Raw genomic sequence first — 112907 nt, 5'->3', positions numbered from 1 at the left:
TTCGATGCGCCCGGGCCGCTGCAACTCTTCGCGTCGTGTCTCGCGGGCGCCATCGTGACGCTCGCGTTGCTGCTGTGGTTCGGACGGCGCGGGATGTATGCGCCCGAGCGGCTGCTCCTGATCGGCGTCGCGATCGGCGCGCTGTTTCAGGCCGTGAGCGGCACCGTCACGGCGTCGGGCGATCCGCGCGCCGTGCTGATCCTGAACTATGTCGTCGGCTCTACGTATTACGTGCAGCCGCTCGCGTCGATGCTCGCGGCCGGCGTCGCGCTTTTCGGCCTCGTCGTCGCGCCGCTCTTCGCGCGCCCGCTGGAACTGCTGTCGCTCGGCGCGGGCACGAGCCGCTCGCTCGGCATGCGCGTCGGCTTCGCGCGGCTTCTCGTGCTGCTGTTCGCGGCGCTCCTCACCGCGACATCGACGATTCTGATCGGGCCGCTGTCCTTCGTCGGCCTGATGGCGCCGCATCTCGCGCGCTCGATGGGCCTCGTGCGCGTGCGGGAGCAATTGATTGCGTCCGCAACCATCGGCGCGCTGCTGATGGTGCTGGCCGACTGGGCCGGCTCGCTCGTGCTGTTTCCGAACGAGCTGCCGGCGGGACTGACCGCCGCATTGATCGGCGGACCCTATCTGTTGTGGACGCTGTTGCGCTCGCCGTCACGGACAGCGTGAGCGCGCCCTCACGCGGCGGCGCGTTCCACCTGAAACACCGCGACCGCCTGGCGCAACGTTTCGGCCTGCTCGGCGAGCGATTGCGCGGCGGCGGACGCCTGTTCGACGAGCGCCGCGTTCTGTTGCGTGACCTCGTCCATCTGCGCGACGGCCACGTTCACCTGATCGATGCCCATGCGCTGCTCGCCGGATGCCGCCGACACTTCGCTCATGATCGCCGTCACGCGATTCACCGACGCGACCAGTCCTTCGATCGTGCCGCCCGCGTGCTCGACGAGCGCCGAGCCGTTCGACACGCGCGCGTTCGAATCGTCGATGAGCGTCTTGATCTCCTTGGCGGCCACGGCGCTGCGCTGCGCGAGCGCGCGCACTTCGCCGGCGACGACCGCGAAGCCGCGGCCCTGATCGCCCGCGCGCGCGGCCTCGACGGCTGCATTGAGCGCGAGGATATTGGTCTGGAACGCGATGCCTTCGATCACGCCGATGATGTCGGCCATGTGCGATGAAGCCTGCGCGATGCTGCGCATGGTCGCGACGACATCGTTGACCGTGTCGCCGCCCTGAGTCGCGTCGCCGCATGCTTTCGTTGCGGCGTGCGTGCCTTCGGCGGCGTTGTCGGCGTTCTTCGCGACAGCGCTTGCGAATTCCTCCATGCTCGCCGCCGTTTCTTCGAGCGACGCCGCCTGCGACTCCGTGCGCTTCGACAGATCGACGGTGCCTTGCGCGATCTCGCTGGCCGCTTCGGCGATCGCCACGCTCGACGACTGAATGCCGAGCACGATCGTGTTCAGACGTGCGCGCATCGTTTCGAGCGAGACCATCAGGCTGTCGGGGCTGCGGCCTTCGACGGAAATCGCATCGCGCAGATTGCCTTGCGCGATGCGCGCGGCGAGCGCCATCGCTTCGCCCGGTTCGCCGCCGAGCGCGCGCGTGAGACCGCGCGTGATGACGAGCGCGGCCACGATGCCGGTCAGCACGGCCGCCGCGCCGAGCGCGAGCATGATCGCCTTGGCGCGGGCGTAGGCGGCGTCGGCGTCGCGGTTGGCGACATCGTTCTGTTCGTCCTGCAGCGCGATCATGTCCTTCGTCGTGCTCATCCAGTCGCGCTGCACCGGCCGCAACTCGTCGATCAGCACGCGAATCGCCGCCTGCTGCTCGCGCGCTTCGGCAAGCGAGATCGCCTTTTCGATGATCGGCGCGGCGGCGGCTTCGTTCGCGCGCAGCTTGTCGAATACGGCGCGCTCGCTTGCAGAAGTGTGGTCGCTTTCCTTGAAGCGCGTGCCGAGGGCGTCGTAAGCCTGCGCGTAGCCTTGCGCCTGCGTGCGGATGCGCGCTTTCTCGGTTTCGACCGCGGCCGTGTCGGTCAGGAGCGCAATGTTGCGCAGCGCGATCATCCGGTCGCTCACCGACAGGCTCAGCGCGTGCGCGAGCTTCGCTTCCGCATTGTTGACTTCGACGACTTCATCGAAGCGCGCCTGGATTTGCGACATGCTGACTAGACCGAAGGCGAGCACCGCGAACAACATCGACAGCACGATGCCGAAGCCCAGGCCCAGTTTGGTGACGACCTTCATGGTTGTGATTCTCCGTAGACAGACGCAGAAAGGGTTTCCCCCGATGGGAAATCCATTGCTTTCATGCTGTTTACGGACGGCCTTCGGTTTACTTTATGGTGCTTTCGCCGCCTTTTGACATGCGTTCGGCGGACGCGACGGGCGAGCCCATCGCCTGAAACAGCGCGGCCGTGTCGCTCATGCGCGCGCTGCTCGCGCGTATCGTGGAGAGCCGCGCGTTGAGATACTGCTGCTCGCTGCCGCGCGCGGCGCGCGGCGGGATCGCGCCGAGCCGCACGCGCGCCGCCGCATCCGACGAGGCGTCGCGCGCGGCGTTGCTGGCGGTGTCGGCGAAGGCGAGCGCTTCGCTGTCGGTTTCGAGCGAGGCCAGCGTGTTCGCGACGTTCTGAAACGCCGCGAGCACGGTCTGCTTGTACTGCTCGACGGCGGCGTCATACGTGGCGATAGCCGCGCGCCGTTGCGCGAGCAGCGCGCCGCCATGAAAAAGCGGCTGCGACAGCGAGGCGCCCACGCTCCACAGCGCACCCGCGCCGGACAGCGCCGTCGGCCAGTCGAAGCCGCCTTTGCCCATCGATGCGGAGATCGAAAGACTGGGGAACAACTGCGCCGTCGCCACGCCGACTTGCGCGGCGGCGCCTTTCAGCGCGGAGTCGGCGGCTTGAATATCGGGGCGCGTTTGCAGCAGTTCGGATGGCAGAACGACCGGCACATCCGGCGGCACCGTGAGACTCGCGAGATCGAGATCGTCCGGCGCCCGGTCCGGCGTGCGTCCGAGCAGCACGGCGAGCGCATGACGCGTTGCCAGCCATTGCGCGCGCAAGCCCGGCAATTGCGAGGCGAGCGACGCCGCATTCTGTTGCGCGTTGAGCATGTCGGCGCGCGAGGCCGAGCCGAGCGCATAGCGGCGCTCTGCGTCATGTGCATCGTCGCGGGCGAGTGCGACGAGGCGTTCGGTCACGTCGATCTGCGCATGCAGCGCCGCCGCGCCGATCGCGCCCGTCACGATGTTCGCCGCGAGCGCGCGGCGCGCCGCATCGAGTTGAAAGGCCTGTTGATCGACCTGCGCGGCGAGCGACGCATTCGCGTAGCGCGCCGCGCCGAAAAGATCGAACGTGTATTGCGCCTGAATCTGGCCGACGAAAAGGTTGTAGAGCACGGTCGGCGGGCCGCCCTGGGGAATGCCGAAGCCGCGCTGCCGCGTCGCTTGCCCGCCCGCATCGATCTGCGGCAGCAGCGACGAACCCACTTGCGCGCGCAACTGCTCGCGCGCGGCGACGAGGCCCTTGTCGGCGGCGGCGAGATTCGGGCTCGCGCGCAGGCCTTCATCGACGAGCACATTCAGCGCATCCGAGCGATACAGCTTCCACCATTCGGGCACGGGCGCGGCGCCCGCGACGAAGCGCTGCGATGCGCCTTCGGCCGTCACGCTCGCGTCCGCCTGCGGCTTAGCGCCGTAATGCGCGGGTTGCGGCATGGCGGGCGGCTTGCCATCGGGGCCGAGCGCGCATGCACCGAGCGCGATGCACGCCGCGATCATCAAAAGCCGGCGATTCATGACGATGCTCCTTCGCGTTCGTCGAGCTTCACGCGAAACCACGCGGCGTAGAGCGCGGGCAGATAGAAGAGGGTGAGCACGGTCGCGCTCGTGATGCCGCCCATCAGCGCGGTCGCCATCGGGCCGAAGAAGTTGCTGCGCAGAAGTGGAATCAGCGCGAGCACCGCGGCGGCGGCGGTCAGCGTGATTGGCCGGAAACGCCGCACCGTCGCGCCGATGATCGCATCGAAACGCTTGTGCCCGGAGGCGATGTCCTGCTCGATCTGATCGACGAGAATCACCGAGTTGCGCATGATGATGCCGAACATCGCGATGACGCCGAGCATCGCGACGAAGCCGAACGGCTTGCCGAATGCGAGCAGCGTGACGACCACGCCGATCAGGCCGAGCGGCGCGGTGAGGATGACCATCATCACGCGCGAGAAGCTCTGCAACTGGATCATCAAAAGCGTGAGCACGACGATCACCATCACCGGAATCTGCGCGTTGATCGACGCCTGACCCTTGCCGCTTTCCTCCACCGGGCCGCCCACCTCGATGCGATAACCCACCGGCAGCGCGCGGCGAATCTCGTCGAGTTTTTTGTCGATGGCCTGCGTCACGTCGATGCCTTGCGCGTCACCCTTCACGTCGGACTGCACGGTGATGGTCGGCTGACGGTCGCGTTCCCAGATCACGCCGTATTCGAGCGTATCGACGATGCGGCCCAGCGCGCTCAACGGCACCGGTCCGTGCGGCGTCGGCATCGCGAGCGTCGCGAGCCGCGAAGGATCGACGCGTTCGGTGCGCGGCGCGCGCAAATCGACGCTGATCAGCTTGTCGCGCTCGCGATACTGCGTGACGGTGGTGCCGGTCAGCGTCATCGCGAGAAAGCTCGCGACGTCCTGCGACGTGACGCCCGCATCGCGCGCTTTCTGCTGGTCGATCTCGAAGCGCACCGAGCGCTCCGAAGGCTCGTCCCAGTCGAACTGCACGTTGGTCGTGCGCGCATCGGCGCGCATGTCGGCGGAGACCTGCTCGGCGATATGACGCACCGTGCCGATGTCGTCGCCGCTCACGCGGAACTGCACCGGATAACCCACGGGCGGACCGTTTTCCAGCCGCGACAGACGCGTGCGCACGGCGGGAAAGCGCTCGCGCAACATCGGATCGAGCCAGCGCGCGAGGGCTTCGCGCGCTTCGACCGACTTCGCCGTGACGACGAACTGCGCGAAGTTGGGCGTCGGCAATTGCTGGTCGAGCGGCAGATAGAAACGCGGCGCGCCGGTGCCGACGAAGCTCACCACGTGATCGATTTCCTCGCGGCCCTTCAGCGCTTCTTCGAGCCGCTTCGCTTCGCGCAAGGTGGCGTCGAACGATGCGCCTTCCTGCAATCTCACGTCGATCAGCAGCTCGGGACGATCCGAGCTCGGGAAGAACTGCTGCGGCACGAGCGTGAAGCCGGCCATCGCGATGACAAACAGCACGACCGTGATCGCGAGCACGACGAAGCGCCGCTTCACGCACCAGCCGACCCAGCGGCGCAGGCGTCCGTAGAACTTCGTGTCGTAGATATCGTGTTCGTGATCGTCGGGCAGATGCGCTTCCTTCTTGCGCTCGGGCAGCAGCTTGTAGCCGAGCAGCGGGATCAGCACGACCGCCGCGAGCCACGACGAGATCAACGCGATCGCCGAGACTTCGAAGATCGAGCGCGTGTATTCGCCGGTGCTCGATTTCGCGAGCGCGATCGGCAAAAAGCCGGCGACGGTGACGAGCGTGCCGGTCAGCATCGGGAACGCGGTGCTCGTGTACGCGAACGCGGCGGCGCGCGCGCGGGTCCAGCCTTGCTCCAGTTTCACGGCCATCATCTCGACGGCGATGATCGCGTCATCGACGAGCAGGCCCAGCGCGAGAATCAGCGTGCCGAGCGAGACCTTGTGCAGGCCGATATCGAACAGATACATGAAGAGCGCGGTGACGGCGAGCACGATCGGAATCGAGATCACGACCACCATGCCCGTGCGCACGCCGAGCGACACGAGACTCACGATCAGCACGATGATGACCGCTTCGGCGACCGCTTCGAGAAAGTCGTCGACGGAATGCGAGACCGCGTGCGGCATGCTCGACACTTCGGTCAGCTTCAGTCCCGCTGGCAATTGCGCGCGCAACTTGAGCATGGCTTCGTCGAGCGACTTGCCGAGCCGCACGACGTCTTCGCCCGGCTGCATCGAGATGCCGATGCCGAGCACGGGCGTGCCCGCCGAGCGCATCTGCGTGGCGGGCGGATCGAGGTAGCCGCGCTGGATCGTGGCGATATCGCCGAGACGGAACGAACGGCCGTTCACGTTGATGAGCGTATCGGCGAGCGCATTCACGTTCTTGAACTGGCCGCTCGGGCGCACGAACACGCGATCGTTGGGCGTCGTCAGCACGCCGGCGGGCGAAACGGCGTTCTGCCCGTCGATGGCCTGCGCGATCTGCTGCGGCGAAATGTTCAGGCGCGTGAGCGTGGTGTTGGGAATCTCGACATAGATGCGCTCTTCCTGATCGCCGAAGTAATCGACCTTCGCGACGCCCGGCACGCGCAATAGAACGGTGCGCAACGCATCGGCGTAATCGTGCAGTTGCGCGGGCGAAAAGCCGTCGCCTTCGAGCGCGTAGATGTTGGTGTAGACATCGCCGAATTCGTCGTTGAAGAACGGGCCTTGCACGCCGGGCGGCAGGGTCGCGGCGATATCGCCCACTTTCTTGCGGATCTGATACCACTCCTCCGGCACGTCCTTCGCGGGCGCGGAGTCCTTCATCTGAAAGAAGATCAGCGATTCGCCGGGGCGCGAGTAGCTGCGCATGAAGTCCGTGTACGGCGTTTCCTGCAGCTTGCGCGCGATGCGGTCGGTCACTTCCTCCTGCACCTGACGCGCGGTCGCGCCCGGCCAGAACGTGCGAATCACCATCACGCGGAACGTGAAGGGCGGATCTTCGGATTGCGCGAGCCGCGTGTACGAGAGGATGCCGAAGATCGTCGCCATCGCGATCAGAAACACGACGAGCGCGCGATGCCGCAGCGCCCACGCGGAGAGATTGAAGCGGCCTTCTTCGTGGCGATGCGGGTTGTCGTCTTCGCGGGTGTCGCTCATGACGCGAAGTCCTCGGGATGCAGCGGCGCGACGACGCGCACTTTCTCGCCCGCGGAAACGGTATGCACGCCTTGCCAAACGATGCGCTCGCCCGCAACGACGCCGCCCGCGAGCGTCACCGTGCGCTCGCCATAGCGCGCGACTTCGACGCGTCGCAGTTCGAGCGCATCGCCCTGTTTGACGACCCACACGGCGGGATGGCCGTTGTCGTGGAAGAGCGCCGTCGATGGAACGGTGAACGCGCCTTGCGCGCCGTTGGACGCGGCGAACGCGATATCCGCTGTCATGCCGAGTCGCACGTCGGGCGTCGGCGCTTCGAGCGTGAGCTTGGCGCGCCAGGTGCGGCTTTGCGTATCGGCGGCGGGCGCGAGTTCGCGCACGCGCGCCTTGAAGGTCTGCCTAGGCAGTGCGGCGAGTTTCACGCTCGCTTCGCGGCCCACGGCGAACGCGCCGAGCGCGGCCTCGGGGACGTCGCAGATCACGTCGATATCGCCGCTCCAGGCGAGCGTGTAGACGGCCTGGCCCGCCGTGACGTTCTGGCCGGTGTCGGCCTGCTCGGCGGTGATGACGCCCGCGTGATCGGCGCTGAGGGTCGCGTAGCGCAACTGATCGGCCGACAGTCCCGCCTGCTGCTGCGCCTGATTGCGCTGCGCGAGCGCGGAAGCGTAGGCGTTCTGCGTCTGTTCGAGCTGCGCGGGCGCGATGAGGCTTTCCGCAGCCTGCGCGCGATCGCGGTCGAGCTGCTGCTTCGCATAGACGAGCTGATGCTCGGCGGCGTCGAGTTGCGCGCGGGCGCTCGCGTTGTTCTTCTCGGCATCGGCGGGATCGAGCCGGGCGACGATCTGTCCGGCTTTCACGGTATCGCCGAGGCGTGCGCGCCGCTCCAGAATCTTGCCGTTGATGCGAAACGAGAGCGGCGTCGAATAACGCGATTGAACCTGTCCGGGCAGGCTGGACGTGCCCGCGTGACCGTCCGCCTGCGCCGCGACGGCGACGACCGGGCGGGGCGCAGGCGCGGGCGCTTCATGCCGCTTGCAGGCGACGAGCGCAACGCAGACGATGGGAACGAATGCCGCGCGCGCCACGGCCGACGCGGGTGAGTGGAAGAGCTTCACAGAAACCTCGGCGCCCGCAAGGGCATGGTGCCGCGCGCCTTGGAACCGCGGCGCGCCGCTCATGGGCGAAGCAAGAGAAAGGAGTGTCCGGCGAACATCGTCGAGAAGCGAGCTTGGGCGGGGCGGTCATTGCACTGACCTGAAAGCCCCGTCCGGCAAGGGGTTCGACGACCCGGAAGAGAATACGAAGTGCATTCTAATACACAGTTGTATCTGAATGCAAAGACGGATTTGTAAGCCCGCCGATGCTACACTTTGGCACATGAAACCAGTACGTCTTACCCGCGAGCAGAGCCGTGACCAGACGCGTCAGCGTCTGCTCGACGCTGCGCAGGCGGTATTCATCAAAAAGGGATTCGGCGCGTCGAGCGTGGAAGATGTGGCCGCCGACGCGGGCTATACGCGCGGCGCGTTCTATTCGAACTTTTCGAGCAAGGCCGAGTTGCTGCTCGACGTGCTCAAGCGCGATCACGACACCATCATGCAGCGCCTGTCCACCCTGTTCGAGGACGGCGAGGCCTCGCGCGCCGACATGGAAGCGCGCGTGCTGCAGTACTACAGCGAGTGCTACCAGAACAATGCGTGCTTTCTGCTGTGGGTCGAAGCGAAACTGCACGCGAGCCGCGATCCGGGCTTTCGCGCGAGCTTCAATGCGCTGATGCGCGAACTCAGGCAGACCACCACCGACTACATCAAGGCATTTTCCGAGCGCGCGGGCACGCCGCTCACGATGCCGCCGGAACAGATGGCGCTCGGGCTCATCGCGCTGTGCGACGGCGTGCAGTTCTTCTATTCGTCGGACCCGCAATCGGTGCCGGCGCAGTTCGCCGAAGACGTTCTCGCGCAATTCTTTCGACGCGTCGTACTGAGCGGCGCTGGCGGATGACACGGCGTCACTTGCTCGCAAGGTAACGCTGCGGCGACTCGCCGGTCACCTGCCGGAACATCGCGATGAACGCGCTCGCCGTGCTGTAGCCCAGATCCGCCGATACGCGCGCGACCGTCTGCCCCAGCGCCAGACGCGTCAGCGCTTCCGATACCCGCATCTGCTGACGCCACGCGCCGAACGTCAATCCCGTTTCGAGCTTGAAGCGGCGCGCGAGCGTGCGGCCGCTCGCGCCGAATTGCTCGCCCCAGAAATCGAGCGTCTGCTCTGATGCCGGCGTGTTCATCATGTGCTCGCAGATCTTCAGGAGGCGCGCGTCGCGCGGCAGCGGCACGCCCGGCTCCTGCAGCGCGGCTGAATCGGCGAGCACTTTCATCAAAAGCGGCGCGGACAAGGCGGCACGGCTGCCCGTCGCGTATTCCCAGCCATCGGCGCTCAAGGCGAGCGCGAGTTCGCGCAGCAAGGTGGTCGCGGCGATGATCGCCGGTTCGCGCCACGTCCACGGAAACGCGCCCGGCTCGATGTAGACGTTGCACAGATCGGCGTCGCCGACCGCGTGCAGTTCGTGATCCACATCCGACGGCAGCCATAGCGCGCGCGACTGCGGCAGCGTCCAGGTGCGCGCGGGCGTGAGCGCGCGCACGACGCCGCGCAGCGCGAACACGAGCTGCCCGTGCTGATGCTGATGCCACGTCGCACGTTCGCCGTGACGGTAATGCAGCACGGACGCCACGACTTGCCGAGGCAGCGGCTCGCGCGTCGCGGGGTAGCGATTGAGCAGGAATTCCTTCATCGCGGCCGCAGAAGTGTGAATCGCCCGATAGCGGGAAATGACGTCATTTTGTCCAGAATTCGTTATTCGATGTCGGCCTTTCAGGAAACTGAACCGCTATGCTCCTTGCCTGTAGCGGCTGAGCGCCATATCGGCGATCCAATCAGGAATGATTCTCATTATAGCGAGAAGCCTGATTCGCCAGTGCGATTCCGTGATCCAGGCGCGCCAGAGCAGCGCGCGACATGACAAACACCGTTCCCCCAAAAAGTACGGACATCCGCCGGTGTCGGACGGATGCCGCTCAAGCCTTTAACAACAGTGGGTTCAACGCAATGAACAAGAGGACAGACCAGCCGGGCGCGCGGCGCACATCCCGCGCGGGAATCGGAGCGCTGACGCCGCTCGCCATCGCGCTCGTCGCCGTGTGGCCGAATCTCGTGCGCGCGCAGACGGAAGCGCCGTCGGGCAATGCGCTGCCGCCCGTCGTCGTGAGCGCGCAGCCGGATGCGCTCACCGAGGGCAGCGACTCGTATCGCGCGAAAGTCGCGACGGTCGCGGGCAAGACCGAGCAGACCATCAAAGAGATTCCGGGCTCCGTGTCCGTGCTGACGCGCCAGCGCATGGACGATCAGAACATGACCACGCTCGAAGACGCGCTGCTCTACGTCACCGGCGTGCAGGCCGTCGATTACGGCGACGGTACCGCGTACTTCAAGGCGCGCGGCAACATGCTCGGCATCCAGTTCGACGGCGTGTCGATCGTGGGCGGACTGCAATACCTGCAACAGTTCGATCTCGCGATGTACGACCGCGTCGAAGTGCTGCGCGGGCCGTCCGGCGTGATGGACGGCGCGGGCGATCCGGGCGGCACCGTGAATCTCGTGCGCAAGCGTCCGCAGGACCAGTTCCATGTGGCGACCGATACGCAGATCGGTTCGTTCGGCAGCGTGCGCCAGATGGTCGATGTCACCGGGCCGCTCAACAAGGAGGGCACCTTGCGCGGACGCGCGGTGATCGTCGGCAGCGATGCGTTGCAGTCGATCGACCGCAAGCGCGAGAAGGAAGTGATGGCGTACGCCGCGCTCGATTACGACTTCGATCCGCGCACCACGCTTTCGCTTTCCGCCGGCTATCAGGTGAATCCGATCAACGGCCTCGACTACGGCGCGCCCGGTGTCGTCAACGAGGATCAGACCGCGCTGGTCGGACGGGTGCCCAGCTCGTACGCGCAGAACTTCTCGCCGAGCTGGAACTACGGCTATACGTCGACGCAGGAGGTCAACGCGAACCTCGTGCATCGCTTCGAGAACGGGTGGAAGTCGCAGACGAATCTTTTCTATCGTCACCAGCTGGTCAAGGGCGACTACGCGTATGCGGGGCCCGGCGCCACGGCCGACGGCCTCACCTTCTACGGCGACCAGCGTCAGCGCAACACCTACGACTGGTTCGGCGCGGACACCAATGTGTCCGGCCCGGTGCAGCTTTTCGGGCAGACCCACACGCTCACGTTCGGCATGAACTATTCGCTGATGACGAACACGCAGCAGTCGGGCTTCGCTGCGGTCGACGGGCCGTTTCCGAACGGCCTCTTCAGCCTCTTCGATCCCAACGCGGTGCCGCACGTCGACGTGCCGTTCACCTATGGCGCGAACAATCGCACGGAACAATACGGCTTCTACACGCAGGCGCGCGTGCGTCTGGCGAAGCCGCTCACGCTCGTGCTCGGCGCGCGTCTCGACTTCTATCAGCAACAGGGGCAAACCTTCATTCCGGACGCGAGCGACTGGAGCACGCAGGCGCAGTTGAATCATCGCTTCCTGCCCTCGGCGGGCATCGTGTACGACATCGTGCCGTGGCTCACGGCCTATGCGAACTACTCGAAGTTCGTCGCGGCGCAGACCGCGGTGACGTACACGGGCATCGGCCTCGGGCCGCGCACCGGCGAGCAGTACGAAGCGGGCCTGAAGGGCAGCTTCCTGAACGACCGTTTGTCGGCGACGGTCGCGGCGTTTCGCATCAACGACAACAATCGCGCGATCAGCGATCCCGATCATGCGACCGGCGCGATTCCCGGCGGCAAGTCGCGCGATCAGGGCTTCGAAGTGGAGATCGCCGGACAGCCGCTGCCGAACTGGAATATGTTCGCGGGCTACACCTATCTCAACGTTCACTACGACAACGACACGCCCAACCTCACGGACGGCACGGACCCGAAGCATCTGTTCAAGCTGTGGACCAACTATCGCTTCTCGCAGGGCATGTTGAGCGGCGTGTCGGTCGGCGGCGGCATGCTGGCGCAGACGCGCATTTCGCGCGGCGTGGAGCAGGGCGCGTATGCGATCTTCAATGCGCAGATCGGGTATCGCTTCAACAAGCACGTCGAAGCATCGCTGCAACTGAACAATATCTTCGATCGCGAGTATTACCTGCGGCCGCCGGGGAACTTCTATAGCGTGTTCGGGGACCGGCGCAATGTGATGCTGGCGGTGAGGAGCGATTTCTGATTCGTCGCGAACGGGGCCGCGCGTCGGCGCGGCTTCTATTTCGATTTCCTGCACAATCCTTCTGCTCGATTCGATTGGCAGAGCCAATGTCGCGTGAAATGTCATCGCTCGGTAATACATCGGCAAATGAATTAAAATGCTTTAAGAACGCCGGGCTCTGCCCGACAGTAGCGTCCTCGCGGGCATTCGATGACACGCCAAATCCAGAGATTTTGGGTCGCCGGCATCGTGGTTTTTCTTGTCGGCAGCTTCGCATCAGCCAATGAACAAACGCGCCTGATTCCATTTCAGCGAGTCGCGGCGGACTGGCTGTTCTTCCCCTCTCCGGCTATCGTCTCGACTGCTGGCGTCCATTCGGCGAAGCCTCGTCATCCTCGATATCTCTTCAAAAGCACGATCGACGCGCTGGACGCGATCACGCTGTCCAGATACGAAAAGAGCATTCATCCGGACCTCGGGCAGCTCGCCCGGCTTTCTCCGCAGCCGCCTTCACCGACTTCCGTCCCCGCACCGATGAAGCCGCGCGACGACCTCACGAACGGAGAAGACGAATGGCATTTCTCCGCCAATCCGCAGCTTGGCGCGAATCATGAGCACGAAAAGGGTGTGACGTTCTCCGTACGCCACGACTTCTGAACATTCATACTTTGCGCTTGCCGGTCGCCGATGCCGTCGCATAAAGTGGATGAAGCATCCCGCGTTTTATCCCGACATCGATGGAGCCCAGGCAAATGAACAAGTTGCTGGTAACCGGTGCGGCGGCAATGGTCACGCTCTCGGGCGCGGCGCATGCGCAGAGCAGCGTCACGCTCTATGGCTTGATCGACGCGGGCGTCACTTACACGAACAACCAGATCAACACGACGGGCGCCGGGCATAGTAACTGGGAGCTGAAAAGCGGCCCCGTCGAGTACAGCCGCTGGGGCTTGCGCGGCGCCGAGGATCTCGGCGGCGGGCTGAAAGCCATCTTCAATCTGGAGAGCGGCTTCAACGTGAACAACGGACAGTACACGTCGAGCAATCGCATCTTCAACCGGCAGGCGTATGTGGGCTTGTCGAGCCGTGAATTCGGCACGCTGACGTTCGGCCGTCAGACCGACGACATGGTCGATTTCGTCGCGCCGCTTTCGTTGACCGGCACGCAGTATGGCGGCACCCACTTCGCGCATCCGTTCGATATCGACAATCTCAACGATTCGTTTCAGATCAATAACGCCGTGAAGTATCAAAGCCCGGATTTCGCGGGATTCAAGCTCGGCGCGCTGTATGGCTTTTCCAATCAGGCCGGCGGCTTTTCGAACAATCGTGCATATAGCCTCGGCATGTCGTATATGTGGGGACCGCTGAATTTTGGCGCGGGCTTCATGCAACTCAACAGCGACGCCGCAACAGCGGGACAGCTCAACACGAATGGCGCCGTCACCGATACGTCGGGTTCATCGCTCGCGGGCGTGCTCACGTCGAATGCCGTGCCGCTGGGCGCGCTGTCGAGCCGTCAGCAGACGTGGGGCGCGGGTGTGAACTATGCGTTCGGTCCGGCCGTGGCAGGCCTCGTCTATACGCAAACGAATCTGACGCAGTTGTTCCAGTCCGGCCTCAGCACGCACTTCCAGAACTTCGAAGGCAACCTGCGTTATGCGTTGACACCGGCCGTCGAACTTTCCGCCGCCTACACGTACACGCGCGCGGGCGGACTCGCGGGCGGCGGCAATCCGCATTGGAACCAGGTCAGCGCGATGGCCGGCTACAGCTTCACGCGGCGCACCGATGTCTATGTGCAAGGCGTGTGGCAGGGCGTGAGCGCGAGCAGCGGATCGCCATTGGGCGCGGCGTGGATCAACGGCCTCACCGCGCCTTCTTCGACGAACAATCAGGTCGAGGCGACGGTCGGATTGCGGCATCGTTTCTGAACGCTGTCCTTCAACGCGAGCCAGACGCGCGTGCTTCGCGCATGAGCCAGTCGCGGAACGCGGCGAGCCGTCGCAGACTCGCGCCCTCCGGACGGTACACCACGTAATACGCCAGCGGCGATGTGAACGAGACCTCCGGAAAGAGCCGGATCAGGCGGCCTGCGGAGATGTCGTCGCGCGCCATCACGCTGCGTGCGAGCGCGATACCCTGTCCGTCGATGGCCGCTTGCAGCACCGCTGCGGAATTATTGATCTTCAATCCGCGCTGGACCGATGCCTTCTGCACGCCGGCATTCGCGAACCACGCGCTCCATGACGCGAAACCCGCTTCACTATCCACGGAAAGATCGTGGATCAGCGTTTCGCGCGCGAGTTCGCGCGGCTCGCGCCACTTCGGCCGCTTCTTCAGTAGCGCCAGTCGCGGCGAGCAGACGGGATAGATTTCCTCGTCCATCAACTTCTCGGCGGCGAGCCCAGGCCACGTTCCCGCACCATAGCGCACACCGATATCGATACGTTGAGCCTGAAAGTCCAGCAGCTTCAGGCTCGTGTCGAGGCGCACGTCGGTATCCGGGCACGCCGACTGGAAACGTTCGATACGCGGCAATAGCCATTTGGCGGCGAACGCGGGGCTGACGGTCACCGTCAGCACGCCACTCGACGATGCTTCCTTCAGGCGTTCGAGCCCGAGCGACAGTCGATCCAAGCCTGCGCGGATATCGGGCAGCGCGCGTTCGGCGATCTCGTTCGGCACCAGCCGCGCGCGGCCTGCGCTGCTGCGAACGAAGAGCGCCGTACCAAGCCATTCCTCCAGACCGCGCACGAGTTGACCGACCGCCGCCGGTGTCACGCTCAGTTCTTCGGCTGCGGCGGAGAAGCTCTGATGCCGCGCGCTCGCCTCGAACGCGCGCATCGCGTTCAGATAAACGGGGGATTTCATGTCGCAAAGAATTTCTATCCGAGGCGGACAGAATATCTCATTTGCCGATGTGGATGACGGTGCGGAGAATTGCCTTCATCGAATCTTTTCTGGAACATCATGAGTACAAGTTTTTCTTCCAAGTCTGTGGTGATCGGCGGGCGCGACGAAGCGAAGCTGCGTCGGGCCGCCGCCGATATCGATCCGACCGGCGCGCGTGTGCGCTTTCTTGCTGGCGACATCGCGCTGCCCGCCACTGCCACGGCGCTCGTCGACATGGCGACGAGCGCCTTCGGCGGCGTCGATATTCTGATCAACAACGCCGGCATCTTTCGGCCGAAGGCGTTCCTCGACATGAACGAGTCGGAATACGACGGATTCCTGAACATCATTCTCAAGGGCAAATTCTTCATGGCGCAGGCGGCCGCGAAGGCGATGCTACAACGCGGTTCAGGCGCGATCGTGCAGACGGGTTCGCTCTGGGCGCTGCAGGCGATCGGCGCGACACCATCAGCGGCGTATTCGGCGGCGAATGCTGGCGTGCACGCGCTGACGCGCAATCTCGCCATCGAACTGGCGGTGTCGAACATCCGCATCAATACGGTTGCGCCGGGGGTCGTCGAGACGCCGGTCTACAACACCTTCATGACCGACGCGCAAGTGAAGGACACGCTGCCCGCCTTCAACGCGTTTCATCCGCTCGGGCGCAATGGCCAGCCCCGCGACGTCGCCGAAGCAATCCTGTTCCTCGCATCGCCGCAGGCCGCGTGGATCACGGGCACCGTGCTTCCGGTCGATGGCGGCGTGATGGCCGGGCGCCACGCCTGACGAATCACGCCAGGCGGATGCCTTCCGTGCCGGCGTCATACGCGCGGGAAACCTGCGGCCGTGCGAATTCGCGATCTTGCCGATGGCGATATTTGCGGCCCCATTCAGTCACGGGACGCGCACGCTCGTTCGCGCAGAAGTTTTCGAACTCGCGCCACGCGTCCTCGTAATGGCCTTCGCGGGCAAGTTCGAACGGATTCCCGCCGGTTGCGCACGATGCCAGATTCAGCAGCGCCTTCAGGATCGGGCGGCATGCGTGGCTGATGAAAGGGTCCGCCTCTTCGCGCGGCCACTCGTTCGCCGCGATGAGCATCCGGCGCCACGCAAGAATAGTCTCGCGGCAGGCGTCGCATTGCGCGTCGCCCTGAACGAGCGCGCTCGCCTCCAGCACCGCGGTGGCGTGCTCCTCCAGTTTCGACAGCTTGATCCACGCGGCGCGGGCGAGCGAATCCGGCGTGCCGTCGTCGCAGTCGATGAGACCGCCGACGGGATCCATCGGCGGCTCGATCTTCATGACGATGCCTTCTTGATGCAGCATCACGCGCACGCTGAAATCGGCGACGAGCATCGCAAGGCGGCAGCCCCAGCGCATGCTCATGTCGTGAAGCCATGCTTCATCGGAGGTGCGAAGCGCCGCGGCGATTTCTTCGCGTGCATCGGCGAGCCATCGGCTTTGCGCAATCCCATCGGTTCGACTCATGACGTCATCTCGATGCCAGCGGAATCGCCTAGCTTACTCGCCCCGGCTGCGCGCGTCTCCTGAGACTACTGCTTATGCGCCGCGCGCCGTCGCGTAGCGGCGCGACACTTCCGGCCAGTTGATCACGTTGTAGAACGCCGCGATGTACTCCGGCCGGCGGTTTTCATACTTCAGATAATAGGCGTGCTCCCAGACATCGAGCCCGAGAATCGGCGTGTTCCCCGACGCGATGTCCGTCATCAGCGGACTGTCCTGGTTGCCGGTGCTTTCGATCGCGAGCTTGCCTTGCCTGTCGACGTTGAGCCACGCCCAGCCGCTGCCGAAGCGCGTCAACGCGGCTTTGGTGAACGCGTCCTTGAAGGCGTCGAAACCGCCGAGATCCTGATCGATCGCAGCGGCCAGATCGCCGTCCGGCGCCCCGCCGCCGTCGGGCGACATGATCGTCCAGAAGAGGCTGTGGTTCGCGTGTCCGCCGCCGTTGTTGCGCACGGGCGCACGGAGCGCTTCGGGCAGCGCGTCGATTCTCGCGATGAGCGTTTCGACCGCCACGTCCCGATGATCCGACTTCTCCAGCGCCGCATTCAGGTTGTTCACGTAGGTCTGGTGATGCTTCGTGTGATGCACTTCCATCGTGCGGGCGTCGATGTGCGGTTCGAGCGCATCGAATGCATAGGGCAGGGGAGGCAGGCTGTAGGGCATCGGAAATCTCCTTGTCGTATCGATGGAAGCGCTCAATGACGCGCGGGACTTGCGCCATTGAGCGCGGCGTCGCCGCCGGCGATGGCGCAGTTGATGAGCGGATGCGGCCCGTGTCGCGCGATGTGGCGAATCAGGGCGACATACGTTTCGCGGCTGTGATGCAGGGCGGCCTGCCGCAGCGACGCGGGCCGCGCGGCGTCGAGCGACAGCGCGATCAGCGTTTCATGGACGCGGCACAGAAGCGGGGCGGCCGCGTTCGGGTCACCCTGGGCGACGCGAAGATCGGCGAGGTTGTGATGCGAGACCACGAGCGCGGCGAGGCAATCGTCGGCGCGGCCCGCGGGCGGTGCGTCGATCAGGCGTTGCGCGATCGACAGCGCGCGCTCGTAACCGGCGAGCGACAGCGCGGTTTGCCGGTCGCGCTCGGCTTTCACGGCCTGGCGCATCGCGGTTTCCCACAGGGACAGGCTGGGCGTGTCGGACGTCGGCGATACAAAGTCTGCAATCTGCTGATGCATGGCGAAGGCTCCTGTTCCATCGCCCTTTGCGTCGACCGAAAGCCTGCGTACTCGGGATGCTTAATGATAACCATTATCATTTGAGCTTGCCAACCACGTTGCCGGCGTGGACATACGGCGACGATTGGCCTTTACTTGGGCCTTTACGTGAACATCCGGACGCGACCTTGGCCAGCCGACACCTCGACATCCAGCCCCACGCGCACGCCGTCGCATCGCAAGCGAGCCCGTGCGACGAACTCGTCATTCGCGCGCAACCCGTCGCGGCCGGCGAGCCGTGCCGGCGCAAGCGCCTCGCGCTGGCGGCGACGATTCTCGGTTCGAGCATGGCGTTCATCGACGGCTCCGTCGTCAACGTCGCATTGCCCGCGATACAGAGCGAACTCGGCGCGAGCATCGCGGCGATGCAGTGGGTCGTCAACGCGTATCTGCTGCTGCTCGGCGCGCTGGTGCTGGTCGGCGGTTCGATGGGCGACAAGCTCGGCCGGCGCAAGGTGTTCATCGCGGGCGTCGCGATCTTCACGGTGGCGTCGGCGGCGTGCGGCTTCGCGCCGGGCATGCGCTGGCTGATCGCGGCGCGCGCGCTGCAGGGCGTCGGCGCGGCGCTGCTGGTGCCGGGCAGCCTCGCGATCATCGGCGCGGTGTTCGAGGGCGAGGCACGCGGACGCGCGATCGGCACGTGGGCGGGCGTCGGCGCGATCACGTCGTCGGTCGGACCGGCGGCGGGCGGCTGGCTCGTCGATGCGTTTTCCTGGCGCGCGATCTTCTTCCTCAATCTGCCGCTCGCCGCCGCGACGATCGTGCTGGCGCTGGTGTCCGTGCCCGACAGCCACGACGCCGACGCGCCACAAACCCTCGACTGGCCCGGCGCGGCCTGCACCGCGGCGGGCCTCGCGGCGCTCACGTACGGTCTCACGGAAGCGCCGTCGCGCGGCTTCGCCGATCCGCTGGTGCTGGGCATGATCGGCGCGGGCATCGCGCTGCTTGCCGCGTTCATCGCGATCGAAACGAAATCCCGCGATCCGATGATCCCGCTCGACATCTTCCGTTCGCGCGATTTCACCGGCGCGAATCTCGTTACGCTGCTGCTTTATTTCGGGCTCGGCGGCGTGCTGTTCTTCCTGCCGTTCACGCTGATTCGCGCGTACGGTTACAGCGCGACCGAAGCCGGCGCGGCGGTGCTGCCGATGCCGCTCATCATCGGCGTGCTGTCGCGTTTCACGGGCGGATTGACGGGGCGCTTCGGCGCGCGGGCGTTGCTCGTCGCCGGGCCGTGCGTCGCCGGGCTCGGTTTCGCGATGCTCGCGCTGCCGTTCGCCGCGCGCGGCTACTGGGCGGGTTTTTTGCCCGCGCTCATCGTGCTCGGGATTGGGCTGACGATCACGGTCGCGCCGCTGACCACGACCGTGATGGCGTCGGTGCCGGGCGAGCGCGCGGGCGTCGCGTCCGGGATCAACAACGCGGTCGCGCGCGTGGCGAGTCTGCTGGCGATCGCGGTGCTCGGCATCGTGTTCGTGTGGTCGCACGACGCGGCGTTGTCGGCGCGGCTCGATCAACTGCATCTGCCGCATCCGGGCGCGCTGTCTCTCGAAGTACAGGCGCCGCCTGCCGCGTCATCGACGCCGCTCGCCCGCGCGCAAGCCGATGCCATCGCCGATGCGTTGCACGCCGTCGCGTTGCTGTCCGCCGCGTGCGCGTTCGCCGCGGCGGGCGTCGCGGCGGCGACGATCCGTCGCAAGAAATAAAAAAACCCCGATGCCGGTCATCGGGGTTCGAAGGTACCGCTTCGATGCGCTCGTTAGTGGCCGACGTGGGCCGGTTGTTGTTCGATCGCCTTGGCGCGCTTTTGCAATTCTTCGGTCGTCTGCCCTTCGCCGTTCGGCAGCCAGCCCGGAGGACGCAGCAGGAAGCCGACCGCATCCGACACGCTCTTCGCGTTGAACATGTCCTTCACGAGACTGACCCAGTGTTCCATTTCGACGACGACCGGGTTATGCGAAGTCACCGGCGTCGTCAGACCGTAGCGGCAGGGCTCGTCAGCGCGTTCTTCCACGTAGGTGCCAAACAGACGGTCGAAGATAACCAGCACGCCGCCGAAGTTCGCATCGAGATAGATCTCGTTCGACGCATGGTGCACACGGTGCGCCGACGGCGTGTTGAACACATATTCGAGCCAGCCGAGCTTCGGAATCCACGTCGCATGCAGCCAGAACTGGTAGAGCAGGTTGATCGACACGACCGCGAGCACCACATCCGGTTTCACGCCGAACCACACGAGCGGGGTGAAGAAGATGGCCGAACCGGCGATCTTGGTCAGCCAGCCGAGACGGTACGCGGACGACAGCGTCAACTGGTTCGGCGAGTGATGGACCGCGTGATTCGCCCAGAAGAAGCGGATCGTGTGCGACGCGCGGTGATACCAGTAGTAGCAGAACTCCTGTCCGATGAAGAGCAGGAAGATCGTCAGCGCGGTGTTCGTCGTGACCGTGTGGATGCGATGTTCCCACGCGAAGTTGAAGACCGGCGTCGCGAGCGAGATCGGCAGGAATGCGAGCAGCTTGCGGCCGACGAGATCGACGAGCGAGATCCAGGTCTCGTGCCAGTCGAAAGCCTTTTCGGTGCCTTTGTACTTGAAGTGCAGCACGACAGCTTCGATCATCGACGCGGCGAGCACGATGCCCATCACATACATCGAGATTTTTCCGAGCAGTTCCAGTTCCATGACGGTTCGCCTTGGTGGGTGGTTGCGAATGAACCCATTGTGGCGATCGGCCCGGTTAAAAACCACGCACAAACTATTTCATGAAATGTCACGGCCCGCCCGCAAAGCCTTGTGGCATAAGGGGCGGGCGTTTCGTGCGAGTTATTTCAAAGTATGTCGACGCACCGGGAATCAGAATTCGACGCGCGCGTTGAGCGACAGCGTGCGCGGCTCGCCCGGCTGAATGTAGTCGGCATATTGGAATTCCCAGTAGCGGCGATTCGTCAGGTTGTCGATCGCCGCGCGCAAGCCGACGTTATGTCCGGCGATGCGCGTCGTGTAAGTCGCGCCGAGATTCATGACCAGATAGCCCGGCACCTTGATGTCGCCGGAGGGACTCAGGCTCGTGTTGCCGGTGAACTTCGCGTCGGCGCCGAGCGAGAGTCCCGGCACGACGGGCACCGCGTAATTCACGTGCGCCGCCGCGACGAATCCCGGCGCGCCCGCCACGCGATTGCCGTTGTTCGTCGAGCCTTTTTCGTAGTGCGTCGCGATCCACATCAGATCGCCGCCGACCGTCCAGTTGTTGCCGAGGCGCACGTCCAAGCCCGCTTCGGCGCCCTGGAAAATGGACTCGCCGTCCTCGACGAACACATTGTCGCTGTTCGCATATTGCGCGCCGCGCTCGATGCGGAACAGCGCGGCCGTCGCGCTCCAGCGCGAGTTCTGGCTCTTCACGCCGACCTCGTATTGCTTGCTGCGCAGCGGCTTGAGCAACTGGCCGGCATTCGCATACGTGTCGCCGACGACGTTGCCCGCCTCCAGTGATTCGACATAGCTGGCATAGAGCGTCGTGCCGGGCGTGAGCTTGTACATCAGCGCGACGGTCGGCGTGAGAACGCCGTTCTGCGAATAGGTCGACGCTGTGCTGCCGTCGAGGCCGTAGCCGTGCTGTTCGTAGTTCGTGTAGCGCACGCCGCCGAGCACGGACCAGCGCTCGGTGAGCGCGATCGTGTCGCTCGCGAAGAGCGCCTTTTGCGTAACGTCGGCGGCGCGGTAGGTGTAGAAGCCCTGACTGTCGTAGCGGTTTACGTTCGGCTCATAGAGATTGCCCGTGCCGATCTGCCCAAAGAACGGGTTCGCGCCGTTGTCGCTGGTCTGCTTCTGGTACGCCGCGCCGAACACGAGCTGATGCCTGAGCGGGCCGGTCTTCACGAGACCTTCTGCCATCACCTGGAACGTGTTGAGCTGATGCCCTTCCTTGCCTTCGAAGCGATAGTCGTTGTAGTCGCCGGCCTGATCGAGCAGATACCACGTGCCTTCATTGCGATAACGCGTGCTCTTGCTGAAGCTGTACGTCGCCGAGAGGGTCCAGTCGGGACTCAGGTTGTAGTGCAGACCGGCCGTGTAGATCTGCAGGTTCGTGTTCAGATGCTGGTCGGGCGTCTGGAGCGTGCTGCTGCCGCCGGAGAGCGTCGCGGGCAGCGCGGTGCCTGTGTATTGCGCGGTCGAGATTGCCGTCGTGATGCCCGACGCATGCCGCTCCTGATACAGCGCGCCGAAGGTCGCGGTGAGATCGCGCGTCAGGCGCGCGTCGGCGGCGAGCGAGAAGGAGTCGCGCCGCACGTTGCCGTCGTTGTAGGTCTTGCCTTCCTCGTGCGTCGCGTTGAAGCGATAGCCGAACATGCTGTCCGGCCCGACGCGCCCGCCGAGATCGAGATGCTCCGTCCACACGGACGTCGAACGATAGCCGACATCGACGCTCGCGATCTGCCTGTCGGTCGCGGGCGGCTTCTTCGTCACATAGTTCACGACGCCGCCCGGCGCGCCGAAGCCGTACATGAAACCCGACAAGCCTTTGAGCAGCTCGACGCTTTCGAGCTGCTCGTAGGGCATCGTGATGCCGTAGCCGTTGAACGGCTGGCCGTCGATCTTGAAGCCGTTCTGCCAGTCGAGCTGCATGCCGCGCACGGTGATGTAGCTGGCCCACGCGTTGTACGGATTGCTGTTGTCGGACACGGACGCGTCCTGCGCGAAGACGTCGCCGAGCTTGTTGGCCTGGCGGTCGGCGAGCTCCTCGCCAGTGACGATGGTCGTCGAGAAGGGCGTTTCCAGTTGCGTGCGCGAGCCGAGCGCGCCGCTCGCGACGTCATCGCGCAAATGCTGCAGCGTGTCCTGCGACGCGCTGACCGAAATCGCGGGCAGCGACGCTTCCGGCGTGCCTTCCGTGCCTTGGGCCATCGCGGTCTGCGCTGTCGCGAAGAGCAGCAGCGCCGCCAGTGTCGAAGGCTTCATGGCCGGTGTGGCCGGGAATGCGCGGCCGCGCGTCGCTGATTTCATGGTCTTTCCGTCGTCGATGGATAGTTTTTTAAATGCGAATCGTTCGCATTTCGAGCGACGGCATTCTGCCTCAAAACCTTGCGCTTTTGTAGACTTTCGCTTCATTGTCTTTGCCGATTGACGACAAAAAATCGGTAAGCAGCTTACGAAAACCTTGTGCGCCCGGGGCAACATCGATAAAATGCGAACAATTCCTATTTACATCGCATCAAAAGATGATCGCTGTCGCGCACGACTATCGCTCCGAGGGTTCGCGGGCATGAGACCGGTTCTGGTTCGCCTGCATCGCTGGCTCGGCGTCGCGACCGCGCTCTTTCTGTTCGTCTCGGGGCTCACCGGCGCGATCATCGCGTGGGATCACGAAATCGACGAGATCCTCAATCCGGCGTTCTTCCACGCGCGCACCGACGGCCCCGCGCTGCCGCCGCTCGAACTCGCGCGACGCGTCGAGGCGGCCGATCCGCGCGTCGAAGTGACGTATATGCCGCTCGGCTTCGAGCCGGGACACACCGCGCAGATGATGGTGATGCCGCGCACCAACCCGGCGACCAACGCGCCGTACGATGTCGCCTACAACCAGATCGCCGTCGATCCCGCGACGGGGCAGGTTCAGGCGCAGCGCATGTGGGGCGCGCTGTCGCTCGCGCGCATCGACCTGATGCCGTTTCTCTACAAGCTGCACTACACGCTGCATCTGCCGATCGTCGGCGGCTTCGATATCGGCACGTGGCTGATCGGCATCGTCGGCATGCTGTGGTTTTTCGATAGCGGCATCGCGCTGATTCTGTCGTTCCCGAGCGTGAAGGCGTGGCGCAAGTCGTTCGCGTTTCGCGTGAAGCGCGGCGGCTACGCGCTCACGTTCGATTTGCATCGCTCGGGCGGCGTGTGGATCTGGGGCTTGCTGCTCGTGATGGCGCTCACGTCGATCTCGATGAATCTCGCCGAACCCGTGATGCGCCCGGTTGTCTCGATCTTCTCGAAGCTCTCGCCCTCGTTTCTAGACAACGCCGAACTCGTGCGCGCCGGCCCGCCGGGAAAGCCGCTCGCCACGCGCGAGCAGATTCTCGCAGCCGCCGCCCGCGACGCGAAGCGCGAAAACCTCACCGAGCCGATGGGCGCGCTCTATTTCGCGCCGATGTTCAAGGCGTACGGCGTCGGCTTCTTCGCGCCCGGCCGCGACCACGGCGACATGGGTCTCGGCAACGCCTGGCTCTACTACAACGGCCAGACCGGCGCGCTCGCGGGCTCGTCGATTCCGGGCCGCGGCTCGGCCGGCGACATCTTCATGCAGGCGCAGTTTCCGCTGCATTCGGGACGCATCGTCGGGCTGGGCGGGCGCATTCTCGTGAGCGCGGTGGGCGTCGCGGTCGCGATTCTGAGCGCGACCGGCCTTATCATCTGGTTCAGAAAGCGCGCGGCGCGACGCCATTCGGCAGCCGCGGCGAACGCGCGCACTGCGCGCAGCGGCTCGGTGACGTCTTGACGACACCGGCGAATCGTGCGTAATTCGCTCGAATAAAGCTCGACAGGAACACCCTGAAGGGGTGGGATGTTGCGTTCGCGCAAATCCTTTGCTTCTTGAATGATAACGACTCTTATTTCACTTATAATCCGCGCATAACTAGTCTCGCCCGTCCCGCGCTAGCCGCGACCGGTCTTGCGACTCAGAACAATGCCGCCCGGATTCCAGTCACGCCCCGGGACGGAAGACCGACCAACCTCGTAGTTTCCGTATCCATGTCCGCTTCCCGTTCGTCCCGCTCGCAGGCCGCGCCTGCGCAGGCGCTGTCTCATCGCGCCGTTATCGCCGTTGCCGTCGCGATGGTCTTCTCCCTGTCCGCCCACGCGCAATCGACCGACTCCGGCAACACCAGCGCGGCCGCGCCGCAGGAAAGCGCGTTGCCGGCCGTCAAGGTTCAGGCGTCGAAGGATGCCTTGCCCGGCGACCTCGCGCCGACCTTCGCGGGTGGCCAGGTCGCGCGCGGCGCCGATTTCGGCGTGCTCGGCCAGCAGAAGATGCTCGACGTGCCGTTCAGCATGACGACGTACACGTCGAAGCTGATCGAAGACCAGCAGGCGCGCACCCTCGCCGATGTCCTCGCGAACGATCCGTCGGTTCGGACTGCGTACGCTTTCGGCAATTTCGCGGAAACCTACGTCATCCGCGGCTTCCAGTTGCAGGGCGACGATGTCTCGCTCAACGGCCTGTACGGCATCACGCCGCGCCAGCTCGTCGCGACCGACGCGCTCGAGCGCGTCGATCTGTTCAAGGGCGCGAATGCGTTTCTGAACGGCGCGTCGCCCAACGGCTCGGCGGTGGGCGGCGGCCTGAACCTGCAACTCAAGCGCGCCGACGACAAGCCGCTCACGCGCGTGACGCTCGAAGGCTCGGCATCGGGCGAGATCGGCGCGCATATCGATATCGGCCGGCGCTTCGGCAGCGAAGGGCAGTTCGGCATCCGCGTGAATCAGGCGAATCACGACGGCGAATCGAGCGTCGACGGCGAACATCGCCGCGACAACACCACGGCCGTCTCGCTCGACTGGCGCGGCGACAAGCTGCGTCTCTACGCCGATTTCCTGTATCAGCGCCAGCGCATCAACGGCGGCCGTCCGACCGTCAACGACTTCGCTAACTTCATTCCGGAGCCGCCTTCGGCGACGTACAACTACGGTCAGACCTGGAGCTTCAGCTCGATCGAGGATACCGTCGGCATCCTGCGCGCCGAGTATGATTTCCTGCCGGGCTGGACGGCCTACATCACGGGCGGCGCGCGCCACACCGACGAGCACGGCGAGTATTCGTCGCCGAGCATCCAGGCCAACGGCACGACCACCGCGACGCGCCTCGGCGTACCGCACAAGGAAGACGGCACTTCCGCCGAAGCGGGCGTGCGCGGCCACTTCAACACTGGGCCGGTGTCACACTTCGTGACGGCGGGCGCGTCGATCGTGCGTGTCGATTCGAAGTCGGCGTTCACCTTCAGCAGCTCGTTCCCGACCAGCATCTACGACACGCCGCAAGTGCCGTATCCGGCGACCATCCTGACGGGCGGCAATCTCTCCGATCCGCAGACGGTGACGCTCAACCTGATGCGCAGCGTGTCGATCTCCGACACGCTCGGCTTCCTGAACGATCGCGTGCTGTTCACCATCGGCGCGCGCCATCAGGAACTGCTGACCAATGGCTACAGCTACGCCGGCGTCCAGACGCAGGCCTACAACGATTCGATCACGACGCCGGTCTTCGGTCTCGTCGTCAAGCCGATGCAGAACGTCGCGCTGTTCGCGAATCACAGCGAAGCGCTGACGATCGGCGATACGGCGCCCAACACCGCGGCGAACTTCGGCGAGCAGTTGCCGCCCGCGAAGTCGAAGCAATGGGAAGTCGGCGCGAAGTACGACAACGGCCAGTACGGCGCGTCGTTCGCGGCGTTCCAGATCGAGAAGCCGCTGACTTTCGTCAACAGCTCGAACATCTTCGTCGCGGACGGCACGCAGCGTAATCGCGGGCTGGAAGCGTCGATCTACGGCGAGCCGGTGCACGGCGTGCGCCTGATCGCGGGCGCGACGTACATCCACGCGACGCAGTACGACACGGGCACGGGCTCGACGGACGGTAACAAGCCGATCGGCGTGCCGACGATGATGTTCAACGTCAACGCGGAATACGATGTGCCGGTGCTCAACGGCCTCACGCTGACGGCGCGCTGGATCCACACGGGCTCGCAGTATCTGAACGTGACGAACACGCTGTCGATTCCCGCATGGGATCGCTTCGACCTCGGCGCGCGTTATGCGACCGTGCTGTTCGGCAAGCCGACGACGTTCCGCGCGAGCGTGCTGAACGTGGCGAACAAGTCGTACTGGTCATCGACGATCGGTGGTTATCTGACGCAGGGCGCGCCGCGCACGGTGCTGTTGTCGATGACGACGGATTTCTGATTCGTCCGAGTCGAAGCGATTGAAAACGCCGCGCGTTCGCGAGAACGCGCGGCGTTTGCATTTCGCGCCCAGCGTGTACGGCCTAACGTCCGTCCCCTATGCCGATTCACAAATGGGAAATCTCGTATGGCAATCGTGTCGCGACGATCTTTATTCTCTGCGCGCCCTCTCGCTTGTGGGAGGGGTAAGACATTCAGAGACCGCGCAAGGAAAGAAGGAACAGCAATGAGTGACACGAATATTTTTATGAAAATTGCAGGCGTGAAGGGTGAGGCGGCAGCCGCCGGACACGTCGGGGAGATCGACGTGCTGAGTTGGCAATGGGAGATGCACCAAGATGCTCGTGGCGAATCGCGCCACAAGCGCGCGACCATCGAAAATATGAACTTCGTACAGCGTGTCAACTTGGCATCAAGCAGTCTGCTGCAAATGCTTTTGCAGAACACCGTGGCGTCGGAAGGTGTTCTAACCGTTCTTGCTCCCAATGCGCAGTCATCGACGACACCGCTCGGCAAGATCATCCCGCCTAAGCCGACGCTTCAGATATTCATGAAAAAGGTCATGGTGCATCGAATCGTGCCTTATGGAACCGCATATGGGCATTTCGAAAATGTTGTGATCTCGTTTGAGGAATTCAAGCGTGAATACACTCCACAGAGCATAGAGGGCGTCGCGTGTGGCGTTGCGACTGTTCTTTACCGGATGTGCGATGACTAAACATGTTCAAGATTGATCGAACCAAAATCAATTGGGATACCGTGATTATCGGCTGCGCATTTTTTGCGCTTCAGCTTCCCTTTCTGCCGTCGACGCTGGAGTTTCGACTTTATTCTGTCGTCACGTGGGGCACGGTGGTCAAGCTCAACGCCGGGGGCTTTCATCCTGAAATCGAATTCACCACGAGTGACGGCAGACGATCGTCTTTCGCGGGAAGCACTACGTATCGTACAGAGGTAGGTGATCGCGTCGAGATCAGATATAGGACGACTCCGCGTGTTCAAGCGAGAGTGAATAACGAGTTGAGCATCTGGGGCGTCCACACGTTTCTCACGGCGTTCTCTGCGGTTTTCATCATAGGCGGTCTATACGGTATGCGCACGAACCAACATCGGTGGGGCGACGATGATTAAATCAAGTGATTGGGAATATGAAACGGCTGGGTCTGCCGCGACTTCAATTGGTGATCTGCTGCTTTCGGGCGGCAAGTTTGTTCTGCGAGATCCCAGCAAGAAGCTCCACGCATTTCGTTATGCAGGGCTTGGCGCGGGCGTTGGTCTGAGCACTCGCATACCGAAGAGTCTTCGACTGCCCGATATCAGATTGCCGCGTAAAGGCACGGTAAGCGGTTCGGGCGCGACGACAGACTTTCAAGGCGGTGGCGTCGTCTATCGGTTCTGCGAATCTGAGTTGAAGCCACAGGACTTCGCAGGGGTGACGATTTATGTTGATGCGGGCGCAGGACTTCTCGTTACGGAAAACGTCTCAGGCTTCATAGCAGGGATTGATCAGCGAGCCATGATTCCGTGGATGTTCAATCCCGGCTTGTTCGCGACCGCGCTCGGGGCAAGCGCGAAAGCCTTTGTCCTCTTGCGTGGAATGGGTGAGGGGCTAGTCGATAGCATAGGAGGTGGCGTTATGCTCGGCTCGATCACCTACACCGGCCCATACGCTGTGCATTGATTGACCAGGGAGCGCATCCGCGATAGGACCGTTCCCGCGAACCCAGTCCCAGCCCGCTCAGTAAGCGGGCTTTTTTACTATCTGCGTGCGCTTGCGGGTGCAAGTCTCGCCGCGAGTTGATAACGGTGAGCGAAGTCAAGCTTGAGCACTGGCGTCGCGGCACTACCATCTACCGGGAGCTACGCGCGTTGGGGGCACTGCATGAGGTTGCCCGCCAAGGGGCGGCGAACAGTCGCTGCTAATGGCGCAACAGCGACCGACGACTCAAGCGCGTGCTGACCCTCGCACACTTCGACCGGCTGCGTTTCCCCCGACGCTCATAACCTCTACGTCCCGAACCACCCGGTGCGGACCCGCATGTCGGATGATGTGGTAAGGGTAAGGGCCCTATGGCCGTCCGTCCCCTATGCCAATCCGCATCAACCCAGGTGAGTCGCACGCGCCTTTGGCGCGACGGTCTCCATCGATGTCAAACCTTCGACGATGCCGCACTGTTCGAGCGGCGCTTCCTCGCCGCAGCGATTCCTGAGCGTCGCGAGCTGCTCGCGCAGTTGAGTCAGTTCAGCGATACGCGCGTCCACGTGCGCGATGTGCTCGTCGACGAGCGCGTTGACGCTTTCGCACGTACCGCCAGGTCCATCGGAGGCCGCCAGCAGCGCTCGCACTTCATCGTGCGTCATGTCCAGCGCTCGACAATTGCGGATGAAACGCAGGCGATCGACGTGCCCGGAGTTGTAGCTTCGGTAATTCCCGGCAGTCCTGTCGGGCGGCGGAAGCAGCGCCTCTCTCTCATAGAACCGGATCGTCTCGGTCGTGCATTTCGCCAGTTTCGCGAGTTCGCCAATTTTCATCGCGGCATCTCACTGCAAAAAAGTTCTTGACCTTGAAGTGGCTTCAAGGTGTGTACTGGGAGCATACAGTACACAAAGGACAGAAGCATGGCACCCGGACTTGAAGAGACGGCGACGAGAATGCGTGCGCACGATCACCAACATGCGCACGCGGCGGAGGGTTCATGCTGCGGCGCTGATCCGGCGGCCTTCCAGACGCTTGCCGGGTCCGTCGCGGCCGGCGATTCGATCCGCACTCAGATGCGCATTCTGCAGATGGACTGCCCGACCGAAGAGACGCTCATCCGCAAAAAGCTCGGCGCCATGCCGGAGGTGTCGGATCTTCAGTTCAATCTGATGCAGCGAGTCCTGACGGTCGTCCACGAGCCGGACAGCCTCGATGCGATCGTCAAGGCGCTGGGCACGCTCGGATTCGCTCCCGAACTTGCCAACAACGGTGGCGCGTCAGCGAACTCTCCGGTCGCGCAGGCAACACCGAAGGCCTGGTGGCCACTCGCGGTAGCGGGCGCCGCCGCTGCCGGTTCCGAAGCCGCGAGTTGGGCTGGCGCGCCGGTCTGGGCCGTGGCGGCGCTCGCGCTTGTCGCCGTGGCCTGCTCCGGCCTGGGAACGTACAAGAAAGGCTGGATCGCGATTCGCAATCGCAATCTCAACATCAATGCGCTGATGAGCATTGCCGTGACGGGCGCAGCAGTGCTCGGGCAGTGGCCAGAGGCAGCGATGGTGATGGTTCTGTTCACGATCGCCGAGCTGATCGAGGCGAAGTCGCTGGACCGCGCGCGCAATGCCATTCAGGGTCTCATGCGCCTCGCACCCGACAAGGCGACGATCAGACAACCCGACGGTTCGTGGGTCGAAGTCGAGGCCGCGACAGTCACGCCCGGCGCCGTCGTTCGAGTCAGGCCGGGCGAGCGGATCGGGCTCGACGGCGAGATCGTGAGTGGCCGTTCGACTGTCAATCAGGCGCCGATCACAGGCGAGAGTCTGCCGGTCGACAAGGCGCAGGGCGATCCCGTGTTCGCCGGCACCATCAATGAGGCAGGATCGTTCGAGTACCGTGTGACGGCTGCGGCGAGCAATACGACGCTCGCCCGGATCATTCACGCGGTCGAGGAAGCACAAGGGGCCAAAGCGCCGACGCACCGTTTCGTCGATCAGTTCGCGCGTGTCTACACGCCGATCGTGTTCCTGATCGCCGTGGGCGTCGCCGTCATTCCGCCGCTGCTTTTCGCGGGCGCGTGGTTCGACTGGATCTACAAGGCGCTCGTGCTGCTGGTGATCGCCTGTCCGTGCGCGCTGGTGATTTCCACGCCGGTCACGATCGTGAGCGGCCTGGCTTCCGCGGCCCGCCGGGGGATTCTGGTCAAAGGGGGCACGTATCTCGAACAGGGTCGCAAGCTCGCGTGGCTGGCGCTCGACAAGACCGGCACCATCACGCACGGAAAGCCGGTCCAGACGGAATTCGAGCTTCGTGCGACACACGTCGATAGCACCTGGGTTCGTTCTGTCGCCGCCAGCCTTGCGGGGCGGTCGGACCATCCCGTGTCGATGGCGATCGCGCAGAAGGCCGACGCGGATCGTATCGCGCGCGTGCCGGTCGAGGCCTTCGAAGCGCTTGCGGGCCGCGGCGTCGCGGGCGTCGTTTCCGGACGGCGTTATTCGCTTGGCAATCATCGTCTCGTCGAAGAGCTCGCGCGCTGCTCGACGGAGCTGGAAGCCCGGCTCGACACGCTCGAGCGCGCGGGCAGGACGGTGGTGATGTTGATCGACGACGAGCGCGTGCTCGGACTGTTCGCAGTCGCCGATACGGTGAAGGACAGCAGCAAGGACGCCATTGCCGAGCTGCATGCGCTTGGCGTGCGAACGGCGATGCTCACCGGCGACAACCCGCACACCGCCAAGGCGATCGCGGATCAGGTTGGCATCGACCGCGCCGAAGGCGATCAGTTGCCCGAGGACAAGCTGCGCATCGTGAAAGAGCTCTCGAAAGGCGGCTCGATGGTGGGTATGGTCGGCGACGGCATCAACGATGCCCCGGCGCTCGCGCAATCCGACATCGGTTTCGCGATGGGCGCGATGGGCACGGACACGGCCATCGAGACGGCGGACGTCGCCTTGATGGACGACGACCTGCGCAAGATTCCTTCCTTCATTCGCCTGTCTCGCGCCACGCACGGAATTCTCGTGCAGAACATCTCGCTCGCGCTCGGGATCAAGGCTGTCTTCCTCGTGTTGACGCTCGCCGGACTCGGAACGATGTGGATGGCGGTCTTCGCCGATGTCGGCGCGAGTCTGCTGGTGGTGGGTAACGGATTGCGCTTGCTTAGGAAATAAGCAAAGCGAACGAAAGCGATATTCTCAAAACTGGAGAAGTCATGAGCTGGCTTGAACGCATGTTTGGGGGCCACCACGGTGGTCAGAACCGTAGCGGCCACGATCGCGGTCATGGCGGCTCGCATGGACGATACGGCGATGATCGGACTCGCCACTCGAACGAAGAGTGGGGCAGAGCGCCGAACGCGCCGCCAGCGCCGCCTGGCATCGATTGCCCGAAGTGTGGGGCAGCCAATGCCGCTGGCTCGCGGTTTTGCAGCCAGTGCGCGACTTCATTTGCCCCGCAAGCCTGCTCGACATGCAAGGCGACGCTGGCGCCGGGCGCGAAATTCTGTAGCCAATGCGGCGCGCCGGCGAACGTGTGAGGGTCAGCTACGCGTTATGAGTTCTTCACGCAACGAAACCCGGCATACACATACTGATAATGCCCCTGGAACCAGTTGCGGAAACTCGGCCGCAACATGCAGGCCGCCGTGCGCGGTGAGCCGCCCTTGATGACGAAGTGCTTGCCGTCGAAGAAATTCGCCGAATAACCGAGATAGAACGCAAACGGCTCGAAACCTTGCAACGGGCCGAATTCCGTCGAGGTCCATTCCCAGCCATTGCCGAACTGGCCTTCGACGCCGAATTCGCTGCGATTTTCCGGATACGCCTGCACCGGCGACGGGTCCCATCGGCGGAAATCGAAGTTGCCTTCCGCGACCCCCGGCGCGCCCGACGCCGCGCGCTGCCATTGCGCTTCGGTCGGCAATGACTTGCCCGCCCAGCGCGCGTACGCCTTCGCTTCGGCGTAGCTCACGTACACGGGCCAGTCGGGCGGAAGCGCGATCTCGTCGAACATCGTGCGCAGCTTCCACGCGTCTGGCGCGTCGTCGCCGTCGCCGGGAATCCAGAAGGCCGGATGCGCGATGCGCTCGTCTTCCTTCCATGCCCAGTCGGCGTCGTCCCAATATTCGCGATTCCAGTAGCCGCCCGCATCGATGAAGCGCAGATACTCGCCGTTCGTGACCATATAGCGGTCGATTTCGAACGCGGGCACGTCGATGCGTTCCTCGCCGAACTCGTTGTCCCAGCCGAAGCGGCCGCTTTCGCGCGTCAGGCCGAGCGTCGCGCTGCCCGCCGGCACGCGCACGGTTTCATGCTTCAGTTCGCGATCGGAAGTGCGCTCGGAACGCGCATTCGCCGGTGCAATTTTTCTATCGACCGGCAATTGATGCAGCATGTACGCGAGCGTTTCGGCGTGCATCAGCCTGTGCTCGATCGCGACTTCGAGCAGTTGCGCGGGCGATTCGTCGGCGGACAGCGGCGCGGCGGCGATTTCGTTCGGATCGAAGCACGCATCGATGAGCGCGCGGACCGTTTGCCGATACGTGCGCACTTCATCGAGCGATGGCCAGTCGGCCGGCTGATCGGTCGGCAGTCCGCCATCCACCGGATCGATGCCGAAGGCGAACAACTGGTCGTAGGCGGGATTCGGACTCGGCAGGTCGAACAGCCGCTGGTCGAACAGATTGCGATCGAAGGCTTCGAGATGCCCGATATAAAAGACGATGCGATGCCGCTCGGCGATCGGCCTGTCGTAAAGGTGTTCGGGCTTGATTACGTCGAAAATCTCGTCGGTGACGCGGCGCGCTTCGGCGAGGCGCTCGAGCAGCGGATGTCGCAGGGAAGGTTCGCGGTTCATGTCGCCCAATCTCCGTGGCTGGCCAGTAGCTTCGCATCGGCCGAAGCGAACGCCGCAGCGCCCGTTCGGCCGAACCAAAGAGACTAAACCGTAGCGAACCGCGTGCCAACTGAAATATGGGCGGCGATTATTCGCGCAGGCGCAATAATCGCAAGCGACGTTCCGTCAGACGGCGCGCAGGGCGTCGAAGTCGCGGATGCGGATAAATTTGCCTTGCGTCTCGATGAGGCCCGCCTTGTCGAAACGCGACAGCGTGCGGCTCACAGTTTCGAGCGTCATGCCGAGATAGCTGCCCATGTCGTCGCGCGTCATGCGCAGCGTAAATTCGGAGGATGCGTACCCGCGCTTCGCGAGTCGCGATGAGAGATCGAGCAGCAGTCGCGCGACACGTTCGTCCGCGCGCAGCATGCCGAGCCTGACGACGTGACTCGCCTCGCGATTCACCGCGTGGCTCATCATGCGATGCAGGCGCTTTTGCAGCGCGTCGGTCTCGCGGCACATGCGCTCGAACAGCGAATATGGAACGACGCAGACCGAACTGTCTTCCAGCGCGATGGCGTCGCACATATGCGCACCTTCCTCGATGCCTTCGAAACCGAGCGCGTCGCCCGCGAGCAGCATGCCGGTGACCTGCTCGCGCCCGCCGTCGTGCGTGATGACCGTCTTGATCGATCCGGAGCGCACCGCGAACAGCGAATCGAAGCGGTCGCCGGCGCGAAACAGCGTGTCGCCGCGCTTGACCTTGCGCGTCATGGAGATGATGTCCTCCAGTTTCGCGATGTCGTTGGCGCAGAGGCCTTCGGGCATGCAGAGATGCCGCATCGCACAGGTCGAGCAGTGCGCCGAATTGCGCCGCGCGCGGGAACTATCGGACAGGGCGGTCATTTTGGGCTCGTTTTGTTGATGAATGACAAAACGATTGTCCCATAGGCCACCGCCCCGACCGCGTGAAAAATTGACGCGGTCAGGGCATCGATCAAACTTTTTTACCTTATATGGTTGCTTTTTCGCGAGGCTCCGCCGCCGATGGAATCAGCAACACCGGCAACGTTGCCTGACGCAGACATCTTTCGGCCACGCTGCCGAGAATCAGCCGCTGAAAGCCCTTGCGGCCATGCGTGCCCATGATCAGCAGATCGGCGTTGAACGCGTCGGCAGCCTTGATGATGAGCGTCGCGACATCGTCGCTCGCGGTCGCCTCGACCGTCACGACTTCGCCGCTCACGCCGCGCGCCTTCATCTGATCGGCGGCCTCGCGCGCGAGCGACGCGCCCTGTTCCATCAGGCTCGCGTGCAGCGAAGAGGGATCGTAGCCGGGCACGTCGAGGTACATCGGGCTGCCTTCGACGACGTAATACGGCTGCACGACCGCCTGATGCGTAACGGCGAGATCGAGCGCGGCGCTGAAGGCACGCCCGGAAGTCCGGCTGCCGTCGATAGCGACGAGAATGCGTTTGAACATGGCGGTTTTTTCCCCTGAAACGATCGATTGGCGTACGGCGCGCCCAGCGCCTCATGACTTCGCATCATAGAGCGCGCATCTTCCGCCTCGACGCCGCTTTTTTTCGATAAGTCGATCCAGCGCAAGGCAGGCCGTACAATTCGTGGTTCTTCGGCATCAGCGCCCGCTTAAAAAGCGCCGGCGCGACCTCTTTTTAGCACTTCTCCAGCCAGCCCGCCCGACCGTGACTCAAACGCCGCCCGCTTTACCGTTCAGAACCGCTCTTTACGCGATGCTCGGCATCGGCCTCGTCAACATGCTCGTCGCGCTCGATCAGACCGTGGTCAGCACCGCGCTGCCGTCGATCGTCGCGGAACTGCACGGCTTCGAGTTCTATGCGTGGATCGCGAGCGCCTATCTGCTCGCGTCGGTCGTCACGGTGCCGGTGTTCGGGCGGCTCGGCGACTACTTCGGCCGCAAGCGCTTCGTGATCGCGGCGGTGATCGTGTTCACGGTCGCCTCGGTGCTGTGCGGGATCGCGCCCAGCATGCTGTTTCTCGTGCTCGCGCGCGGCCTGCAGGGTGTCGGCGGCGGGATGATGGTCGGCACCGCGTTTGCATCGATTCCCGATCTGTTTCCCGATCCGCGCACCCGCGTGCGCTGGCAGGTCGTGCTGGCGGCCGCTTACGGCATCGGCACGGCGGCGGGGCCGTCGCTCGGCGGCTGGATGAGCCAGCACTGGGGCTGGCGCTCGACGTTCCTCGTGAATCTGCCGGTCGGCGCGGCGGCGCTCTACTTCATCTGGTCGCATCTGCCGAATCTGCACCGGCCGCGCGAAGGCGGCGTGAAGATCGACTGGACCGGCGCCGCGCTCGTCGCGCTGGTGCTCGGCGGCTTTCAGGCGCTGATCGAGGCGTTGCCGAAAGACGGCCTCACGACCGCGAACATCGCGCTGGGCATCGGCGTGGCGGTGTGCGCGGTGGCGCTCCTGATCTGCGAGCGGCGCGCGACGCATCCGATCATCCCGCTCGACATCTTCCGCGATCCGCAACTCAACACGCTCTTCACGCTGTCGTTTCTGGCCGGCTTCGTGATGTTTTCGCTGATTTTTTTCGCGCCGCTCCTGCTGCAGGGCGGTTTCGGGCTTTCGCCCCAGGCCGCGGGCCTGCTCGCGACGCCGATCGCCGCGTGCATCGCGCTCGGCAGTTTCATCAACACGCGCATCGTCATTCATATGCGCAAGCCGGTGAACATTCTCTCGATCGGCTTCACGCTGCTGCTGCTCGCGTCGGTGGCGCTGGCGTTCGCGCGCGAGTCGACGCCGCATCTTTGGATCGAATTGCCGATGGCCGCGATCGGCATCGGCCTCGGCTTCGTCCTGAACAATATGAATGTCTTCGGACAGGAAATCGCGGGGCGCGAGCGCTTCGGCATCACGACCGCGCTGCTGCAGTCGACGCGCATGGTCGGCGGGATGCTGGGCACGAGCATCGTCGGGACGATCGTCGCGCATCACTATGCGAGCGTCGTGACGCGCACGGTCAGCGTGCTCGGCCCGGCGACCTCGGCGCAATGGCTGCCGCGCCTGTCCGACCCGCGCATTCTCGTCGATGAAGCGTTGCGCGAGCACGTCCTCGCCGAGCTGACCTCGGCCGGCCTGGATGCCGCCGCGCTCCTCGACGCCGCGCGCGATGCGCTCGTGCAGTCGATCCACATCGGCGTGATGCTGACGGCCGTCGCGGCGCTGGTGGCGGTATTGCTGGTGCGGCGCATCGCGCACATCACGTTCAAGAAGCACGCGACGCCCGTGCCGAAGTCCTGAAGCGCAATCTTTGATAAGTGGTGGGTCGCGCCTATAGTTTCTGCGTCGCCGGACGGACCGGTTGTCGACTCGGCTTCGACCGCGCACCGCGCTTGCTTCGTCTTCGTCGACGGCGGTTCGCGCGTCTCGCGCGGAACGCTTGCGCGGGCTGCGGGTCACTCGCTTTAGCGGGCGGCCGCGCGACAGGCCTGCCGCCCATCGCCAACAGAGATGAGGAGCTGACATGAAGATCACCGGAGACATGCTGATCGGCGCATCGGCCGTGCGGGGCACCGACGCCACGCTCCGCGCGTTCGACCCCGCCCGCAACGCCGACCTGGAGCCCGCATTCGGCGGCGGCGGCGCGGCGGAAGTCGCGCGCGCGTGCGAACTCGCCGATGCCGCTTTCGACGACTATCGCCACGCGCCTTTCGAGACGCGCGCGCAGTTTCTCGAAGCGATCGCCGACAACCTCATCGCGCTCGGCGACACGCTGATCGAACGCGCGATGGCCGAATCCGCGCTGCCGAAGGCGCGTCTCGAAGGCGAGCGCGCTCGCACGGTCGGGCAGTTGCGCCTGTTTGCGTCGCTCGTGCGCGAGGGCCGCTGGCTCGCCGCCACGCTCGATTCCGCGCAGCCGGACAGAAAGCCGCTGCCGCGCTCCGATCTGCGTTTGCAGAAGATTCCCGTCGGCCCGGTCGCGGTGTTCGGCGCGAGCAACTTTCCGCTGGCGTTTTCGGTGGCGGGCGGCGATAGCGCGTCGGCGTTCGCGGCGGGATGTCCGGTCGTCGTGAAATCGCATCCGGGGCATTTGGGTACGTCGGAACTGGTCGGGCGCGCGGTGCAGAAGGCGGTCGCGGACAGCGGCTTGCCGGAGGGCACGTTTTCGCTCGTCGTCGGCGCGGGCAATGCCATCGGCGAAGCGCTGGTCGCGCATCCGGCGATCCAGGCGGTCGGCTTCACGGGTTCGCGGCGCGGCGGGCTGGCGCTCGTCGATATCGCGTCGAAGCGGCCGGTGCCGATTCCCGTTTTCGCCGAGATGAGCAGCGTCAATCCGGTGTTCGCGTTGCCGGGCGCGCTGGCGGCGCGCGGCGATACGCTGGCGACGGGCTATATCGATTCGGTCACGCTGGGCGTCGGCCAGTTCTGCACGAATCCGGGCCTCGTGATCGGGCTCGCGGATTCGGATCTCGATGACTTCATCGACAACGCCGCGGCCGCGCTCGAAAAGAAGAGCACGCAGACGATGCTCACGGCGGGCATCGCGGCGGCGTATGAAGAGGGCGTCAAGCACCGCGACGGGGCGGCCAGCCGCATCGCGACCGGCACGAAGAGCGAGGCGTCGAGCGGCGCGCTGCCGGCGCTGTATCGCGTGAGCGCGGAGGCGTTTCTCGCGAAGCCGCAGCTGGCGGAGGAGATTTTCGGGCCGACGTCGGTGGTGGTCGTGTGCCGCGACGAGGACGAGCTGATCGCGGTCGCGCGCCGTCTCGAAGGTCAGCTCACCGCGACGCTGCTGATGGAAAAGGACGATGTCGAACTCGCGCGGCGGCTTCTTCCGGTGCTGGAGCGCAAAGCCGGGCGGATTCTCGCGAACGGCTTTCCGACTGGCGTCGAGGTGTCCTACGCGATGGTGCACGGCGGGCCGTATCCGGCCACGTCCGACAGCCGCTCGACGTCCGTCGGCGCGATGGCGATCGAACGCTTCCTGCGGCCGGTGTGCTATCAGGACTTGCCGGCGGCGCTGTTGCCCGAGTCGCTCGCGGATGACAATCCGCTGTCGCTCTGGCGATTGAGGGACGGGCAACTGGGCCCGAACTGAGGGTGAGTTGAATTATCTCTTTGGCGAATAAACGTCGTTTATTCGCCAAAGAGATTTCTTGACGAATATCTGTTTGACAAATAAAGTGCATTTATTCGCCAAACAGATACGTCCGCCATGCAACAAGTCATCGCAACGATCGGTCAGATGGGCCACGTGCTCGCGGCTGGCCGCAAACGCGCCGGACTGACGCAAGCCCAGGCGGCGGCGCGGCTGGGCATCAGTCAGAGCCGCATATCGACGCTCGAACGCGATTCCGGCGCGCTGACGCTGGATCAGTTGCTCGCTTTGTTCGGCGTATACGGTCTTCAGTTGCTGGTGCAGGACCGGCCCGACAATTCCCTGATCGAAGCGAACGAGGCGGGGTGGTAATGCCCGGACGTCGGCCTCATTCGCGGGCATTGTCCGTCTGGGCCAACGGTCAGCGCGTGGCGACGTGGCGTCTGCCTGTGCGCGGTCAGGCCGAACTCGTCTACGACGACACTTGGGTTTGCTCGGACGAGGTGCGCCCGCTTTCACTGTCGCTGCCGATCCGGCTCGACGGCGCGCCGCTCAAAGGCGACGCGGTGCTCAATTACTTCGACAATCTGCTTCCCGACAGCGAGGCGATCCGGCGGCGCATCGCGCAGCGTTTCCAGACCGACAGCCTCGATGCCTTCGACTTGCTGCAGGCCATTGGCCGCGACTGCGTGGGTGCGGTGCAATTGCTCGCGGAAGACGAATCGCCCACGGGCGTCGAAACGATCGAAGGCACGCCGCTTACCGACAATGACATCGAGAACCTGCTGAGCCAGGTCGCCGGCGGCGCGCCCTTCGGCACGGACGATGATGACGATTTCCGCATCTCGCTCGCCGGCGCGCAGGAAAAGACGGCGCTGCTGCGGCACGATGGCCGCTGGCTCAGGCCGCACAACGCGACTCCGACGACCCACATCCTCAAGCTGCCGCTCGGCCTCGTCGGCAATCGCCGCGCCGATCTCACGACGTCCGTCGAAAACGAATGGCTTTGCATGCGCATTCTGCACACGTTCGGCCTGCCGGTCGCGAACGCGGACATCGCGACGTTCGGTGAGCGGCGCGTGCTCGTCGTCGAGCGCTTCGACCGGCGTTTGCATCCAGCGGGAAACTGGATTCTGCGTTTGCCGCAGGAAGATTTCTGTCAGGTGAACGCCTTGCCGCCGCACAAAAAGTACGAACAGGACGGCGGTCCGGGCGTGCTCGATCTCGCGCGCGTGCTGCAGCAATCGAGCGATGCGCGCCGCGACATCGAAACATTGGTGACGGCGCAGCTTCTGTTCTGGCTGCTCGCCGCGCCGGACGGCCACGCGAAGAACTTCAGCATTCACCTGCTCAGAGGCGGACAATACCGCCTCACGCCGCTCTACGACGTCATGTCGATCTGGCCGGTGGAAGGCGATGGCGCGAATCAATGGTCCTGGTACAAGGCCAGGCTCGCAATGGCGATATCCGGCAAGACCCGGCACTACGCGTTTCGCGAGATTCAGCGGCGGCACTTCAACGCGATGGCGCTGAAATGCGGCTTCGGAGAAAGCGCCGAACCGATCATCGGGCGCATCGTCGAGCGGACGCCCGCGGTCATCGATGCAGTCGCGGCGCAATTACCGGGCGATTTTCCACCTCGCGTGGCAGAGCGTATTTTCAACGGCATGCGCAAGTCGCTTGCCGCCCTCGAAGCGATGGCTGCATAGTCAGGACGCCCACGCGCACGCTCTTTCCCTTGGAGACACAAAAGCATGACGAACACCGAGCGCCGCTATCCCGATCCCGCCGTGCGCGTACTGGACCCGCGTTTCAACGCGTTGCGCATCGCAGCGGCATCGGTGGAATGTCTTTATCAGGGCGCGCGCTGGTCCGAAGGGCCGGTCTGGTTCGGCGATGGCCGCTATCTGCTGTGGAGCGATATTCCGAACAATCGCATCCTGCGCTGGGACGAAGAGAGCGGCCAGGTCGGCGTGTTTCGCAAGCCGTCGAACAATGCGAACGGCAACACGCGCGACCGCGAAGGGCGTCTCGTGACCTGTGAGCATCTCACGCGACGCGTGACGCGCACTGAGTACGACGGCTCCATCACCGTCATCGCCGATCGTTTCGATGGCAAGCCGCTCAATTCGCCGAACGATGTCGTCGTGAAGTCGGATGGCTCGATCTGGTTCACCGACCCGAGCTTCGGCATCGATGGCTTCTACGAAGGCGAGAAGAACGAAGCGCAACTCAAGCCGTGCGTGTATCGCGTGGATGGTCAGAGCGGTGAGATCACGATGATGATCGACGCTTTCGTCGGCCCGAACGGTCTCGCGTTCTCGCCGGATGAGTCGGTGCTGTACGTGGTGGAATCGCGCTCGACGCCGCGCACGATCTACGCGTTCGACGTGCTCGACGGCGGCCGCAAGCTCGGCGAGCCGCGTCTTCTGATCGATGCGGGGGCCGGCACGCCCGACGGCTTTCGCGTCGACATCCACGGCAACCTGTGGTGCGGCTGGGGCATGGGCGACGCTGAACTCGACGGCGTGCGCGTGTTCACGCCGCAAGGCGAAGCGATTGGACATATCGATTTGCCTGAGCGTTGCGCGAATGTGTGCTTCGGCGGGCGGCATCGCAATCGGCTGTTCATGGCGGCGAGCCACGGGCTCTATTCGCTGTACGTCAACACGCAGGGCGTGAAGGGCGGCTAAGCGTCATCGAGCTTTTTCGAGGCATCGGGAACGAATGCAGCGTGGAAAAAACGCTGCAAGGGACCTCCCTCGCAGCGCTTCCCGCAGCGACAGCCGCCAGCGACCCTGCGTCAAGGCGCGCAGTCGCGTTTTACAAGTGTTGCCGCCTTCGTCCCGCGCGTATCGGCGTTCAGGAAGCCTTCAGCGCGCAAGTAGCGAAGATAAACCCCGATCAGCCTCGAGTAGTCGACGCTGAGACTCACGTCGGCGCTCGCCAGGCGGCTAATAGTGCCAATCTGCTCGACAGGCATGTCGTGCCAGGTCAGATCGCCCGTATAGAAGTCGCGCAGGAGCGCGAGCCCGTTGGCCGAATCGATCGTGGCGAACCGCTGCTTCCACGCGTCAGGCGCCTCCGGCCGCGCACTGAGACCCGATCTGCCGAGTGCTTCGAACCATTCCTGCTGCCCCATGCTTTCCGGGTTCTGAAGATTCGCAACCGAGAGACCTTCACGCGGATGCAAGGCGAGCGCGCACAGGGCGCGGGCAAGCACATCGACCGGCGTCATTTCGACGGTTTGCCCTGTCGCCGGATAGGCGCCGAGTTGCACGCAGCCCTGATTGAACAGCCAGAAGTGATTGTGCTCATAGTTGCTGAAGCCGCTTTCGCTATGCCCCGTGACATTGCCCACGCGCGCGACGGTTGCGGGCAAACCGTACGCGCGGCTGTACGCAGCCACGCGTTGCTCGCTCACCCACTTGCTCAGCAGATAGCCATTGTCGGACAGCGGGCGCGCCGCATCGATACGCTCCTCGACACGTTGCGCATCCTTGAGCATCATCGGCACGGACATGGTCGAGACGAAGCACACAGGTTTCTTGCGCACGGAGAGCGACAGCCGCAGCAGCGCTTCCGTTGCGCCGACATTTGTCGCCTTGAGACTGCCGTAGCCATGCAGGTGATGCACGAGCGCGCCACAGTGCAGGATGGCATCCCCTTGCTCGGCGAGCCGTTGCCACTCGGCAGCGGCGAGTCCAAGTCCGGCGTGACTCAGGTCGGCATCGATCACTTCGACACGCGAGAAGTCGATCGTCAGTCCCGCCGCCCGTCCTTCTTTGGCGATGCGAGCGAGTCCGTCCGCTGGACTGGCGGCGCGTTGCAGACAGAACACTTTCGCCACTCGCCGGCTCAACTCGTCGAGTAGATGAATGCCGACGAATCCGCTTGCGCCGGTCAGTATCACGCTGTCGATGGCCGACGCATTCCGCTCGTGCCACGCGGGCAGGGTCGTGTCGATCACGGCGAGCGGCGCGGCGGCATCGGCCACAGCGCGATCGATATCGTCCGCGCGGTCGTTCGCGGTCAATCCGGCAATCGTCGGTGTGCGATAGAAAGCGGCCATCGCGAACTCGAGACCGGTTTCGGCACGAACCCGCGCGTGCATGTGCATGGCGAGTATCGAGTTGCCGCCAAGTCTGAAGAAATCGTCTTCGCGGCTCACCTGGTCGAGCTTGAGCAGCGCGCACCAGATAGCGGCGATCTCGCTTTCGAGGCCCGCTCGCGGCGGCTCGCCGTTCGACATCGCGGACGGCGCCGGCAGCGCTTTTCGATCGATCTTGCCCGAGCCCGAAAGCGGCAAGTCCGTCAGCGCTATGTAACGCGCGGGCGCCATGTAATTTGGCAATGTCGCCGCGATCTGCCGGCGCAGCATCTCTTCATCGATTCGCGCCCCGGGCCGCGCCACATAGTACGCCGCGATGTAGCGCTGCTCGCCCTCGCCGTGAACCGCGCACGCGGCGCATTCGACGCCAGGCACGCTCGCCAGCTGGCTCTCGATTTCGCCTAGTTCGATGCGAAAGCCTCGCAGTTTGATCTGTGCATCGTTGCGGCCAAAATACTCGATCGTCCCGTCCGCCAGATAGCGGCCCAGATCGCCCGTCCGATACATGCGCGCGTAAGGCTTGCCGGCGACGGGATCTGGCACGAAGCGGCTCATGGTGAGGGCGGCCTCGTTCTGATAGCCGCGCGCGAGATTTTCGCCGCCGATGCAGATTTCGCCCACGCAACCAGGCGGCGTAAGCTGGTCCTGTGCGTTCAGAACATACACCTCGTAGCCTGGCAAGGGCTTGCCGAGCACGCGAATGCGGCCGTGCGGCTCGATCTGGCCACCGGTCGCCATGACGGTCGCTTCGGTTGGGCCGTAGAGTGAAAGCAGGCGCGTATGTGCCGCCCACCAGCGCGCGGCGGTTTCGTCAAGCGTATCGCCGCCGAACGCGAGCATCCGAAGGTCGGGAAGTGGCCGCTTCGGCAAGCCCTGCAGCAGCACGGGGGCAAGAATGGCGTGCGTGACGCGTTCACGTTCGACCAAGCGATGCAGCATGTCGGGATCGCGTCGAGCGTCTTCCGTTGCGATGACCAACGTGCCGCCGTGGAGCAGGGCGATGAAGATCTCCAGCACGCTCGCATCGAAATTTGTCGACGCGACGAGTGTGCTGATGCATTCGGGGCCATATTCGAGAAGCGGCGCGGCGCCATCGATCATCCGCACCACGCTGTGATGCTCGATCAGCACGCCCTTGGGCTTGCCCGTGGAGCCGGAAGTGTGAATGACATAAGCGAGCGCCTCGGGCGCGACCGTCGGCAGTGCGCGCGGCATGGCTGATCGATCACGCGCGAGTTCGTCGGCATCGACACAGTGCAGATGCGCGAGATCCGCGGCGGCGAGTCCTGCGCGACCTTGCGCATCCGCGATGCATGCAGTCAGCGAGCAGTTCGCAGCGAAGTGCCGCAGCCGCTCGGCTGGATAGGAAGGATCGAGTGGAACGTAGGCGCAGCCTGCTTTGAGTACGCCGATGATTGCGGCGACCAGAAGTGGCCCTTTCGCCATGGAAAGACCGACGCATGACCCCGCCGGAAGGCGTGCAAGCAGTTGCTGCGCGATCCGGTCGCTGAGCGCGTCGAGTTCGTCATAGTGCAGGGTTTCATCGTTGAACCTGATGGCAATGTGCTTGCCGAAGCGCGCGACGACCGATGCGAACCGCGCCGGTATCGAAGTCGGCGCTTCGTTCGCCGGTCCACCGTGCGAAAAGCCACATACGAGCGCGCGCTGCTGTTCGCTCAGCCAGGACAGTTCGCCGACTAGTGCGTCGGGTTCGTTTGCTGCGGCGTCGATCAGCGTCGCGAGCACTTCGGTCATGCGTTCGGCCGTTTGCGGCTCGATGAGCGATCCATCGAATTCCAGGCGGCCGTCGATTCCGCCCTGCGGATTCGTATAAAAGATCGCGGAGATATCGGCTTTGGAAGTACGTGAAGGCAACTCTTCGACGGTGACGGTGCCCTCGCCGATGCGTCCGTTCAGATCGATTCCGCTTTGCAGACTGAAAAGCGTGTTGACCGCACCGATGTCCGCGACACCCGCCTCGTACGGCGTAGCCAGCAGATGGTCGCGATCCGCGAGCATCTGCGCCTGCACGGCCGAGACAAGATCTCCAAAGGGCTCGCGCGGATCGATGTGCATGGTCATGACGGCCATGGACACCAGCATGCCGTATAGCGACTCGCTGCCGGGAACGTCGCGTCCGGCCTGCGGGTAGCCGCTCGCGAGCGTGGTTTGATCGGTCAGACGCCACAGCCACATCAGGTGCAGTGCAAAGAGCACCGGCGAGAGCGTCGTGTTGCGCGCCTGCGCGATACGTCGCAGCTTGTCGGTCTGCTCACGCGTCAGTTGTATCGTCAACGCGCGATTGGCGTCCCGCGCACGCGTGCTGGCGTCGAACGGCAAGTCGACGCGCAGTGGCACGCCCGCGAGCTTGTCCGACCAGTAAGCCCGGGCGCGGGCAACCGGCTGCGAGTCCCGTATGCGCGACATCCACGCGCAGTAATCGAACCAGTTCAGCGCGCGATCATCGAGCGGCTTCCCTTCGTAGAGCGCCGCAAGTTCCTCGAGAAGCAACTTCAGCGACCAGCCGTCGAACAGAGCGTGATGGATGGTGAAGAGCATCGTGCTCACGCCGCTTTCGACGTCGAGCAGCATGCGCGCATGCCAGGCCGGCCCTTCCGCTAGCCGAATGGGTGAGGCGAGGCAGGCGTCGAGTTGCGCATCGATGCTTTCCGCGGTCGCGCTTTCGAGCGGGATCGGCACGTTCCCAGCGGCGGCCGGCATCAGCCGAACGCCGCCGTCGATATCCGCCACGCGTGCGCGGAACAGCGGATCGCGCGCGAATAGCCGCGTGAGCGCCGCGTGCAGCGCAAGGGGATTCACTTCGCGGCTGAAATCGGCACGCACGACGATGTTGTACGCGTTGTCCGCGGGGGCATGGCGGGCTCGGTGAACGATTGCCTGGGCGATGCCGCTCATGACCGGCACTCCGCTTTGCGCTTCGACATCGGGGATAAGAGGCGGCAATGCGTCGTGGTCGTCGAGCCCTTCGCGAAGCACACGGCAGAACGCGTCGAACGCTGGATGCGCGAGCAGAAGTCCGGGCTTCACGTTCGCGCCGAGCGCTTCACCGATGCGTTTGCACGCCAGCGTGGCGAGCAGGGAATGCCCGCCCGCATCGAGAAAATGGCTGCGTTCGTCGATGGATTCGACGGGCACATCCAGGGTGACGGCCCACGCTGTCTGAACCGCGCGCTCGAGCGTATCGAAGTCGCGCCCGGCCGCGTGCGCTGACGATGCGTTGGGTGCCGGCAACCGCGTGCGGTCCACCTTGCCATTCAGATTGAGCGGCCAGGCATCGACGGGAACCAGAAACGCCGGAACCATGTACGACGGCAGACGCGTTTCGAGGCGTCGCCGCAATTCCGTGGGGGCCAGTCCGCTCGCGCCGTACCACGCGACGAGCGCGATATTTCCCTGATGGGCGCACGTGCCGATGCAGACTGCGTTCACTTCGGATTGAGCCGCGATGACATGCTCGACCTCGGAGATTTCGATGCGATAGCCGCGTACCTTCACCTGGAAATCGTTGCGGCCGAGAAATTCGATATCGCCGTTTGGCAGAAAGCGGCCGAGATCGCCGGAGCGATAGATGCGTCCGGAGCCGTCGGCGTCGTCGATGAACTTCTGCGCCGTTAACTCCGGGCGCCGCAGATAGCCCCGCGCGACCGATGGCCCGCCGATGCAAATCTCCCCGATGCCGCCGAGCGGCACGCCGCGCCCCTGCGCGTCGAGCAGATGAATGGCGTAGCCCGGCAGCGGGCGTCCCAATTCATTCGCGAGCTTGCGCCCGCCGAACGTGTTTTCCGTCGCGAGCACGGTGGCCTCGGTCGGACCATAGATGTTCGAGAGTCGCACCACGGCGGACCAGAACCGGACGGTGTCGTCGTCGCTGGCTTCGCCGCCGCAGAGAATCGTCTTCAGAGCCGGTAGCGGGCGGCGCGGCAGCAGGCGCAGCACCGCGGGCGGAAGAAACGCATGCGTGATGCGCTCGTCGGCGAGAAACTGGAACATCGCGGACGGGTCTGCCCGAACCGTATCGGGCGCGACGATCAGATGTCCGCCGTGCGTGAGCGGGTTGAAGATCTCCAGCACGCTCGCATCGAAATTGACCGACGCGAATTGCAGCCAGTGCGCCCCCGGCCCACGGTCATAACGCCCCTCGAGCGATGCGATCATGTGTGCGAGCATGCCGCGCTCGATCACGACGCCCTTCGGCTGGCCCGTGGTGCCGGACGTGTAGATGACGTACGCAGCGTGTCTCGGATCGGCGTCGCGGCATAGCGCAGTGACAGCCGTGCCGGGCTCTGCCGGCGCGAGCATGTCTTCGATGCGAAGCACCGGGCATTCGAACGTGTCGCGCACGCGGGCCTCGCTGGCGGCGTCGGTGATGACAGCGGCGAGCTTCGCATCGGCCGCCATGAAGCGCAGGCGCTCCTCGGGCATGAGCGGGTCGAGCGGCACATAGCCTGCGTTCGCCGCCAGTACACCGAAGATTGCAGGCACGATGCGCGCGCCGCGCGCAACGCAAATGCCGACCAGCGCGTCCGCTGTGACATGCGGCGTCAGGGCATCGGCAATTCGCGCGGCCCCGCGAGCGACTTCCGAATAAGTGAAGCACGCATCGAGGCCGCTCACGGCAAGCGTGTCGGCGTGTCGGCGCGCGATGTCGTCGAACTGCGCGAGCACGTCGCGCGGCGGGATGGCGAGCGCCGCGCCGTGCGACCATTCCCGCCGGCGCGAAGCCAGTCCGGGGGTATCGAAGTCGAGCTGAGAGACGGGTGTGTCGAGTTGTGCCGCGAGCGTCGCCAGCAGCGCCACATAATGCTCGAGCGCAAGGGCGAGCCCGTGCGCGGATTCGTGATGACGCACGGTCACGTCGAACGAGATTGCGTCGTCCATGCGCATGTAGATGGCCGTGTCCTCGCGCTCAGGCCTGCGGCAGAAGCGCGCGAGGAACGTGCTTGCGTGGCCGTCCAGACGAAGTGCGCCATACGGCATGGACTCGCGCTCGATGAGCACGGTCGTGGCGCGGTCGTACTCCTGATGCACGCGCTTGAGTTCGTCGAGCACATCGCCGGCGGGGATGTTCGCGTGATAGTCGGCCAATGCGAACCTGGACCTGGCATGCAGCAGAAACTGCCGCAGTGTCATGCCCTCCTCGAAGTCGCTGCGAATGAAGCGCACCCGTTCGTCGTAGCCGATCTGTCCAAGAGACTGCCGCTGGCCACGTCGATGGTGCGCCGTGACGACTACGGATTGGCGCGCAAGCTTCTGCATCATTACGTGAAGCGCCGCTTGCAGCAAAAACTCGATGCTCAGATCAAGCGCCCGTGCCTGCTCCCGAAGTTCGCCGGAAAGCGCCTTGCCGAGTGGCACGGTGAAGCTCGATTCACCCGTTTCGCCTTCTATCGAAGGCGGCTGCCATGCGAACGCGCCATCGCCCAGTTCGCGCACCCAGAATGCGAGGTCGCGACGCCACTGCTCCGGTTCGAGCGACGCATGCTCGGCGTCCAGCACGGCTTGCTGGTCGAGGCTGATATCGGCGGGCAAGGCGCCGTGGTTGTATGCGTGGGAAATCGCCGCGAACAAAGGTTCGAGCGAGAAGCGATCGAGCAAACTCTCGTGACAGGCGAACACCAGAAAGCTTTGAGTCTTGCCGAGAAGCAGCGTGATGGACCAGGGCGCGCCCGCGTCCATGCGAAACGGCTGTGCGCAAAGGGTTTCGATGATGGGTGTCGCACTGACTTCGTCTGCGTGCTCGATATCGATGATCTCGAGTTCGGCGAGCGCTGTCTCGTGAAGCAGATAGCGCGGCCCGTCCTCGCCATGCACCATGCGCCAGCGCAAGGGTTTGCAGTGTTGTGCGAGCAGCGCGACTGCCTGCGTGAGGCGCTCGCCATCCGGGGTGCCTGTGAGACGAAATACCGCGCTCAGATTGTGAACTTCAGCCGATGGCCCCGCGGCGCGGGACTGAGTGCGAGAAAGTGAAAGGATGTCAAATTTCATTATTTACCTCATTATTTTTGAACTACTAAGCAAATCATCCACACGTATCGAAGCAGTCGATGAAATTGACCGCGCAATCCTCTTCTATCGTCGGTGGTAGTTCGCATTACTACTGATGCTGCCAATGCCGATAAGTTCATCGCTATGAAGAGAGTTCGCAGCGCTCGGGCTTTATCTCGGAGTTGTCGGATGAACTACTGGCAGGCGATTGCTGGATTCAGCAGGAAATCGACGGATTCTCATGACGCCGATCACCTGTTTTAGGGCAGATTTGAAAATATGAAGAAAGACGCCCTGACCGGCGCGAAGTTCGGCGCTGTTCCGTTCTTGTAATTTTCATACGAAACAACGCGCCGCAACATGCGGAGCGCAAGAGGCGGCTAGCCCTTCGCGATCCTCTCCATGATGCGCTCGGGATGCCTGCTCGCGGCGAATCCATGGCGCGCATAAAGCCCGTGCGCATCGGACGTGACGAGCATCATGCGGCGCAAACCTTGCAGATCGGGATGCGTCATCACGCATTGCATCATCCACTTGCCGAGGCCCGCGCCCTGATGCTCGGGCAGCACGAAGACATCGGCGAGATAAGCGAAGGTCGTGGTGTCAGTGATCATGCGCGCGTAGCCGATCTGCGCGCTGCCGCGAAAGAGCCCGAACGCGAGCGAATGACGCGCGGCGCGCTCGACCTTTTCGCGCGCGATGCCGGGCGACCAGTACGCCACTTCGCTCAGGTAACGATGCACGACATCGAAGTCGAATTCATCGATGTCGGTGCTCAGCCGATAGTCGTCCCGGTTCCACTGCATCGCGTCGCTCCATGTGCGTCATGAAGCGACGAGAATAGGCGATCGACGCGCCGTGTTCCATGCACACTTTGCGTCTGTCAGTGTCAGTGTCAGGCTCAGTGCACGTTGTAGATGCGCCCGGTTTCCGCGCCTTCGACGCTGCGGCTGTACGCGAGCGCCACGCGCGCGCCGCTCGCGGCTTCGAAACCGCGGAAGTACGGACCGAAGCTTTCGCGCGCTTCCTCCAGCATCGTCGGGCTGACGACGTTGATGCGCAGGCCGCGCGGCAACTCGATCGCCGCGCCGCGCACGAAGCCTTCGATCGCGCCGTTGACCGCCGCCGCGCTCGCGCCTTCGCGGATCGGCGCCGCGCCGACGATGCCGCTCGTCAGCGTGAACGACCCGCCGTCGTTCAGATGATCGCGCCCGGTGAGCACGAGATTGACCTGGCCCATCAGCTTGTCGTCGAGACCGCGGCGGAATTGCTCGGGCGTCATCTTCACGAGCGGGCCGAAATGCACATGACCGGCTGTCGCGACGATTGCATCGACGCGGCCGATCTCATCGAACAGGCGCGCGATGCTGTTCGTATCGAGCAGATCGACGCGATGCGCGCCGCGCGTCGCGCCGATCTCAAAGACTTCATGACGGGACTTCAGTTCGGCGGCGACCGCCCGGCCGACCGTGCCGGTGGCGCCGATGACAGCGATTTTCATGATTGGCTCGCGCAGTTTGCGTTGAGGGAAGGTCAGCCATTGTGCCGACGCGCGCGTGGGCGAAAAAGACGCGTCCGCTTCAAGGATTGCAAACGGCGAGTTTCGAATGACTACGCGGACACAGCGCGCGCGGGCATCGGCGAAAGCAGATAGAGCGACGCCGCGAACTTGCAGACGAGTCCCGCGCCGCAGATGAACGCGCCTGCCGGGAACACATGCCATTGCAGCGCGAGCGTCGGCGCGACGAGCGCGACGGACACGAACCCGAGCGCGACAGCGAGCCAGCGCGCCCATTGCAGCCGCGACGCCACGCACACGTAAAGCAGACCGACCAGCACGCGCGAGGTGATCGACGCGGCCAGCGGATGGCTCGACGCGTCGCCGGGAAGGCCGATTGCGAGCATCAGAGCGAACTCGGTCCACGACAGCGCGTAGGCCGCGCCGAGACAGGCGATCGCGGAGGTAAAGCGCTGTTCGGGCGTGACGACATGGCGCGCGGCCGGCTGGAGTTGTGCGTTTTCGGCGGAGTCTTGCGGGTAATTGTCGTATGCGTGGATCGTCGTCATCTGGCCTTCCCCGTTTATCAATTTTGTTGCGATGCGGCGCTTCGTTGGCCGTGTCACTGCGCATACGCCGTGCCTGCTCCGAGGAACGCGCGTTGCTTTCAGTTTATGTCGATAAACCAGCGACCAAAAGGAGCCCGCGATGAACAAAGTCAAGGAGCAGCATCCTCATTCGGAACGCGATGAGGACGATCTCGACAAGGCCGTCGAAGACACGTTTCCCGCCAGCGATCCGCCCGCTACGGGTGGCGTGACGCGCATCGAGCCGGACGATAAGAAAGACGAAAAGAAATGATCTGAAAGCGCGTTGAAGCAAAGAGCCGCTTATTCAAGGCGGCTCTTTGCTTATCAAGACTCAACTGCGCTCCAGTTCGAATAATCGCGACGGCCGCAGATGATTGAGCGCATAGTGCTTGCGCCCGCGCAAGGTGTGGCCATGTGGATCGCGCCCCTGGAAGCGCAGCTTGTCCTCGACCTCGGGCACCGTCGGCGCGACCATCCCGCGATCGATCAGCCGATAGCCCCGTTCGAGCGCGAGCAACACGCCGTTACGTCCGGGACGGCTGTCGAAGCCGCCGAGTCCATCGCCCGGCTCCGCCACGTAGTTCACCGACGTCGCGTTCGAGTTGATGACGGCGTCCGGTTCGCGCGCGCGCATCTCGGCTTCGCGCCGCGCGTGGATGCTCTTCATATCGGCGTCGACGGTGTCGTCGGGTCCGTCATCGTTGGCGACATCGACACCGCGCGGCGATTTTTCATAATGGCCCTGCGGACCGACATGCATGCCTTGCGGCTCCTTGCCTTCAGCGTTGCTCATCGCGTGCTCCGTTGACCTGAATCGACCAATCCCTACGCAAGACTCATTCCGGATATTTGGCGACGGAACCGCGAGCCTTGCCTGAGGGCGCCTTGCTGGACAGCCAAAATTTCGGCCATTTTTTTCGACCCCAAGCCGATATCCTGCAAGTATTATTTGGAACCTGTCGGCGGCAAAGCGCAACAGGCGGGACGCGAACAATCAGGAGGGCGCGTTTCACGTTGCCGTCGAAGAAGAGCAATGCGACTCGAACGAGCAGGGCACTTTCACACAGGTGACTCATGCAACACGATGCAGCCTTTTCACATCGAGGCTACCTTCTGAACTGCGCGCCCGCCCGGGCCGGAGATGGCAGCTACCAGCCGTATGTGGTGATCTCGCGATCGAGCGATGGCGAACTCGTCGCGAACCGCTTCTTTCCGTCGGAGCTGCGATTTCGCGACGCAGACGCCGCCATCGCGCACGCGCGCGACTGGGCCGTGCGCTGGATCGACGCCAGCAACGTAACGGTGTGAGCGATGCCCGGATGAAGCATCGGCAATACGGACGCGCGAGCCGCCGGGCGGCAGGCTTCGGCAAAACCGGTTACTCTTGACGTTTGACCCGTCGCGCGAAGCGCGGCGGCCGCTTCTCTTGCTTCATCGCCGACATGCAGAATACGCCCACGCTTGGCTCCATTGCGCCGCCCGAATCCACTCGCGAAACAGCATCGCGCGACACGCCTCAGGAATGGGGTCTCGCGCGCATCGTCGCGGACTTGCGCCAGTCGCGCGAAGAGCTGCATCGCACGCGGCATCCGCTCGGCATCCGCGAACTGCCTTCACGCGAGGCGATCGTCAGGATCGTCAATGGTCTGCGTTCCGCGCTGTTTCCCACGCATTACGGCGCGCCCGATCTGACCGACGAAAGCGTCGATTACTACGTCGGCCAGACCCTCGAAAGCAACTTGCGCCTGCTGCACGAGCAGATTCGCCGTGCGTTGCGTTTCCTCCCCGAGCATCGCGATACGAGCGACGCCGAACTCTCCGCGCAGGCTTTCGCAGTTGCGCGTGAATTCGGCTCGCAGTTGCCGCAGATCCGCGCGCTGCTCGTGAGCGATATCCAGGCGGCGTTCACCGGCGATCCCGCCGCGCAGCATATCACCGAGATTCTGCTGTGCTATCCGGGCATCTGGGCGATGACGCATCATCGGCTCGCGCACGCGCTGCACAAGCTCGGCGTGCCGTTGCTCGCGCGCTTCATCAACGAAATCGCGCATTCGCTGACGGGCATCGACATTCACCCGGGCGCGACGATCGGGCCGAGCTTCTTCATCGATCACGGCACGGGCGTCGTGATTGGCGAGACGGCGGTGATCGGCCAGCATGTGCGTGTCTATCAGGCCGTGACGCTCGGCGCGAAGAGCTTTCCTTCGACCAGCGATGGCGCGCTCGTGAAGGGCAACGCGCGGCATCCTGTCGTCGAGGACGATGTCGTCATTTACGCGGGCGCGACCATTCTCGGCCGCGTGACGATCGGCAAGGGGTCGGTCATCGGCGGCAATGTGTGGCTGACGCACAGCGTGCCGCCGGGCAGCAACGTGTCGCAGGGCAAGATCCGCGAAGGCAGCGGCCCGGACGTGCCAGGCAACGGATTCGGCGCATGAAATGAAGAAAGGGCCGCGAGGCCCTTTCTGTCGTTATGTATTCGATACGCTGAACGCGCTCGCGTTGCCGACGATCGAAAGAAACTCGCGTCGCGTCGATGGATCGTCACGGAACGATCCGAGCATACGCGACGTGACCATCGCGACGCCCGCCTTGTGCACGCCGCGCGTCGACATGCATTGATGCGCGGCTTCGAGAATCACGCCGACGCCGATCGGTTGCAGCACTTCGTTCAGCGTATCCGCGATCTGCGCGGTCATCTTCTCCTGAATCTGCAGCCGCTTGGCGAAAGCATCGACGAGGCGCGCGAGCTTCGAAATGCCGACCACGCGTTTGTTCGGCAGATACGCGACATGCGCGCGGCCGATGATCGGCACCATGTGATGCTCGCAATAGCTTTCGAAACGAATGTCCTTCAGGACGATCATCTCGTCATAACCCTGCACTTCGGAAAACGTGCGCGCGAGGATCTCGTGCGGATTCTGATCGTAGCCCGCGAAAAACTCCTCGTAGGCGCGCACGACGCGGCCCGGGGTATCGAGCAGTCCCTCGCGGCTCGGGTCGTCTCCGGCCCAGCGCAAGAGAACGCGCACGGCGGCTTCGGCTTCCTCGCGGGTCGGACGATCGGCTTGTTCAGCAGGCATGTCCGAGCCTGAAAGTTGATTTTTGCGCGGGGCGCTCATCGAAAACTCCTGTCAGTCAAGATGCAATCAATGCGTTCTGCATCCCGCTATTGTTTCACGTTTCCGATGGTCGATATGAATGTCAGGTTTTTCCGCCTCCATCGATACCCGAACCCGTCCGCCAGACCCGCTTGCCTTCCTCCGATAACTGCCCGCTGCTATGGTCCTTGTCGGGTTCGGTGCCGGGCTCGGCCATCGACCCGCCCGGCTGTTCCTGCGACGGTTGCGCCTTGCCCTTGCGCTGCGCGATGCGGTCTTCCTGAGAACGTCCGGCGTAGTTGCTCATGGTGCGTCTCCTTTCGAATTGATGCGATGAAAGGTGCGCAAGCGGTGTTCCAGCCGGACGATGCGCTCACGCGGGCTTGTGCTCGACGCCGCCCAGCACCATCCACGAGACGCCGAACTTGTCGGCGACCATGCCGAAGCGCTTGGCGAAGAAGGTTTGCGTCATCGGCATCTGCACCTGGCCGCCATTCGAAAGCGCATTGAAGTACTTTTCCGCCTGCTGTTCGTCGCTGGCCGTGAGCGAGAGCGATACGCCCTTGAACTCCGGCTTGCCGCTGCACATGCCGTCGGACGCCATCAGCATGGAATCGCCAATGGTGAAGGCTACATGCATGATCTTGTTTTCCGATCCCGGCGGAAGGCTGCATCCGCTGGCCGTTTCAGCCTTGCCGGCTTCCGGATTTTCGCTGAAGCGCATCATCATGACGACTTGCGCGCCCAGATTCTCGCGATAAAACGTGATCGCTTCTTCGCAGCGGCCTTCGAAAAACAGATAGGGTTGCACTTGCATGTCTGCTCCTTGCGTTATGACTTTTCGTCGGGGTCCATATCCATCATGAGCGGCACCGATGCGTGTTCGTGCACGACACGCCAGTCGCCGTCGATCTTCCTGAAGCACACGGTGGCGCGCACGATGTCTTCCTGCTCGCCGACGGCGACGCGATTGACGGAGTGCGCATAAGCCAGATCGCCGCTCGCGGCGACTTCCACTTCCCGCATCTCGAACGTGAGCGGGCCTTTCATGCTGTCGAACCAGCGCCGCCAGTTCTCGCGATAATGCTCGACGCCCTTGATAGATGCGGGCGGCACGACGTCGAACACGACGACATCCGGCGCGTAATGACTGACGAGCGCGCCGACGTCTTTCGCGAGCACCGCTTGCCGCCACGCTTCGATCAGTTCGCGGATGCGCGCGACATCGTCTGGTCCGGTCATGATTGCCTCCTTGCACGTATTGGAAACGATGCCGCCGCGTCGTGACAAAGCAACGACAAACGCCGATGAACAATTATTTTTGAAGTTGTGTACACCGTCCACAAAAAGTAGCAGAGATAATGGACAGTGTCCACATGAGGAAAGCCCGACCAATCAAAATGACAAATGGAAAGCCGCGCAGCACGTACCGACATGGCGATCTGCGCCGCGCGCTGATCGACGCGGGCATCGAACTGGCGCGCGAAGGCGGACCGGATGCGATCGTGCTGCGCGAAGCGACGCGCCGCGCGGGCGTCGTGCCGAACGCAGCCTATCGTCATTTCGAAAGCCGTCTGGAATTGCTATCGGCGGTGCGTTCGGCGGCGCTGTCGCGCGTGGCGCAGGCGATGGAAGAAGAGTTGGCCGCGCGCCCGAAAAAGCGCCGCCGCGCCGATGCGGCACGCGCGGGATTGCGAGCCATCGGCACGGGCTATGTGCGCTTCGCGCGGGAGGAAACCGGGCTCTTTCGCACCGCGTTCGCCGCGCCGCAGTGCGAGTGGGGCGAACACGATGCGTCTTACGGCACCGGACCGAGCGGACTCGATCCGTTCCAGTTGCTGAGCCGCGCGCTGGACGAGATGGTCGAGACGGGCGCGCTCGATGCGAAGCGGCGGCCCGAGGCCGAATATCTGGCGTGGAGCGCAGTGCATGGTTTCGCGCTGCTTGTGATCGAGGGGCCGTTGCAGGGTCTTGCGCGCGCGCAGATCGAACCGCTTGCCGAGCGTCTGCTCGATATGGTCGATAGCGGGCTCTGAGCGGTTACGCTTCGATTGACGCCAGTTCGACCGGCAGGGGCACGGACGTATGCACGTGCCTGACGAGCCATTCACCTTCGATCCTCCTCAGAAACAAGGTCGTTCGGACCAGATCGCAGGTGTCGCCGATTTTGATGCGGTTGATACAGAACAGCGTGGCAAGCTCGCCGTGCACCTCCATGACGGCGTTCTGAAGTTCGAACGATATCGGGTCGTGCAGCTTGTCGAACCATGCTTGCCAGCCGGCGCAGTACTGATCGGCGCCTTGGGAAGCCAGCGGCGGAAAGATATCGAACACGACGACGTCATCCGCATAGAAGCGTCGTAGGTTGCGAGCGTCCTTCGTTGCCGCGGCCTGGCTCCACGCCCTCAACATTGATTCGATCTGTTTGCCTGCTTCTGCACCTGCGTTTGATTCGGACACACTGGGCTCCGGTATTGAATGAAGCCGAAACTATGCTGGTTTCGCGCGCGAACGAGGAGTGCCTTTCGTGAAACGATGAATTTTGCGCGGCAGGAAAACATCGCGCCGCATGAAGCGGCGCGATTGGTCTGCTTATTTCGACTGGTCCGCTATCGGCTCGACCACGCTCAATAGCAGCAGCAGGCACAAGGTCGCCGTTCCGACCATGTAGAGAAAGACCGCGGTCCAGCTATAGCTGTCGAGCAGGAAACCGACCGCGAGCGGCGCGCAGGCGCCGCCGATCTGTCCCACCGAATTCACGATGCCGAACGCGGTCGGATACGTCGACTTGGTGGCGAGTCCCATCGGATACGCCGAGTAACCCGCGAAGCCGATACCCAGCATGAGGCCCGCCATGATCAGCGCCGCGCCGAGGTAAGCGACGCTGTCGGGCGCGTCGATCAGCAGGAAGGTCATGATCATCGTGCCGAGCGCGCCGAGCATCATCATTGGCTTGCGGCGGCCGCCGAGCAGCCGATCCGAGATGATGCCGCCGAGCATGTTGCCCGTCACCGCGCCGATGAAAGGCGCCGACGCGAGAAAGCCCATTTTCACCGAAGCGAAGCCCTTCACCGTGATGAGATAGGTGGGAATCCACGAGATGAAGATGTTGCTGATGCCGATCATGCAGCCATAACCGAGCGCGATGCCGAAGATGTTCCACGAGCCGAACACCTGGCGAATCGTCTCCAGTTGCGGCACGCGCTTCGTGCGGTTGATCGCGTCGAGCCGGGGCATCGGCGTCATGCGCGCGCGGGAGAGCGACTTGCCGCCGTTGCTGTCGACGGTCGATTCATCGGCGATATAGCGGCGCTCGGCGGGCGAGCAGAAGCGGTTCTCACCGGGCGAATTCGTCACGAACATCAGCCAGACAAGCGCGAGGATAATGCCCGGAATCGCGAACACATAGAAGATCTCACGCCATCCCCACAAGTGGATCACGATGAGGCACACCGAAGGCACGATCAGCGGTCCGAGCTTCGACGCGGCGATCCACAGACCCGTTGCGGTGCCTTTTTCCTTCGCGGGAAACCAGCGGTTGATGACGTTCGTGCAGCCGATGCCGAGCGGTCCTTCCGACAGCCCGAGACCCACGCGATACGTCATCAGCAGAAACACCGACGACGTCGTGCCCATCAAGCCGGTGAACACCGAAGTCAGGATCATGAAGACGGAGAACAGCAAGCCTGTGGTCTTCTCGCTGAGCCGTTTATAGAGGAGGCCGACAGGAATCTGCACGAAACCATACGCGAAGGAAAACAGGCTGACGATGAGCCCCGCTTCGGTATTGGTGATGTGATATTCCTTCTTCAGATACGGCAGCGCAATGCCGAAATTGGCGCGATCCGCGCATGCGATGGCCCAGATGCAGAAGATCAGTCCCATCACGATCCAGCGATGTTTCGTGCGCTTCTCCGCGATGGGTTCCGCGTTCGAGGAAGCAATGATGCCGTCGGCGTTGCTGGTAGGGCGCAGGCTCACGCTGTTGTCTCCGATGTCATTTTCAAGGCTTTATTGTTGATATGCCTTCTGATGCTTCGAATTGTGGGGATGGCCCGCAACAGCGTCCAATCTTTTATTGCTATTACCTGATTCCCGGATTGAATCGATCGCAGGCGTTACCGACGCTGGTTCGATTCGTGGATCAATTGATATCCTTTTGGGATTGGACGCGACCGGCAAAAGCCGACATCATCCGCTCCACATCGGAAACGAAAACTCACGGAGCACGCGAATTGAAGCCGAGCATTCTGCAACTGAACCCTATCCTCGTACCGGCCATCAACGAGAAGCTGGATGCGCTCTACACGATGCATCGCCTGTTCGAACAGGACGACAAGGACGCGTATATCCGCGAGCACGGCGCGTCGATTCGCGGCGTGATCACCGGCGGGCATACGGGCATTTCGAACGATCTGATCGAGCGCTTGCCCGCGTTGCAGGTGATCGCGGTGAACGGCGTCGGCACCGATGCGGTCGATCTCGAATTCGCACGTTCGCGCGGCATTCCGGTGACGGGCACGTTCGGCGCGTTGACCGAGGACGTGGCCGATCTCGCGATCGGTTTGATCCTGACCGTGCTGCGTGAGATCTGTCCCGGCAACGACTTCGTGAAGACCGGCAAATGGGTGAAGAACCCGAGCCCGAGCGCGATTCCGTTGGCGCGCCGTTTCAGCGGCAAGCGCGTGGGCATCGTGGGGCTCGGCAAGGTCGGTCGCGCGATCGCGCAGCGCGCCGCCGCATTCGCCTGCCCGATCGCCTATACGGACGTACGCCCGATCGACGGCGTCGACTATCGCTTCGTGCCGGATCTGCTGTCGCTCGCTCGCGAAAGCGACATCCTCATTCTTGCAGCGGCGGCCGACAAGGCGAAGGGCATCGTGAACGCCGCCGTGCTCGATGCGTTGGGCAAGGATGGCTATCTCATCAACATCGCGCGCGGCAAGCTCGTGGTGGAAAGCGATCTCGTCGAAGCATTGTCGCGTGGCGCGATCGCAGGCGCGGGCCTCGACGTGTTCGTCGATGAACCCAATGTGCCCGTCGAACTGTTCGGCATGGATCGCGTCGTGCTGCAGGCGCATCGCGCAAGCGCGACGGTGGAATCGCGCACCGCGATGGGCGAGATGGTGCTCGCGAGTCTTGCTCAGGGTCTCGCGGGACAACGTCCCGAAGGCAGCCTGACGACCTGAATATCGATGTGAACGCGTCGGGGGCGAACATATAATGATCGGCTATCACTTCAACGTCGATTACGAATGCTCGATCTCGGACAAGTGCGTTGCTTTGTCGCCGCCGCGACGGAACTGAATTTCAGGCGCGCGGCGGCATTGCTCCACATGACGCAGCCGCCTCTTTCCAGACAGATTCATCTGCTGGAAGAGAACCTGGGCGTGCAGCTTTTCGAACGCGTCGGCCGCGCCGTCAAGCTGACCACCGAAGGGCGCGTGTTTCTCGCGGACGCAACGCGTCTGCTCAACCTCTCCGAGCAGGCCGAAAGCACGGTCAGGCGCGCGAGCAAGGGCAAGACCGGGCGCGTGCGAATCGGCTTCACGGGCGCGGCGGGCTACGAGTTGATCCCCGAGTTACTGGTCGCGGCGAAGCATGACTTGCCGGATATCGATGTCGTGTTGCTGGAGATGATCTCGGTCGCGCAGATCGAAGGCTTCGAGGCGAACGCGATCGACCTCGGCTTCATGCGGCCGCTGCCGTCGCGTCAGAAAGTGGAGTTCCTTCTCGTCGATCGTGAGCCGATGATCGTCGCGCTGCCTGCAAGACACGAACTGTGCCGCTTCGAACAGCTCGAACTCGCGCAGTTGCACGAGCAGGCGTTTATCATGCATTCGCCCACGCACGGCAAATACTTCCACGATCGCATCATGAGCATGCTCGTCGCCGATGACGTGAAGCCGCATTTCACGCAATACATCGATCAGACGCCGACCATTCTGTCGCTCGTGCGCGCGGGCCTGGGCGTGTCGATTCTTCCCGCATCGTCGCAGCGGTTTCATTACGACAACGTCGAGTTCAGGGACATCGCCGGCAATACCGTTCAGGCGGAAATGAGCATGGCGTGGCGCACGGATCAGGACAATCCCGCCGTCACGGCCTTCCGGCACATGGCGGCGGAATACTTCGTCAAGCGGCGTGCGTGATCGAGTGTGATGTCGCGTCGAGCGCGGCTTTGGCCTTGTCGACGATCTCGTCGATCTCGTCATGCGTGACGACGAGCGGCGGCGACAGCAACATGCGATCGTGACTCGCGCGCATCACGAGGTTGCCCGCAAAGCAGAAATCGCGGCACAGGGTGCCGATATCGTCGCCATTGGCGAAGCGCTTTCTCGTCACGCGATCGACGGCCAACTGAATGCCCGCGACGAGCCCCGCGCCCGCAATCTCTCCGACGATCGGATGATCGCCCAGCGCGTCGCGCAAGCGCTGTTGAAAGTACGGACCTGTATCGTTCTTCACGCTGTCCACGATGCCTTCGTCGCGCAGCAACTTCAGATTCGCCACGGCGACAGCGGCAGCGACGGGATGCCCCGAATACGTGAAGCCGTGATTGAACTCGCCGCTGTTCACGATCGCATCCGCGATGGTGTCCGATAACGCGACCGCGCCCATCGGCACATAGCCGCTCGTGAGACCCTTGGCCATCGTGATGACATCCGGCTCGAAGCCGAAGTGCCGATGCGCGAACCATTCCCCCGTACGCCCGAAGCCACCGATTACTTCATCGGCGATCAGCAACACATCATGCTTGCGGCAGATACGCTCGATCTCCGGCCAATAGCTCGCTGGCGGAAAGATCACGCCGCCCGCACCCTGAAACGGCTCGCCGATGAACGCCGCGACGTTGTCCGCGCCGAGTTCGATGATCTTCTCTTCGAGCTGACGCGCCCGCGCGAGGCCGAACGCGTCCGCGCTCATCGCGCCGCCTTCGCCGAACCAGTAAGGCTGATCGATATGCGCGACATGCTCCATCTTCGACGGCATCTGCTCGTGCATATAGCTCATGCCGCCGAGCGTGGCGCCCGCGATGGTCGAGCCGTGATAAGCATTTCTGCGCGCGATTACATAGCGCTTCTTCGGCTTGCCTTGCACGGCCCAGTAACGATGCACCGCGCGCAGCGCCGTATCGTTGGCTTCCGAGCCGCTGTTGCAATAGAGAAAGCGATTGAATCGCGCGGGCGCGAGTTCCGCGAGCAAGGCGGAGAGTTCGATCACCGGCGGATGCGTCGTCTTGAAGAAGGTGTTGTAGTAGGGCAGCGCCTGCATCTGCTTCAGCGCGGCATCCGCGAGTTCGCGGCGTCCATAGCCCACGTTCACGCACCACAAACCGGCCATGCCGTCGATGATGCGATTGCCGTCCGAGTCCCACAGATAAACGCCCTCGGCCTTCACGATCACGCGGCTGCCCGCGCGATTGAGCGCGCCCATGTCGGAGAACGGATGCAGATGATGCGCGGCGTCGAGCGCGCGGTAATGGGCTGTCGAGTCGATTCGATCGTTCATGTCGTCTTCTCCCGATATCAGACGTGCAGTAGCAGATGCTTGCGTTCCCACGAACTGATCACGCGGAAGAACGCTTCATATTCCGTTTCCTTCAGCGCGAGAAACGCGCGCACGAACTTCTCGCCGAACATCTCGGCGAGCGGCTCGCAAGCGCCCATCAGCGTGAGGCCTTCTTCGAGATTGCGCGGTAGCTGATACGGCTGGCGATAGCCGTCGCTCGCAAGCGGCTCGGTCGGTTCGAGATGCTGCGTCATGCCGAGGTAACCGGCCGCCAGTGTCGCCGCGATCGCGAGATACGGGTTGCAGTCGACGCCCGGTATGCGATTCTCGATGCGCCGCGCCTGTGGCGACGAATGCGGCACGCGAAAGCCCACGGTGCGATTGTCGTAGCCCCATTGCACGTTGATCGGCGCGGCCATGAAGCGCGATAACCGGCGATACGAATTGATATACGGCGCGAAGATCGGCATGAGCGCGGGCGTGTATTTCTGCAGGCCCGCGATGTAGCTATAGAAAAGCCCGGTCGGTTCACCTTCGCGATTGGTGAAGAGATTGCGCCCGGTCTCTTCATCGACGATGCTCTGATGCACGTGCATTGCCGAACCCGGCTCGGTTTCCATCGGCTTGGCCATGAAGGTCGCGTACATCTTGTGGCGCAGCGCCGCCTCGCGCACCGTGCGCTTGAAGAGAAACACGCGGTCCGCGAGATTGAGCGCATCGCCGTGCATGAAGTTGATTTCCATCTGCGCCGCGCCCACTTCGTGAATCAGCGTGTCGACTTCGAGTTCCTGCACTTCGCAATACTCGTAGATGTCTTCGAAGAGCGGATCGAACTCGTTGACCGCATCGATCGAATACGCCTGACGTCCCGTTTCCGCGCGCCCGGTTCTGCCGACGGGCGGCTGCAGCGGCAGGTCCGGATCGCGGTTCATGTCGACGAGAAAGAATTCGAGTTCGGGCGCGACGACCGGCCGCCAGCCCTTCTCGGCGAATTTCTGCAGCACTTGCCGCAACACGCGGCGCGGCGAAATGGCGACGGGCGTGCCGTCGAAATGCACGCAATCGTGGATGACCTGCGCGGTCGGATCGGCGGCCCACGGAATCAGGCGGATCGTCGCGGGATCGGGCACGCACACCATGTCGGGATCGGTGACGCCGGTGAAGCTGCCATCGACGGGATAATCGCCCGTGACGGTCTGGATCATCACGGCTTGCGGCAGGCGCATCGATTCGCCCGATTCGAACTTGCTGCGCGGAATGATCTTGCCGCGCGCGGTGCCGGCCATATCGGGAATGATCGCTTCGATTTCGGTGATGCGATGTTTTCGGAGGAATTCGTCGATGCGTTCCATTATCGTTCTCGTGTATTGAGCAGGCGCATGCATCCACGGCCTGTGCGATGCATCGCGAAGGCGCAATGAAGGAAGGCGCGCGCATTCACGCGTGCGGACGCACGCGCGCGAACCAGTCAGCTAGCGAAGGGAAACGGGAAGAGGCGCTACGGCAGCAGTGACGCTGCGCCAACGCGCTCCACGGCGATGAACGCACGCGCAGAGACGACGTTGCGACGCCGCACACAGCGGCGGGAAAGAACGGTCAGAACCGACAGGAAGCGGCGCCCGGAAGTCGTGCCGCAGCGATCGGCGCAGGAGCGGTACACGCTCCGACGGGCCAGAGGGCTTTGGGCTTTCACGATAACACTCGTTTGGCGAGTTGATTGGCAGGGCGATTGCCGACGTTGCAATGCCGACAATTGCCCTTCAACGAGGATACGCGAGACATAAACGCCGTCAATACGTTTTTTCCAGCGGCCGCACGCGAATCATTCTTGCCGTGTGCGGTTCGGGAGTTCGTTGCGCAATTCATCGATAATGTCGGCTCTTTCGCTTCGAACGTCCACAGAGCCCGATGCTCTCCAACCTGCTCGTCCAACTCGTCAACGGCCTGGCCGATGCCTGTGCGCTCTTTCTCGTCGCGTCGGGCCTGTCGCTCATCTTCGGCGTCACGCGCATCGTCAACTTCGCGCATGGCTCGCTGTACATGCTCGGCGTGTATATCGCGTATAGCTTCACGAGCCGCTTCGGCGCGACCGTCGCGGGCTTCTGGGCGTCGGTGGCGGGCGCGGCGCTCCTGGTCGGCGCGATCGGCGCGGCGATGGAAGTGGGCGTGCTGAGGCGCATTTATCGCGCGCCCGAACTCTTTCATCTGCTCGCCACCTTTGCGCTCGTGCTGATCATTCGCGATGCCGCGCTCTACGTGTGGGGACCGGAAGATCTGTTCGGTCCGCGCGCGCCGCATCTCGAAGGCGCCGTGCAGTTGCTCGGCCATGCGTTGCCCACTTACGATCTCGCGTTGATCGTCATCGGTCCGCTCGTGCTGCTCGCGCTCTGGTATGCGCTCACGCGCACGCGCTGGGGCACGCTGGTGCGCGCGGCGAGCGCTGATCGCGAGATGCTCGGCGCGCTCGGCGTCAATCAGGCGTGGCTTTTCACCGGCGTGTTCTTCGTCGGCGCACTGCTCGCGGGACTCGGCGGCGCGCTGCAGGTGCCGCGCATGTCCGCGAACCTGTCGCTCGATCTCGAGACCATCGGCAATGCGTTCGTCGTGGTCGTGGTCGGTGGAATGGGTTCGATACCTGGCGCGTTCGTCGCCGCATTGCTGATCGCGGAGATCAAGGCGATGTGCATCGGCATCGGGCATGTGTCGATCGCGGGCATCGACTTCTCGTTGTCGAAGTTCACGCTCGTCGCGGAGTTCGTCGTGATGGCCGTCGTGCTGGTGCTGCGTCCGTGGGGATTGTTCGGGCGCGCGCAGGCCGTCGCCCGTTCCGCCGCGCCCGCCGATCAACCTTTGCGGCCCGCCACGCGCACCATGAAGATCGGCGCGGCGGTCGTGGTGATCGCGCTCGCGCTCGCACCGCTCGCCGCCGATGCGTTTCCGTATCTGCCCGTGCTGCTGGTCGAGATCATGATCGCGGTGCTGTTCGCCGCGAGCCTGCACTTCATCATGGGACCGGGCGGCATGCATTCGTTTGGTCATGCGGCGTACTTCGGACTCGGCGCATATGGCGCGGCTTTGTTCCTCAAAGTCTTCGCGCTGCCGATGGAAGCCGCGCTCGTGCTCGGCCCGCTCCTCGCGGGCATGGGCGCGCTCGTGTTCGGCTGGTTCTGCGTGCGTCTCTCCGGTGTGTATCTGGCGATGCTCACGCTCGCGTTCGCGCAGATCGTGTGGTCCGTCGTCTTTCAATGGGATGCGGTGACGGGCGGCAGCAACGGCATTCTGGGCATCTGGCCGTCGCCGTGGCTCGCATCGCCCGTCGCGTTCTATTACCTCACGCTCGTATTCGCGGTGCTCGGCATCTGGCTGTTGCGCCGCATGCTGTTCTCGCCGCTGGGCTTCGCGATGCGCGCGGGCCGCGACTCGCCCTTGCGCGCCGAAGCGATCGGCGTGAACGTCGCGCGCGTGCAGTGGGCCGCGTTCGTCGTCGCGTCGCTCGTGTGCGGGCTGGCGGGCTCGCTCTATGCGTTCTCGAAGGGCAATATCTCGCCCGAAGTCATCAGCGTGGGCCGCTCGGTCGATGGCCTCGTGATGGTCCTGCTCGGCGGCATTCAGACGCTGGCCGGACCGATCGTCGGCGCGAGCGTGTTCACCTGGCTGCAGGACACCGTCGCGCGACAGACCGACTACTGGCAGGCGCTGCTCGGCGCGGCGATTCTCGTGCTCGTCATTGCGTTTCCGCAAGGCATCGCGGGCTTCGTGCGCGATCGCTTCTTCCGGGAGGAGCAATGACGCTGCTGTCCATCGCGCATCTCTCGAAGTCTTTCGACGGCGTGCAGGCCGTCGACGACGTATCGTTCGATCTCGAAGCAGGACGCCTGCTTGCGCTGATCGGCCCGAACGGCGCGGGCAAATCGACATGCTTCAACATGATCAACGGACAGCTCAGACCGAGTGCGGGCTCGATCCGTCTAGACGGACGCGACATCGCCGGCATGCGACCGCGCGACATCTGGCGGCTCGGCGTGGGCCGCACGTTCCAGATCGCCGCGACCTTCAATTCGATGACCGTGCTCGAAAACGTACAGATGGCGCTGCTGTCGCGCGAGCGGCGCATCCATAGCCTGTTCGGGCGTGTCGCGTCATGGAAGGCAGATGAAGCGATGGCCTTGCTCGATCTCGTCGGCATGACGGCGCACGCGCGCCGCAGTTGCGCGGTGCTCGCATACGGCGATGTGAAGCGCGTCGAACTGGCGATCGCGCTCGCAAACCATCCAAGGCTTCTGTTGATGGACGAACCCACCGCGGGCATGGCGCCGCAGGAACGCAATGAGCTGATGACGCTTACCGCGCGTCTCGCGAAGGAGCGCAACATCGGCGTGCTGTTCACGGAGCACAGCATGGACGTGGTGTTCGAGCACGCCGACAGGCTGATCGTGCTCGCGCGCGGCCGTCTGATCGCGCAAGGCGATGCGGACACTATTCGCAACGATGCGCGTGTGCGCGAGGTCTATCTCGGCACGGGCGCGTCGTTCGCGCCGCGTGCGGCGCTGGGCGCGGGAGCATCGTCATGACGCTGCTGAAAGTCGACGCGCTGAATGCGTTCTATGGCCGCGCGCAGATCCTGTTCGGTGTCGGCTTCGAAGTGCAGCGCGGCGAAGTCGTCGCGCTGATGGGCCGCAACGGCGCAGGCAAGTCGACGACGATGAAAGCCGTGATGGGCCTTTTGCCGCGCATCTCGGGCGCGGTGTCGTTCATGGGCGAGAGCATCGCAGGCATGGCGCCGTATCGCATCGCGCGCAGGGGTCTGGGCTACGTGCCCGAGGATCGCCGCGTGTTCGGCGACCTGACCGTGATGGAGAATCTCGACACGGGCCGTCAGCCGCCGCGCGATGATGCGCCGCTGTGGACGCCTGACAAGCTCTTTCGCGTGTTCCCGAATCTCGGCGAGATGCGCAACCGTCGCGCGAGCCGAATGAGCGGCGGCGAGCAGCAAATGCTGACCGTGTCGCGTACGCTGATGGGCAATCCGCGCCTCGTGCTGCTCGATGAGCCATCGGAAGGCGTCGCGCCCGTGATCGTCGAGCAGATGGCCGATATGATTCTCGAACTGAAACGCGAAGGGCTCGCGATTCTATTGTCCGAGCAGAACCTGCATTTCGCGCAACTCGTCAGCGACCGCGTCTATGTGCTGGAAAAAGGCCAGATACGCTATCGAGGCGCGATGAACGCATTCGCCAGCGACGACGAAGCGCGTCGCGAGTTTTTAGGTATTTGATAAGCAGAGGAGAAGATCACATGACGAACCGTGCAGGCACGCCGATGCGCCTCACTATCACGGCCATCGCGGCGAGCATCGCATTCGCCGCGCACGCCGACACCATCAAGATCGGCGAGATCAATAGTTATAAGGCGCAGCCTGCGTTTCTTTTGCCGTACAAGAACGGCTGGAATCTCGCGCTCGATGAGATCAACGCGGCGGGCGGCATCAACGGCAACAAGCTCGAAGTCGTCTCGCGCGACGACAACGGCAATCCCGGCGATACGGTTCGCGTCGCGCAGGAACTCGTCGCGCGCGAACAGGTGAAGATGCTCTTCGGTGGCTTTCTGTCGAACACGGGACTCGCGCTCACAGACTTCGCGAAACAGCGGCGCATCTTCTTCCTCGCGGCCGAGCCGCTCACCGACAAGATCGTCTGGCAGGACGGCAACAAGTACACGTATCGGCTGCGCCCATCAACTTACATGCAGGTCGCGATGCTCGTGCCCGAAGCCGCGAAGCTCAAAAAGAAACGCTGGGCGCTCGTCTATCCGAACTACGAGTATGGCCAGTCCGCGGTAGCGACCTTCAAGCGCTTGCTGAAGGCCGCGCAGCCGGACGTCGAGTTCGTCATGGAACAGGCGACGCCGCTCGGCAACGTCGATGCGGGCGCCGTCACGCAGGCGCTCGCCGATGCCAAACCGGACGCCATCTTCAACGTGCTGTTCAGCGCGGACCTGGGCAAGTTCGTGCGTGAGGGCAATACGCGCGGCCTGTTCAAGGATCGCGCGGTCGTATCGTTGCTGACGGGCGAGCCGGATTATCTCGATCCATTGGGCAAGGAAGCGCCGGTCGGCTGGATCGTGACGGGCTATCCGTGGTATTCGATCGATACGCCCGAGAACAGGAAATTCGTCGCCGCGTATCAGGCGAAGTATCACGACTATCCGCGTTTGGGTTCGGTCGTAGGCTATACGGCGATGATGTCGATCGCCAACGGCCTGAAGAAGGCCGGCTCGCCCGACGCCGACAAGCTCGCGGCCGCATTCAAGGGCTTGCCCGTCGATACGCCTTTCGGTCCGATCACTTATCGCAGACAGGACAATCAGTCGACGATGGGCGCGTATGTCGGCGTGACGGGTCTGAAGGACGGCAAGGGTGTGATGACGTCTTACCGTTATGTCGATGGCGCGAGCGTGCAGCCGTCGGATGACGAAGTGAAGAAGCTGCGTCCCGCGGAATAACGCGCTTCAGGTTTTCGGAAAGGGCTTGCTGACGAACTTCGATCCGGCAAGCCCGAAGCGCCAGGGTACGTCGATTGCCTTGGTAATGCCGATGCGCGGCCCATGCACGATGGAAAACTTCTCCTCGGGCGGCTCGATATGAAACGGCGCCTCCAGCAGCGACATGCCGTTGTTCCTGTGCGTGATGCCGAGCGCCTGCGCGACACGGCCCGGCCCCGAGCAAAGCAGCCTGAGCGGTTCCAGTCCGCGCCGCTCGCGCATTGCGTCGATGCCGGTGAGCGGCTCGATTGCGCGAATCAGCACTCCCGCGCCGTGGCCCGCCTCGCGGCACACGAAGTTCAGGCACCAGTGGATGCCGTACGAGCGATACACATAGGCGTGCGCGGGCGGCCCGAACATTGCTGCGTTACGGGGCGTCGGGCCGGAGAAGCTGTGCGACGCGGGGTCTTCGCGGTCATACGCTTCCGTTTCGACGATGCGGCCGCCGACGCCGTCGACGGTCACGATCGCGCCGATCAGGCGCTGCGCGACAATCTCGGACGGTGCATGAAAATCGATGGGTTTGGGCTTGCGGTTCATCAGCGGTATTCTAGCCGCGCCATGCCGACGCATTACAGTCAGGAGACGCCGAATGAAGACCTCGTGGTTTCTCAAGTTCTCGAATGCGCTCGCGCAGGTTGCGGGTCACGCATCGACCTTCGTCATCGCGGTGTTGCTGGTGATCGTGTGGGCGGTCTCGGGGCCGCTCTTTCACTTCAGCGATACCTGGCAGCTCGTCATCAACACGTCGACGACCATCGTCACTTTTTTGATGGTGTTCCTGATTCAGAACACGCAGAATCGCGATACCGCGGCGATGCAGATCAAGCTCGACGAACTCATTCGCGCGGTCGACAAGGCGCATAACGCGCTGCTCGATCTCGAGGAACTCGACGAAAAGGATCTTGCGGTGTTTCGCAAGCGCTATGAGAAGCTCGCGCAGGAGGCGCGGGATAACCTGCGTTCGCCTAGTAGCGATATAGAAATGCCTTCGTTTCCTCAAGACGATAAGCGTGATCGCTAAGCTTGCGCGGCAAGCAAGTTTTTAAACTTTGGGATATTTTCGTTGCGGGCTTTGCAAAGTGCGTGACAAAATCGTGTCGGGGAATGTAAGCTCGCATTCCACGATAGCGCGCCGGCCAGCCTTACTTTGCGGACGCATTCCCCTAAGCACCCGCAAACGTTTTCGCAAAACTCTCCAATGAGGCCGAACGCGTCCCGCCGGGTCAGAAAAAGCAAAATAGAAAAATTCCACGCCCTAAAGGTTTTCGAAATTGTGTCGATAAGGGCGCTCGCAGAGCATTTCTAAACCTCCAAAAGAGGCCATTTCCGGCCTTTAATTCGCGAAGTTATTTCTTTCCAACATGGCTAGGATGTGTCGTGCCCGGTAATCCTTTTGCCGGGTCCACACCTACCTAAACCTTGAAGGAAAAGAAAAATGCGCAAACTGATGAAGGCATTCGTGCGCGACGAGCGCGGTGTCAGCGCGATGGAATATGCAGTCCTCGCCGGCATCGTCGTGCTGGCGCTGGGCGCGATGGCAAGCACGTTCAGCAGCAGCATCAGCTCGATGTTCGACAGCCTGTTCAATAAGGTTTCGACGGCACAAAAAGTAAGTTGATGGCTTGCGTGCCTCGCCTGGGCGTCACCGTCCGTGGCTGAGGATCACACCGTCCACCGAAAAACGAAACCATCGTGCAGCTACTGTCTCTTGCCATTCGCCTGATCGTGCTCTGCGTGCTGCTCTGGCTCGCGGTCATCGACGTGCGCTCCCGACGCCTGCCGACCAAAATCGTGCTGGCCGTCGGTGCGCTCTTCTTTGCCGATGCGCTCGCTCGCCGCATGCCGATCGACGATGTCATCGTTCATCTGCTGCTCGCGCTTGGCGTATTCCTGGTCTGCGCCGTGTTGTTCGCGGCGAAAATGCTGGGCGGAGGCGATGCAAAACTCGCCTCCGTAATTTTTCTCTGGGCCGGCCTCGCTCTGTCGCTGCCCGCCCTGACGCTCATTTCCGTGATCGGGACAGTCGTGTCCCTGATCAGTCTCGCGACGCGCTACATGAAACCGGATCAGCAGTTCATGCCGATGCGGGCGCTCGCGATGTTCTCCGGCGCACGCGGCGTGCCCTATGGCGTGGCCCTCGCACTCGGTGGCGGCCTCGTGATCGTGCTGCCGGCGCTCCTGCCTTTCTTTGCGAACCGATAGGACGGCGCGCTCATGTCCAACATCATCAAGTTCGCCGTGCTTCTGGTCGGCGCTTTGCTCATCGCGCTCATCGTGCGCGTCGTCGTGGCGAGCGCGTCGCGCCCGACGGAACATGTCGTCAGCACCTCGAAGGTGCAGGTGAGCGCCGCCGAACTGCCGCAAGGTCTGCTGCTGCGCGACGAAGACCTCACCTGGAAGATGCTGCCGGTCTCGCAGTTGCCGCCCAACGCAATCGTCGAAGGCGCGGAGAACGCGGTCGACATCAAGGGCGCGCTGTTGCGCCATCCGGTCGAAAGCGGCGCGGTGCTCACGTCCGCCGACGTCATCTTGCCGAACGCGCCGGGCTTTCTCGCCGCGACGCTCAAGCCCGACATGCGCGCCGTGTCGGTCGCGGTGGACGACGTGTCCGGCAACGCCGGCCTGATCCAGCCGGGCGACTACGTCGACCTGATTCTCACGCAGCAGATGGATCGCCGCACCGATTCGCCGGACCTCGCCGTATCGAGCGAAACCGTGGTCGAGCATGTGCGCGTGCTCGCGGTCGGCTCCGAGATCAAGCGGCCCAAGAATACCGGCGACGCGACCGAAGTCGTCACGCGCGCCCGCACCGTGACGCTCGAAGTGACGCCGCGCATGGGCGAAGTCGTCGCGGTCGCGGCGCGTCTCGGCTCGCTGTCGCTCGCGCTGCGCAGCTTCGCGACCGATACGCGCGATCCCGCCGCATCGGCGGCCATCGCGGCTTCATCCACGCAACGCACGCCGATCTGGGCGGGCGACATTTCGCGCGCCGTGCGCGATCTGCCGCGCGCGAAGCCCGCGCAGGTCACGGCGACTCACGCGCCGGCGCCCGCACGCGCCGTCACGATTTACCGCGGCTCGGACAAGGGCGATGCCGGTTCGACGGTCGCGCAGGTCGGCGCAACGTCGGAAGCGCCGCCATTGCCGACGGTGCCCGCCCGATAAGCAGCACGAACACGACGAACACAGCATCAAGTCACGGCAGCACAGTGCCAGGATCGAATCTCATGAGAACGCAGTTGGACTTCAGCAGCATCGAAAGACGGGGTGCGCACATCGCGCTCGCGTGCGCGGGCATGCTGCTGGCATGGTCCGCGCAGGCGGCGCAGCCGGCCGTGCCCGCGAAGCCGTCGAACCTTGCGACGGCAGCGCCGGCCATTCAGCTCGCGCAGGTGCGCACGCATCAGCCCGCGCTGGTCCGGACCGCACTCGCGCCGAACGCCGCCGCGCCGGGCGTCGAGATCGGGCAGGGCGCGCTCACGCTCGACGCGGGCAAGGGCACGATGCTGCGTCTGCCGGAAGACGCCACGTCGGTGTTCGTCGCCGATCCGTCGATCGCGGACGTCCATGTGCCGTCGCCGAAGACCGTCTTCGTGCTCGGCAAGAAGACCGGCACGACCACGCTCTATGTGCTCGGCCCGAACAACAAGACGCTGCTGCAACGCACGGTGATCGTCGCGCGCGACATGGTGGCCTTGCGCAACATGATCTCGTCGCGCTTTCCGAACCTGAACGTGCAGGCGACGACGAGCCAGGGCTCGCTGCTCGTCACGGGCCAGGTGCCGACTTCCGCCGATGCCGACGCGATCGTGCAGGCCGTCACGCCCTTTCTCACCGACAAGGAAGTGCTGATCAACCGGTTGACCGTGGATCGTCCGTTGCAGGTGCAACTGCGCGTGCGCATCACCGAAGTGGACCGCAACGTGACGCAGCAGCTCGGCATCAACTGGCAGGCGCTCGGCAGTTCGGGCAACTGGCTCGGCGGCCTCTTCAGCGGCCGCGCGATCCAGAACCTGACCCAGCCGATCGCCAACGGCAACGGCGGCATCACCTATCCGATCAACCTGCCGTCGAACAACGCGTTCTCGTTCCTCGCGGGCTTCAAGACCGGCAATACCGATATCCGCGCGCTCATCGACGCGCTGAATCAGGAAGGGCTGCTCACCGTGCTCGCTGAACCGAACCTCGTCGCGATGTCCGGCCAGACGGCGAGCTTTCTCGCCGGCGGCGAATTCCCGATCCCGGTCTCGCAGACCAACGGGGCGATCTCGGTGGAGTTCAAGCAGTTCGGCGTCAAGCTCGACTTCACGCCGACCGTGCTGAACGAGCGCCGCATCAGCCTGAAGGTGCGCCCGGAAGTGAGCCAGATCGACACCACCGCGAGCGTGACCACGGGCGGCGTGACCGTGCCGGGCCTCTCGGTGCGCCGCGCCGACACGACCGTCGAACTCGCGAGCGGCCAGAGCTTCGCGATCGGCGGCCTGCTGCAAAGCAATACGACGGACATCGTCTCGCAGGTGCCCGGCATCGGTTCGATTCCGGTGCTCGGCAAGCTGTTCTCGTCGTCGAACTATCAGAACAACAAGACCGAGCTCGTCATCATGGTGACGCCGTATCTCGTCGAGCCGACCGATTCCGCGAAGCTGCGCTCGCCGCTCGATTCGCTGATCTCGCCTTCGAGCGATGTCGAATACAGCTTCCAGCGCAAGGCGGGGCAGTCGAACGTCGCGCAGCCGTCCGCTTCCGAACCGCGTCTCGTGGGCGCGGCGGGCTATGTCTATTGAGCGCCGAATCATGAAACATGCACGTCATCTCATGCTCACGGCGCTCGTCGCCTTCGCCTGCGGCGCGACCGGCTGTTTTCAGCCGCCGCGCAACATGCCCAACGACACGGTGATCGGCTTCGACGGCAGGAACGCCGTGGCGCCCGATTGCGATTCGCTCACGCGCGCGTCGCTGCTGACCGATGCGGGTCTGCGCCGGCCATCGATGCAATGGGGCTGCGCGACCTACACGAACCTCGCGGCGCAACTCGCACGTCCCGCCGATATCGTCGCGCCACAGACGCTCGGCCCGGCCAACGGCGCGACGGCGGCGAGCGCGATGCGCCGCTACGAAACCGGCCACGTGACGCCGCTCGACACGAGCTCGTCGCGCGAATCGAAGTAGCGCAAGGACGGACATCATGAGCACCACAGAGATCAGTTTCTTCAAGAGCAAGCAGGGCGTGCGGATTGCGGACTTCATCGCGTTCGTGGCGGACCGCAAGACCGAGCAGGTGTTGAAGAGCTTCGTGCTCGAACAGGCGATGCCGCACGTGCATATCGCCGTGGGCAACGTGGATGACGCCATCGCGCATCTGTCGAAGATCGAGCGCTCGCCGCTCTTTCTGCTCGTCGATCTCGAAGGCTCGGTGATGCCGCTCTCCGAACTCGGTCGCCTCGCGGAAGTGTGCGAGCCGTCGGTGCAGGTCGTCGCGATCGGCGAGCGCAACGATGTCGGCCTGTTCCGCAGTCTGCTCAAGATCGGCGTGCGCGACTATCTCGTCAAGCCGCTGACCGTCGAGCTGCTCAAGCGCACCGTCAACGTGTCCGAGGGCAAGGTAAGCCCGGTCACCTTGGCGCGCGCGGGCAAGACCATCGCGTTCGCGGGCGCGCGCGGCGGCGTCGGCGTGACCACGCTCGCGCTCAATCTCGCGCGCTATCTCGCGGAAGACACGCATCGGCGCGTCGCGTATGTCGATCTGACGCTGTGCGGCGGGGCCGCCAACAGCATGCTCGGCACGCAGAGCAACAACGGTCTCGTCGACGTGCTGCAGAACGTGCATCGGCTCGATCCGCAGTACGTGGAACGCACGCTGGTCGCGAACGGCAGCCGGCTCTTCGTGCTGTCGGCGGATATCGACTACGGCGCGAGCAAGCAGTTCGAGCCGGGCGCGCTGCGTCGCGTGGTCGAACTGCTGTGCGACAGCTTCCACTACGTGATCCTCGATATCGGCGACCCGAGCGACGCGCTCGCCGCCGAAGCGCTCGATCACGCGTCGCGCGTGTATCTCGTCGCGGACCGCTCGGTGCATTCGACGCGCGAGACCATTCGTCTGCTGCGCTATATCGAGGACCGCGACAACAATCCGCCGACTTCCGTACTCCTGAACAATCCGAACGCCGCCACCTCGGGCAAGGTGCAACCGACCGACTTCATGACGGCCGTGGGCCGAACCGTGCTGCATGAAGTGCAGTTCGAAGCGAAGGCGCTCGCGACCGCCGAGAACCTCGGCGAAGCGCCCCCCGAGCGCAGCCAGAACAACTTCATGCAGGCGATCGCGCGCATCGCCAACGATCTGACCGGCCAGCATGCCAATGTCGAGCGCACGTTCCTGAGCAAGTTCAAACTGAGGAGGGCGTGATGTTCGGGCAGAAGCAGGCGCGCGCCACGTCGCCGTCCGGGATCGAGGACGGTGCGTCGCCACAAGGCGAGGCGCCGCCGCTTGCGCTCGTGGAGAAGCCGCCGGCCGCCGCGCCCGCGCCCGCATCCACGCGCGCGCAGCCCGCGGAAGGCAACGAAACGCTGGTGCGCTCCGATCTCTTCAGGACGATCCGCGCGGGCGTGTTCGCAGCGATGAATCCATCGGCCGCGGTCGGCAAGACGCGCGAGCAGATGAAGCCCGCCGTCGAGACGCTGGTGGTCGATGTCGCTGAGCGCGAGCGCCTGAACATCACCATCGCCGAGCAGGTGCAGATGGTCGGCGAACTGCTGAACGACATGTTCGGTCTCGGCCCGATCGAACCCTTGCTCGCCGATGAAACCATCACCGACGTGCTCGTCAACGGACCCGATCAGGTATGGGTCGAGCGGCACGGCCGGCTGGAGCTGACCAACTGCAAGTTCCGCGACAACGCGCACGTGATCAACGTCGCGCAGCGTATCGCGGCGGGCGTCGGGCGGCGCGTCGACGAAAGCAGTCCGATGGTCGATGCGCGTCTCGCCGACGGCAGCCGCGTGAATGTCGTGCTGCCGCCGCTCGCGATTCACGGCGCGTCGATCTCGATCCGCAAGTTCTCGAAACGCAACATCACGCTGCACCGCATGGCGCAGCAGGGCAACATGTCGCCCGCGATGGCCAACGTGCTCAAGCTCGCGAGCACGTGCCGGCTCAACGTGATCGTGTCGGGCGGCACGGGCTCGGGCAAGACGACGCTGCTCAACGCGCTGTCGCACTTCATCGGTCATGGCGAGCGCACGGTGACGATCGAGGATGCGGCCGAACTGCAACTCGTGCAGCCGCATGTCGTGAGTCTCGAAACGCGGCCCGAAAACGCCGAAGGGCTCGGCGCGGTGACGCAGCGCGATCTCGTGCGCAACGCGCTGCGGATGCGCCCGGACCGCATCATCCTCGGCGAAACGCGCGGCGCCGAAGCCTTCGACGTGCTGCAGGCGATGAACACGGGCCACGACGGCTCGATGACCACCATCCACGCAAACACGCCGCGCGATGGCATCACGCGTCTGGAAAGCATGGTGATGATGGCCAACGGCAATCTGCCGTTGCTGTCGATCCGCCGCCAGATCGCGAGCGCGGTGCATCTGATCGTGCAGATCGAGCGCATGCGCGACGGCATGCGGCGCGTGACGCGCGTGACCGAACTGGTCGGCATGGAAGGCGACGTCATCATCACGCAGGATCTGTTCGCGTTCCGCTACGACGCGAGCGCCTACAGCGAGGAAGTGAAGGGCGTGTTCGAAACCGGCGCGGTGCGGCCGGCGTTCTCGCAACGCGCCGCTTACTACGGTCTGGAAGACGCCCTTCTGGATGCGATGAAGCCATGAACCTCGTCAACCTGATCACCTTCGCTGCGTTCACCTGCGTGCTGCTCGTCGGCGTGATGATCGTGATCTTGCAGGACATGCGCAACAACCAGCCGCCCTCGCGCATCCGTCAGCGCATGCAGAAGTCGTTCGTGTCGCAGGGCGCGCAGGCGGCGCAGGCGAACAAGCTCGATTTCGACATCTTCCTCGTCAACCGCCAGAACAACGCGCTCACGCGCTGGACGGGGCCGCGTCTCGCGCGCCTGCGCACCGTCGCGGGCGCGAACGGCGTGCGCGTCGTGGTCATCGCGGCGCTCGTGGGCGAACTCGTCGCCGTGCTGATGAATCAGTTCATGCCGCTGCCCGATTTCACGCGGCCGCTCATCATCATCGGCTTGCCGGTGCTCGCGCTCGTGCAGTCGTATCGCTTTCTGGTGGAGCGCTTTCGCAAGCGCTTTCTCGATGGCTTCCCCGATGTCATCGACATGATCGTGCGTGCGGTGCGCGCGGGCGTGCCGGTCACGCAGGTGATCGGCTCGGCGGCGAGCGAATGCCGCGAGCCCCTGAAAAGCGAGTTCCAGTTGATGGCGGACTCGCTGCAGGTCGGTCTCGATCTCGACGAAGTGCTCACAGTGGCGATGCGGCGCATCGAGATCGCGGACTTCTCGTTCTTCTGTGTGTGTCTGCTGCTGCAACGCGAGACCGGCGGCCAGCTCGGCGAAACGCTGGAGAATTTGTCGGGCATCGTGCGCACGCGCCGCGAGATTCGTCAGAAGACCAAGGCGTTGACCGGCGAGGCGCGCATCACGACGAAGATTCTCGCCGCCATTCCCGTGATCATCATGCTGTCGATGTACGCGCTCAACCGGGCCTATCTGATGGTGCTGTTCAACACCGAATCGGGGCATAACCTGCTCACGTTCGGCGTGATATCGATCGGCATGGGCCTGTTCGTGATCAGCAAGATGTCGAAGCTCGATACCTCGCGATGAACCCGAACAACGTCGAAACCCTCATCAATCTGCTGATGCTGCTCGGGCTGCTCGCGGCCCTCGCGGTGTGGTGGGCGCACAAGCACGGCGGCAAGCGCGGGCGCATCGCGGAGCGCGCGCGCATGGCCGCGGCCACGCATCGCTTCGAGAGCGCGGCGGCGGAGGACGACGGCGAGAACACCACGTTCTCCGAGCGCATGCTGCGGCGTCTTGCGCGCATCGGCGACAAGATTCCACTGTTCGACGCGAAGTATCGCCTCAAGCTGCAAAAGGAAATGGTGCGCAGCGGCTATCGCAGCCACCTCGCGGTGTCGATCCTGCTCGCGGTGAAGTTCTTCTGCGGGCTCGCGTGTGCGGCCGCGACCGTGATGCTCGGCTCGCGCATTCCGATGATCGGCGCGTATCCGGCGGCGCGCGGCATCGCGATGCTGATGGTGTTCATCGTCGGGATGATCGTGCCGGAGTACATCGTCGCGTTCAAGGCGTCGCGCCGCCGCAAGGCGATGGGCGCGTGTCTGCCCGACGCGCTCGATTTGCTCGTCATCTGCACGAACGCGGGCAACAGTCTGGGCGTGTCGATCCGGCGCGTGGCCGACGAACTGACGACGATCTGCCCGCCGCTCTCCGACGAGTTCTCGCTCGCCGCCGACGAGCTGAAGCTCTCCGGCGACAGCACGCGCGCGCTCAACAATCTGGCGGACCGCATCGATCTGCCGTCGATCCGCGCGCTCATTTCGACGCTCACGCAGTCGATGCGCTACGGCACGCCGATCACGCAGGCGCTGCGCACGCTGTCGCGCACCGAGCGCGTGGCGCACATCGTGTCGCTGGAAGAGAAGGCCGCGAAGCTCGCGCCGAAGATGGTCGTGCCGATGATGCTGTTCATTCTCCCCGCGATCATCGTGATTGCCGCGGGACCTGCCGTTATCCAGTTGCTTGCGTTCATCGCGGGAAATTCGAAATGAAGTCATCCACTCAACGTATCGCGGGGCTCTCCTGCGCTGTCGCGCTGCTTCTAGCCGCAACGGGCTGCACGACGAGCGTGCGCCAGGTCACCGATACGCGCCCCGTGCTGCGCAACTCCGCGCCGAGCACGATGAGCGAACTGCGCATCGCCGACACCGCGCTTGAATCGAACAACTTCGATCTCGCGACTTCGCTATACGAAAAGGCCGTGCAGGCCGATCCGAAGTCCGTTCCAGGGCTGACGGGTCTCGGCAACACGCTCTACAGTGTGGGCGACTACACGCGCGCGGGCGTCTACTATCAGCGCGCGAGCCAGATCGATCCGAAGGCGACGCCGCCGCTTATCGGCATTGCGCGCGTGGCGATCCATCAGCGCCGCTTCGACGACGCCATCGCCACGTATCGCCGCGTGCTCACGATCACGCCGAACGACCCGCTCGCTTGCGCGGGCCTCGGCGCGGCGCTCGATATGTCCGGCGATCACGCGCATGCGCAAGCGTTGCTGCGTGAAGCGCTGATCGCCAATCCCGGCGATCCGATGCTGTCGGTGAATCTCGGTCTGTCGCTCACGCTCGCGGGCGATCCGCGTCAGGGCGCGAACGTGCTGCTCGACGTGACGCGGTTCCCCGCCGCGCCGCCGCAAGCGCGCCAGAATCTCGCGCTTGCCTACGGTCTGCTCGGCAACGACGACGCGGCCGCGGCGATTCTCTCGCGCGATCTGCCGAAGGCGTCGGTGCAGGACAACCTGCGCTATTACGAACTGCAGCGTATGCGCGATGGCCAGACGACGCGCGCGCAGCCGGCCAAGAGCGTCGCCGTGTCGAGCGTCGCGACGCCGAAGGTACAGACGGCGAGCGTGAAGTGACGATGCGCGCGCCATCGCCGAAGCAAGGCCGCTTTCTGACGCGCCTCGCGCGCGACGAGCGCGGCGTGTCGGCGATCGAGTTCGCGCTCGTCGGGCCGATTGTGTTCATCCTGATTCTGGGCACGGTAGAAGTTGCGCTCGACATGATCGTCGATGCCTCCGTGCAGTTCGCCGCGCAGCAGGCGTCGCGCGCGGGTCTCACGACCACGGTCCCGTCGAGCGGCACGCGCGATGCCGAGGCGCGGCGCATCGTCAACAACGTGCTTGGCGGCTGGGCGAACATCGGCGGCAGCGTGAGCATCACGACGCGCGCCTACACCACCTACAACGACATCGGCACCAGCAACTATCAGGACTCGATGGGCGGCTTCGGCGACGTCGTGCTCTACAACATCAGCGTGACGATCCCGAGCTTCTCGGGTATCCCGAAGCTCTTCGGCATCGACTCGCTGACTTTCCAACGCAGCTATCTCGTACAGAACGAAAAATGAAGCCCGCGAACGGAACGATGCGATCGGCGTTCAAGGCGGCCGTTGCGCGGCGCGCGCGCCGTGTGTCGACGCGTCTGATGCGCTCGGAGCGCGGCAGCGTGACAATCGAATTCGTGATCGTCGTGCCGCTCATGCTGCTCGTGCTGCTCGGCTTCACCGAGCTGTATCTGTACATGCGCGCGGTGAGCCTCACCGAGCACACGGCGTTCACGCTGGCGGATTCGATCGGCCAGATGAGCAACGTCATCAACGACAGCACCGGCACCGGCAGCGCGAACAGCCTCGGTTCGATCTACGCGGCCGCGATCCAGTTATCGTCGCCGAATCAGCTTGCTGCGAACGGCGGCGTGATCATCACGTCGATCTGCGACAAGACCGTGAACTGCAGCGGGCAGTCGGTGCTCAATCCCTCGCAGGACGCGGGCACGGCGGCGGTGCTCTGGACCGCGAGTCCGAAGTGGCAGCCGCAGGACATGCCGTCGACCATCACGACGACGAAAGTGGTGCCGTCGAACTGGCCGTTCCGCTACGGCGATTCGGCCATCGCGGTGGAGGTGTTCTACCGCTATACGCCGTTCTCGCTGACCGCGCCGTTCTGGCGCAACGCGCCGGTCGCCACGATCATCTACGAGCGCGTCTACGTGCGTCCGCGCAACGGGCAGGCGCTCACTCTCACAAAGGCATCATGAGCGCGAAGCGAAGCAGTGGCGGCCCGCTGGGCGCGCGCAGTGTGCGCAACCTGCTGTGCGGCGACGAGGGCGCCGTCACGATGGTGTTCGCGGTGTGCGCGAGCGTCATGATCGGCTCGATGTGCACGGCCATCGACGCGATCCACTACGAGATGACGCAGGCGCGCATGCAGATGGCGCTCGACGTCGCGACGCTTTCGGCAGGCGCGGACCTCGCGCACTACGACACCACCAAGCCCGCCGATCTCGCGAAGTGGCAGACCGACGCGCGCGCCTATTACGACGTCAACATGCCTTCGGGCTACATGGCGCTGAACCTGCCCAATGCGAACTTTTCGGCGCAGGTGTCGGGCGCGCCCGCGACGGGGCAGACCATCCAGCTGTCGGCGACGGGCTCGATGCCGCTCATCGCTCCGGTCATTTTCGGCAAGAACACGGTGGATAACGGTTCGGGCAACGGCGGCACGGGCGGCAACCAGGCGACACCCGACACGGCGAAAGTCAGCGCGAGCAACGCGGCGCTGCGTCTGCCGAAGAGCACGCTCGAACTCGTGATGGTGCTCGACAACACAGGCTCGATGAGCGACTACGCGAACAGCAAGGACCACACGCAGGGCACGAAGATCTACGGTCTGCGGCTGGCCGCGCAGAATCTCGTGGACAGTCTTTTCTCGGTGACGGGCAACGATTCGTACATCGGCCTCGTGCCCTTCACGACGATGGTGAATCTTAAGAACGCGTTGCAGCCCACCGGCAAGTGGCTGACCCCGAGCTTCGACAAGTACAACAACCAGCAGGTCTCCATGGCAGTCAACAAGAGTTACCAGGGGTCCGGCTGGGGCGGCTGCGCGGTCGAGCCGCGCGACGTGAGCAGCAACCTGCAGGCGCAGGCCTACGAACCGGCCAAGACGCCGGGCTTCACGCCGTTCTTCTACAACGTGCCGAAGAACGGCTTCTCGGTCTACAACTACACGACAGCGACGAAGAACGGCAAGACGACCTGCACGATTTCGAGTCCGATCGTCGTGCAGGGCGTGCCGCTCACGCTGAAGAGCGGCGGTCTTTCGACGTCGTGCAATACCGTTGCCGACAGCAGCACGGTTCCGTCGATTTACGATCGCTGGTATCAGAAGTCGAGCGGCACGACCACCACCACGTACGATCAGAACGGCAACACCAACTTCAACAACAACGGGCCGTGCGCCATCGCGCCGGCGCTGTTTCTGTCGAAGGACAAGAGCGCGTTGACTACCGCGATCTCGAACATGCAGGCGGCCGGCTCGACGCTGATTCCGACCGGGCTGCTGTGGGGCTGGCGCATGCTGAAGTCGCCCTGGTCGGACAATGTGGCGGGCAAGGGCAACGGCTGGATTTCGACCGACACGAGCCTGCCGCGCCTCGAGACGACGCAGGCGCTGCAGCGCGTGGTCATCGTGCTGTCGGATGGACAGAACGATCCGGGCGGATCGACGGGCATCATGCCGCCACAGGCGTTCAATGGTCTTTCCGGCGTGGGACGGGCCGATCTGCAGGCGTCGAGCGTGCGGCGCGCGGATGGGTCGACGCTTAATCCGGGTTCGATGGGCTCCGTCACCGATCTCAATGCGTTCCAGCTCGCGGTGTGTTCGGCGATGAAGCAGGAGGGCATCATCGTCTACTCCATCACGTTCGGCGATTACGGCACCGATCCGGGTAACGCGCAGGCGACGATGCAGAGTTGTGCGAGTCCGGGGAACTACTTTCACGCGCCGAGTAACGCGACGCTCAATCAGATCTTCCAGCAGATCGCGGGGAATCTTGGAGTGCTGCGGCTCACGCAGTGAGGGTTTTAGGGGCGATGGCTATGTTTGCGCTTGGGTTGTTTTCGCCGGATCCCGTTTTCGTGTCGGTCTATTAGCGTTGCCCCTGTGCGGGGCGGCACCTACTTTCTTTGCTGCTGCAAAGAAAGTAGGCAAAGAAAGCAGCTTTCCCCATCCAAAGCGCTTCACGCCGGCCGCGGCACAGGCGATCGTTTTAGGCACAGCAGTAGCGAGTGCCCTCATAGGCCTAATCGGGCTTGGGCCGCGCACGGTCTGACACATCGCACCACACGCGTGGCTGGTTCAGCACGAAATAGCTCCGGCCCGCTTCGCCGCCGACCGGTCAATCGGGTTGGCGCGGGCTTCCATATCAAGGTATCCATACCAAGGGTTTCCCTTGCAGACCCCACGGCAGCGCGTAGCGCTGTGCCGGAACTCTTTCGTGCTGAACCAGCGGGCTAGAAGAACTAGCTAGTCAGACCGTGCGCGGTCCAAGCCCGAGAAGGCCTATGAGGGCACTCGCTACAGAGCCCACGAACGAGGAGAAGAACACCCAAATTGCGTGTGACCGCGGGCGTCTCAAGCTGCTTTCTTTGGTTACTTTCTTTGCAGCAGCAAAGAAAGTGACTGCCGCCCCGCACAGGGGCAACGCCAATAGACCAACACGAACACGGGATCCGGCGCGAAACGAAACCCAAGGCACATACGTTGCTAACACCGCAAGAGCAGGTCCACTTCATCAAGGAGGTCCGACATGCCCGAAAAGAAAACCCTGGAGCGCGCAGCAAAGGCAAAACGCGCAGGCAAGTCCCCGAGCACGCAGGCGGGCGAGTTCGTGAAGGAGCAGATCGATCACATCCGCGAGGGCAAGCACGGTGCGAAATCGGCGAAGCAAGCCGTCGCGATCGGGCTGTCCGAGGCGCGCCGCTCGGGCGTGAAGATGAAGCCGCCGAAGAAGGGCACGACGTCCGAGGCGACGCGCAAGAAGGCCGCGCAGGACACCAAGGCCGCGCATCGCACGAAGAAGAGCCCGAGCACGGAGTCGAAGGCGAAACGTTCCGCCGCGTCCACGCGTGTGCTCAAGCGCGAAAGCACAAAGGCGGCTTCGCACAAGTCGCTGTCGAGGCAATCGCATGCGGCTGCCAGCCGGCGTTCGGCGGCGGATCGATCGGCGGCGGCGAAAAAGGGCTGGGCTACACGCCGCGCGCGTGCCGCTGCCGCATCGAAGGGCGCGCGCACGCGTCACGCTTCGCGCTGAGCGGGAAGCATCCGGGCAAACGAAACGGCCATCGTCGCGAGTTCCTGCGCTGCGGGCGTGAGTGGAACGCCCGCGCGGCGCAACAGACACACGGGCGTTTTCGCGGCGCGCTCCGCGATGGGCACGATCTCGACATGCTCGCGAAAGAACGGATGCTCCGCGAGACTCGTGGGTTCAAGCCCGAGATAATCGCTCGATGCGATGCAGTGCAAGGTGTCGAAGACCGCTTCGGTCGTCGCGGCGACACGCGGCGGCGCGAGCTTCGCATGCTCGAAAAGCGCCGATAGCTTGTTGCCCGTCACGCCCCCGCCGCGTTGCCGCGTGCTGACCCATTCGGCATGCCGCAAGTCTGCGAGCCTGCGCGAGCGCCCGAGCGGATGCCCGCGCCGCGCGATCACCGCGACATCGGAATCGAAAAGCGGCGTCGTCTCCATGTCGTGGATGTCGGCGTCGGGCGCGATCAGCGCGAGCGCGAAATCGAGGCTGCCGTCGCGTACCCATGACGTCAGCATGCGTGAGGTCGCGCTCGTCAGATGCACGTCGATGCGCGGACAGCGCTCCCGGTAACTCGCGAGCAACGCGGGAAAAAGCCGCATCGTCGCTTCTGCCGCGAGCCCGAGCGCGACGCGGCCCGTCAGTTCGCCGCGCAACTGGCGCATTTCTTCTTCGGTCTTCCTGCATTCGCCGAGAATCAGCTCGGCCCGCACGCGCAATCGCTCGCCGATCGGCGTCAGGCGCGCGCCACGCACGTCGCGTTCGAAGAGCGGGCCGCCGGCCTGCGCTTCCAGCTTGTGAAGTTGCTGCGTGATGCCGCTTTGCGCGATATCGAGCCGCCGCGCGGCGGCACGCACGCTGCCCGCATCGGCGACGGCGACGAACATGCGCAACTGCGTCAAGGTCAGATCCACGCTCGGCGCTCCCGTCGGGTGATCTCGAAAAGTGATCATGATAAGCAAAACGCCTCTTTTTGCGAGCGTTTTGCACCCGTAGTATCGGTGCCAACCTTACGGAGACACCGCGTTCATGTTCAGACTCAGTTCACTATTGCTGGCCGCCGCGCTCGTCGCCGCCGCGCCGGTTCACGCGAAAGACGCCGACACCTTGCGCCTCGGCATCGACCCGGGCTATCCGCCGATGGACGTGAAGACGCCCGACGGCCACGTCGCGGGCTTCGACGTCGATCTCGGCGATGAAATCTGCCGCCGCATCGCGATGCGTTGCCAATGGGTCGAGCTCGAGTTTTCGGGGATGATCCCCGCGCTGCAGGCGCGCAAGATCGACGGGATCATGTCGTCGATGGCGATCACCGACAAGCGTCTCAAGCAGATCGCGTTTTCCACCAAGCTGTTCCAGTTTCGCTCGCGTCTGATCGCGCGCAGCGGCGCGCCGCTCAAGGCGAGCGCGGAAGGGCTGCGCGGCAAGCGCGTCGGTGTGCAGAGCGGCAGCCAGTTCGAAACCTACGCGATGAAGAACTGGCAGCCGGGCGGCGTCGAAGTGGTCGCGTATCAGAGTCAGGAAGGCGTCTTCAACGATCTCGCCGCCGGCCGGATCGACGCTGCGCTGCTCGGCTCGGTCGAAGCGGAGCACGGCTTTCTGAAGACCTCGCGCGGCGCGGGCTTCGCGTTCGTCGGCGAGCCGCTTTCGATGGGCGATCACGGCGTCGGCATGGGCTTGCGGCAGGACGACGCCGCGCTCAAGGCGAAGGTCGACAAGGCCGTGACCGACATGCGCGCCGACGGCACGTATCAGAAGATCGCGCGCAAGTATTTCGACTTCGATGTGTACGGCGACTGAGGATCATTCGATGCAGACACGACGCACACCGCTCGTCTCGACGACGCTCGGCACCTCGCGCGAACTCGTCAGCTTTCACTTCGGCGACGCCGGGCGCGGCGGCGAGCGGGTTTATATGCAGTCCTCGCTGCACGCCGACGAAACGCCCGCGATGCTCACCGCATGGACCTTGAAGAAGCGCCTCGCCGATCTCGAAGCCGCAGGCCGCGTGCGCGGTGAAATCGTGCTCGTGCCGGTGGCGAATCCGATCGGCTTATCGCAGCATGTGCTCGGGCAATTTCTCGGGCGCTTCGAGACGAACAGCGGCCACAATTTCAATCGCGGCTTTCCGTCGCCGTCCGCCGACGCATTGATCGAACGCGTGGGCGCGCGCCTGTCATCCGACGATGCGGCGCACAACGCGCGTGTCCTGCGTGGCGCGCTCGTCGGGATGCTCGGCGAAATGTCCGCGAAGAATGAGTTCGAATCGTTGCGGCTCGCGCTGCTCACGATGGCGTCGCAAGCCGATATCGTGCTCGATCTGCATTGCTCGCTCGAAGCGACCATGCACGTCTATACGAGCCCCGCGAGCTGGCCCGCGATCGAGCCGCTCGCGCGCTATCTCGGCGCCAACGGCGTGTTGCTCGCGACGGATTCCGGCGGGCAATCGTTCGATGAGGTTCACGCGCTGCTTTGGAACGAGGTGCGTGCGCGCCTCGGAGACAAGACGCCGCTCGGCGCGCCGAACATCGCGGCGACGATCGAGCATCGCGGGCAACGGGACGTGGACTACGACACGGCATCGCAGGATGCGGATGCAATCGTCGATTATCTGATCGCGCGCGGGGTGATCGAAGGCGAAGCGAACGACGCGCCGCCGCTCGCGCAACCGGCGACGCCGCTCGCGGGCAGCCAGCAGTTGATTGCGCCGGTGAGCGGGATCGTCGTGTATCGCGCGAAAGTGGGCGCGCGGTTGAAGGCGGGCGATGCCGTGTTCGATATCGTCGATCCGATCAGCGATGACGTCACGACCGTCACCACGAGCAATGAGGGTGTGTTTTACATGCGGCGCGCGATTCGCTTCGTGTATGCAGGCGCACCGATGGGGCGGGTGACGGGGGAGAAGCCCGTGCGCACGGGGGTGCTGATCGGGGCGTGAAGGCGCGCGCCGCAGATCGATCGTTCCCGACAAGCACGCCTCTGCCGCGCTCGCTAAAATGACTCCTCCCTCCCGAGGAGTCTCGCCATGCTGGACTTCGACCGCCACGCCCGCACGCACACACTCGATATCGCCTACGCCGATTCCGGTCCCGCTGAAGGTCCCATCGTCGTGCTGATCCACGGCTGGCCGGATGCGGCGCGCGCGTGGCACGCGGTCGCGAAGCGGCTCAACGACGCGAACTACCGCACCATCGTGCCCGAGCTGCGTGGCGCGGGCGGCACCCGCTTTCTGCGCGATGACACCGTGCGCGACGGCTCGGGCGTCGCGCTCGCGAAAGACTGCATCGATCTCGCGGACGCGCTCGGCATCGGGCAATTCGATGTCGTCGGCCACGACTGGGGCGCGCGCGCCGCCTACACGATGTCCGCATTGTTCCCGCAGCGCGTGCGCCGCATGGCCGCGCTCGCGCTCGCCTATCAGCCGCGCGGCGTATTCCAGCTGCCGGACTTCTCGCAGGCGCGGCGCTTCTGGTACCAGTGGTTCATGTCGCTCGACGGCGGCCCCGACGCGCTCGCCGCCGATCCCAAAGGCTTCGCGCGCATCCAGTGGGACACATGGTCGCCGCCCGGCTGGTTCGACGAGGCCGAATTCGCGGCCACGGCGCGCGCCTTCGACAACCCCGACTGGGTGCCGATCACCCTCAACGCCTACCGGCGACGCTGGCGCGGCGATCAGCCGTCCGATCCGGCGCTGGCCGATCTGTACGCCAGGCTCGCGACGATCGAGCGCATCGACGTGCCCGCGCTGATGATTCAGGGCGGCGCGGACGCCTGCGACGAACCCGCCAGCTCGGAAGGGCAGGAAAAATATTTCACGGCGGGGTACCGACGCGTCGTCATCGACGGGGCGGGGCATTTTCCGCTGCGCGAGGCGCCGGACGCCGTCGCCGACGCGGTCGTCGCCTATCTCAAGTGACACGCGGATCAGGCGAGTGTCTTGCGCACCGGAAGCAGACACTCCTGACACGTTTGGCGACAATTACTGTATGCGTGTACAGTACTGTTCGCTATGGCGGCTGTGCGCTCCCGAACGGTCGAGCGGACCGCCAAGCGGCTCCGAAAGCCGCCTAACTCATTGAACCGGTTGAAAAATTGGCATCGAACAACGCAATCCGCATTCGTGGCGCCCGTCAGCACAATCTGAAGAATCTCGATCTCGACCTGCACACCGGCCAGATGACCGTCGTGACCGGCCCGTCCGGCTCCGGCAAGTCGAGCCTCGTGTTCGACACGCTCTACGCGGAAGGTCAGCGGCGCTACGTCGAGACCTTCAGCGCCTACGCGCGCCAGTTTCTCGACCGGATGGACCGCCCGCAGGTCGATCGCGTGGACGGCGTGCCGCCCGCCATCGCCATCGACCAGACGAATCCGGTGCGCAGCTCGCGCTCGACCGTCGGCACGATGACCGAGCTGAACGACCACCTGAAGCTGTTCTACGCGCGCGCCGCCGAACTGTTCGACAAGAAGACCTCGCACCGCGTGCGCCACGACACGCCCGAGACGATCTACGCCGAACTGCTCGAACGCACGCGCGCCGACGATCCGCGCCTCGCGGTCACGTTCCCGGTCGAATTGCCCGATACCGCCAGCGACGAGGAAGTCGAGCAGTGGCTGTCCGCGAGCGGCTACACGCGCGTGCAGGCGAAGCGTCACGTGCAGACGGAAACCGGCGCACGGCAGATGCTCGATGTCGTTGCGGATCGTTTCCGCTTGCAGAACACCGAGCGCTCGCGCGCGCTGGAAGCAATCGAAAGCGCGTTGCTGCGCGGCACCGGGCGCGTGAACGTCTATGTGCTGAAGGAAGAGGCCGAGCCGGAAATCTGGCGCTTCTCGACCGGCCTGCATAGCCCCGAAAGCGACCTGCGCTACGCCGACCCGCAGCCCGCGCTGTTTTCCTTCAATTCCGCCTACGGCGCGTGCGAAACATGCCGTGGCTTCGGCCGCGTGATCGGCGTCGATTACGGTCTCGTCATTCCCGACGAAAACAAGACCCTGCGCGAAGGCGCGGTCAAGACGCTGCAGACGCCCGCGTGGAAAGAGAATCAGGACGATCTCGTGAAGTACGGCGCGAAGGCGGGCATTCGTCTCGGCGTGCCCTGGAAGGATCTCACGCGAGAAGAGCGCGACTGGGTCATCAAAGGCTCGCCCGACTGGACCGGCAAGTGGCAGAACCAGTGGTACGGCGTGCAGCGCTTCTTCGACTATCTGGAGTCGAAGGCTTACAAGATGCACATCCGCGTGCTGTTGTCGAAATATCGCAGCTACACGACGTGTCCGGTGTGCGCGGGCGCGCGCCTGAAAACCGAATCGCTGCTGTGGCGTCTCGGCACGAAGGAACAGGCCGACGCGGTGTTGCCGCCGTCGCAACGCTTCAAGCCGGAAGGCGTCGACTGGACGCGCGCGCAACTCGAAGCGCTGCCGGGCCTGACCGTACACGATCTGATGCTGATGCCGATCGAGCGCATCCGCCGCTTCTTCGATTCGCTGACGCTGCCATCTACGTTGCTCGATGAAGCGCTCAAGCTGCTGCACGCGGAAGTGCGCACGCGTCTGAAATATCTCTGCGATGTGGGCCTCGGCTATCTGACGCTCGATCGCCAGAGCCGCACGCTGTCCGGCGGCGAAGTGCAGCGTATCAACCTGACGACCGCGCTCGGCACATCGCTCGTCAACACGCTGTTCGTGCTCGATGAACCGAGCATCGGTTTGCATCCGCGCGATCTGAACCGCATCGTCGAGGCGATGCATCGGCTGCGCGATGCGGGCAACACGCTCGTCGTCGTCGAGCACGATCCTTCGGTGATGCTCGCGGCGGATCGTCTCATCGACATGGGACCGGGGCCGGGCGAGCGCGGCGGGCAGATCGTCTACGACGGCGCGCCCGGCGATATTCAGGTCACCGATACATTGACCGGCGCGTATCTCGGCGGCCGCAAGCATGTCGCGCATGCATCGAACTGGAACCGGCGCATCGTCGATGCGAACACGCCGCGTCTCACGCTCGAAGGCGCGAGCGATCACAATCTGCGGGACGTCACGGTCGAGATTCCGCTGCAGCGGCTCGTCTGCGTGACGGGCGTGTCGGGTTCGGGTAAATCGACGCTGATTCAGGACGTGCTCGCGCCCGCGCTGATGCGTCACTTCGGCAAGGCGACGGAAGCGCCCGGCGCGTTTCGCGCATTGAAGGGCGCGGAGCATCTGAGCGATGTCGTGTTCGTCGATCAGTCGCCGATCGGACGCACGGCGCGCTCGAATCCGGCGAGCTATGTCGGCGCGTTCGATGAAATCCGCAAGCTCTATGCGAAGGCGCCGCTCGCGTTGCAGCGCGGCTACAGCGCGAGCATGTTCAGCTTCAACTCGGGCGATGGCCGTTGCCCGACGTGCGGCGGTTCGGGCTTCGAGCACGTCGAGATGCAGTTCCTGAGCGATGTCTATCTGCGCTGCCCGGACTGCGACGGACGGCGTTATCGCGCGGAAGTTCTCGAAGTGAAGATCGAGCGCGGCGACCGTCAGTTGAGCGTCGCGGACGTGCTCGAACTGACCGTCAGCGAAGCGGTCGCGCTCTTTGCCGAGGACAAGGAAGTGCTGCGCGTGCTGCAACCGATCGTCGATGTCGGTCTGGAATACGTGAAGCTCGGGCAACCGGTGCCGACGCTCTCGGGCGGCGAAGCACAGCGTCTCAAGCTGGCGGGTTTTCTGGCGGAAACCTCGCAGGCCAAGAACAGCGAACGCCGCCTCTTCATGTTCGACGAGCCGACCACGGGCCTGCACTTCGACGACATCGCCAAGCTGATGCAGGCACTGCGGCGCCTGCTGGAACGCGGGCATTCGCTGATCGTCATCGAACACAATCTCGACGTGATTCGTGCGGCGGACTGGATCATCGATCTCGGTCCCGAAGGCGGCGATGGCGGCGGGCAAGTGGTGTGCATCGGCACGCCGGACGATGTCGCCGCGTGCGAGCAGTCGCATACGGGCCGCGCGCTCCTCGAATACGAAGAAGCGATGGCGCCCGGCGCGGCGGAAAAGCGCGCGGGCGTGCCCTTGCAACTCGCGGCGGAAGTCGCGAGCGCGCGCCGCGCGTTGCAGGGTGAAGACGTCGTGCGTATCGTGAATGCGCGCGAACACAACCTGAAGTCGCTCGATGTCGATATCCCGCATAACAAGTTCAATGTCGTGACGGGCGTGTCGGGATCGGGCAAGTCGACGCTCGCGTTCGACATCCTCTTTCACGAAGGCCAGCGCCGTTACCTCGAATCGCTGAACGCGTATGCGCGCTCCATCGTGCAGCCGGCGGGCCGTCCCGAAGTCGATGCCGTCTATGGCATTCCGCCGACCGTCGCGATCGAGCAGCGCCTGTCGCGCGGCGGGCGCAAGTCGACGGTGGCGACCACATCGGAAGTCTGGCACTTCCTGCGTCTGCTGTACGTGAAGCTCGGCATCCAGCATTGCATCCACGATGGCACGCCGGTGCAGTCGCAAAGCTCGGAATCGATCGCGGCGCAAATCATGCGCGACTTCAAGGGCCAGCATGTCGGCCTGCTCGCGCCACTGGTCGTGAACCGCAAGGGCGTCTATACCGATCTCGCGAAATGGGCGAAGGCGCGCGGCAATACGCATCTGCGTGTGGATGGCGAATTTCTGCCGGTGAGTCCGTGGCCGAAGCTCGACCGCTTCCGCGAACATACGATCGAACTGCCCGTCGCGGACCTGGTCGTATCGGCGGATAACGAAGCCGAACTGCGCCGCCTGCTCGATGAAACGCTCGAAATCGGCAAGGGCGTGATGCATCTGTGCGCACCGCTCGACGACCTGCATGGATCGTGGCAGGGCGGCGCGCGCCGGGGCAAGGAAGAAACGCGCGTGTTCTCGACCAAGCGCGCGTGTCCGGTGTGCAGCACGAGTTATCCCGAACTCGATCCGCGCATGTTCTCGTACAACAGCAAGCATGGCTGGTGCAATACCTGCGTCGGAACAGGCGTGAAGCTGACGCGCGAACAGCGCGCCGCCTTCGACGATACGGTATTTGCGCAGGACGATCGCGGCCGCGAGCAGAGCATCGGTTCGGTGGATCAGGAACCGGACGATATCGTCGATCAGCCGTGCCCGGACTGCGAAGGCACGCGTCTGAACGATGTCGCGCGCGCGGTCACGTTCGGCGACTATCCGATCACGGAAGTGGGCCGCTGGACCGTCGGCGATACGCGCGAGTGGATTTCGAAGCTGAAGCTCAAGGGCCGCGAAGCGGATATCGCGCGTGACGTGGTCAGCGAAATCGAAGGTCGTCTGCAGTTTCTCGAAGAGGTGGGGCTGGGTTATCTGAGTCTCGATCGCGCCGCGCCGACGCTCTCCGGCGGCGAAGCGCAGCGCATTCGTCTCGCCGCGCAACTCGGCAGCAATCTGCAAGGCGTGTGTTATGTGCTCGATGAACCGACTATCGGTTTGCACCCGCGCGACAACCTTATCTTGCTGAGCGCGCTGAAGAAGCTGAACGACAAGGGCAACACGCTGGTCGTCGTCGAGCATGACGAGGATACGATTCGCCGCGCCGATCACATCATCGATATCGGGCCGGGCGCGGGCAAGCGCGGCGGCACGGTGGTCGCGCAGGGCAACGTCACCGATCTCGCGGCGCACAAGGCGTCGCTGACGGGGCAGTACCTTGCGAACCCGATCGTGCATCCGTTGCAGCCGCGCCGTGAAGTGCGCACCGCGACGCCGAAGCGGGCCGCCGTGCCCGAGCAGTGGCTGACGGTCGAAGGCGCGACGCTGCATAACCTGCGCAACGTGACGGCCAGCATGCCGTTGAATCGCCTCGTCGCGATCACGGGTGTATCGGGCTCGGGCAAGTCGACGCTCGCGCGCGACGTGCTGATGACCAATCTGCTCGATGCAGTCGGCCGCTCGGTGCTGTCGTCGCCCGCGGTGCGGCGTGCGCGCAAGGCCGCGCAAGCGTCGGACACGAGCAAGCCCGGGACGAAATCGCGCGCCAGCGTGCTCGCGCGCGAAGCGCCGCGTCCGAAGTTCGATGTCGCGCACGCGTGGCAGGGCTGTCGCGGCGTGACCGGTTTCGAGGCGATCGACCGCGTGCTCGAAGTCGATCAGACGCCGATCGGCAAGACGCCGCGCTCGTGTCCGGCGACCTACATCGGCATGTGGGACACCATCCGCAAGCTATTCGCCGATACGCTCGAAGCGCGCGCGCGCGGCTATACGCCGTCGCGCTTCTCGTTCAATACCGGCGACGGGCGTTGTCCGGCGTGCGAAGGCCAGGGCGTGCGCACCATTGCGATGAGCTTCCTGCCCGACGTAAAGGTGCCGTGCGACGTGTGCCACGGCCAGCGCTTCAATCCGGAAACGCTGGCGGTGACGTGGCGCGGCAAGAATATCGGCGAAGTGCTGACGATGGAAATCGACGAAGCCGTCGAGTTCTTCTCGTCGATGCAGAGCATCGCGCATCCGTTGCAGTTGCTGCGCGATGTCGGGCTCGGTTATCTGACGCTCGGCCAGCCGTCGCCCACGCTGTCGGGTGGCGAAGCGCAGCGCATCAAGCTCGTCACCGAATTGTCGAAGGTGCGCGACGACATCACGCGACGCGGCCAGAAACCGCCGCACACGCTCTACGTGCTGGATGAGCCGACCGTCGGCCTGCACATGGCGGACGTCGCGAAGCTGATTCGCGTGCTGCATCGGCTGGTGGATGGCGGGCATAGCGTGATTGTCATCGAACACGATCTCGATGTGATCGCCGAAGCCGACTGGGTGCTCGATCTCGGCCCGGAAGGCGGCGTGAATGGCGGCACGATCGTCGCGGCGGCGGACCCGGACACGCTCGCGACGCATCCGCGCAGCCACACGGGCGCGGCGCTGCGGCCGGTACTGGCGCGCACACGGGAGGCCGAGAATGCTGCGTGATCTCGATACGCTGATCGCGTCGATGCAGCCCGAACTGCAGCCGGGCGTGTATGTGTTCGCGTCGCTGCCGCACGATGCGGTGGTGAGCGGCGCGGGCATCGTCGCGACGTTTCGCGAGCGCGAAGGCCTGACGGTCGTGATGGAGGAAAGCGCGGCGCAGGCGGCGGGCATCGCGCCGCTGTTTCGCGCGGCGTGGATCACGCTGACCGTTCATTCGGACCTGAACGCGGTCGGTCTGACGGCGGCGTTCGCGCGTGCGCTCGGCGACGCTAACATCAGTTGCAACGTGATCGCGGCGGTGTATCACGATCACATCTTCGTTCCTGTCGATGATGGCGAGCGCGCCGTCGACGTTCTTCAGGATTTGCAACGCGCTGCTGGTAAGCTTTCGGCCTCTCCAAAACCATGACCAGAAAATAGATGGAAACGCAGGACAAAGCCGTCGCGCTGAAAAGAATGAAATGGTTCGCCGCCGCGTTGCTGGTCGCGGCCGGCTGTCTGTTCGCGCTCGCGAAAAGCCAGCACGATGCGGGCGTGTGGGCGTGGGTGTCGTCGTTCGCGGAAGCCGCGATGGTCGGCGCGCTCGCGGACTGGTTCGCGGTGGTCGCGCTGTTTCGCCATCCGCTCGGCGTGCCGATTCCGCACACGGCGATCCTGCCCGCGAACAAGGCGCGCGTCGCGGACAATCTCGCCGTGTTCGTGCGCGACCGTTTTCTCGGCACCGATGCGCTGGTAGCGCGCGTGAACGCGTTCGATCCGGCGAGCCGGCTTTCGATGTGGCTCGCGGAGCCGAAGAATTCGGAACTGCTCGGCAAGAAGGCGGTGACGGCCGTGGGCCAGTTGCTGTCCTTCGTCGACGACGAGCGCGTGAAGACCATGCTTTACGACACGCTGCGTCGCCGCGCTGCGTCGTTCGATCTCGCGAGCGCGGCGGGCAGCGTGCTCTCGACGCTGACGTCGGACCGGCGTCATCAGTTGCTGCTCGACGAAGGTCTGAAGCAGATGGCGGCGTGGCTCGACAAGCCCGAGGTGCAGGAGATGCTTGCGGGGCGCATCGTCGCGGTGGCGGGCGAGGAGTATCCGAAGCTCATCGGCATGCTGGGTTTTGTCGGACTGAATGCGGAGGATCTCGGCAACAAGTTCGCCGCTGGCCTCGTGCGCGGCGCGAATCAATGGCTGCACGATGTGAGCAGCGATCCGGAGCACGAGCGTCGCAAGGCTTTCGATGCGGCGGTGGAGCGGTTCGTCGAGCGGCTGAAGACGGATGAGACGTTCAAGGCGCGAATCGACGAGCACAAGCGTGAATGGCTCGAGCGGCCGGAGTTGCGCGATTATGTGAACGGGCTGTGGGATGAGTTCATCGGGTGGCTCGATGCGGATATCAGGCGGCCGGATTCGGCGCTGCATACGAAAGTCGTGGCGATGGCGGGAAGTTTCGCCGAAGCGCTCGGGAGTGATCCGGCATTGCGGGATTCGATCAACGAGCATATGCGGGATGCGTTGAAGGCGCTTGCGCCGGAGTTGCGCGATGGCATCGCGAAGCATATTGCGGCTACCGTCAAGCAGTGGGATGATGCGACGCTCGTGCGGGATGTTGAGCTCAATATTGGGCGGGATTTGCAGTTTATTCGCGTGAATGGGACGCTCGTTGGGGGAGCGGTTGGGATTCTCATTCATGCCGTTACGGTTTGGGTGGGGTGAAGGTTGTTGTCGCCGGATCCCGTATTCGCGTCGGTCTATAAGCGTTGCCCCTGTGCGGGGCGGCACCTACTTTCTTTGCTGCAGCAAAGAAAGTAGGAAAAGAAAGCAGCTTTCCCCATCCGGAACGCCTCACACCGGCCGCGGCACAGGCGAACGGCTAGGGCACAGCAGTAGCGAGTGCCCTCATAGGCCTAATCGGGCTTGGACCGCGCACGGTCTGTCACATCACGCCGCGCGCGTGGCTGGTTCAGCACAAAATGGCTCCGGCCCGCTTCGCGGCCGATGGGTCAATCGGGTCTGCGCGGGCTTCTGCCTATCTCTTTTCTCGTCGGTTTCCCTTGCATACCCCACGGCAGCGCGTAGCGCTGTGCCGGATGTATGATTGCTGAACCTTTGTGTTCAGGGAGCTGGCTCGTCAGACCGTGCGCGGTCCAGGCCCGGTCAGGCCTGCGAGGGCACTCGCTACTGCTGTGCCCTGGGTGTTCGCCTGTGCCGCGGCCGGCATGAAGCGTTCCGGCTGGGACAAGCTGTTTCTTTGGTTACTTTCTTTGCAGCAGCAAAACTACTACCGCCCTGCAAAGCCTTATGGATAGGGGTTTACGGGGTTTTCTCCGCATTTCTACCCCCCGCTGAACCCCCCGAAACCCGGTTTGCACGGCAATTAAATTCTCGCCCTGCTGCAAAACCCCGATCTTAGCCTACTAAAAAGCCCTCAGGGCTTTCCCTGAGCGTTCAGGCCTGAACCTATGCTGGGCGGGCCTGAGCGGCCCATGCCGGGCCAAAACCCCTCATTTGCCCGCTGACCGAGCGCAGCGGTTTGCTCTAATATTTTTTCTCGGTCTTACCGATTGTTTTCGGACCAACCTACGAGCGGACCGCACGGCATGAATGCGCGCTATGACCACTTCATCGTCGATAACTTCGTCTGTCTGATCGACCGCGACGAACCCGGCTGTCGGTCGGTCACGAACGACATCGAGCGCATCATAGAGCAGGACCTCGCCGACCTGCTTTTGCCGCATCGACGGCTCGTGTATCGCGACAGTGAAAAGCGATGGGACGAGGTAGTGATCGAGCATCGCGGCGGTCGCGCCTGCTTCCTCGAATTTCGGCCACTCGGCCACGACGACTCGCGCCTCGCCGATCTGTTCGACCTGCTCACGCCCGCTTACTTCGGTGAGCCTTCCGACGATGACCTGCTCAAGATGGGTTATGAACGGCCGTTCAAGGTCCTAGACGATGGGCGTATCGCAGGTCTCATGCCGATCAACCTGAACGTGTGTGCGCTCGTCGTCGGCATCCACAGCATGGGTCACCACGACGCCTTTTACTATCGGACTCGAGAACAAGCCAAGCGAGCACTCAACGAGTGGCGCGGCGACGGTGAGCCGCGCGGCTGGGTGAGGCATCCGCAGAGCGGTCGGCGACGCGAGGATGGCGACCCGGCGAAGGAATACATGCAGCCGTAAACCCAATTTTAGTTATGCTGGCCGAGCGTCAGGAAATGTCCATTTTCCGTTCACTATTTCCGGTCGAGGACGATAGAGGCGCACCGTGTAGTTCCAACCGGAAGCGATTGGCAAGCAATTAGAAACGATGCCGTCACACCCCCCGAATTGAATGTCCACCGAGCCATCGCCATTTTTGCGCGCAGTGGTGTTGTTCAGAGAATATGCGTTAAGAGGGTTCGGGTCGATAAAACCAGCCGCGTTGTACACGGTTATGGACCAGAAGCCGTCCACGGGTACGCCCCGATCAACGTGAATCTTGTAGATCGTCGTACCGTCATTCTTCGAAGGCGTCCGTGTGAGATAAAGGGCGTCCTTTTCCGGGTTACCGCCCCATAACGTTGCTGATCCAATGAGATGGTGGACAGGATCAACGTCGCTTTTGCGGCCAAACGATTTGCGCGTGTTCGGGAGCGTTGAACCAAGTATAAGTAGCGCATCGCGCACTTTCTTTTGGCTTGTCTCGTCCCAGCTGGGCACGTTGAAGCTGCCTACGCTCCTTTGCTCGATCTTGACGGCATCCTGCAAGGCATGTGCTTTCTCAAGGTCGCTCGCATCCGATGGGTTGACCAGCGTGCGAATGGTTGTAAGCACATACCGAGTACCGATCTGCTTCTTATCGAGGGTGTACCTGCCTGCGTTATAAACAACTTCCTGCGCATAGTGATCCTGGTTGATGACGATCATCGACCGAAAGCGCTCGCCTGCGTCTGGAAGGGTGATGGTCACCGGTCCTGCGTCAAGGTCAAAGACTGCCGAAGAATACAGCGTGTCCCGGTTCACGCGCACTACAATTTGTTGATCAACGGGAGCGAGTTCCCGGTTATGGAAGAATTTGCCAAATCCGTTGGCCTTGACCACTTTGTCTAGCTCAACGTCCGACTCGGCACGGATGAAGTTATCGGCAGTCACGGGCAGTGGGACCGATTGCGCATAAGCGGTGTGAATTACGGCAAGGAGTGAAAGTATTGCGAGCAAGGCTGAGTTTGTTCTTCTTCGCATGGCTTCTCCATTCGACGTGGAAATGAATTACATCAGAAGCTGATGTCTAAAGTCGCCTCGCATCAGCGAGTGCCTGAACATCGGCTCCAATGTAGTGGACAAATCAAATAAATGAAAGATGACGTTCACGGGCAGTCATTCTCCAAGTGCGATGATCCTTGGCGGTTCGGCCACGGCGAGAATGCGGTGCAAAGGTCCCGGAGGGCGCACTGGCGTGCTCGTGTATGTGACTCGACTGGCAAAGGTCAACTATCAAAAGTACAGTCGCCCGGCTGCGCTCGGATGGGGACGTGAATCAGGGTAAATGGTCATGACGACAATGTGGAAGGTTTCGACGATCGGTGCTTTACTGGCTGCTGCATCGGTCACGCACGCAGAAAGCGATGCGCAGTTCAAGCTTCGCTTTTTCTGCCAACTTGACGGGGCTTCGGCGGGTGCAGCAGTGACCTCCATGCGTGACAAGGGCGTCGAGCTATCCACCCTGATAGCGACGATGGAAAGCGAGAGCAAAGCCAAGCCCGAGAAAGCTGCGCTTTTTCAGCATCAAAAAGAGGTCGTGCGCTATGTCTCGAAGGCACTGAACGAAGATAAGGCACGCAACGAAAAGCATGATGCGTCATGGTATGCGGCTGAAGTCGCAGCCCTGTGCGTTAGTTTCGGCGGCGCGGACAGCAAGTATCTCGATGCAAAAGTGGTGCGATGACAAAAGGAAGCGTAACCCTCGGGGAAGTTGCAGCGCGCTCAACTCATATCGAGATGGCCTGCTCTCGCTGCGATCGGCGCGGCCGCTATCGGCTCGTGAAGCTGGTTGCGTCGCTCGGCGACGACTTCCCGATGACTGATCTAGGCGCGGCGATCGCCAACTGCCCGCGCAGGCATGCGACCGTCACGGAGCGATGCGACGTGTACTTTCCCGGTCTGATAAAGATTATGGACAGCCAGCCATGAGTGACTTCGAAGAGTGGTTCAATACACCTGAGTCGCCGATGCAGGACCTATGGGAAAAGCTTTCGGCCTACCTGCGCACACAAGCCCACGTGGGTCCCTTCGCAATCCCGGATGACGAGGACACGTGGCTACTGCTTAGGATGTTTTATTTCCTTGGGGTCGAAGGCGTCACGAGGCAGGTAGGGCCTATGTACCCGATGAAGGACCACGACGACGCGTTGATGCAGTACATGACGATCTATACCGAGATGCATCGCATCCGGGCCGAGAAAGAAACAATGGTCGAACTCGACAAGATCATGCGAAAGGACGACAGCCATGATTAACGCTTACCTGATAGACCCGTTCACGAAAACTGTATCGAAGGTCACGCGCAGCAGCGACGGCGTCGGCCTTCAGGCCTTGCGCGAGGTGTATGCCTTCGTCGGTGTTGACTGCATCGACGCAGCGCACCTGCCGAACGGCGATGCGATCTACGTGGACGATATCGGCCTCGACCGCAAGCAGCAGGCCTATTTCTTCGTTGACGGCTATCCGCAGATTCTCGCAGGCCGTGCCTTATGGGTTGGGGCGACGCGTGAGGGTGACGACACGACGCCCAAGACACCATTTCATATCGCCATGCAGTCTATCGGATGGGCATCATGCGACTGAGCGAAAGGCGGGACCTATCCGCCACATACGACAAGGCCTATGAACTCGCGAACATCCTCGACATGCTGATCGAGGACGGCATGCGTGACGACGAGCCGATCATGTTGACCAAGGGCCTCGTGCAACGTGCTGCAACGACGCTCGCGTTCATAGCGGGCACAGGCCTCGGCATGCTGCCATCGGAGGCCGAATGCGATGACGACCTACGATGACTTGCGACAGCTACGGCGGGACCTTGCGACCGTGAACGCAGAGCATGCGCAGACCTTCGCCGCGATGCAGGCAGCACACGAGCGCATCGTCGATCGGCTCGACTCATGCATCGCAAGGCTAGACCTGCTGCTAGAGTCGATGGAGGCAGCAGAGAGGACAAACAGCACTAAATAGAGCAGCAGTAATCGGCCTGTGAGGCTTGTTGGATAAGGCTTTCGGAATTAGAGCGGTTCGCCAACGATGGGCCGTGTACCCCATCTGATGGGCCACATATTATGGAGTCCTGTTGTGCGGGGCCTGAAGTTAAGGCCCTGCCAACTGGACTCTATTTTTTTTGCTCTAGGGGTATCGCATGACTGTGATGGAACTGATGGAAATACTTGAGGGCCTGCCGCCGCAAGCGGAAGTCCGCTTTGCGCACCAGCCTAGCTGGCCGATGGAATACAAGCTCGGGCAGGTTGCTGAACTGCTTACCGATGATGGCTTTATGGTGTACCTCGGCCAAGGCGAGCACGTCGGCTATCTGCCGGGCGAGGTCACTGAATCACTCGGTTGGTCGGGAGGCTTTTCGCGATGAAACTGATTCAGTCGAAAGACGCTGCTGCAATCCTCGGTGTCTCGACCAAAACGATGACCAACTATGCAACGGACAGCCAGCACGACGCTGGTTGCCGGTTCCCGGTTAAGCCGGTGCGCAGGGATGGCCGCGTGTATTGGGTGCAGAGCGAAATTGAGAACGTCGCTGCGAAGCGCAAAAAATTTGACCGTTACTAAGGATTGGCTATGAAGGAAGTTATCGCGACCCCCGTACCCGCGAGCAAGCGGCTTGCGTTCATGCCTGAGGCCTTTACGCCTCGGGTCATGATAAAGGCCGAGGGCCTTGTCTATCATCAGGCCGCAATGCTCTCGCGTACCTATCAGGGCGGGCTGTGGCAGTTCTACACATTGAGCAACGGCGGCTATTACCTTGCACCGGAGACCGACAAGCGATTCCCTGTGCAGGTCACAGGCAACAGCTACGAAGGCGAAGTCAGTGCGGACGCGTTCGGGGTCATCGTCACACTGTTCGTGTACGGGGCTTTGGTCTGGATCGACAATGCGCCGCTTCGTGAAAAGTATTCAGACCACTATCACCAGCTACGCGCGTTCGCCTGCCAGCATCCTGAGGCTAATGCGATCCTGCGAGCGATCGACTAGGGGCATGACCATGCATGACACGACCATTAACCTGCAAGCTGGCTCCGTCGCTTGGCACTTGACGAAGCTCGGGCAAGGCGAGTTCCTGATGGAGCTGGACAAGGGCGAATGGTCCCGCCGCTTCTATCAGCGCTCAATCCACAAGGCCATCGAGAGTGAAGGCCAAGCCGCATACACGATGACCTTGTGCTATGCGATCCAGCATGACGGACTCGGTGAGCCGGTCCGACTTTTCAAAATCACGAGGACCGTATGATCGGTATCGCCGCGTTTTTCATCATCGTTGTTTGCATTGCATGGCTGTATAAGAACTTCCCTTCGCTCGGCAGGGCCACAAAGCTGTTCGCCTTGTTCCTGCTCGGACTGATCGGCGGCTCGATGATGGTATCGGCCAATGCAGGCCTGCTGCTCGGCTTCGTTTTCCCGCTTACCTATCTCGTTAAACAGGTTGTCGATGCGAAGCAAGCCAAGCAAGCCAAGCAGGGATAAGGCGACGCCCTTGTTCGTGTCCGGGCTGCTGCTGATCGCGGTCGCAGTCGTCGGACTTGTCACAGTGGCACTCGCCGCACACTACTAGGAGGAAGGATGGAGCCTAAACATCCGATGCAGCCCTTGGTTCGTGATGACCGCAACACCGTGCGGTTCAAGCGCAACCACATTGTCGAGTATCTGCTCGATAACGGCGGAATTGACATGAACAAGCTGGCAATGTTGGACTTCACTCCCGAGGACCGGCAGCAGTTCGCGCAGTTGATCGGCTATTCGGTCGATGGGTATATGACGCTCTCGTATGTCATGAATGACGACGAGGCATGGAATGCAACCGAGGCGGCATGGGTCGCCTTTCATCCAGAGGACAACAAAGATGCGAACGATTGAATGCACGCCGACATGGCGGGGCCTGCTGCCGTTCTTGATTGAACGAGCAGCGAAGGGTGACAAAGGTCCGTGGTCGGAGCTAGAGCGGCTGGCCGACTTCGGGGATCAGGGCGGCGCACAGCTAGAACGACTCTCTTTAGCCTTGCGGGCGCTCGCCGATGCAGTCAGAGCAGACAAGCAGTACGAGGCCCTTGTGCAGGCTGCTGACGAGGCATTGAAGGCGGATTGATGATAATGACCAGCAAGGGATTGTCGGGGAAGGTGGACGAGCTCGAACGGCTCGCAGGGATGGCCGATTCGGCTTCAGAGCATGTCATCGCCTTGCGTGAGGCCCTGAGGGCCTTCGCGAGGTATGCAGAGAGAGAGGACAGGCCCGCACCTGCGGACCTCGGCGCACTGACGCTCGCAGAGTTTTGCGAGGCCTATAAGATCGAGCGCTCGACCCTGTTCAAGATGCGCCGTGACGGCATCGGGCCGAAAGAGATAAACATTGGCCGCAAGGTCCTGATTACGCGTTCGGCCTGCATTGAGTGGGAGCAAGCCATGCAGGCTCGCAGTGACGCATGACCTATACTGACCGCTCGCGGCAGGTGTAACCAGCCCGCCTGTCGTGTTGAATGCATTCGGCCCGCCACTCGTGCGGGCCTTTTTTTGTCCTGCCTCAGGGCCTGTCGTCTTCCTCTCCCTGCTGTTCGTCGCTGCCGAGTTCACGTAGCTCGATCACGCCCTCGTCGTTCGACTCGAACACTTCAGTCGCCCCTGTTTCGAGCGTCGTGTCGTTCACGGTGTCATGGTCCGTCACGACGCGGATATCGCTGTCGCCTTGGTTCTCGATCTTTACCTTCATGGTCCTTACCTCTTCGTTGGGATGCCCGGTCGGGCAGGTTGAACAGCAGGGAGTACAGCAGGCGGGCGGCGCGGTGTCTTGAGCACTGAGACGAGCGTCGTTAGGCCTGCTGCGAGTACGGCGAGAATGACGAGGAAGCACAGCACGAGCCGCGCGCGCCGTGTCATGGGCGGGATCCGTCAGGGATCGGGGCCGTGGGGGGCGGCTTCTGTGCGGGTGCGGTGTTAATGACTGGCGGCGGGACGATCACAGGTGCAGGCGCGGTCTTACCTTGCTTGTTCTTCGTCATTGCGCTCGGCGGCGGCGTGTCGATGCTTGACCTGACCTCGGCGAAGCAAAAGATCAGGCAGGCAGGCTGCGCCGGTAGTGTCGTGTTGTGCCCGGCCATCGTCCCGCTAGGCGGGTTGAACGTGCCGCATGAGGTCACCGCCAGGGCAATCGTTAGCAGGCCCAGCGATCCGGCTTTCATGACTTCGGCTCCGCGTCAGGATCGGGCGGCGGCTCGGGCGGCGGCGTGTTGTCCTCGATGAAGTCCAGCACGTCGGGGTTCGCGCTCAGGAAGGCCCGCAGCTTCTCGGCAGGGTCCGCAGAGAGTGCGATCGCGGCAGCGTTCTGCGGGTCCTGAAGTTCGAGGAAGTCAGGTTGCGGACTCGGCTCGAACGGCGGCGTCTCGGCGACCGGAATCGTGCTCTCGGACGTGCCTCCGTTCGCCGGTATGCCCTCTTCATAGCCGGGCGAATGCGGCAGCGGCTCTCCGTCGTCGCCGTCCTCACCTTCGGTAGTCCTCCTACCATCCGGGCCGAGAACAGGCACGATTGGCTTGCGGTGCTCGGGCGGCTTCATCGTCTCACCGGTTTCGAGGTTGCCGTATTGATACATCGGCGGCGGCGGCGGCGGCAGTGCCGGGCTGGTCATGCCGTCCTCGGTCACGCTCAACAGTGAGGCAGGCGGCAGCAGGTCGGCGGGCATGCTCACGATGGGCGTCGGCTGTGCGAACCGTGCCTCGACGTCCCTCAGGACCGCATCGCGCCGTGCGACGTTCTCGACTTCATCGGCCTCAGGCGGCACAGGCCACTCGAACGCATGAGGGAATCCGGCAAGCTGCGGCACGTCACGCAGGGCCTGCCGATACTTGCGCGCGGCAGCCGCTCGGGCTTCGTCGCCCGAGTCCTCGGCACGATAGACCAGTGCGTCGGCCTTGAGCAGTCGCTCGTTGCGTTCCCACCGATGATGGATACCGGCGATCGTGGCCTGAACCTCTTCGCGGTTCTGTTCCCACCACGTCACGAGTTGGCCGCGTGAGGGCTGCGGGTCCGGCAATCGCCAGTACTGTAGGAAGGCCTCGCCGAGTTGCTTGCCCTCAGTGTCGAGCCGATGGCCGGTGAGGTAGTGCAGGCCGTTGACTGTTCCCGGATAGAACTTCAGCAGCAGATAGCAAAGCTCTTCGTTAGTCATGTTCATTGATTCCGAAGGACGACACCACGAATCCATTGCGCACCGCTGACCCAATTGCCATTTGAGTTCGTGCGCCAGCCTTCCATCACCCACGGTGCGCCCATGTCGAGCGTCGTCGGCCCGTTGATCGGCCCCCACTCATTGACGCCGCTATCCCATTGCACGCGCGAGCCTGCGTTCGCCTTGTTCGATATCCATCCGAAGGCCGAGCAATAGAGGTTGCCATCGGGCGAGAACTGAACGTTGCCGCTACCGTTGCGCAGAAACTCAAGGTAACCGTTCGTGAAGTTGAAATGGATGCGCCATGCATAGTCCTCGCTCGCGGCTCGCATCAAGTCGTGATACGCGCCGTAGTTGTATTCGTTCTGCTTTAGCCAGCCCCCGCCGAACACAGTGCGATAGCCATTCGCATCACCGTTATTCGCGACGCGTGATATGTCGTTGTAGGAAAAGCCGCGCCATCCATAGTTGCCGTTGTCGCTTATCTGAATATTCCATGCACTGCCTGCGCTGTTGATAAAGCCGCAGCCGATCGCGCCCGCGCCGTACCCGTTCGGGATACCTGCATCGGCCCGTAGCCGTGCATTGCCTGCTGCGCCCGCCACGACAAATTGATTGTAGTTATTGACTTGGATCGTGCCGTTCGTGCTCGATATGCCACCCGCCGTAACCAAGCCGCCCGAATCAGACAGACTCATAGGCACGGCGTTGTTCGCGCTATTGACCCACTCGAAGCCGGGCAAAGCGGAGTTACTGCGAATATGCGGGTTATAGCTGCCTGCCTTCATATAAAGCTGGTACGAGATGGTCCCCGTATTCGAGAGCGTCAGTGCGCCGGTCATCGTGTCGCCGCTTCGGTTGACCTTGTTGTTTACGCTGGTCGTCACGTCGGCGAGGAAGTTATCAATGGGACCTAAGTCCACCCATGCATCGTTGGCGTTCGTGCGTCGCTTCAATCGGTTCGCTGTCGTGTCGCCCCACATCATGCCGGGATAGGTCACGGTCGGTGCAGTCGGTCCTGAGTTATCACCGACGAGCGCGAGCACGATCGCATTCAGTTGCGTACGCATGTCCAGACCGGACGGATGCGCGGGGACCTGATACGAGGCGACTTGTGTCATAACCAATCTCCGAGTTCGTTGCGTTGCTGCATGACAGGGCCAATCGCCGCACGCTGTGCGATCAGCACATCGAGGTCGGCCCGTTCGAGGTCCTGCTGCCCGAGGCCGGCGAGCGCGACATGCTCGTAGCCGTAGCCGCGTGCGATCCAGTCGCAGGTCTTGGCGATCGCCGTGCCTGCCGAGTTCTGGAACGCGATCGTAAAGCCGGTCGCGCTCTGTCCTGTGATCGTCCACTTATCGCCGCTCGCGAGGCCCTGCGCGATGATCGATATCGCCGGGGCATCCTTGAACGGCACAGTGAATTTGATCGTCGTACCCGCAGCTGCGATCGCGACATTGTTGCGCGACTCGATGCGGTCAGGCACATCGACCTTGACGCCGAGCGTGATAATCCCCATGCCAGTCGTGAGGTCCGGGACGACCTCTTGCAGCATGAAGCGTGCAGCACGGAACGTGAGGTCTGACACGACAAGCCGCTTGTATGTAGACCAGTCAGCCTCGGCAGCGGTCGCCGGGTCCTTGTTCGTGGTCGACACCATGACCATTGCGCCGCCTTCGTCGATCTTCGAACCGTCCACGTCGAGCCGCGCATCGAAGTCGGGCCATGAGTCCACGTCATCAAGCAGGCCGTAGACTGCGCCCTCCATGTAGGCCGAGCAGCGGATCGTGTAGACCTTCGCGAGGTCGATGAACTTCGGCATGAAGTAGTACTCGGCATGCAGGGCGACCGCCGTGCGGTCTGCGTTCTGGCTCAGGTACAGCACGCCGGTACGCACTTCGCAATTGACCTTCGTGCCTGTGAAGGTCGGCTGCTGGGCCATATCGACGACGAGGTTATAGTCACGCAGCGGTCCTGTCGTGCTGATGATATAGGCCGCGTTCGTACTGAAGGCGCCCGACGAGTTTCGGAACTTTGCGAGGTACGTGCCTTTCATGAGGGCGACAAAGCCGCTCGTCTGTGATCCTGCGAACTGCGCGATCGGGCTGGCTTCCTCCCACGTCACCGCAGTGGTGAGCCGCGTCGAGTATCGGATATGCACCTGCCCGCCGACCATCACGTCGAGGTCGGTTGCAGGCAGCCAGCCGAGTTGTGCGCTGTCGTTGTAGATATCAAGCTGGAAGCCCTTCACATCGCCGGGCGGCTGATTCAAGGCCCGTAGCTGCACGACGATCGTCGCGGGCGGGCTGGTCACGCCGATCGCATTGATCGCCCACACCGTGAAGGTCCATTGACCCTCTTCGGTCGGCTGCACGTCGATGCTCGGCATACCGCTTTGAATGTAGACCGGCGCGTCGCTGCCTTTTTGATAGAGCACGTTGAAGCGCACCGCGCCGAGCGGTGCGAGCCATGAGAACGTGGCACGCGCAGCGACGACGACGGGCGACATTTGATACTTGCTCTCTTTGACCTTCAGTTCGGTGCAGGGTCCGACGTTGAACGGATCAATGATCGAAGTCGGCAGCGGCTGCAATTGCAGGCCCAGCTCGATCGCAGCGAACTTGTCGGGCCGGTAGGCGATGCCGCTGATTTCGACATTGCCGTCGTCATCCTCGGTGACACCCACGCAGCGCCACTGTTCATTCACGAGGTCGCTGCTTTGATAGCTCCACACTGAGCCGCGCGTCGGTGCAACCGAGAACGGCGGGTTGACCGTAACGGTATCGGTCGAGCCGTAGGCGTTCGTGGTCGTGCGGGTCTCGAACGTGCCGTTCGGCAGCATGACCGAGAACTGCGCGATGCCGACCGTGATCGGTGCATCGATCCTGATCGTCGAGGCCGTCGCACTCATGACGCGGCCACTCATGCGCAGGCCCGCACGTGTCTCGTCAGTCGTCGCGAACACATCGCCCGGCCTGCTGAACGCGGCATTCATGCCGGTGCGGAACGTCACCGTCTCACCGAGCAGCCGCTCACTGAGCAAGGCCCAATTGCCGATGCGGTGCGCCTGTCCTCGTGACGTGCAGCCGAAGGCCTGAACCTCAAGGGCACGCACGCCCCAGCGGGTTACGCCTTCCTGATCCTCGACGTACTCGATCGCCTGCTGGTATTTGTTGCCCGGATCGTTCCACGTAATCAGCGCAGTCGTGTGCCGCTGATTAAGCGGCGTGCCGACGTAGTTGAACACGCCGTCGATGATGTTCGAGCGGCCATACACGACCGTCGTATCGGCGGGCATGTCAGCAGCGAAGGTGAGCGCGCCGCCGGTCCAGAACAGCAGGCCGTTAAAGATGCTGGCGAACTGTTGCAGCAGGCCTATCGCTTCACTGCGGGCCTGCACATACACGTTGCAGGTATAGCGTGGCTCCATGCCGCCGAAGCCGTCAGGCACGAGGGCATCACAATATTGCGCGATCGTGTATAGGGTCCACTTATCGACGAGCGCCGCCGACAGATAGTTGCCGAGGCCGAACCGGGCCGTCGTCACGAGGTCGTACACAACCCACGCCGGGTTGTCGCTCCATGCGATTTTGAACGTACCGTCCCATATGCCCGTATAGGCCCGAGTCGTCGGATCATAGTTCGACGGGACCTGTATGCGGCGCATCTTGATATCGAAGGCCAGCTTCGGAATGGCCTTGAATGTCGATGCATCGATCTGCACGCCCGCCAGTGCCGAGTACGGATAGATAAGCTGCGAGTCGACGATTTCGGTCATCGTCTCCCACTGGAACTTGTCCGTCACGTTGACCGAGGTTGCATCAGGCGTGACCCGCACCACACGAAAATCGAAGGTGCCGCCGATCGTGCCGAAGCGGCTCATGAGGTCGATGCGGTAGGACCGTTGATAACGGCTCGTCGTCTTGCCATCGACCGTATCGGTGTAGATCCGAGCGAAGCCGCCGCCGTTGCGTTGAACGTCGATGCCGAGCGTGACCGATGCGCCCGAGAGGTTGCCGTTCGTCGGGTCCAGTGTCGTGAGCGCATTGAATCCGAGCGTGATACGGAACGAGGTCATGTTCGGGTTCGTGATCGAGCGCACGACCGGCGCGGCGGCAGTCACCGCGACGCCGACACTGCTCTCGCTCTCGGTCGCCGAGAACCCTGCGATCGGCTGCTGGCTCGCCGTGCCGCTGCGCCACTCGACCGCCGCCCCTGAAAAGTTCCACGTGCCGTCAGCGTTCTGTAGCCGCGTGTCATCGACGAAGATGCCTTGTGCGCCGCCGACGATGCCTTCGACCTCGCCCTCACAGATTAGATTGATGACCCGCGCGTACTGGATCGAGCGCAGCGAGTCGGGAGCCTCGACAGGTGCCGACGAGCCGCCTGAGCCGCCGCCCTTGCCACCGCCGCCGCCAGCGCCCGCGATCGGCATGAGGTCACGCACGAGCGCGGTCATCGAATCACCACTTCATTGTTCGTCGAGAACCCGACCGAGATAATCTGCGAGCCGACGATCAGATGCCCGTAGCCGAGCGGCACAGGCCCGCCTTGACCCATCGTATTGACTGCACCGTCGAAGGCCAAGGAAGGCTGATTGTCGGCTTTCTCCGGGGTCGCTGTGCCTGCATTGCGCGGGGCCATCATTTGCGCGACGCCGCCCATTGCGAGTGCAGCGCCGAGCGCGATGACCTTCGCGCCCCACGGTTGACCGTAGGCCATCGCGACCGCGCCGATGACCGCCAGGGCAGCGCCGCCGAGTACCTTGCCCCATGCACCTGCGCCTTCGATCATCGGCACGAGTTTCAGCGTGCCGGTGCTTTGCGGATAGTGCATGTCCTGCTCGTCGTAGTCCTGCACGCCGCGCACGCGGAACTGCTGTGTCGCATGCTCAATGAAGTAACGACGCAGGCCGGGAAGCTGCACGCACAGTGCATGCACCGCTTCGGCAGGCGATCGCACGTCAAGCAGGTAGCGACGCCCGAAGCGTGCGCCGAGGTCACCGTATAAGCGGACGGTCAGCATGACGGTTCGTCCTTCAGTTCGTCGGGCGTCATGAACCGCTCGTGCCGCAGCACGGCAGTCGTGCGCCGCTGGTAGAACTCCTGATAAGCCTCGCGCTTCGAGGCCTGCCCGATCAAGTGGTGCAGCATGACGCCGCCGCCGAGATATACCGCCATATGGTTGTCGTGCGCTGCGCGAATGTTCATCAGCAGCAGGTCGTTCCGCTTGATGCGGTTGTAATCGTCGAGCGTCTGCGGCGAGTGCGCGAGCACGATATGAAACCCTTCCTTCGCGAAGTTCTGCCGATAGAGGTCAGGCCCGCCGCGTTGCTCCCACCAGCCGAAGGCGCGCGGGTAGTCGTTGAGCATGACGCCTTGCTCGGCGTAGTAGTCACGCACGATCGAATAGCAGTCGTGCACGCCATGCACGAAGGGACGACCGACGAGCGGTGCATTGAAGCCCGAGGGCCGCGTAATCGTGTAGTGACCGGTCGGCACGTTGACGATCAGCCACGGCAGGCCGGTCCGCTCGATGCCGGTGCGATCGGCGAGCGATGGCTCGGGCGACTGGTACGGATGCGAGTGCGCGATCGCCATCACGAGGCCGGTATCCTCGGCGCGTGCATAGTCGTTGCCGTCGATGACGAAATGCTCGTGCTCGGTCGCGACGTTGCGGCAGGCCACATACACGAGTGAGGCATCGCGGCGCACGACGACGCCGCAGCACTCGCGCGGTTCCTCGGCCTGTGCGTGAATGATGACCATCGGCACGACAGCGGCAAGGGTCTCGTCTTTCATGGTCATGACCTGTACGTGCCTGCACCGGGGAACCCACCGAACGGCATCCAGCCATTGCCGAAGCGCATGCGGCATGACTTGAGCCGCTTGCCGCAGGCATCGCTCGCCGGGTCGCCTGTCGGGTTGTCGTTGATATCGGCAACGGGCGGGCCTGCATAGCCGCAGCCGTCGCCGCGATAGCGCCACGGGCATGCATTCTGGATGACCTGTCGGCCCGGCAGTTGCACGCCCTCAACGTCCATCGGTGTAGCGAGTTCGAACTCGACGATATCGTTGCTCTCGCGCACCTTTTGATTGACTGCGAATATGTCGTCGGCGAAGGTCTCGGCGGGATTCGCGAACGGGTTGCCGTTCGGAAAGTTGACCGCATCGAGATAGCGTGCGAGCGTCCGCTTGCGCGTGACCTTGCAGCCGACTAAATCGCTGTACTGCTTGCACATCGCCGACACGATGCCGGTCACGTTCGCGACCGCGAAGTGAGGTCGCGGCAGCGTGCCTTGACCTTTCCACTCGAAGCCGCTCGCCCGCACTGGATAGCGCACATACGTGACGCCTTGCCACACGACATCGCCGCCGACCTTGTTCGTGCCTGCATGAAAGTACAGGGTCTGCTCGCGATAGGGCCGCAGGTCAATCACGTAGAGTTCAATGCGCGCGCTCGGCGACAGCGATTGAATGTCGCCCTTGAGGCTCATACAAACACCTGCTCGAACTTGAACGACACGTCATAAAGCAGTGTGCCGTTCGACACGAGCTGCCCGTATCGGACCGACCACGACGGACAGATAACGTCCTGCACGACAGGCGGGTCCACGATCTGGCGCGGCGGGGTCCAGTTGAAAATCTCGACGCCGTTGCGTGCCGACAGGAAGGCAACGACCGCGCCGGCCGTTTCGGCGTCGTTGTTTTTCATGCTGATGGTCCACATGCAGGCCTGCGTGTTGATGCCTGCCGGGCTGCGCTGTGCATAGCCATCGCCGAACTGTGCCTTGACGATCTTCGGCTCTAGCTCGTAGCTGGCCTCAGTCACGCACCACTTGAACGCGAGGCCTGAGGCCTGCGGCTCGATCAACACACGATCGCTCGTGAGCAGCGCGTGCAGCTTCAGGCGCTGCGACTCGTTGAGCGCAAGGACGGTTTCAGGCATGGCGGGACCTCTAGCGGGTTGGTGCGAGCAGACCGCCCGCGCGCTTCTCGGTGCTGATGACTTGCCGCACGACAGTCGCGATGCGATTGCCGAGTTCCGCGGCCTGCTTCTGATTGGCGGTCGTGCTCTGTGTAGCGGTGTCGTCCTTCGCCATGTGCACGTTCACGACGACATTGCTGCCGCCGCCGATGCCGCCTGCACCTGCATCAGTGACGACACGGCCCGGCACGTTGGGAATGAAGTACTCCGAGCGGCCCGGAATCTCGTTGACCTGATACAAGCCGCCAGCACGCACAGGGCCGCCGCTCTGTAGCTTGCCCTCGACGAAGCTGGTCCAGTCCCAGCCTTGACCCGTTAGGCCCTTGCCGAGCACGCCGAACAGCGGCCCCATGATCTGTTGATAGACCAGCATCTTGGCGAGGTCCTTCAGGATCGATACGACCATCTCGCTAAAGCTGACGCTGACGTCCTTCGTCGCGAACATGAAGTCAACGAGGGCATCGCTCGATTTCTTGCCGAAGCCCTCGATCGCTTTCTGTATCTGCTCAAGCTGTTCGAGCCACGGATCGGACTTGTCGATCTGCTGATCGTAGTTATCGTTGATACGCTTAAGGATCGCGAGGTATTCCTCCATCGAGGGTATCGCGCCTTCCTTCAGGGCCTCGTTCAGCTTATCGACCTGATCGTTATAGTCGAGCATCGGATCGACGGCACGGCGCTGCTGGTCGGCCCAATCCCATATGTCCTTCGCATGGTCCTCTTCGGCCTTCCAGCGTGCGGCCGCTTCAGCGCCCTGGCGGGCAGCTTCGTTGTTCGCATCCTCTTCGGCCTGTGCGCGGGCCTCGATCGCCAGCTTCAGGTCGATGTTTCGCTGCGTGCGGGCAACGAGGTCCGCTTGCTGGGCCTTGCTCGATTCGAGATAGCGCGGGTCGCTCAGTAGCTCTTTCATCGGATCGCCTTCGGCGGCCAGCTTGCGATAGTCCGTGTCTAGCTGCTCGATCATCTTTTGATAGTCGCTGATCTCTTCCTTCGCTTTCTTGCCTGCCTTGCCTGCATCGGCGAGCGCCTTCGCAAAGTCGACCGTTTTCTTGTTCGCCTCGTCCTGCTGATGGTTGTCCGTCGCGCTTACTTTCGGCTTGATGCCTGCGCGGGCATCCTCCCGCGAGCGAGAGATTGCAGCCTGTGCGTTCGCGGCCTTCGTGTACAGTTCCTCCACCTCACCGGCGAAGTCCGCGCGCAGTTTCTTCTGGCCTTCGATATCACCGACCGGGACCTTGTACGAGTCACTAAGGAACTTGAACGCCTTCGCTGCTGCGGTGACGTTCGCGGTCGTGCCGATCAGCACACGCGCTGCGAACGCGCCCGCGTCGGCCACATCTTCGAGCACTTCCTTAAACGTCGTGCCGTCGTTCGCCGCGTCGATGAAATACTTCGCAAGGTCCTTAACGGTCGGCAACAGGTTTTCGGCGATCGACCCCCACAGTGAGGTGCCGACTGTGTTTAGCTTCGTCAGTTGCGAATTGAACTCGTCAGCCGCTTTAGCCGTGCTGTCCTTAATGATCGCGCCGAGGCTTCCGGCTTCCTTCGCTGCATCGGTGAAGCCCTCTTTACCTTGCTTAAGCATCGGCAACAGGGCCGTGAAGTTCTTGCCAAAGATCGCGGTACCGGCAGCGATGAAGTCCTCGTTGGTCTTAAAGCCCTTCATGGCCTCGCCGATCAAAGCAAGCTGCTCGGCAGGGTCCTTGTTCTTGAGGTCATCGACATTGATGCCGAAGGCCTTGAACGCGGCAGCGGCATCACTGGTCGGCTTCGCTGCCTCGACGATCGATTTCGATAGACCTCGGAAGCCTGCCGCAAGGTCATCGGTCGATGCATCGGCCTGCTTCGCCTGATACGCGAGCGCCGACATAGCCTCGGTCGTGGTGCCGACGCGCTGCGCCAGCTTGCCCATCGCGTCGGCTTGGTCGATCGCTTTCTTGACGTTCTCACTGAAGGCCCGCGCGAAGCTCTGCGCGAACTCTGCGCCCATCTTGAACGCGGACACTGCCGACGACTGTGCGATGCTTTTCAGCGACGCATCGACTTCCTTCGCTGCCTTCTGCATGTCCGTCCGTAGACGTGACACGTCGGCGGCGAGTTCGAAAACTATGTTCCCAGCGGAAGCCATCGACCTATCTCCATGCGTTGATTTCGTCCTCGACGCTCAGTTCAAGCGGCGCGCTTGCTGCTTGCTGCTGTGCCTTCGCGTGTTCGTCGAAGAGGTATCCCCACGTCATGAGTTCGTGTGCGCCCATCTGATCGAGGACCGCGCCCGCCGTCATATGCAGATGCGCGGCCACTGCATACACGAGGCGCGTTACAGGTGCGGTCACTCTTTTTCCACGTCGGCGCGCTCCATGCCGTTGACGCGAACAGCGGCCTGCATCAGCAGCTTTAGATCGGGCAGCGCACGATTTGGCAGGCTGCGAATGAACTCGGGCGTCATGCGCTCGCCGTTCTCACCGCGCACGCTTTCGCACAGCAGCGCATGCCCGAAGCCTTCGGCATCGGTCTCGGGATCGTGCTCGGCATAGAGGTTCGAGAGCACGCGGTTCGCTAGCTCGCTCACGGTCACATGTCCGAACAGCGTCGTCGGCACTTCCTCGCTCAACGTGACGAGATGAAAGAGCGGCGCGGGTTGGCTCAGGTCGTTCATGCTTTAACCCCCCGCGTTCGCGACCGTGACCGGATTCGCCTTGACGACCGGCTGTGCCTTATTGCCGACTGTCGCAGTCACTGCGGCCTCGTAGCTGCCGACCGTCTCGTAGTTGTGCGTGGTCGTCTTGCTGCCGATCAGGTTCTCGACCGTGCTGCCGTCCTTCCAGTCGATCGCGTATTTCGCAGCTGCGCCGCCTGTCTCGGTCAGTTGCATCGTGACGTGCAGCGGTGCGTCACCGCTTGCGGGCGTGACGGTCACACTGAGGTTGTACTGCTCGGCGGGCTGGCCGCTGTCAGGCGGCTGCGTGAGCACAGGTGCGCCCGTGATTTTCATCGTGCATGATCCGGCCACAGCCTG

General features: G+C 63.4%; 107 protein-coding genes (2 of these 107 only partly in view). 63 read left to right on the top strand and 44 right to left on the bottom strand.

Annotated elements, in window-relative coordinates; genetic code table 11:
* On the top strand, window positions 1-669 hold the final stretch of the coding sequence (fhuB, locus tag AWB80_RS15050; protein WP_087131298.1) for a Fe(3+)-hydroxamate ABC transporter permease FhuB. 1389 nt of this gene lie to the left of the window's left edge; 669 of the gene's 2058 nt are visible here — the last part of the coding sequence; its start codon lies off the left edge, out of view; its stop codon occupies window positions 667-669.
* An 8-nt stretch (window positions 670-677) separates the two neighbouring features.
* On the opposite strand, the gene AWB80_RS45320 is transcribed toward fhuB, so the two are convergent.
* The 4 genes from AWB80_RS45320 to AWB80_RS15030 form a co-directional block, all read right to left on the bottom strand.
* On the bottom strand, window positions 678-2243 hold the full coding sequence (locus AWB80_RS45320) for a methyl-accepting chemotaxis protein (RefSeq protein WP_061175452.1): 1566 nt from the start codon (window positions 2241-2243) through the stop codon (window positions 678-680).
* A gap of 88 nt (window positions 2244-2331) precedes the next feature.
* The gene (locus AWB80_RS15040) at window positions 2332-3798 is read right to left on the bottom strand and encodes an efflux transporter outer membrane subunit (RefSeq protein ID WP_061175451.1); all 1467 of its coding nucleotides are present in this window, start codon (window positions 3796-3798) and stop codon (window positions 2332-2334) included.
* Window positions 3795-6917 (bottom strand): efflux RND transporter permease subunit, encoded by a 3123-nt coding sequence (locus AWB80_RS15035; RefSeq protein ID WP_061175450.1) that lies wholly within the window; start codon window positions 6915-6917, stop codon window positions 3795-3797. Before AWB80_RS15035 ends, AWB80_RS15040 begins: the two co-directional genes overlap by 4 nt.
* Window positions 6914-8032 carry an efflux RND transporter periplasmic adaptor subunit gene (locus AWB80_RS15030; RefSeq protein WP_061175534.1) on the bottom strand — a complete coding sequence of 373 codons (1119 nt, stop codon included), beginning with the start codon at window positions 8030-8032 and terminating at the stop codon, window positions 6914-6916. The genes AWB80_RS15035 and AWB80_RS15030 overlap by 4 nt, the downstream gene beginning before the upstream one ends.
* Window positions 8033-8294: 262 nt before the next feature.
* On the opposite strand from AWB80_RS15030, the gene AWB80_RS15025 reads away from it, so the two are divergent.
* A complete protein-coding gene (locus AWB80_RS15025) occupies window positions 8295-8918 on the top strand; it encodes a TetR/AcrR family transcriptional regulator (protein ID WP_061175449.1) in 624 nt (207 codons plus the stop codon).
* 7 nt (window positions 8919-8925) lie between these two features.
* Here AWB80_RS15025 and AWB80_RS15020 read toward each other — a convergent pair whose 3' ends face one another.
* A complete protein-coding gene (locus AWB80_RS15020; RefSeq protein ID WP_061175448.1) occupies window positions 8926-9711 on the bottom strand; it encodes an AraC family transcriptional regulator in 786 nt (261 codons plus the stop codon).
* Between the two features lie 314 nt (window positions 9712-10025).
* On the opposite strand from AWB80_RS15020, the gene AWB80_RS15015 reads away from it, so the two are divergent.
* The 3 genes from AWB80_RS15015 (at window position 10026) to AWB80_RS15005 (ending at window position 14107) form a co-directional block, all read left to right on the top strand.
* Window positions 10026-12197 carry a TonB-dependent siderophore receptor gene (locus AWB80_RS15015; RefSeq protein WP_061175447.1) on the top strand — a complete coding sequence of 724 codons (2172 nt, stop codon included), beginning with the start codon at window positions 10026-10028 and terminating at the stop codon, window positions 12195-12197.
* A gap of 189 nt (window positions 12198-12386) precedes the next feature.
* Complete coding sequence (locus AWB80_RS15010; protein WP_244206513.1) at window positions 12387-12833, top strand: hypothetical protein; 447 nt, start codon at window positions 12387-12389, stop codon at window positions 12831-12833.
* 95 nt (window positions 12834-12928) lie between these two features.
* Window positions 12929-14107 (top strand): porin, encoded by a 1179-nt coding sequence (locus AWB80_RS15005; protein ID WP_061175445.1) that lies wholly within the window; start codon window positions 12929-12931, stop codon window positions 14105-14107.
* A 10-nt stretch (window positions 14108-14117) separates the two neighbouring features.
* On the opposite strand, the gene gcvA is transcribed toward AWB80_RS15005, so the two are convergent.
* Window positions 14118-15047, bottom strand: coding sequence for a transcriptional regulator GcvA (gene gcvA, locus AWB80_RS15000; protein ID WP_061175444.1), 930 nt, complete (start codon window positions 15045-15047; stop codon window positions 14118-14120).
* A gap of 99 nt (window positions 15048-15146) precedes the next feature.
* On the opposite strand from gcvA, the gene AWB80_RS14995 reads away from it, so the two are divergent.
* Complete coding sequence (locus AWB80_RS14995) at window positions 15147-15854, top strand: SDR family NAD(P)-dependent oxidoreductase (protein ID WP_087131297.1); 708 nt, start codon at window positions 15147-15149, stop codon at window positions 15852-15854.
* A 4-nt stretch (window positions 15855-15858) separates the two neighbouring features.
* Here the strand turns inward: AWB80_RS14995 and AWB80_RS14990 are convergent, their stop codons facing one another.
* The 3 genes from AWB80_RS14990 to AWB80_RS14980 form a co-directional block, all read right to left on the bottom strand.
* A complete protein-coding gene (locus AWB80_RS14990) occupies window positions 15859-16554 on the bottom strand; it encodes a hypothetical protein (protein ID WP_061175442.1) in 696 nt (231 codons plus the stop codon).
* Window positions 16555-16626: 72 nt separating this feature from the next.
* The gene (locus AWB80_RS14985) at window positions 16627-17253 is read right to left on the bottom strand and encodes a superoxide dismutase (protein WP_061175441.1); all 627 of its coding nucleotides are present in this window, start codon (window positions 17251-17253) and stop codon (window positions 16627-16629) included.
* Between the two features lie 32 nt (window positions 17254-17285).
* On the bottom strand, window positions 17286-17771 hold the full coding sequence (locus AWB80_RS14980; RefSeq protein WP_061175440.1) for a hypothetical protein: 486 nt from the start codon (window positions 17769-17771) through the stop codon (window positions 17286-17288).
* A gap of 167 nt (window positions 17772-17938) precedes the next feature.
* Here AWB80_RS14980 and AWB80_RS14975 point away from each other — a divergent pair, with 167 nt between their 5' ends.
* Window positions 17939-19516, top strand: a complete 1578-nt coding sequence (locus AWB80_RS14975; RefSeq protein WP_061175439.1) for an MFS transporter — start codon at window positions 17939-17941, stop codon at window positions 19514-19516.
* A gap of 53 nt (window positions 19517-19569) precedes the next feature.
* Here AWB80_RS14975 and AWB80_RS14970 read toward each other — a convergent pair whose 3' ends face one another.
* Window positions 19570-20493, bottom strand: coding sequence for a sterol desaturase family protein (locus AWB80_RS14970; protein ID WP_208635649.1), 924 nt, complete (start codon window positions 20491-20493; stop codon window positions 19570-19572).
* A gap of 171 nt (window positions 20494-20664) precedes the next feature.
* On the bottom strand, window positions 20665-22812 hold the full coding sequence (locus AWB80_RS14965; RefSeq protein ID WP_061175438.1) for a TonB-dependent siderophore receptor: 2148 nt from the start codon (window positions 22810-22812) through the stop codon (window positions 20665-20667).
* 259 nt (window positions 22813-23071) lie between these two features.
* Between AWB80_RS14965 and AWB80_RS14960 the strand changes: the two genes are divergently transcribed.
* The 5 genes from AWB80_RS14960 to AWB80_RS43265 all read left to right on the top strand — a co-directional run bounded on the left by AWB80_RS14960 (window position 23072) and on the right by AWB80_RS43265 (window position 28437).
* Window positions 23072-24295, top strand: a complete 1224-nt coding sequence (locus AWB80_RS14960; protein ID WP_061175437.1) for a PepSY-associated TM helix domain-containing protein — start codon at window positions 23072-23074, stop codon at window positions 24293-24295.
* A gap of 254 nt (window positions 24296-24549) precedes the next feature.
* The gene (locus tag AWB80_RS14955; RefSeq protein ID WP_061175436.1) at window positions 24550-26757 is read left to right on the top strand and encodes a TonB-dependent receptor; all 2208 of its coding nucleotides are present in this window, start codon (window positions 24550-24552) and stop codon (window positions 26755-26757) included.
* Window positions 26758-26982: 225 nt separating this feature from the next.
* On the top strand, window positions 26983-27474 hold the full coding sequence (locus AWB80_RS14950) for a type VI secretion system tube protein Hcp (protein ID WP_061175435.1): 492 nt from the start codon (window positions 26983-26985) through the stop codon (window positions 27472-27474).
* Window positions 27475-27476: 2 nt separating this feature from the next.
* Entirely contained in the window at window positions 27477-27887 is a 411-nt protein-coding gene (locus AWB80_RS14945) for a DUF3592 domain-containing protein (protein WP_061175434.1), read from the top strand.
* Window positions 27880-28437 carry a hypothetical protein gene (locus tag AWB80_RS43265; RefSeq protein ID WP_143328047.1) on the top strand — a complete coding sequence of 186 codons (558 nt, stop codon included), beginning with the start codon at window positions 27880-27882 and terminating at the stop codon, window positions 28435-28437. The genes AWB80_RS14945 and AWB80_RS43265 overlap by 8 nt, the downstream gene beginning before the upstream one ends.
* A gap of 419 nt (window positions 28438-28856) precedes the next feature.
* On the opposite strand, the gene cadR is transcribed toward AWB80_RS43265, so the two are convergent.
* Window positions 28857-29288, bottom strand: coding sequence for a Cd(II)/Pb(II)-responsive transcriptional regulator (gene cadR / locus AWB80_RS14930; RefSeq protein WP_061175432.1), 432 nt, complete (start codon window positions 29286-29288; stop codon window positions 28857-28859).
* 87 nt (window positions 29289-29375) lie between these two features.
* Between cadR and AWB80_RS14925 the strand changes: the two genes are divergently transcribed.
* Window positions 29376-31619, top strand: a complete 2244-nt coding sequence (locus tag AWB80_RS14925) for a heavy metal translocating P-type ATPase (protein ID WP_087131292.1) — start codon at window positions 29376-29378, stop codon at window positions 31617-31619.
* Between the two features lie 41 nt (window positions 31620-31660).
* Window positions 31661-31984, top strand: a complete 324-nt coding sequence (locus AWB80_RS14920; RefSeq protein ID WP_087131291.1) for a zinc-ribbon domain-containing protein — start codon at window positions 31661-31663, stop codon at window positions 31982-31984.
* 14 nt (window positions 31985-31998) lie between these two features.
* Here AWB80_RS14920 and AWB80_RS14915 read toward each other — a convergent pair whose 3' ends face one another.
* The 3 genes from AWB80_RS14915 to AWB80_RS14905 all read right to left on the bottom strand — a co-directional run bounded on the left by AWB80_RS14915 (window position 31999) and on the right by AWB80_RS14905 (window position 34765).
* Window positions 31999-33303: an SUMF1/EgtB/PvdO family nonheme iron enzyme gene (locus AWB80_RS14915; protein WP_061175532.1), complete on the bottom strand. Its 1305-nt coding sequence runs from the start codon at window positions 33301-33303 to the stop codon at window positions 31999-32001.
* Window positions 33304-33468: 165 nt separating this feature from the next.
* Window positions 33469-34188 (bottom strand): helix-turn-helix domain-containing protein, encoded by a 720-nt coding sequence (locus AWB80_RS14910; RefSeq protein WP_087131289.1) that lies wholly within the window; start codon window positions 34186-34188, stop codon window positions 33469-33471.
* Between the two features lie 106 nt (window positions 34189-34294).
* On the bottom strand, window positions 34295-34765 hold the full coding sequence (locus AWB80_RS14905) for a universal stress protein (RefSeq protein ID WP_061175429.1): 471 nt from the start codon (window positions 34763-34765) through the stop codon (window positions 34295-34297).
* A gap of 271 nt (window positions 34766-35036) precedes the next feature.
* On the opposite strand from AWB80_RS14905, the gene AWB80_RS14900 reads away from it, so the two are divergent.
* The 5 genes from AWB80_RS14900 to AWB80_RS14880 all read left to right on the top strand — a co-directional run bounded on the left by AWB80_RS14900 (window position 35037) and on the right by AWB80_RS14880 (window position 41057).
* Window positions 35037-36566 carry an MFS transporter gene (locus AWB80_RS14900; protein WP_061175428.1) on the top strand — a complete coding sequence of 510 codons (1530 nt, stop codon included), beginning with the start codon at window positions 35037-35039 and terminating at the stop codon, window positions 36564-36566.
* A 223-nt stretch (window positions 36567-36789) separates the two neighbouring features.
* On the top strand, window positions 36790-38364 hold the full coding sequence (locus AWB80_RS14895; protein ID WP_061175427.1) for an aldehyde dehydrogenase (NADP(+)): 1575 nt from the start codon (window positions 36790-36792) through the stop codon (window positions 38362-38364).
* 117 nt (window positions 38365-38481) lie between these two features.
* On the top strand, window positions 38482-38736 hold the full coding sequence (locus AWB80_RS14890) for a helix-turn-helix domain-containing protein (RefSeq protein WP_061175426.1): 255 nt from the start codon (window positions 38482-38484) through the stop codon (window positions 38734-38736).
* Window positions 38736-40073 (top strand): type II toxin-antitoxin system HipA family toxin, encoded by a 1338-nt coding sequence (locus AWB80_RS14885; protein WP_061175425.1) that lies wholly within the window; start codon window positions 38736-38738, stop codon window positions 40071-40073. Before AWB80_RS14890 ends, AWB80_RS14885 begins: the two co-directional genes overlap by 1 nt.
* 45 nt (window positions 40074-40118) lie before the next feature.
* The gene (locus AWB80_RS14880; protein WP_061175424.1) at window positions 40119-41057 is read left to right on the top strand and encodes an SMP-30/gluconolactonase/LRE family protein; all 939 of its coding nucleotides are present in this window, start codon (window positions 40119-40121) and stop codon (window positions 41055-41057) included.
* Between the two features lie 110 nt (window positions 41058-41167).
* Here AWB80_RS14880 and AWB80_RS14875 read toward each other — a convergent pair whose 3' ends face one another.
* The 4 genes from AWB80_RS14875 to AWB80_RS14860 all read right to left on the bottom strand — a co-directional run bounded on the left by AWB80_RS14875 (window position 41168) and on the right by AWB80_RS14860 (window position 50548).
* Window positions 41168-48481, bottom strand: coding sequence for a non-ribosomal peptide synthetase (locus AWB80_RS14875; RefSeq protein WP_087131288.1), 7314 nt, complete (start codon window positions 48479-48481; stop codon window positions 41168-41170).
* Between the two features lie 380 nt (window positions 48482-48861).
* A complete protein-coding gene (locus AWB80_RS14870) occupies window positions 48862-49287 on the bottom strand; it encodes a GNAT family N-acetyltransferase (protein WP_061175422.1) in 426 nt (141 codons plus the stop codon).
* 95 nt (window positions 49288-49382) lie between these two features.
* Window positions 49383-49985, bottom strand: a complete 603-nt coding sequence (locus AWB80_RS14865; protein WP_279628658.1) for a short chain dehydrogenase — start codon at window positions 49983-49985, stop codon at window positions 49383-49385.
* Window positions 49986-50092: 107 nt separating this feature from the next.
* Window positions 50093-50548, bottom strand: a complete 456-nt coding sequence (locus AWB80_RS14860) for a hypothetical protein (protein WP_061175420.1) — start codon at window positions 50546-50548, stop codon at window positions 50093-50095.
* Between the two features lie 139 nt (window positions 50549-50687).
* On the opposite strand from AWB80_RS14860, the gene AWB80_RS44385 reads away from it, so the two are divergent.
* Window positions 50688-50840 carry a hypothetical protein gene (locus AWB80_RS44385; RefSeq protein WP_167390456.1) on the top strand — a complete coding sequence of 51 codons (153 nt, stop codon included), beginning with the start codon at window positions 50688-50690 and terminating at the stop codon, window positions 50838-50840.
* A gap of 60 nt (window positions 50841-50900) precedes the next feature.
* On the opposite strand, the gene AWB80_RS14855 is transcribed toward AWB80_RS44385, so the two are convergent.
* Entirely contained in the window at window positions 50901-51362 is a 462-nt protein-coding gene (locus AWB80_RS14855) for a DUF3005 domain-containing protein (RefSeq protein ID WP_244206512.1), read from the bottom strand.
* 281 nt (window positions 51363-51643) lie between these two features.
* Between AWB80_RS14855 and AWB80_RS14850 the strand changes: the two genes are divergently transcribed.
* Window positions 51644-51877, top strand: coding sequence for a hypothetical protein (locus AWB80_RS14850; RefSeq protein ID WP_061175419.1), 234 nt, complete (start codon window positions 51644-51646; stop codon window positions 51875-51877).
* Window positions 51878-52011: 134 nt separating this feature from the next.
* Complete coding sequence (epsC, locus tag AWB80_RS14845) at window positions 52012-53007, top strand: serine O-acetyltransferase EpsC (RefSeq protein ID WP_244206511.1); 996 nt, start codon at window positions 52012-52014, stop codon at window positions 53005-53007.
* A gap of 33 nt (window positions 53008-53040) precedes the next feature.
* On the opposite strand, the gene folE is transcribed toward epsC, so the two are convergent.
* The 4 genes from folE to AWB80_RS14825 all read right to left on the bottom strand — a co-directional run bounded on the left by folE (window position 53041) and on the right by AWB80_RS14825 (window position 54912).
* A complete protein-coding gene (gene folE / locus AWB80_RS14840) occupies window positions 53041-53691 on the bottom strand; it encodes a GTP cyclohydrolase I FolE (RefSeq protein WP_061175418.1) in 651 nt (216 codons plus the stop codon).
* 82 nt (window positions 53692-53773) lie between these two features.
* The gene (locus AWB80_RS14835) at window positions 53774-53977 is read right to left on the bottom strand and encodes a hypothetical protein (protein ID WP_061175417.1); all 204 of its coding nucleotides are present in this window, start codon (window positions 53975-53977) and stop codon (window positions 53774-53776) included.
* A 66-nt stretch (window positions 53978-54043) separates the two neighbouring features.
* The gene (locus AWB80_RS14830; RefSeq protein ID WP_061175416.1) at window positions 54044-54487 is read right to left on the bottom strand and encodes a VOC family protein; all 444 of its coding nucleotides are present in this window, start codon (window positions 54485-54487) and stop codon (window positions 54044-54046) included.
* A gap of 14 nt (window positions 54488-54501) precedes the next feature.
* Complete coding sequence (locus tag AWB80_RS14825) at window positions 54502-54912, bottom strand: YybH family protein (RefSeq protein ID WP_061175529.1); 411 nt, start codon at window positions 54910-54912, stop codon at window positions 54502-54504.
* A gap of 158 nt (window positions 54913-55070) precedes the next feature.
* On the opposite strand from AWB80_RS14825, the gene AWB80_RS14820 reads away from it, so the two are divergent.
* Window positions 55071-55706, top strand: a complete 636-nt coding sequence (locus AWB80_RS14820) for a TetR/AcrR family transcriptional regulator (protein WP_061175415.1) — start codon at window positions 55071-55073, stop codon at window positions 55704-55706.
* 4 nt (window positions 55707-55710) lie between these two features.
* Here AWB80_RS14820 and AWB80_RS14815 read toward each other — a convergent pair whose 3' ends face one another.
* On the bottom strand, window positions 55711-56130 hold the full coding sequence (locus tag AWB80_RS14815) for a YybH family protein (protein ID WP_061175414.1): 420 nt from the start codon (window positions 56128-56130) through the stop codon (window positions 55711-55713).
* Window positions 56131-56262: 132 nt separating this feature from the next.
* On the bottom strand, window positions 56263-57645 hold the full coding sequence (locus tag AWB80_RS14810; protein WP_061175528.1) for an MFS transporter: 1383 nt from the start codon (window positions 57643-57645) through the stop codon (window positions 56263-56265).
* 260 nt (window positions 57646-57905) lie between these two features.
* On the opposite strand from AWB80_RS14810, the gene AWB80_RS14805 reads away from it, so the two are divergent.
* Entirely contained in the window at window positions 57906-58859 is a 954-nt protein-coding gene (locus AWB80_RS14805) for a 2-hydroxyacid dehydrogenase (protein ID WP_061175413.1), read from the top strand.
* Window positions 58860-58925: 66 nt separating this feature from the next.
* Entirely contained in the window at window positions 58926-59822 is an 897-nt protein-coding gene (locus AWB80_RS14800; protein WP_061175412.1) for a LysR substrate-binding domain-containing protein, read from the top strand.
* Here AWB80_RS14800 and AWB80_RS14795 read toward each other — a convergent pair.
* Entirely contained in the window at window positions 59806-61182 is a 1377-nt protein-coding gene (locus AWB80_RS14795) for an aspartate aminotransferase family protein (RefSeq protein ID WP_061175411.1), read from the bottom strand. The two genes, AWB80_RS14800 and AWB80_RS14795, sit on opposite strands and share 17 nt — an antisense overlap.
* 17 nt (window positions 61183-61199) lie before the next feature.
* On the bottom strand, window positions 61200-62534 hold the full coding sequence (locus tag AWB80_RS14790) for a glutamine synthetase family protein (protein ID WP_061175410.1): 1335 nt from the start codon (window positions 62532-62534) through the stop codon (window positions 61200-61202).
* A 556-nt stretch (window positions 62535-63090) separates the two neighbouring features.
* Between AWB80_RS14790 and AWB80_RS14780 the strand changes: the two genes are divergently transcribed.
* The 4 genes from AWB80_RS14780 to AWB80_RS14765 are packed head-to-tail and all read left to right on the top strand — an operon-like array spanning window position 63091 to window position 67683.
* Entirely contained in the window at window positions 63091-64971 is a 1881-nt protein-coding gene (locus tag AWB80_RS14780) for an ABC transporter permease (RefSeq protein ID WP_061175409.1), read from the top strand.
* Window positions 64968-65753, top strand: a complete 786-nt coding sequence (locus AWB80_RS14775) for an ABC transporter ATP-binding protein (protein ID WP_061175408.1) — start codon at window positions 64968-64970, stop codon at window positions 65751-65753. Before AWB80_RS14780 ends, AWB80_RS14775 begins: the two co-directional genes overlap by 4 nt.
* The gene (locus AWB80_RS14770; RefSeq protein ID WP_061175407.1) at window positions 65750-66457 is read left to right on the top strand and encodes an ABC transporter ATP-binding protein; all 708 of its coding nucleotides are present in this window, start codon (window positions 65750-65752) and stop codon (window positions 66455-66457) included. The genes AWB80_RS14775 and AWB80_RS14770 overlap by 4 nt, the downstream gene beginning before the upstream one ends.
* 20 nt (window positions 66458-66477) lie before the next feature.
* Complete coding sequence (locus tag AWB80_RS14765; protein WP_061175406.1) at window positions 66478-67683, top strand: ABC transporter substrate-binding protein; 1206 nt, start codon at window positions 66478-66480, stop codon at window positions 67681-67683.
* 6 nt (window positions 67684-67689) lie between these two features.
* Here the strand turns inward: AWB80_RS14765 and AWB80_RS14760 are convergent, their stop codons facing one another.
* Window positions 67690-68262: a DNA-3-methyladenine glycosylase gene (locus AWB80_RS14760; RefSeq protein WP_208635648.1), complete on the bottom strand. Its 573-nt coding sequence runs from the start codon at window positions 68260-68262 to the stop codon at window positions 67690-67692.
* Window positions 68263-68314: 52 nt separating this feature from the next.
* Here AWB80_RS14760 and AWB80_RS14755 point away from each other — a divergent pair, with 52 nt between their 5' ends.
* The 15 genes from AWB80_RS14755 to AWB80_RS14680 all read left to right on the top strand — a co-directional run bounded on the left by AWB80_RS14755 (window position 68315) and on the right by AWB80_RS14680 (window position 82591).
* Window positions 68315-68746 carry a low affinity iron permease family protein gene (locus AWB80_RS14755; RefSeq protein ID WP_061175404.1) on the top strand — a complete coding sequence of 144 codons (432 nt, stop codon included), beginning with the start codon at window positions 68315-68317 and terminating at the stop codon, window positions 68744-68746.
* Between the two features lie 414 nt (window positions 68747-69160).
* Entirely contained in the window at window positions 69161-69343 is a 183-nt protein-coding gene (locus AWB80_RS14750; protein ID WP_061175403.1) for a Flp family type IVb pilin, read from the top strand.
* Between the two features lie 74 nt (window positions 69344-69417).
* Window positions 69418-69927 (top strand): A24 family peptidase, encoded by a 510-nt coding sequence (locus tag AWB80_RS14745; protein ID WP_061175402.1) that lies wholly within the window; start codon window positions 69418-69420, stop codon window positions 69925-69927.
* A gap of 12 nt (window positions 69928-69939) precedes the next feature.
* Window positions 69940-70890, top strand: a complete 951-nt coding sequence (cpaB, locus tag AWB80_RS14740; protein ID WP_061175401.1) for a Flp pilus assembly protein CpaB — start codon at window positions 69940-69942, stop codon at window positions 70888-70890.
* Window positions 70891-71021: 131 nt separating this feature from the next.
* Window positions 71022-72509, top strand: a complete 1488-nt coding sequence (locus AWB80_RS14735) for a type II and III secretion system protein family protein (protein ID WP_087131314.1) — start codon at window positions 71022-71024, stop codon at window positions 72507-72509.
* Window positions 72510-72519: 10 nt separating this feature from the next.
* On the top strand, window positions 72520-72894 hold the full coding sequence (locus tag AWB80_RS14730) for a CpaD family pilus assembly lipoprotein (protein WP_061175399.1): 375 nt from the start codon (window positions 72520-72522) through the stop codon (window positions 72892-72894).
* A gap of 16 nt (window positions 72895-72910) precedes the next feature.
* A complete protein-coding gene (locus tag AWB80_RS14725; protein WP_061175398.1) occupies window positions 72911-74131 on the top strand; it encodes a CpaE/TadZ family protein in 1221 nt (406 codons plus the stop codon).
* Complete coding sequence (locus tag AWB80_RS14720) at window positions 74131-75552, top strand: TadA family conjugal transfer-associated ATPase (protein WP_061175397.1); 1422 nt, start codon at window positions 74131-74133, stop codon at window positions 75550-75552. Before AWB80_RS14725 ends, AWB80_RS14720 begins: the two co-directional genes overlap by 1 nt.
* Window positions 75549-76523: a type II secretion system F family protein gene (locus AWB80_RS14715; RefSeq protein WP_061175396.1), complete on the top strand. Its 975-nt coding sequence runs from the start codon at window positions 75549-75551 to the stop codon at window positions 76521-76523. Before AWB80_RS14720 ends, AWB80_RS14715 begins: the two co-directional genes overlap by 4 nt.
* Window positions 76520-77488: a type II secretion system F family protein gene (locus AWB80_RS14710; RefSeq protein ID WP_061175395.1), complete on the top strand. Its 969-nt coding sequence runs from the start codon at window positions 76520-76522 to the stop codon at window positions 77486-77488. The genes AWB80_RS14715 and AWB80_RS14710 overlap by 4 nt, the downstream gene beginning before the upstream one ends.
* The gene (locus AWB80_RS14705; protein ID WP_061175394.1) at window positions 77485-78354 is read left to right on the top strand and encodes a tetratricopeptide repeat protein; all 870 of its coding nucleotides are present in this window, start codon (window positions 77485-77487) and stop codon (window positions 78352-78354) included. The genes AWB80_RS14710 and AWB80_RS14705 overlap by 4 nt, the downstream gene beginning before the upstream one ends.
* Window positions 78355-78356: 2 nt before the next feature.
* Window positions 78357-78845, top strand: a complete 489-nt coding sequence (locus tag AWB80_RS14700; RefSeq protein WP_061175527.1) for a TadE/TadG family type IV pilus assembly protein — start codon at window positions 78357-78359, stop codon at window positions 78843-78845.
* Window positions 78842-79534 (top strand): TadE/TadG family type IV pilus assembly protein, encoded by a 693-nt coding sequence (locus tag AWB80_RS14695; protein ID WP_061175393.1) that lies wholly within the window; start codon window positions 78842-78844, stop codon window positions 79532-79534. Before AWB80_RS14700 ends, AWB80_RS14695 begins: the two co-directional genes overlap by 4 nt.
* Entirely contained in the window at window positions 79531-81357 is a 1827-nt protein-coding gene (locus AWB80_RS14690; RefSeq protein ID WP_061175392.1) for a TadE/TadG family type IV pilus assembly protein, read from the top strand. Before AWB80_RS14695 ends, AWB80_RS14690 begins: the two co-directional genes overlap by 4 nt.
* Before the next feature lie 730 nt (window positions 81358-82087).
* Window positions 82088-82591: a DUF6496 domain-containing protein gene (locus tag AWB80_RS14680; RefSeq protein WP_061175391.1), complete on the top strand. Its 504-nt coding sequence runs from the start codon at window positions 82088-82090 to the stop codon at window positions 82589-82591.
* On the opposite strand, the gene AWB80_RS14675 is transcribed toward AWB80_RS14680, so the two are convergent.
* Window positions 82576-83538: a LysR family transcriptional regulator gene (locus tag AWB80_RS14675; RefSeq protein ID WP_244206510.1), complete on the bottom strand. Its 963-nt coding sequence runs from the start codon at window positions 83536-83538 to the stop codon at window positions 82576-82578. The genes AWB80_RS14680 and AWB80_RS14675 overlap by 16 nt on opposite strands.
* 76 nt (window positions 83539-83614) lie before the next feature.
* On the opposite strand from AWB80_RS14675, the gene AWB80_RS14670 reads away from it, so the two are divergent.
* The 7 genes from AWB80_RS14670 (at window position 83615) to AWB80_RS14640 (ending at window position 95670) form a co-directional block, all read left to right on the top strand.
* Entirely contained in the window at window positions 83615-84385 is a 771-nt protein-coding gene (locus AWB80_RS14670) for a transporter substrate-binding domain-containing protein (RefSeq protein ID WP_061175389.1), read from the top strand.
* A 10-nt stretch (window positions 84386-84395) separates the two neighbouring features.
* Window positions 84396-85523 (top strand): succinylglutamate desuccinylase/aspartoacylase family protein, encoded by a 1128-nt coding sequence (locus tag AWB80_RS14665; protein WP_061175388.1) that lies wholly within the window; start codon window positions 84396-84398, stop codon window positions 85521-85523.
* 87 nt (window positions 85524-85610) lie between these two features.
* Window positions 85611-86501, top strand: a complete 891-nt coding sequence (locus AWB80_RS14660) for an alpha/beta fold hydrolase (protein WP_061175387.1) — start codon at window positions 85611-85613, stop codon at window positions 86499-86501.
* Window positions 86502-86677: 176 nt separating this feature from the next.
* The gene (uvrA, locus tag AWB80_RS14655) at window positions 86678-92500 is read left to right on the top strand and encodes an excinuclease ABC subunit UvrA (protein WP_096031980.1); all 5823 of its coding nucleotides are present in this window, start codon (window positions 86678-86680) and stop codon (window positions 92498-92500) included.
* Window positions 92490-92909 carry an ACT domain-containing protein gene (locus AWB80_RS14650; RefSeq protein WP_061175385.1) on the top strand — a complete coding sequence of 140 codons (420 nt, stop codon included), beginning with the start codon at window positions 92490-92492 and terminating at the stop codon, window positions 92907-92909. Before uvrA ends, AWB80_RS14650 begins: the two co-directional genes overlap by 11 nt.
* Window positions 92910-92920: 11 nt before the next feature.
* Window positions 92921-94201: a DUF445 domain-containing protein gene (locus AWB80_RS14645; protein WP_061175384.1), complete on the top strand. Its 1281-nt coding sequence runs from the start codon at window positions 92921-92923 to the stop codon at window positions 94199-94201.
* A gap of 884 nt (window positions 94202-95085) precedes the next feature.
* On the top strand, window positions 95086-95670 hold the full coding sequence (locus AWB80_RS14640; RefSeq protein ID WP_061175383.1) for a hypothetical protein: 585 nt from the start codon (window positions 95086-95088) through the stop codon (window positions 95668-95670).
* A 12-nt stretch (window positions 95671-95682) separates the two neighbouring features.
* Here AWB80_RS14640 and AWB80_RS14635 read toward each other — a convergent pair whose 3' ends face one another.
* On the bottom strand, window positions 95683-96711 hold the full coding sequence (locus tag AWB80_RS14635; RefSeq protein WP_061175382.1) for a DUF1214 domain-containing protein: 1029 nt from the start codon (window positions 96709-96711) through the stop codon (window positions 95683-95685).
* 310 nt (window positions 96712-97021) lie between these two features.
* Here AWB80_RS14635 and AWB80_RS14630 point away from each other — a divergent pair, with 310 nt between their 5' ends.
* The 12 genes from AWB80_RS14630 to AWB80_RS14565 all read left to right on the top strand — a co-directional run bounded on the left by AWB80_RS14630 (window position 97022) and on the right by AWB80_RS14565 (window position 101169).
* The gene (locus AWB80_RS14630) at window positions 97022-97414 is read left to right on the top strand and encodes a hypothetical protein (RefSeq protein ID WP_143328044.1); all 393 of its coding nucleotides are present in this window, start codon (window positions 97022-97024) and stop codon (window positions 97412-97414) included.
* A gap of 241 nt (window positions 97415-97655) precedes the next feature.
* The gene (locus tag AWB80_RS14620; protein ID WP_061175379.1) at window positions 97656-97985 is read left to right on the top strand and encodes a hypothetical protein; all 330 of its coding nucleotides are present in this window, start codon (window positions 97656-97658) and stop codon (window positions 97983-97985) included.
* Window positions 97978-98313 (top strand): DUF3846 domain-containing protein, encoded by a 336-nt coding sequence (locus AWB80_RS14615; protein ID WP_061175378.1) that lies wholly within the window; start codon window positions 97978-97980, stop codon window positions 98311-98313. The genes AWB80_RS14620 and AWB80_RS14615 overlap by 8 nt, the downstream gene beginning before the upstream one ends.
* Entirely contained in the window at window positions 98304-98525 is a 222-nt protein-coding gene (locus AWB80_RS14610; RefSeq protein ID WP_143328043.1) for a hypothetical protein, read from the top strand. The genes AWB80_RS14615 and AWB80_RS14610 overlap by 10 nt, the downstream gene beginning before the upstream one ends.
* 353 nt (window positions 98526-98878) lie before the next feature.
* Complete coding sequence (locus AWB80_RS14600) at window positions 98879-99103, top strand: hypothetical protein (protein ID WP_061175375.1); 225 nt, start codon at window positions 98879-98881, stop codon at window positions 99101-99103.
* Window positions 99100-99300, top strand: a complete 201-nt coding sequence (locus tag AWB80_RS14595; RefSeq protein ID WP_061175374.1) for a hypothetical protein — start codon at window positions 99100-99102, stop codon at window positions 99298-99300. Before AWB80_RS14600 ends, AWB80_RS14595 begins: the two co-directional genes overlap by 4 nt.
* 9 nt (window positions 99301-99309) lie before the next feature.
* Window positions 99310-99723: an antirestriction protein gene (locus AWB80_RS14590; protein ID WP_061175373.1), complete on the top strand. Its 414-nt coding sequence runs from the start codon at window positions 99310-99312 to the stop codon at window positions 99721-99723.
* Window positions 99724-99733: 10 nt separating this feature from the next.
* Complete coding sequence (locus AWB80_RS14585; RefSeq protein ID WP_143328042.1) at window positions 99734-99979, top strand: hypothetical protein; 246 nt, start codon at window positions 99734-99736, stop codon at window positions 99977-99979.
* The gene (locus tag AWB80_RS14580; protein WP_061175371.1) at window positions 99976-100212 is read left to right on the top strand and encodes a hypothetical protein; all 237 of its coding nucleotides are present in this window, start codon (window positions 99976-99978) and stop codon (window positions 100210-100212) included. The genes AWB80_RS14585 and AWB80_RS14580 overlap by 4 nt, the downstream gene beginning before the upstream one ends.
* A gap of 96 nt (window positions 100213-100308) precedes the next feature.
* On the top strand, window positions 100309-100602 hold the full coding sequence (locus AWB80_RS14575) for a hypothetical protein (RefSeq protein ID WP_143328041.1): 294 nt from the start codon (window positions 100309-100311) through the stop codon (window positions 100600-100602).
* Window positions 100589-100831: a hypothetical protein gene (locus tag AWB80_RS14570; RefSeq protein ID WP_061175369.1), complete on the top strand. Its 243-nt coding sequence runs from the start codon at window positions 100589-100591 to the stop codon at window positions 100829-100831. Before AWB80_RS14575 ends, AWB80_RS14570 begins: the two co-directional genes overlap by 14 nt.
* Window positions 100832-100836: 5 nt before the next feature.
* Window positions 100837-101169 carry a helix-turn-helix transcriptional regulator gene (locus tag AWB80_RS14565; RefSeq protein ID WP_143328040.1) on the top strand — a complete coding sequence of 111 codons (333 nt, stop codon included), beginning with the start codon at window positions 100837-100839 and terminating at the stop codon, window positions 101167-101169.
* A 94-nt stretch (window positions 101170-101263) separates the two neighbouring features.
* Here the strand turns inward: AWB80_RS14565 and AWB80_RS14560 are convergent, their stop codons facing one another.
* From AWB80_RS14560 to AWB80_RS14505, 13 genes are all read right to left on the bottom strand, one after another.
* Complete coding sequence (locus AWB80_RS14560; protein ID WP_061175367.1) at window positions 101264-101449, bottom strand: hypothetical protein; 186 nt, start codon at window positions 101447-101449, stop codon at window positions 101264-101266.
* Between the two features lie 163 nt (window positions 101450-101612).
* Complete coding sequence (locus AWB80_RS43250) at window positions 101613-101918, bottom strand: hypothetical protein (RefSeq protein WP_143328039.1); 306 nt, start codon at window positions 101916-101918, stop codon at window positions 101613-101615.
* Window positions 101915-102904 carry an XkdW family protein gene (locus AWB80_RS14555; protein ID WP_160147441.1) on the bottom strand — a complete coding sequence of 330 codons (990 nt, stop codon included), beginning with the start codon at window positions 102902-102904 and terminating at the stop codon, window positions 101915-101917. The genes AWB80_RS43250 and AWB80_RS14555 overlap by 4 nt, the downstream gene beginning before the upstream one ends.
* A gap of 2 nt (window positions 102905-102906) precedes the next feature.
* Entirely contained in the window at window positions 102907-103974 is a 1068-nt protein-coding gene (locus AWB80_RS44885) for a hypothetical protein (RefSeq protein ID WP_244206509.1), read from the bottom strand.
* A gap of 47 nt (window positions 103975-104021) precedes the next feature.
* Window positions 104022-107363, bottom strand: coding sequence for a TipJ family phage tail tip protein (locus AWB80_RS14545; protein WP_061175365.1), 3342 nt, complete (start codon window positions 107361-107363; stop codon window positions 104022-104024).
* Complete coding sequence (locus AWB80_RS14540; RefSeq protein ID WP_061175364.1) at window positions 107360-107929, bottom strand: tail assembly protein; 570 nt, start codon at window positions 107927-107929, stop codon at window positions 107360-107362. The genes AWB80_RS14545 and AWB80_RS14540 overlap by 4 nt, the downstream gene beginning before the upstream one ends.
* The gene (locus AWB80_RS14535; RefSeq protein ID WP_061175526.1) at window positions 107923-108705 is read right to left on the bottom strand and encodes a C40 family peptidase; all 783 of its coding nucleotides are present in this window, start codon (window positions 108703-108705) and stop codon (window positions 107923-107925) included. The genes AWB80_RS14540 and AWB80_RS14535 overlap by 7 nt, the downstream gene beginning before the upstream one ends.
* 2 nt (window positions 108706-108707) lie before the next feature.
* The gene (locus tag AWB80_RS14530) at window positions 108708-109400 is read right to left on the bottom strand and encodes a phage minor tail protein L (RefSeq protein WP_061175363.1); all 693 of its coding nucleotides are present in this window, start codon (window positions 109398-109400) and stop codon (window positions 108708-108710) included.
* A complete protein-coding gene (locus AWB80_RS14525; protein ID WP_087131281.1) occupies window positions 109397-109852 on the bottom strand; it encodes a phage tail protein in 456 nt (151 codons plus the stop codon). Before AWB80_RS14525 ends, AWB80_RS14530 begins: the two co-directional genes overlap by 4 nt.
* Before the next feature lie 10 nt (window positions 109853-109862).
* Complete coding sequence (locus tag AWB80_RS14520) at window positions 109863-112019, bottom strand: phage tail tape measure C-terminal domain-containing protein (RefSeq protein ID WP_143328038.1); 2157 nt, start codon at window positions 112017-112019, stop codon at window positions 109863-109865.
* Window positions 112020-112023: 4 nt separating this feature from the next.
* Window positions 112024-112224 carry a hypothetical protein gene (locus AWB80_RS14515; RefSeq protein WP_061175361.1) on the bottom strand — a complete coding sequence of 67 codons (201 nt, stop codon included), beginning with the start codon at window positions 112222-112224 and terminating at the stop codon, window positions 112024-112026.
* On the bottom strand, window positions 112221-112547 hold the full coding sequence (locus AWB80_RS14510) for a hypothetical protein (RefSeq protein WP_061175360.1): 327 nt from the start codon (window positions 112545-112547) through the stop codon (window positions 112221-112223). The genes AWB80_RS14515 and AWB80_RS14510 overlap by 4 nt, the downstream gene beginning before the upstream one ends.
* A 3-nt stretch (window positions 112548-112550) precedes the next feature.
* Window positions 112551-112907, bottom strand: partial view of a phage tail tube protein gene (locus tag AWB80_RS14505; protein ID WP_061175359.1) — the 3' portion only. The gene runs 594 nt beyond the window's last position; 357 of the gene's 951 nt are visible here — the last part of the coding sequence; its start codon lies off the right edge, out of view; it ends in the stop codon at window positions 112551-112553.

The organism is Caballeronia pedi (assembly GCF_001544915.2).
Lineage (GTDB): Bacteria > Pseudomonadota > Gammaproteobacteria > Burkholderiales > Burkholderiaceae > Caballeronia > Caballeronia pedi.
Note: the sequence above shows the minus strand (reverse complement) of the source record. Positions and strands in the feature narration are given on the sequence as shown.

What these genes read in the sequence shown, in the direction of transcription:
- AWB80_RS45320 (WP_061175452.1), bottom strand. Translation starts at nt 2,243, where the DNA reads ATGAAGGTCGTCACCAAACTGGGCCTGGGCTTCGGCATCGTGCTGTCG.
- AWB80_RS15040 (WP_061175451.1), bottom strand. Translation starts at nt 3,798, where the DNA reads ATGAATCGCCGGCTTTTGATGATCGCGGCGTGCATCGCGCTCGGTGCA.
- AWB80_RS15035 (WP_061175450.1), bottom strand. Translation starts at nt 6,917, where the DNA reads ATGAGCGACACCCGCGAAGACGACAACCCGCATCGCCACGAAGAAGGC.
- AWB80_RS15025 (WP_061175449.1), top strand. Translation starts at nt 8,295, where the DNA reads ATGAAACCAGTACGTCTTACCCGCGAGCAGAGCCGTGACCAGACGCGT.
- AWB80_RS15020 (WP_061175448.1), bottom strand. Translation starts at nt 9,711, where the DNA reads ATGAAGGAATTCCTGCTCAATCGCTACCCCGCGACGCGCGAGCCGCTG.
- AWB80_RS15015 (WP_061175447.1), top strand. Translation starts at nt 10,026, where the DNA reads ATGAACAAGAGGACAGACCAGCCGGGCGCGCGGCGCACATCCCGCGCG.
- AWB80_RS15010 (WP_244206513.1), top strand. Translation starts at nt 12,387, where the DNA reads ATGACACGCCAAATCCAGAGATTTTGGGTCGCCGGCATCGTGGTTTTT.
- AWB80_RS15005 (WP_061175445.1), top strand. Translation starts at nt 12,929, where the DNA reads ATGAACAAGTTGCTGGTAACCGGTGCGGCGGCAATGGTCACGCTCTCG.
- gcvA (WP_061175444.1), bottom strand. Translation starts at nt 15,047, where the DNA reads ATGAAATCCCCCGTTTATCTGAACGCGATGCGCGCGTTCGAGGCGAGC.
- AWB80_RS14995 (WP_087131297.1), top strand. Translation starts at nt 15,147, where the DNA reads ATGAGTACAAGTTTTTCTTCCAAGTCTGTGGTGATCGGCGGGCGCGAC.
- AWB80_RS14990 (WP_061175442.1), bottom strand. Translation starts at nt 16,554, where the DNA reads ATGAGTCGAACCGATGGGATTGCGCAAAGCCGATGGCTCGCCGATGCA.
- AWB80_RS14985 (WP_061175441.1), bottom strand. Translation starts at nt 17,253, where the DNA reads ATGCCCTACAGCCTGCCTCCCCTGCCCTATGCATTCGATGCGCTCGAA.
- AWB80_RS14980 (WP_061175440.1), bottom strand. Translation starts at nt 17,771, where the DNA reads ATGCATCAGCAGATTGCAGACTTTGTATCGCCGACGTCCGACACGCCC.
- AWB80_RS14970 (WP_208635649.1), bottom strand. Translation starts at nt 20,493, where the DNA reads ATGGAACTGGAACTGCTCGGAAAAATCTCGATGTATGTGATGGGCATC.
- AWB80_RS14965 (WP_061175438.1), bottom strand. Translation starts at nt 22,812, where the DNA reads ATGAAATCAGCGACGCGCGGCCGCGCATTCCCGGCCACACCGGCCATG.
- AWB80_RS14960 (WP_061175437.1), top strand. Translation starts at nt 23,072, where the DNA reads ATGAGACCGGTTCTGGTTCGCCTGCATCGCTGGCTCGGCGTCGCGACC.
- AWB80_RS14955 (WP_061175436.1), top strand. Translation starts at nt 24,550, where the DNA reads ATGTCCGCTTCCCGTTCGTCCCGCTCGCAGGCCGCGCCTGCGCAGGCG.
- AWB80_RS14950 (WP_061175435.1), top strand. Translation starts at nt 26,983, where the DNA reads ATGAGTGACACGAATATTTTTATGAAAATTGCAGGCGTGAAGGGTGAG.
- AWB80_RS14945 (WP_061175434.1), top strand. Translation starts at nt 27,477, where the DNA reads ATGTTCAAGATTGATCGAACCAAAATCAATTGGGATACCGTGATTATC.
- AWB80_RS43265 (WP_143328047.1), top strand. Translation starts at nt 27,880, where the DNA reads ATGATTAAATCAAGTGATTGGGAATATGAAACGGCTGGGTCTGCCGCG.
- cadR (WP_061175432.1), bottom strand. Translation starts at nt 29,288, where the DNA reads ATGAAAATTGGCGAACTCGCGAAACTGGCGAAATGCACGACCGAGACG.
- AWB80_RS14925 (WP_087131292.1), top strand. Translation starts at nt 29,376, where the DNA reads ATGGCACCCGGACTTGAAGAGACGGCGACGAGAATGCGTGCGCACGAT.
- AWB80_RS14920 (WP_087131291.1), top strand. Translation starts at nt 31,661, where the DNA reads ATGAGCTGGCTTGAACGCATGTTTGGGGGCCACCACGGTGGTCAGAAC.
- AWB80_RS14915 (WP_061175532.1), bottom strand. Translation starts at nt 33,303, where the DNA reads ATGAACCGCGAACCTTCCCTGCGACATCCGCTGCTCGAGCGCCTCGCC.
- AWB80_RS14910 (WP_087131289.1), bottom strand. Translation starts at nt 34,188, where the DNA reads ATGACCGCCCTGTCCGATAGTTCCCGCGCGCGGCGCAATTCGGCGCAC.
- AWB80_RS14905 (WP_061175429.1), bottom strand. Translation starts at nt 34,765, where the DNA reads ATGTTCAAACGCATTCTCGTCGCTATCGACGGCAGCCGGACTTCCGGG.
- AWB80_RS14900 (WP_061175428.1), top strand. Translation starts at nt 35,037, where the DNA reads ATGCTCGGCATCGGCCTCGTCAACATGCTCGTCGCGCTCGATCAGACC.
- AWB80_RS14895 (WP_061175427.1), top strand. Translation starts at nt 36,790, where the DNA reads ATGAAGATCACCGGAGACATGCTGATCGGCGCATCGGCCGTGCGGGGC.
- AWB80_RS14890 (WP_061175426.1), top strand. Translation starts at nt 38,482, where the DNA reads ATGCAACAAGTCATCGCAACGATCGGTCAGATGGGCCACGTGCTCGCG.
- AWB80_RS14885 (WP_061175425.1), top strand. Translation starts at nt 38,736, where the DNA reads ATGCCCGGACGTCGGCCTCATTCGCGGGCATTGTCCGTCTGGGCCAAC.
- AWB80_RS14880 (WP_061175424.1), top strand. Translation starts at nt 40,119, where the DNA reads ATGACGAACACCGAGCGCCGCTATCCCGATCCCGCCGTGCGCGTACTG.
- AWB80_RS14875 (WP_087131288.1), bottom strand. Translation starts at nt 48,481, where the DNA reads ATGAAATTTGACATCCTTTCACTTTCTCGCACTCAGTCCCGCGCCGCG.
- AWB80_RS14870 (WP_061175422.1), bottom strand. Translation starts at nt 49,287, where the DNA reads ATGCAGTGGAACCGGGACGACTATCGGCTGAGCACCGACATCGATGAA.
- AWB80_RS14860 (WP_061175420.1), bottom strand. Translation starts at nt 50,548, where the DNA reads ATGACGACGATCCACGCATACGACAATTACCCGCAAGACTCCGCCGAA.
- AWB80_RS44385 (WP_167390456.1), top strand. Translation starts at nt 50,688, where the DNA reads ATGAACAAAGTCAAGGAGCAGCATCCTCATTCGGAACGCGATGAGGAC.
- AWB80_RS14855 (WP_244206512.1), bottom strand. Translation starts at nt 51,362, where the DNA reads ATGAGCAACGCTGAAGGCAAGGAGCCGCAAGGCATGCATGTCGGTCCG.
- AWB80_RS14850 (WP_061175419.1), top strand. Translation starts at nt 51,644, where the DNA reads ATGCAACACGATGCAGCCTTTTCACATCGAGGCTACCTTCTGAACTGC.
- epsC (WP_244206511.1), top strand. Translation starts at nt 52,012, where the DNA reads ATGCAGAATACGCCCACGCTTGGCTCCATTGCGCCGCCCGAATCCACT.
- folE (WP_061175418.1), bottom strand. Translation starts at nt 53,691, where the DNA reads ATGAGCGCCCCGCGCAAAAATCAACTTTCAGGCTCGGACATGCCTGCT.
- AWB80_RS14835 (WP_061175417.1), bottom strand. Translation starts at nt 53,977, where the DNA reads ATGAGCAACTACGCCGGACGTTCTCAGGAAGACCGCATCGCGCAGCGC.
- AWB80_RS14830 (WP_061175416.1), bottom strand. Translation starts at nt 54,487, where the DNA reads ATGCAAGTGCAACCCTATCTGTTTTTCGAAGGCCGCTGCGAAGAAGCG.
- AWB80_RS14825 (WP_061175529.1), bottom strand. Translation starts at nt 54,912, where the DNA reads ATGACCGGACCAGACGATGTCGCGCGCATCCGCGAACTGATCGAAGCG.
- AWB80_RS14820 (WP_061175415.1), top strand. Translation starts at nt 55,071, where the DNA reads ATGACAAATGGAAAGCCGCGCAGCACGTACCGACATGGCGATCTGCGC.
- AWB80_RS14800 (WP_061175412.1), top strand. Translation starts at nt 58,926, where the DNA reads ATGCTCGATCTCGGACAAGTGCGTTGCTTTGTCGCCGCCGCGACGGAA.
- AWB80_RS14795 (WP_061175411.1), bottom strand. Translation starts at nt 61,182, where the DNA reads ATGAACGATCGAATCGACTCGACAGCCCATTACCGCGCGCTCGACGCC.
- AWB80_RS14790 (WP_061175410.1), bottom strand. Translation starts at nt 62,534, where the DNA reads ATGGAACGCATCGACGAATTCCTCCGAAAACATCGCATCACCGAAATC.
- AWB80_RS14780 (WP_061175409.1), top strand. Translation starts at nt 63,091, where the DNA reads ATGCTCTCCAACCTGCTCGTCCAACTCGTCAACGGCCTGGCCGATGCC.
- AWB80_RS14775 (WP_061175408.1), top strand. Translation starts at nt 64,968, where the DNA reads ATGACGCTGCTGTCCATCGCGCATCTCTCGAAGTCTTTCGACGGCGTG.
- AWB80_RS14770 (WP_061175407.1), top strand. Translation starts at nt 65,750, where the DNA reads ATGACGCTGCTGAAAGTCGACGCGCTGAATGCGTTCTATGGCCGCGCG.
- AWB80_RS14765 (WP_061175406.1), top strand. Translation starts at nt 66,478, where the DNA reads ATGACGAACCGTGCAGGCACGCCGATGCGCCTCACTATCACGGCCATC.
- AWB80_RS14760 (WP_208635648.1), bottom strand. Translation starts at nt 68,262, where the DNA reads ATGAACCGCAAGCCCAAACCCATCGATTTTCATGCACCGTCCGAGATT.
- AWB80_RS14755 (WP_061175404.1), top strand. Translation starts at nt 68,315, where the DNA reads ATGAAGACCTCGTGGTTTCTCAAGTTCTCGAATGCGCTCGCGCAGGTT.
- AWB80_RS14750 (WP_061175403.1), top strand. Translation starts at nt 69,161, where the DNA reads ATGCGCAAACTGATGAAGGCATTCGTGCGCGACGAGCGCGGTGTCAGC.
- cpaB (WP_061175401.1), top strand. Translation starts at nt 69,940, where the DNA reads ATGTCCAACATCATCAAGTTCGCCGTGCTTCTGGTCGGCGCTTTGCTC.
- AWB80_RS14735 (WP_087131314.1), top strand. Translation starts at nt 71,022, where the DNA reads ATGCTGCTGGCATGGTCCGCGCAGGCGGCGCAGCCGGCCGTGCCCGCG.
- AWB80_RS14730 (WP_061175399.1), top strand. Translation starts at nt 72,520, where the DNA reads ATGAAACATGCACGTCATCTCATGCTCACGGCGCTCGTCGCCTTCGCC.
- AWB80_RS14725 (WP_061175398.1), top strand. Translation starts at nt 72,911, where the DNA reads ATGAGCACCACAGAGATCAGTTTCTTCAAGAGCAAGCAGGGCGTGCGG.
- AWB80_RS14720 (WP_061175397.1), top strand. Translation starts at nt 74,131, where the DNA reads ATGTTCGGGCAGAAGCAGGCGCGCGCCACGTCGCCGTCCGGGATCGAG.
- AWB80_RS14715 (WP_061175396.1), top strand. Translation starts at nt 75,549, where the DNA reads ATGAACCTCGTCAACCTGATCACCTTCGCTGCGTTCACCTGCGTGCTG.
- AWB80_RS14710 (WP_061175395.1), top strand. Translation starts at nt 76,520, where the DNA reads ATGAACCCGAACAACGTCGAAACCCTCATCAATCTGCTGATGCTGCTC.
- AWB80_RS14705 (WP_061175394.1), top strand. Translation starts at nt 77,485, where the DNA reads ATGAAGTCATCCACTCAACGTATCGCGGGGCTCTCCTGCGCTGTCGCG.
- AWB80_RS14700 (WP_061175527.1), top strand. Translation starts at nt 78,357, where the DNA reads ATGCGCGCGCCATCGCCGAAGCAAGGCCGCTTTCTGACGCGCCTCGCG.
- AWB80_RS14695 (WP_061175393.1), top strand. Translation starts at nt 78,842, where the DNA reads ATGAAGCCCGCGAACGGAACGATGCGATCGGCGTTCAAGGCGGCCGTT.
- AWB80_RS14690 (WP_061175392.1), top strand. Translation starts at nt 79,531, where the DNA reads ATGAGCGCGAAGCGAAGCAGTGGCGGCCCGCTGGGCGCGCGCAGTGTG.
- AWB80_RS14680 (WP_061175391.1), top strand. Translation starts at nt 82,088, where the DNA reads ATGCCCGAAAAGAAAACCCTGGAGCGCGCAGCAAAGGCAAAACGCGCA.
- AWB80_RS14675 (WP_244206510.1), bottom strand. Translation starts at nt 83,538, where the DNA reads ATGATCACTTTTCGAGATCACCCGACGGGAGCGCCGAGCGTGGATCTG.
- AWB80_RS14670 (WP_061175389.1), top strand. Translation starts at nt 83,615, where the DNA reads ATGTTCAGACTCAGTTCACTATTGCTGGCCGCCGCGCTCGTCGCCGCC.
- AWB80_RS14665 (WP_061175388.1), top strand. Translation starts at nt 84,396, where the DNA reads ATGCAGACACGACGCACACCGCTCGTCTCGACGACGCTCGGCACCTCG.
- AWB80_RS14660 (WP_061175387.1), top strand. Translation starts at nt 85,611, where the DNA reads ATGCTGGACTTCGACCGCCACGCCCGCACGCACACACTCGATATCGCC.
- AWB80_RS14650 (WP_061175385.1), top strand. Translation starts at nt 92,490, where the DNA reads ATGCTGCGTGATCTCGATACGCTGATCGCGTCGATGCAGCCCGAACTG.
- AWB80_RS14645 (WP_061175384.1), top strand. Translation starts at nt 92,921, where the DNA reads ATGGAAACGCAGGACAAAGCCGTCGCGCTGAAAAGAATGAAATGGTTC.
- AWB80_RS14640 (WP_061175383.1), top strand. Translation starts at nt 95,086, where the DNA reads ATGAATGCGCGCTATGACCACTTCATCGTCGATAACTTCGTCTGTCTG.
- AWB80_RS14635 (WP_061175382.1), bottom strand. Translation starts at nt 96,711, where the DNA reads ATGCGAAGAAGAACAAACTCAGCCTTGCTCGCAATACTTTCACTCCTT.
- AWB80_RS14630 (WP_143328044.1), top strand. Translation starts at nt 97,022, where the DNA reads ATGACGACAATGTGGAAGGTTTCGACGATCGGTGCTTTACTGGCTGCT.
- AWB80_RS14620 (WP_061175379.1), top strand. Translation starts at nt 97,656, where the DNA reads ATGAGTGACTTCGAAGAGTGGTTCAATACACCTGAGTCGCCGATGCAG.
- AWB80_RS14615 (WP_061175378.1), top strand. Translation starts at nt 97,978, where the DNA reads ATGATTAACGCTTACCTGATAGACCCGTTCACGAAAACTGTATCGAAG.
- AWB80_RS14610 (WP_143328043.1), top strand. Translation starts at nt 98,304, where the DNA reads ATGCGACTGAGCGAAAGGCGGGACCTATCCGCCACATACGACAAGGCC.
- AWB80_RS14600 (WP_061175375.1), top strand. Translation starts at nt 98,879, where the DNA reads ATGACTGTGATGGAACTGATGGAAATACTTGAGGGCCTGCCGCCGCAA.
- AWB80_RS14595 (WP_061175374.1), top strand. Translation starts at nt 99,100, where the DNA reads ATGAAACTGATTCAGTCGAAAGACGCTGCTGCAATCCTCGGTGTCTCG.
- AWB80_RS14590 (WP_061175373.1), top strand. Translation starts at nt 99,310, where the DNA reads ATGAAGGAAGTTATCGCGACCCCCGTACCCGCGAGCAAGCGGCTTGCG.
- AWB80_RS14585 (WP_143328042.1), top strand. Translation starts at nt 99,734, where the DNA reads ATGCATGACACGACCATTAACCTGCAAGCTGGCTCCGTCGCTTGGCAC.
- AWB80_RS14580 (WP_061175371.1), top strand. Translation starts at nt 99,976, where the DNA reads ATGATCGGTATCGCCGCGTTTTTCATCATCGTTGTTTGCATTGCATGG.
- AWB80_RS14575 (WP_143328041.1), top strand. Translation starts at nt 100,309, where the DNA reads ATGGAGCCTAAACATCCGATGCAGCCCTTGGTTCGTGATGACCGCAAC.
- AWB80_RS14570 (WP_061175369.1), top strand. Translation starts at nt 100,589, where the DNA reads ATGCGAACGATTGAATGCACGCCGACATGGCGGGGCCTGCTGCCGTTC.
- AWB80_RS14565 (WP_143328040.1), top strand. Translation starts at nt 100,837, where the DNA reads ATGACCAGCAAGGGATTGTCGGGGAAGGTGGACGAGCTCGAACGGCTC.
- AWB80_RS14560 (WP_061175367.1), bottom strand. Translation starts at nt 101,449, where the DNA reads ATGAAGGTAAAGATCGAGAACCAAGGCGACAGCGATATCCGCGTCGTG.
- AWB80_RS43250 (WP_143328039.1), bottom strand. Translation starts at nt 101,918, where the DNA reads ATGAAAGCCGGATCGCTGGGCCTGCTAACGATTGCCCTGGCGGTGACC.
- AWB80_RS14555 (WP_160147441.1), bottom strand. Translation starts at nt 102,904, where the DNA reads ATGACTAACGAAGAGCTTTGCTATCTGCTGCTGAAGTTCTATCCGGGA.
- AWB80_RS44885 (WP_244206509.1), bottom strand. Translation starts at nt 103,974, where the DNA reads ATGCGTACGCAACTGAATGCGATCGTGCTCGCGCTCGTCGGTGATAAC.
- AWB80_RS14545 (WP_061175365.1), bottom strand. Translation starts at nt 107,363, where the DNA reads ATGACCGCGCTCGTGCGTGACCTCATGCCGATCGCGGGCGCTGGCGGC.
- AWB80_RS14540 (WP_061175364.1), bottom strand. Translation starts at nt 107,929, where the DNA reads ATGCTGACCGTCCGCTTATACGGTGACCTCGGCGCACGCTTCGGGCGT.
- AWB80_RS14535 (WP_061175526.1), bottom strand. Translation starts at nt 108,705, where the DNA reads ATGAAAGACGAGACCCTTGCCGCTGTCGTGCCGATGGTCATCATTCAC.
- AWB80_RS14530 (WP_061175363.1), bottom strand. Translation starts at nt 109,400, where the DNA reads ATGAGCCTCAAGGGCGACATTCAATCGCTGTCGCCGAGCGCGCGCATT.
- AWB80_RS14525 (WP_087131281.1), bottom strand. Translation starts at nt 109,852, where the DNA reads ATGCCTGAAACCGTCCTTGCGCTCAACGAGTCGCAGCGCCTGAAGCTG.
- AWB80_RS14520 (WP_143328038.1), bottom strand. Translation starts at nt 112,019, where the DNA reads ATGGCTTCCGCTGGGAACATAGTTTTCGAACTCGCCGCCGACGTGTCA.
- AWB80_RS14510 (WP_061175360.1), bottom strand. Translation starts at nt 112,547, where the DNA reads ATGAACGACCTGAGCCAACCCGCGCCGCTCTTTCATCTCGTCACGTTG.